The following is a 115,343-nucleotide window of genomic DNA, read 5'->3' on the forward strand; positions in this document are numbered from 1 at the left end:
GAGCATGTAACCAACGTGGCCGCTGCCTGTATCTCATCGCTGGGTTCCATCAGCACCTCGGGTTCGCTCTGTACCGTCAGCACCTTCTGTACCGCCGCCGCCGAAGTTCAATAGTTCTGAATCGCATTAGTTAGTGAGGATTGCCGCTATGTCAGATGTAAAAAACTTGATCGATGTCGAAGTGACCGCCGACGAAACCGAATTGTTTGCCGATGAACTGGAAGAGCATGTAACCAACGCCGCTGCTGCTTGTATCTCATCGCTGGGTTCCATCAGCACCTCCGGCTCGCTCTGTACCGTCAGCACCTTCTGTACCGCCGCCGCCGAAATTCAATAAGCCTGGCTCTCTTAGCTACATTGTGAGGATTACACCATGTCAGATGTAAAAAACTTGATCGATGCCGAAGTGACCGCCGACGAAGCCGAATTGTTTGCTGATGAACTGGAAGAGCATGTAACCAACGTCGCCGCTGCCTGTATCTCATCGCTGGGTTCCATCAGCACCTCCGGCTCGCTCTGTACCGTCAGCACCTTCTGCACGGCGGCTGCCGAAGTTCAATAGTGTGGTGTAAGGGAGCCAGGCAGCAGAAATCTGCTTCTGCTGCTTGCACCTTCCCTAATTCAATGGTGGACGTATGACTATTCAGCACAGGCTCCGGCTACCGCAAGGGTCTGGGGCCTTGACTGATTAATGGAGTATGCCGATGGATGGATTTTTGCCCGCGAATGCATCGACCTCAAACGCCGCGCTCTTTGAACAACTCGCCGACCTGGGCGTGAGCTTCAACCACAACGCGGCGACACAACACCCAGCAAGCTGGTTGTGGATCAGCGGCAACCAGGCTGAGGACGTTGATCGCCTACGCTCGTTCGTCGCTACAACTCCATTGCCGGTGGTCGTGCTACAACCATTTGCGCGCAACTTGCGGATCGGGCCATTGTTTGGCGCTGATGATTATTGCTGTGTTGATTGTTTTCAACGCTATAGCGCGCTTTTTCCAACTCCCCCAACCAACGATTATCTGCTGGCGCTGCCAGCTTGGCAAACCGCCGCGCGTTGGCTCAACAGCCAGTTGCAGCAGCTCGCCGCCCGCATTTTGCTGATTCGGGCTGATGGCAGCAGCCAAATAGGCCGTTTGCCGCGCGACCCGTTGTGCTTGCGCTGTTCATCGTTTCGCAGCTATCCCATTGATTCGCTACAGCAGCTGCATCAAGCATCTGCTTAACGGAGTGTACTCATGGCAAAGACGTTTTTATCAATTGATGACATTTTGACCAGGGTTGCGCCGTTGGTGAATCCACGTACTGGCATCTTGGGCACTGCGACCGAATTGCCGCGCACGCCTGGCAATCCAGCGATTCCCGTCTTTAACACCAATGTGCATTGCGCCGAGCTTGCCATGAGCGAGCCACCAGCTGGCACTGGCGTGTTTTTGGAACGCGAATGGGCTAAGGCAAAATCATATTGTGAAGCGCTCGAACGCTATTGCAATGTCAAGCATGCCCATCAAAATTTTGAGGTGGCCACCCGCCAAGAGCTTGGCATCGAAGCCGTCGATTTAGAATTGTTTCCGCGCTGCTCCGATGCTGAATATCGCAACCCCGCCAATCCCACGACTCCGCCCAGCAACCGCGAACGCATGCGCTGGGTCGAAGGCTATTCGCTGATTTCGGGCCAGCCGATGTATGTGCCCGCGATTGCGGTCTACGTTGGCATGCAGCCAGAATATGTTGGCGAAACGTTTACGACCTCAATTTCAACTGGCACGGCACTCGCCGCCAGCTACGAACAAGCGATTGTAACCGGCATCGGCGAGGCAATCGAACGCGATGCCTTGAGCATTGCCTGGTGGCAAAAATTGGCCTTGCCCCAAGTTGATTTGAGCGACGTGCAAGACCCAGCCTTCAACGAACGCTTGAGTCGGGTGCAAGCTGCCCAAATTCAGAGCTATTTTTTTGATGCAACGACTGATCTTGGGGTTGCAACGATGTATGCGGTGCAAGTTGCGCCCCATGGCCGCTTGCGCACAATGGTGATGTCGGCAACCCGCACCAATCCAGCTGCCTTGCCTAGCAAAGTCCTTGACGAATCGGCAGCCTCGCGGATTGGCATCGAGCACTCGTTGAGCCAGCCGTTGCCCTTCAATCCCAAGGATTATCGCAGCTTTATTCGCTTGAGCGATGGCGCTGCCTACTATGCAGATGCGGCAACCGCACCCGCCTTTGATTTCTTATTTGAACAAACCAACTGGCGCAGCCTCGACCAACTGCCACGGCTCGATCATCCCGATCCAGCGGTGGAAGCCAAACGCCTGATCGATATTTTTCGGCGGGCTGGGTTAGAGCTGATTGTGGTCGATTTGACCTTGCCAGCTTTGCGCGAAGTTGGTTTGTACACGGTCAAAGTGATTGCGCCGCAGCTGATGCCCTTCAGTTGTAACTATAATGCGCGCTTTTTGGCAACGCCACGTTTGTATAGCGTGCCAGAGCGCATGGGCTACCCCGTTTTGGCCGAAGCCGATTTGAACCACTGGCCGCAGCCATTTGCCTAGTTTGAAAGGATTGCCCAATGGATCAACTTTATTCAACACTTGTGGCAACCCATCAGCAATGGCTGTTTGCCCAAGGTTTGCACGAAACGCGCTCAGCCCGCTTGTTACTCGTGACCGATGCAGTGATGGCGCAAGCGCTGCTCGCTCGCTTGGGGCAACTGCCCTTGGCGCTGGTGACAGTCGCCGCCGTATCGAGCGCCGATCATGGCCAAATTTCGCAGCAGATTCGCCAAATGACCAGCAGCTATCCGATTCAGCTTTTGGCGCGGCCTTTTGCGGCCAGTGGCTTGGGCTTGCTGCTCAGTCGCTACCACGCAGCAGCGCTGATTACACAGCGGCCTTATCCAGCGCTTGCCGATGCGCTCAATCAAGCCAGTTTGCGCGCAGCAACCCCATGGACTGCACTCAGTTTGTGGGGTGCACAAATTACGCTGGGGCCAACGATTTTGCCCGAGCACACCGCCTGTTATGCCTGCTATCAAGCGCGCTTGCGCTCGTGCGAAACCCGCAACGACGTGTGGCAAGCGCGCGATGGCTTTTTGCGCCAACAGCAACAAGCGTTGTTTCAACCTTCAATTGCTGCACTCATAAATTTGGCTGCCAGCTATGGCTTGACTGAAATTGAGCGGCTTTTGCTTGGCCAACAACCACCCTTGGCGCTTGGTCGCGAAGTCCAATGGGACACGTTCAATCTTGGCGTGAGCCGCAACCATGTCGAGCCATTTGAAAATTGCCCAGCCTGTGGCGGCCAGCAAAACACAACCTGGATTGGCCGCGATCAGTTAGCCCAGGTTGTGGCCAACTTGGCTTTGCAAGCGCGCGAGGTGGCATTATGACCCAAGCATTTGATTTGCACAGCCATTTGCAGCGCGATCCGCAGGTGCAAATGCCGACTCGCCCGCGCATCTCCGATGAAATTGCCCGCGTTTGGTATAACGAGCAATTGTTGTTGTTGCTAGGCGGACCGCACGATGTGGTCTTGCGTGGCAAAGCGGTGCGCAATCTGCTGCCGCAATTATTGCCTTTGCTCAATGGTCTCAACAGCCGCGAAACGATTGGCGAACGCTTGGCCCAATTCAAGCCCGCCACGATTGACGATACCTTGCAGCTGTTGCATGTGCAGGGCGTGCTTGAAGAAGGCCCGTTGCCAAGCAACACGCTTGATCCACAGGTGGCGCGTGCCTTCAGCCAACAATTGGCCTTCTACAGTCGCTTTGTCGACCAAACTCGCATTTGTCGCAATCGCTATGAGGTATTGCAACGCTTGCAAGCAACGCCGTTGCTGTTGCTTGGCAACGAACGCTTGGTTGCGCCGTTGCTGCATCAATTGGCCCAGGCTGGCTTGGGGCGGGCAACCTGGTTGGCGAATGGTGCTCCAACCACCACCTACGCCCTGCCGCATTTGGAGCTTGAGCTACAGGTGCCAGCAGCTGATGGTTTGCTCGATGCAGTTGATCATTGGCTCGCTGAACATAACGATGGCCTGATTTGTTTGCTGACCAGCACGGCTCAAACCGAGCTGACCCAAGCCCTCAATCAACGGGCGATTCAAGCTCAAACCCGCTTTACCCGCTTGTGGCTGCACCCACAGCATATTGAGCTTGGCCCAACCACCTTTGCCCATGAAGCTGGTTGTTATGCCTGCGCCGAACAAGTTGAGAGCGCCACGCCAGACTTGAGCGAGCCAAACGCGCCTTTGAGCCTCAATGAACAATTGGCATTGAGCCAAGCAAGCCTCGTGATTGGCAACCTAATCTCTGGCTTAAGCCCGATTATTACAGGCGGCGTGCGCTATCTGCTCGACCCAGTTTCGCTGGAGTTTGTCGCCCAATCGGTGCATCGTTTGGTGTTTTGTCAGGTTTGTGGCCAGCCCAATCTTGATGCGCCGCGCGATCTGTTGGTTGGCGCTGGCCATGTTGAAAATCTGCCCTTGTGGTATCACGCCAACACCGATGAACGGAGCTATGCGATTTTCCCTAAGGCTCATCAACAACATTATGCGCCGAAAAATGCGCTAGCGATTGTCAGTGGAGCCAAGGGCTACACCAACGTTCAACGCCATGCGCTGAGCCAATTGCAAGCCCAATGGCAACCAGATTCAGCGGTTGATATTAGCGCGCAGCTGCCAGTTCAGGCTTCGATTGCGCCCTTGGCTTGGTTGCTGGAGCAAGCGTTTGTGCGCAAGCCCGCCAGCCAAACGCTTGGTGCTGGCCAGCGTTTTGTGCCGTCGGGCGGCAATATGGCCTCGCAAACCGTCTATCTGCTCAATCACAAGCTCAACGGTTTGGCGAGCGGAATATATCATCTCAACCAGCACGAAGCCACGCTCGAAGCGATTCGGCCAAGTTTCAGCTGGGATGAAATTGCTAAGGTTTTCCCAGCCGATCCATTGGATGCGCAAACCTTGGGCTTGCTGGTGCTGACGGCGGCAATTGGCCGCGTCGAAGCCAAGTATGGCGCAAAATCCTATCGTTTGGCGCTCTACGATTGTGGCGCGGCGGCCCAGGCAATTGAATTGTTGGCTGGCGCAGCAGGCTGGCAGGTCGAGCAAATCAGCGTCTTCTACGATCAAGAATTGCGCTATGTTCTTCAGGTCTATAGCCCAAGCGAAACCCCGTTGCTGGTGCTGCGGCTGGTTGCGCCCAATGCCGAGGTGCTGCAATGAGCGAACATTTCTTTGGCGCTGGCGTGAGTGCCAGTTCCTACATGCACGAATGGACGAGTTTGCAACGCGGTAATCCGCTGCCTGAGCCTAGCCAACCAGCAAGCAACTGGTGGCACGATTTGTTTGAAACCAAGGCCAAAATCGGCCTGCCAGCGGCCTACCCAAGCCAATTGAGCTATCAGCAGCTGATTGATCAACGTCAAAGCCTGCGCGAATATGCTGAGCGCCCGATTCATTTGGCTGATTTGGCAACCTTTTTGGAGCATGCCAGCCGCCCATTCAATTCAGCAACCAAGCCATTGAGTTTGCTTGCGCCGCTGGTCTTAAAGTCTGACGATTTGGCGTTGGGTGGCTATGCCTACAATCCGAATGCCCATCAATTGGCCGTGCTGCGTACCGCCGATCCGCAGGAGCCATTACAACGCTATTGCTTCCAGCGTGAGTTCTTGCAAGCGCCAGTGATTGTCTTGGTGCTGACTTCGCTGCCCAATGCAATCAACCAAGCTGGTGATCGCGGTTATCGCCAGGCCTTGCTTGATGCAGGCGCACAGTTGCAGCGCTTGTATGTCGCAGCCCAGCGCGTCGGCATGATTGGTTGCGCCACCGGCAGCTTAATTCAAGGACAACTCGCTCGTTGGCTGGGTTTTGATAGCTATCAAACTCACTGCCTAATCGGTTTTGCTGTTGGCTATCCCCACAAGGAGCAAACCCATGACTAACCCAGCCCTAACCCTGAACGACTTTGCTGCGCTTGATGCCAGCCCAGAATATCGCCCGCAGGTTGTTGATGATGTTCATGTTTCGCCTTTTAGCCAACAGCAAACCAACCAATATGTGGTTGGCCGCGCCGCCTCATCATCGTTTTTGCGCACCAATGTGATTGGCGTGCGAATTCTCGAATTGCTCAATGGCCAGCGCTCAATCGAACAGATTCAAGCCGAGGTACAGCAACGCTATGGCATCGCCGTGAGCCTCGAAAAGATTCGCCATTTTTGCGATTTATGTACGCGCCATCGCTTGCTGGTGCATGAAACCTGGGCCAATACCACGCCCGATTCTGCTGATGCGCCGCGTTTGGGTCGCCGCAGCGGCTTGTATTGGACGCTGATTCGCGGCGATGGAGTGATTGATCGAGTGGTGGCTTGGCGGCGCTGGTGGTGGAATCCAGCCACATGGTTGTTGATTGTTGGCTTACTGGGCGTTGGCTTGAGCTACATCATTGCCAAAGGCGTGATATTGGTTTCACCCTTGATGTTGGCCCACCCTGATGCCAACAAACAGCTGATTTTCTGGATCTTTGGCTTATTTTTGGCCGAGATTGCAACTCACGAATTGGCCCACGCCGTTGCCTGCAAAATGGCGGGAGCTAAGCCAGCAGGATTTGGCATGGGCTTGCTCTGGTGGTTTATTCCAATTTTCTTCACCGATACCAGCGATATTTACCGTGTGTCAAGCAAATATAAGCGAGCTTCGGTGGCGGCGGCTGGCCCGTTGGTCGATGCACTCTGGTTTGGTGTGATTGCCAGTTTGCTCTGGTTGTTGCCCAGCGATAGCTTGATGTATGCGATTGCTTTGGCCTACAGCGGCATTCCGGCCTTGCTCTTTCTGATCAATCTCAATCCCTTTGTTTCGCGCATGGATGGCTATTGGATTATGACCAATCTGCTGGAGCAGCCCAATTTGCGCCAACGCACCGTGCGCAACATCGGCAACAAGGTTCGCGCTTGGTTTGGCCGTGCACCAATTATTGACCCGCTCAGCGAGCAACAAACTGGGCGCTGGCAATGGGCCTATAACCTGTATGCGCTGGTTTCGTTGATATGGACGATTTTCTTTGTTGCCAACCTCGGGCTGCATTTTGCCAGCTATGGCCTGACGATTATGCGAATGTACGCCGCTGCGCTATAAGGAGCTTGGCCATGACTGATTTGTATCAATCAAGTATCGTGATTACCGCTGAGCAAGCGGCTCGCCCAAGCTGGCAACCTGCTTCGCCCGTGTTGGTGCGCGTAGGCGGAACCAGCTACAACCAGCTGCACCAGCTCAAATTCGAACGCACAATCGCGCTTTTTCAAGCAATTTTGCGCCAACAACGCTGGCTCGATAACCATACCCAGGCGCTGGTCGATCTGCTTTACGAGTTGATTGGCAGCACCCAAGGCCCGCTCAAAAGCAGTTTGGTGGCCTTGAAACGCGATATTTTCAATCGTCGCCTGCCGTTGCTCAGCGATGTTGCCAGCTTGCGCGGCTTCGAGCATCCCAGTTTGCGTGGCCAAGTCTTGCGCTTTCGCCGCAGCTTGCAGCAGTTGCAACGGGCTTGGCGCGCAGCTCGTCAGACCTTCGAAGAAGAATTGCAAGCCAAACGCCGCTTGTTGCAACAAAGTTATGCCCAGCCTGCGTTTCAAAAGGCCGTGCAAGTGGCCAGCTCAAGCTTAGCCAGCAGCCTGCCGCGGTATATCAACGCCGATCCTAGCCAATTGCGCAGCCGCGAACGCAAAACCGAAGTCGGCGCGTACCAATATCTGATGCGCATGGCCAGCAAAACCAGCCCATTCAGCCATTTCGGCCCCTTGGTGCTTGGCTCGGCCGAGCCTAATTTGGCCCAACCAATCGCGATTGAAGGCCAAACGCCGCAAGCACGGGCAGTCAGCCAACTGCGGCGCTCAGCGGTTGGCGCAATTCGCAAAGCGCTCGTGCGCGTGCCCGCAATCAATGCCTACCTGCCGTTGCGCTTGAATCCCAGCAGCTTTCTGGATGGCGATGATTTGGTGTTCTCGCGCTTGCGCCAACAACTTGACGATCCTAATCAATTTTTTGCCTCATGGCAACGCCGTGGCAAGCGTTCGGCTTTGCTCGATAGTGTGTTGGCAGCTTTTGGCGCGCAGCAACAATGGAGCTACGCTGATTTGCTGGCGCTGCTGCAAGCCCAGCATCCAGCGCTCAGCCCCGCCAAATTGAGCCAAACCCTCAATCAATTAATCAGCAGCGGCTTGTTGTTTTACGATTTAGATTTACCTTCGGATTATCAAGACCCGTTGTTGGCGTTGGCTGAGCAATTAGCCCATATTCCTACGGCTGAGGCTGGCCAGGTTCGCGAATTATTGCAAACTGTGGCTGAAGCAGCCCAGCATTATGCCCATGCTACGGTTGCCCAGCGCTGGCAACTTGAGCAACAGCTGCGCCAAACCATCGATCAAATTTTGGCCTTTGCTCCGGATACGAATCAAACTAGCAGCCAACTTGGCCAGCTGATCGTCGAAGATGTGGTCTGGGATGATCTGGCCGTTCACTTGGGCCAGCCATTGCTCAACACCTTGGCCAGCGATTTGGCTCCGGTTTTGGAGTGTGGCTTTCAGCGCGATGGCCGTGGCCCGTCGCAAAGTTGGCTGCTCGATATTTTTACCCATGCCTTTGGCGAAGGCGGCCAGACCGATGCCCTATTGGGCTTTGCGCCCGAATATAATCGGCTTTCTTCCAACACAGCCGGGCTGCCGATGTCGCGAATTAGCGCGATTCAGCAGCGCCAACGTCGCTACGGCCAGTTTTTGAATCAAACGCTCGATGCCGCACCTGAATCGCGTGAGGTGGTGCTTGATCCCGAGGTATTTTGGCAGTTGGCGGCTGATTTTGGTCAACATAATCATTATGGCTCAACCAGCATTCAGTTTCAGGTTGCCGCTAACAGCCAAGCAGCGCTGGAGCAAGGCGATTATTTGCTGGCCTTGAATTACACCTTGCCTGGCTTTGGCCGTTTTCTGACCCGCTATTTGAGCCTCTTGCCCGCTCCAAGCTGGCAAACCTACGTTGAAGCGGCGTGGCAACCATTGCAATCCCAAGCCAGCCAAGCACTGCCAGCCGAAATCGTTTCGGTGCTCGAACACAACGCTCAAGTGCATGTGCCATTTACTGAAAACGTGATTGTGCCGCCCGACGAGCCAACCTACCGCAGCCAAACCACGCAGCATGGCGTTGGCGATTTGCGCCTTGCCCACGACCCTGTTGCTGATCAATTGCGGGTGTATAGCCGTGCCGCCGATGGCAGCCAGCAAGAGCTTTTGCCGCTCTACATGGGCTTTTTGCACATGGTTTCGTTGCCAATTTTGCAACGGGTGCTGGCTCAACTCAGCCCCAGCAGCTATCACATGGAGCAATTGCGCCCGCGCGAGCAAACCCTCGTGTCGCGCAAACACCCAGCGAATGAAATCAGCCATACGCCTCGGCTGCGGATTGGTCGCTTGGTCTTGCAACGTGAAAGCTGGAATGTGCCAAGCGCCGCAATTCCAAGCAGCGTTGCCAACGACGAATTTATGAGCTTTTTCAATTGGTATAGCTGGGCCGAACAAGCGGGCTTGCCAAGCGAAGTTTTTGTGCGCATCCAACGCCCACTCAGCAGCAAACATCTCAATATGTGGACGAACCATAAACCACTTGCGCTGGATATTGAAAATTATTTCAGCATTCAGATGTTGCGCCATGTAATTGCCGATGATCAGGTGAGCTTGACGCTCGAAGAAATGCTGCCCAGCCCACAGCAGCAGTGGTTTGACCTCGATCAACAACCATATGTGATTGAATTTCAGGTTGAGTTCAATCGGGGAGGTGGCCAATGAGTTTCGCTGTGCTGAATGGCAAAATCTACTATAGCCCAGAGCGGGTTGACGAGCCATACGATCCACGAGCTGATCGTTTGATTGCTGAAGCTTGGACTCCGCTGTTTGATCAATTGCGCGAACAGATTGAGTTTATTACCTGGCTGCGCTTTTCCGAAGGCGGCTACCAGCTGCGCATTGCCTGTTTTGCCGATGAGCAGGTTTTGCGCGAGTTTGCGGTTCCCTTGATTCGTGAACGCTTTGCTGCCTATTTTGCCCAAAACCCTGAGCTTTGTGGCGAGGCGCAGCCACTTTCGGCCCAAGCTGCGATTCTCAATCGTAAATTAGGGCTTGCTACCGATGTGAGCGCTTTGGCTCAACCTGGCTCGGTTGAGCTGGAAATTAGCCACGACTTGGCGATTGGCCGCGATCACGATTCGCTCGAAGATTTGCGCCATTACTATGCCTTGCAAACCGCGATTGCCCGCAGCACGCTCGATGTGATTCCGCATACAACCGATTTGGTAACCCGCAAAATCTTCAGCCGCATCTTTTTGGATGAGTTGCTGCATGCTGGATTTTTGCAAAGCATCGAAATTAGCCGCTTGCTGGAACGCTTGCGCCAAACGTGGGTCGATTATTTTGAGTTTCCAGGTGAGTTTATTCAACAATCCGATGCCTTGGTGGCGCAATCGCTGGAGCGCAATTGGCGCTTTCATCAACGGCCTTTGGCTGAGCGCTTAAGTTTATTGCCCGAAGCGTTGCATGTGGTGGTGCAGGCTGGTCTGGAGGGTTTGCGCCGCTACGCTGGGCCGGTGATCAAACGTGATCAACAACAAGAATTGGCCTTTTCGAGCTATGCAGCGCTTTCAGCCTTGTTTCACCTAACTCACAATCGTCTGAGCATTAGCATCGCCGAGGAAGCCCATTTGTGTAGCCTGTTGCTTTCGCTTGAGCGCCAGCGCCAACAACAGCCCAAGCAAACGTTGCAACAACTGCTGGTCAATCAATATTGATTTTGCGCTGAAAAGGGGAATCCGATGCAGAATTCAAGCCAATGGCACTATCGCCAAGTATTTTTACAGCCACCAAACACCCCAACTCCAAGCAAGCCCGATCTGCGTCAGGTCTGCGACCAAATGCTGATCGATTGGGAACGAACTTTTGGCGAGCACGGCAGCTTGCGCCCGCATATCGATCGCTGGTTTTTTATTCGCTACGGTGAGGGTGGCTACCATGTGCGTTTGCGCTACCAAAGCCCGCCCGAAAACCGCAGCGCCACGATCGATCCCTTGCTCGATGCCGAGCTGTTGCGCTTTTTTCAAGATCATGCGGCGACGGTTGGTTTGCAGCATGCGCCGCAAGCAATTGATGAACTCTATGCGGCGGGCTATCTGCGCGATTTGACCTACGAACCAGAGTATGCCAAATATGCTGGCAAGCTGGGCATGGCCTTGGCCGAGCAACATTTTGCCTATTCCAGCACCATTTGCCTGCGGGTCTTGCAGGCTAGTGCCAACAGCGGCGTGGCACGCTCGTTTTGGGTGCTCGAATTAGTGCACGATCTGCTGGAGCAATTTAGCCCTGATCCCTCCGTGCAAGCCTTGATCGTGCGCAGCTACCTCGATTATTGGATTGCCCAAGTGGTTGGTGATCGGGCTGCGTTTATGCGCGGCTTGGAGCAGCATTTCGAGCGCCAAGCTCCGGCAATTCGCCAGCGTTTGGGCACTTTACGGCATAATAATAACTATCCATTATTTGCCGATTGGCGCGCGCATTTGCACAACCATTTTGCCGATTTGCAAGCTGCTGAAGCCAACCAGCACTTACAATCGAGCGTGATCGAGCATTTTCAGCGCTATCAGGCCCAATTGCCAACGCTTGTGGCCCAATATCCATTAACTGGCTTGCTGTTTGTGCCCAATTATCTGCATTTGGTGCAAAATCGCTTGGGCCTGAGCATTATGCAAGAGCTGCAATTGCTATATATGTTGTATCGCGTGTTGCTTGCTGAGCTGCCTGCCGAGCCGATGAGTGTGCCATTGATTTTAGAGCCACGCTAGAACTTGTATCGCTTTTGGTATCGCTGAGCCTCTCGTTTTGCGGGAGGCTAAATTGTTTAATGGAGCCAGCAAAATACCACATTCAAGGAGGAAGCTATGGCTCCAGTACTGGTCGTAGAACAGCTACAAAAACACTATGGCAAGCATAAAGCAGTCAAAGATGTGTCATTCAGTGTCGAGGCTGGCGAGATTTTTGGGATTGTTGGACCCAACGGGGCAGGCAAAACCTCATCGGTGGAATGTATTATTGGCCTGCGCCCCGCCACGGCTGGCACGATTCAAATTCTGGGCCGCGATTTGCAGCAGCATGGCCAGTATATTCGCAGCAAAATTGGCGTGCAACTGCAACAAGCAACCCTGCCTGATCGGCTGACAGTTGCTGAAGCCTTGCAATTATTTGGCTCGTTTTATCCGCAAGCGCGGCCTTGGCAAAAAGTGCTCGAAGAATGGGGCTTGGCTGAGCAAGCTAAAACCACCTTTGCCAATCTTTCTGGCGGCCAAAAACAGCGCTTATTTATCGCCCTCAGCCTGATTCACGACCCCGAAATTGTGTTTCTCGATGAATTGACGACTGGCCTCGATCCCCAAGCGCGGCGAATCACCTGGAACTTAATTCAAGATGTGCGCAAGCGCGGCAAAACCGTGGTGCTTGTGACCCACTTTATGGAAGAAGTTGAGCGTTTATGCGACCGGATTGCCGTCATCGATCAAGGCACAGTGATTGCGCTCGATACGCCAGACCGCATGATTGCCGCCTATCAACATGATTTGCGTCAGCAGCCAGTGCCCAGCCGCGAGCTGCCCCACCCAGAACGAGTGACCTTTGAAGATGTCTTTTTGCGCTTGATCGGCCAGCCTGCCCATTAATTGCACCTATTCAGGAGGAAGTATGCACGCTTTTTGGCAAATTGTACGCACTGAATTGCGCTTGATGGGGCGTGATCTGACCAACCTTGGCTTTATTGTCTTTTTTCCGGCCTTGATGGCCTTGATTTTGGGCTTGCAAATGCCCTCTGGCCCCAGCCAAACCGCCAATGCTCTGATGATGTTGGCCTTTGGCCCGATGATTTTTGGGATTATGGCCTTTCCAATGAGCTTGGTTAATTATCGTGAGCGTGGCATGTTGCGGCGCTTGCAAATCACCCCAATCTCGCCAATGCGCTATTTATTGGCCCAAGCCTTGGTTGGCTTGTTGTTGGTGCTCTTGGGCGGGCTGGTGGTGTTGATTCTCAGCATTGTGGTGCTGAAATTGCCCTTGCCAGCGAATATGTTTGGCCTAATTATCAGCTTTCTGGCTGGGGCGATTGCCTTTTCGGCGCTGGGAGCCTTGCTTGGCAGCCGCATTCGCAACACCCGCAGCATCCAAGTGATTAGCATTTTGGTGTTTGGGGCGATGGCGGTGGTGCTGGTTTCGAGCAATACTGGCAAATCAGGCCTGTTGCAACATCTTGGCGCATGGGTTCCAGCCCGCCATTTAGTCCAATTGCTCGAAGCAAATTGGCTTGGATTGAGTTTTAATATTTGGCCCAGTTTGGCCGTGTTAGCGCTATTGACTGTCGTAAGCCTTGGCTCAGCAGCCAAACTCTTTCGTTGGGAATAGACCATTAGAAAGCCAAAAAACCGCTGCTCAATTAATCTTCTAGTGGCGGTTTTTGATTGTTGAGTGAGATTGTTAAGTAACTTGAAATTGATTCTTGACAATTCTGTTTAACTATGTTATAAATAGCGCATACAAATAAATATCACTTGCGTAACTCATCCAGAGGGGTGGAGGGATCGGCCCTATGAAACCCCGGCAACCGCGAGCAGCAATGTTCGGCCTGGTGCTAATTCCGACAGAATCATTCTGGGAGATGAGGGGCGGCGCACAAACCTATCTTTCGATGGTTACTAACAGCCTCTCATCAGTTGATGAGAGGTTTTTTGTTCATAGGCGGTGTCGCCTGGGGTCGCAATGGCGCGAATCGGAACAACCGTAGCATTGAAGATTATCTACAAGGAGTCCTGATCATGGCAGACGAAGTGCAATTCACCCGATTCGAAACCTTAGCGCTCCACGGTGGTCAAAAACCAGATCCAACCACTGGTTCGCGGGCTGTGCCAATTTACCAGACTACCTCGTATGCCTTTCGCGATACCGAGCATGCTGCGGCGCTGTTCTCATTGGCCGAGCCTGGCAACATCTACAGCCGGATTATGAACCCAACCAACGATGTGTTCGAGCAACGCATTGCTTTGCTCGAAGGTGGGATTGGCGCTTTGGCCGTGTCATCTGGCCAAGCAGCAGAAACCTTCGCCATTTTGAATGTGGCTGAAGCTGGCGATAACATTGTTTCAGCAACCAACTTGTATGGCGGCACCTATAACTTGCTGCACCACACCTTGCCACGTTGGGGCGTAGAAACCCGCTTCGTCGATGCAACCGACCCAGAAAACTTCCGTGCTGCGGTTGACGATCGCACCAAAGCCTTCTACTTGGAAAGCATTGGCAATCCTAAGTTGCAAATTCCCGATTTTGAAAAGATTGCCAAAATTGCCCATGAAGTTGGCGTGCCGTTGATTGTTGATAACACTGCTGCAACCCCATTCTTGTTGCGGCCAATTGAGCACGGCGCAGACATCGTGGTGCACTCGGCGACCAAATTTATTGGTGGCCATGGCACGACGATTGGTGGGGTAATTGTTGATGCAGGCAAGTTCGATTGGGCTGCCAGCGGACGCTTCACCCAATACACCACGCCTGATCAATCGTATCACGGCTTGCGCTTTGCTGATTTGGGTGCGCCAGCCTTCATTCTCAAAGCTCGGGTTCAATTGCTGCGCGACTTTGGCGCATGTCTTAGCCCATTCAACTCGTTCTTGCTGTTGCAAGGCTTGGAAACCCTGCACCTGCGCTTGGAACGCCACGTCCAAAACACGGCGGCTGTGGCCAAGTTCTTGAGCGAACATAAGAACGTCGAATGGGTCAACTACCCAGGTTTGCCCGGCCACCCATCATATGAATTGGCCCAAAAATACCTGCCCAAGGGTGCTGGGGCCTTGATTGGCTTCGGGGTCAAGGGTGGTTTGGAAGCTGGCCGCCGCTTTATCGACAAGTTGCAATTGTTCTCGCACTTGGCCAACATTGGCGATTCGAAGTCGTTGGCGATTCACCCAGCTACCACGACGCACCAACAATTGACCGACGAAGAACGCTTGGCAACCGGCGTGACTGCCGATTACGTCCGCTTGTCAGTGGGTACCGAAGCCATCGACGATATTCTCGCCGATTTGGAACAAGCCCTTGCTTAATCGCACTAGCCAGCAGTGAGAGTGTGTCGAACTGCTGCATGCCAGGGAGTTGCGACCCTAACCGAAATATGTACGGGTGGATGCTCAACAACTGCTGAGCATCCACAGACCAAGGAGTTCCCGATGTCGCATAATCATGATTTACTCAAACCTTTACGCTCGGCTCATGGCGAGTTTGTAACAACAGTGCTTGCTCAGGCCAAAGCGGCAAATCCAGCCCCGTTAGTTGAACAATTGGTAGCCCACAATCGCTGGGCTGTGGCACAACTCCGCGCCGTGCCGCAGCGAGCTGGAGCAACGCCCCCTGCATCCAGCACCATGGCCGATGTTAGTGGAATGCTTGCCGAATTGGCTGCTAGCTGTGCTGATTTGGGGGCTGCCGTCCGCGATTTACCAGCGGATGCAGTTGAGTGCGGTTCAAGCATGGTCGATGCGATCATCGGGTACTATCACGAACAAACCGCTCGCTTGCGCCAAGGAGGTACGCGGCTATGACCGATACCGTCACCTTGGGCGATGTACCGACCGTTACCCAACCTGCTTGGGGACGGTCGGTTGGTTTTGTAACGCCCCACGTGCATGTCTTTACTGAGCCGTTTCGCACTGCGAGCGGCGCTTTGATTCCTGCGCCGTGGCAGTTGAGCTACGAAATCTATGGCACGCTGAATGCCGATCGTTCAAATGTGATTTTGCTGTGCCATGCGCTTTCGGGCGATGCCCATGCCGCTGGCCGTTATAGTGTTCACGATAGCAAAGCTGGCTGGTGCGAGCCGTTTATCGGCCCAGGCCGCGCCTTTGATACTGAACGCTACTTTGTGATTTGCTCGAATATTTTGGGTGGTTGCGGCGGCTCAACTGGGCCATCGTCGTTGCATCCGCACACGGGAACCCACTGGGGCAGCCGTTTTCCAGTTCTGACGATTGGCGATATGGTGGCAGCCCAAGTGCGTTTGCTTGATGCGCTCGGCATCGAACGTTTGCTGGCAGTTGCTGGTGGTTCGCTTGGCGGCATGCAAGCGCTTGAATGGGCTGCAAGCTGGGGCGATCGCGTCCGTGGGGTGATTGCCTTGGCAACCACTGCCCGCTCATCGGCGATGGCCATGGCCTTGAGTGCCGCTGGCAGACAAGCGATTGTCAGCGATCCCGCTTGGCGGGGTGGCGATTATTATGGCACTGCTGGCCCAGTTAATGGCTTGGCAACGGCGCGGCGCATTGGCCATATCAGCTATCTCAGTGCCGAAGCCTTGGAAGAAAAATTTGATCGCCGTTGGCAACAGGGCCAAGGGCCGCAATGGAGCCATCAGCCGGAATTTGCAATCGAAAGCTATCTCGATTATCAAGGCCGCTCGTTTGTGCAACGCTTTGATGCCAATAGCTATTTGGTAATTTCGCGGGCAATGGATTATTTTGATTTGAGCCAGCAGCCTGGTGGATTGGATGCAGCTTTTGCCACCACCCAAGCCCAATTTTTTGTGGCAACGTGGAGCAGCGATTGGCTCTACCCTGAGCGTGATGGTGAAATTATTCTGCAAGCGGCACAGGCAGCGGGCCGCAGCGTTGTGCATTATCCCTTTCACAGCACCAAAGGCCACGATGCCTTTTTGCTCGAAGATAGCCAACTCACGCCGCCGCTCAGCGATTGGCTTGCCAGTTTAAGTGTCTAAAAAGAAACAACGCCCAGCAATCTGCTGGGCGTTTTGCTTGGAAAAGAATGCTTAGCGGCTACCAAGGATACGAACGGCTCGTTCGCGCAACTTATCGGCCAATTGGCCAGCGTTTGGACGGCCAACCAAGAGTCGAATTGACTCCTCGAAGGCAGAGATCGCTGCATGAACTTGCTCGTTGGTGGCGTTATTGGCGGTTGGCTCGATGCCAACGCGGCGATAGGCCTCAGAAAGCAAGACGCTAGCCGAATTGCCTAAGGCTCCACGGGCCATCTCCTCGAATTGAGGAAACAACGATTCAGCCAAATTGACCTCTTTTTTCTCGATCAAGCCATTGCGCAGCAAATTAACCACAATTTCGCACGAGCGAAACCAGCCTAAACCAGTGCGTTCGGCGATCAAGGCAACGCTATTTTTGCCATTGATCATCGTCAGCACGCGCCACTCATCGGCAGCGAGATTAATATCTCGCGAACCAGTATCGGGATTTTGGACCAAGCGCAGCACCACATTAGTATTTGGCACATACTTTTCAATTTCGGCCCAGCGATCCTGGCGATCGATGCCTTCCATAATGATCATCTCGTTGGATGAAGTAATTGTTGGCGGTGGTGGGGTTTGCTCATAGAAGCGGAACTGACCCTCGTGGAAGGTGAAGAAAGTCAGGGCAGCCTCAAGCGGCTCCAAATTGCCAAGCGTTGCCCCAGTAATCCGGCCATCACGAAAATACAGGTAGCCCTCAACCGATTCATCGCCTTGCAGCGCTTGAATATGAGTTGCGCCTGTTTTTTTACTCAAATCAACGAGTTGAATCAGGTCGGCGATACTTAGATCTCGCAGATTACCTTCAAGTGCCATACGGTGACCCTACGGACAATAACTGGCAGACGAAGCTGCCAGTTGAGACATGGTTTAGAGTTTGCTAATGACGAGTTTACTAATGGCTTTGAGCGTATCAAATACGCCTACGCCAGTAGTTGCGACGGCTTCATAGCGTTGCCAGCCCAATGGATTTAAATATTTATCCATGACGGGGGTTGGCAATGCGCCGGGCATATCGCGTTTATTATATTGCAATACGATAGGGAATTCGCTGAACTTTTTGTTTTGGCGTGTGATATTGCGGGCTAACTCTTGCAAGCTCTTAATATCTTCTTGGAGCTTATCGCGTTGCGAGTCGGCGACGAATACCACCCCATCGGCCCCATTGAGCACGGCGACGCGGGTGCGTTCGTACAAAATCTGGCCGGGAACCGTATACAGATGGAAACGGGTTGAAAAACCGCGCACCTTGCCGAGGTCGAGCGGTAGAAAATCAAAAAAGAGCGTGCGTTCGGTCTCGGTTGCAATCGACAATAGATCGCCTTTTGCTTCGCGGGGTACTTGGCTGTGAATATACTGCAAATTGGTCGTTTTGCCACACATACCGGGGCCATAATAGACAATTTTACAGTGAATTTCGCGAACCCCTACGTTGATAATCGCCATAGGTCCTCTCAAAACATAGTCTGAAGCGTATGCTAAAAAACCCCAGACAGCAACCGACTAGCTAAGCCGAAGCGAGCTAGTCGCGGAAAAGCAAATCAATCGTATCTTCCATGGAAGTACGGAAATTGCTCCCCAACACTTCATCTCGCGATTTGTGTTGCTTCCGCACGCGCTCCAAGACGGAGGCGAGTTCTTCGGTCGCCTTTTTGGTCAAGACCTTCACCAGCCCAATGTGGGTACCCTTATTGAAAATAATGGTCAGAATCCATTGGTCATCGATCAAGGCGATAAAGAGATTTTCGCGCACGCCTTGTTGCAAGAGCATGCGGAAATCCTTCTCACGCAAGAGCTTCGCGATCTGTTGAGATGAGGCGAACGATCCGGCGATCAACGCGCCCAAGGCCGTGGTATCTTGGCGATTGCCATCACCCGACGCGGCAATTACCTGGCCACTTTTGTCGAGCAGCAACGCATAGTTACCGCCAGTGTCTTCCACAAGGCGCGCTAAACATTCGTCAATATGGGCGACTTCCTCTGGCGGAACAATTAAACTTGCTAGTTGTGGATCCATACGTGCCACCTATCCATGGTCTGGAGTGCGAAGTATTTTCCAAGCAAAGACGAGCGATTACGGCTCATTATAGCACAGGACGTTCCAATATAACATGCTTTCTTGGGTATTTTACCAAAAATAGCCTGTTAGCAGCTTAGATAGCGGCGAGCGCTGCATCTAAGTGGGCGCGGTGAGCTTGGGCCATATAGCGTAACTTGCCTAACAGTTCGCGGGAACTGGTTAGCACGACCAGCATGGCATCGCTGCTGACTGGTTCGAGTAGGATCAAGCCTTGATCGTATTCGAGCACAGTTTGCACCGAGCCACCTTTGTTGATTTCGCGACCAAGCGCTTCGGCCATGGCCAAGCCATTCGATGCTACCGCGCAGATCGCGTCAACATCAACCCCAGAACGGGCCGAGCTTTCAATTAACAGGCCGTCGGTTCCTGCAACCGCAGCCAGTTCTACGTTTTCCAGTGTGCGAAATTGGTTTAGCACATCACGCAGTGTCTTGCTCATGGAGGTGTGCTCTCCTTCGAACTACGAGAATGAAGAATCCGAGGATCGTCGCCGTAATCGTGCCGTTGGTCGCGCGCGTAGCCGTTTTAAGCGGCTGCGGGCTTCTTTCGGCGGTCGCCCCGTTCGGATATTCCGCAGCGAATCAATTGTGGCAACTATCGCACGATCCGCCCAGCCATATATCGTTGGCCGACTTTTGCTCAACTCGTGAGCAAGTTGCGTGACGTTGGTTTTGTAGTCAGGGTCGAAGGTGGCAAGGTTGATCCGCGCCGAGGCGATAATTTGGTGTATCTCCTCGTCGGTGAGTTGATAATCATTGATCAGTTTGCTGGCACGTTTACCCGCTCGATCAAATTGCATGCCATTTGCTCCTTTGGATTGCCGATGGAGCGCTCCTCTTCATGGTACAGACCCAACGTTGTGCTTTGGACGAATTGTGGTGGCTCATCTTAGCATAGGATAGACAGGGTGTCTAGAGGAATTTGTAAATAGTAATACCTAGGACTTTTGGGGTACTAGCCACGTTGTAATCAATCTAACGCGCTATTTTAGCCCCCTCACCCAACGTAAGTCTTGACACTTTTGCACTTAATATCCCCCATACTTAACCGTTCGTTGCATTGATTAACGGCCAAAGTCCTGGCGAACCACGCCCAAAGTACTATGGGGATCAAGCCTAAAGCGTGGTATTATCGCTGCCATGAGATGATCAGGCCAGATCACGGGCGATCTTGCCTGAGCTTTATTGTGTTTAGCCCGTTGTCCTTTTTTTATTCTACTAGCGATTGTCGTTGTTAAGCTTCGCGGAGGATTTGTTTCTATGGTCTTTTTCGCTCGTTCAAGGGAGTTGCTGGCCCGCTGCCTCAGCGGCGTGCTGCTGCTGACCTTGCTGTTGACGGGGTTCTTGGTTCAGTCGCAGGCCAAGGCCCAAACTGCCCAACCACAGGCTATCGCCACCAGTGCCACCACAACCATGTTCAGTTGGCAAGATGGCGCAAAAGTACCCCAACCACGCTTTGAATCGCAAGGGGTCTTTGTTAATGGTAAGTTGTATGTCATCGGCGGGTTTATTAGTTGCTGTACCCAAATCGATGCTACTAATTTGGTCGATGTGTATGATTTGACAAGTAATACGTGGCAACGGATCGCCAGCATTCCTGAAGCTATTAGCCATGCCCCAGTCGTTGCCGATGGCACCAATATTTATGTGCTTGGTGGCTATTTGGGCAACAACCCCGGCGGTAGCACCAACCACGTTTGGAAGTTGAACACGCTGACCAATACGTGGACGCGTGGCATCGATTTGCCAATTGCCCGTGGTGGCGCTGGCGCATCGATCGTTAATCGTAAAATCTATTTCTTCGGCGGCGCAGTGCGTACCGCTGGGGTTTTTGATGATACTGATTTTGGCGACCACTATATGCTCGATTTGAGCCTCGCCAACCCAACTTGGGTTACGCGCGCGCCCATGCCAAACCCCCGCAACCACACCGCTGCTGGCGTGGTCGATGGCAAAATTTACGCTGTCGGTGGCCAACATGGCAAGGCCGAAGAATCAGCCAATCAGGCCGAGGTTGATCGCTATGATCCAGCGACCGATACCTGGACGCGGGTAGCCGATATGCCGATTGCCAAAGGCCACACGTCATCATCAACCTTCGGCTATCGCGGGCGCTTATTGGTTATCGGTGGCTCGATCAACGGCGGTACCAGCGGGCTTGCTTCTGCTGATGTGCTGATGTACGACCCCAAAAGCGATGTTTGGATGAAGTTGGTTTCGTTGCCAGCCTATCGTAAAACCCCGGTTGCCGATGTTTGGGATAACAAATTGGTGGTGACGACTGGCGGTGGCTACGGCCAAACAGATACCACATGGATTGGTACATTGCCCGATTCATGGGAAACCAACGCTAATATGCCCGTGCCACTCGGCGAGGTCGCTACAGGCATCATCGGCAATAAAATGTATGTGGTTGGTCAAGGCAACGCCGCAACTTTGCGCTACAACCTGACGACCGGCACCTATAGCTCAACCACGACCTTGGCCCAACGCGCATTGCGCGGCAACCACCACGCTGCTGAAGTAATCAATGGCAAGTTCTATTTGTTTGGCGGCCTCGATAACAACAGCGATGGCAAGGTCCAAATTTATAATCCAGCCAACAATACCTGGGCTTTGGGCGCTGATATGCCGTTTGCTGCTGGGGCAAGCTCCTCGGCAGTGATCAATGGCTATGTCTATGTTGCTGGCGGGATTGTCAATGGCAGCACCACCACTCGCGTGGCGCGCTATGATCCGCTGGCCAATAGCTGGACCGAAGTTGCACCGATGCCACGCGGTCGCAATCACGCTGCTTCGGCGACCGACGGCAGCAAATTGTATGTCTTTGGTGGGCGCGGGCCTGGCAGTGGCGATGGTAACAATGTTGCCAACGGCTTTGATACTGTCCAAATTTACGATCCTGCGACCAATTCATGGCGCTCAAGCATGACCGATTCAATGATTGCGCCGTTGCCCCAAGCTCGCGGCGGCATGGGCAAGGCCGTTTATTATGATGGCGAGTTCTATATTTTTGGTGGCGAAACCCTCGATGGCGCTGGCGCAGTGACAGGCAATGTCTACGATCGGGTTGATATTTATAATCCAATTCTCAACCGTTGGCGACTTGGCACGCCGATGCCAACCGCACGCCATGGCATCTTCCCCGTAATTAACGGCGGACGGATTTATATTGCTGGTGGGGGCACGGTTTCAGGCTTTAGCCAAGCCAATACGACCGAAATTTATAACCCAGGCCTTGCCGCTGACGAAAATGCCCACCTCGAAACCAATGGTCAAGTCAGTTTCGATTCGGAACAACTCCATGGCAATCTTGCTCGTGGTCAGTGGGCATGGCAAGCCCGCAACGATGTTGATCGAACTGGCTTCAATGGCACTGGTTATTTAGCCGTGCTGCCAAATACGGGCACGCTTTCGGATACCAACTATACAACTCGTGCTCCCCAGCTTGATTATCGAATCAAGTTCACCACGCCTGGCACCTACTATGTTTGGCTGCGGGCTTGGGCCGATAGTGGTGGCGATAATTCGGTGCATGTTGGCTTAAATGGCCAGCAATCAAGCACATCGGATAAAATGTCGTTGCCTATTTTCAGCGGCTGGCAGTGGTTCCGCGATACAGTTGATAATGGCCCTGTTTCAACGATCAATGTGCCAAGCGCAGGCGTGCATACGCTCAACCTCTGGATGCGTGAAGATGGTTTTAGGTTAGATCAGATCTATCTGACGACCAATGCGAATGTTGTGCCCGGCAGTGGTCAAGCAACCCCAACCGCGACGGTTGGCAATCCAACCAACACGCCGACGAACACAGCAACCAATACGCCAAGTAACACACCGACGAACACCGCAACCAACACGCCGACGAATACCGCAACGGCAACTGAGGTTGTGCCAACTGCAACCGATACGCCGACGAATACAGCAACCGCAACCGAAGTTGTGCCAACCGCAACTGAAACGGCTACGCCAAGCACTACGCCTGATCCGGCAACGACCGAGCCAGCGACCAACACGCCAACGGCAACGGTTGCTAATCCAACCACGACAGTGCCAACCACGGCTGTACCAACCACGGCTGTGCCGACGACAGCAGTGCCAACCGAAACCAACACGCCAACCGCGACAATTCCCGTTGGCACGATTACGATTACGCCAAGCTACACGCCAACTGCAACCACACCTGCTGGCGCGACCCATCGCATTTATCTGCCTTGGGCCTCGAAGTAGATGCAAAAAAGCCCTGTGCGAAGTTCTCGCACAGGGCTTTTGTTGTTTTAGGGCTTACTTGTTAACCTCAAGTTCTTTTGCGCCGCCAACTTGGACGCTGATTTTGCGGGGTTTGACTTCTTCGGCCTTAGGAACGTCGAGCCGCAAGATGCCATGCTCCAAGGTAGCGTTGATTTCATCGCCCTTGACCAACATTGGCAAGGTGATTGAGCGGCTGAAGCGGCCATAGCGGCGCTCGGTGCGATGGGCAGTCGTGCCTTCGCTCAATTTTTGGTTGCGAACTTCACCGCTGATGGTCAAGACATTTTCTTGCAACGTAATATCAAGATCTTCTGCTTTGAGGCCTGGCACGGCAGCTTCGATAATATAGCTATTGGCATTTTCCAAAACATTCATATCGACACTCAAACCAGTGCGAGTTGCTGCTGATGGGGCAACAAAGCTTTCTTCAAACAAACGGCTCATTGCATCGCGCAAGCTCAGGGCTTCTTCGACTGGTGACCAACGATTGATAGTTGCCATTGTGGTATTCTCCTTGCAATACAGCTTTTGTTTTTTTGATGTCGATTTCGTCTGCATCAATCAATTTCGTAACTGTTTGTATAATACTCTGGCAGTGTTAGAACAACGTCTATGGAGCGTTAGAGCCATGTTAGAGCCTCAGGATCTGCGATTACGCCAACGCGATTATCTTTTGCGTTTGATGCGGGCAATGGCTGCCCAGCTTGATGCTGAGCCGTTGCTCAATTTGGTTATTGCTCAAGCGGTGGAGTTGTTGGCGGGAAATTATGGCCTGATCGCCTTGTACAATCCCAATCAACGGCTGGAAATTCGCGCCGCCTATGGCCTTACGCCCAGTTTATGGACGGCCTTCGATGAAATTTTGCATGTCTTGGAGAGCGAAGGCCCACAATCAAGCCAGATGTCTGATGAATTGAGCAAGCTGGCGACTGCGTTAAATGTGCCGTTGCGCCAAGTTGTGGCCTTGCCCATGGTCACTGGCGACCAACAATTGGGCATGATGTTGGTGTTGCGGGCTGCACTCAACGTGGGCTTTACCGCCGACGACCGTCAATTGCTGAGCGCGTTTGTTGATTTTGCGGCGATTGCGGTTAATAATTCGCAGCTCTACGCCGAGGCGATTGCTGAACGTGGTCGGCTTGATGCAATTATCGAGGCTAGTGCCGATGGCATGATGATGCTCGACACGCGTTGGCGAATTACTCGCTTCAATGCTGCCATGGAGCGGCTCACTGGTTGGTCGCGCGAGGAAGCCTTGGGTCGGCCATGCGCCGAAGTATTGGCAATTCACAACCAGCAAGGGGTTAATATTTGCTTGACCGCCTGCCCGCTGCAACTCTTCCCCGATAACGATCATCCTTCGGTCGAGGGCTGGGTAACCCATCGCGATGGCCATGAGATTTATGTTGGCTCCTCATATAGCGTAGTGCGCGAAACCAATGGCCGTTTTGGCGGCGCAATTGCCAATATTCGTGATCTTACCAAGCAAAAACGCGACGAGCAGCAACAATCAACCTTTATTTCGGTGATGTCGCATGAGTTGAAAACGCCAGTTGCTATTATTAAAGGCTATGCGAGCACACTCAGCCGCACCGATGTGAAGCTCAACAAAGCCACGAAAACCGAAATGCTAACCGGCATCGAAGAAGAAGCTGATCGCTTGGCGCGCTTGATTGGCGATTTGCTGGAAGTTTCGCGCATGCAGGCTGGTGGGTTGCGCCTGCACCCAGCGCCGTTTGATTTGAGTGAATTGGCAGCTGATGTGGTAGCGGCGTTTGCCTCAACGGTTGATCAACGTTTTGAATTTCAACTCCGTTTCGAGCCAAAACTTCCGCATGTCTATGCCGATCAAGAGCGGATTCGCATGGTGCTTTCCAACTTAATCTCGAATGCGATTAAATATTCGCCAGCAGGTGGCGTAATTCGCTTGGGTGGCTGGCCGGAGAATGGCCATGTGCTGAGTTATGTGACCGATGAAGGTATCGGCATTGCCCAAGAAGAATTGCCGAAATTGTTTATGCCATTTTATCGGGTTGATAATCGTTTGGCCCGCGAAACGCAGGGCGTTGGCTTGGGCTTGTATCTGACGAAAGCAATTATTGAAGCCCATGGTGGCCGCATGTGGGCTGATAGCACGGTTGGCAAAGGCTCGCGCTTCTATTGGACGCTGCCAATTGCCCCACCCAGCCTGCCCGACGCTGAGCCAAGCGTGATTTTGGCCAACGGCGAATAATATCTAATTTATCATAAAAATAAACGAGGCCACGTCAAGCGACGTGGCCTCGTTTTAATTTCATGCTAGCTATGGTTTCCCTGCTATATGGCTTGCTCTCCTACTGAATGTAAACAAGCAAGATAATTAATTTGGAGCATCGCGAAACTTTGGATAAACCACCGAAACAAAAAGCCCCTCGCCCGCGCCACGGGAGAGGGGTTGGGGTGAGGGGATTCACACCTTAGCGCAGCACAAAGGGCGCGAAAATGGTGTAGCGTTCGATTTGGGCCTCAGTTTGGCCGACCATCGTCAGCGTGTTATTAGTATCGACTTCGGCGAGCCAATAGTAATAGCGTACATTTGGCGCAACATTGGTATCGAGCCATTGATAGCTGCTGTGTGCACCCAAGGCTGGAATCAAGCTCTCGGTCACTTGCACGGCAGTCGATTCATCATCGCTGGTGCTGCGATAGATGTGAAAGCCTTGGCTATCGACTTCGCTGCTGGTGCTCCAACGAACTTGAATCGCGTTCGTGCGGGCCAACGCAGTTAGCCCGACCACGTTAACAGCGGTTGGATTGACCAAATCGCTATCGCTGGCCGTCAACGGTTGAAAAATATTATTCAAGCTATCGTTGAAATTCAAGGTTACATTGTTGACCACTGGCACCACGGTGATTGGATTATTGACCGTCACTTGCACATTCAGCCGCCCAATTTCGCCTGGGCGCACCACTTGGTTGATGTTGAACGTTACAACACCGCCAGAATGGCTACATGTCCCCGTGAATGGTGCATTAATCGCACAACTAACAAAGGTTGTCGATGGTGGCAGATTATCGGTCAAGGTCACGTTGGTCGCAGTGCCTGGCGTAGCCGTGGTGTTTGAGGTGTTGGTAAAGGTGATTGTGTAGTTCAGCGTATCACCTGGCATAACCAACGTAACCCCATCGGTTTTACTCAAGGCCATGATGGGAGTTGGAGGTTGCTGATAATAGGCTTGCACACCAGTTTGGCCTTCTTGAATAAACTGGTTGTGATCGCTGGTACAGGTAACGATCCGCCACCAACCGGTGGTTGGATTGTTGATCGTATCGCCAACCCTGGTAGCTAAGGTTGCGCCAGCACCGTTCCAAATTTGATCATTGCTCAAAGTGCCTGCAATCCCACCAGTGTTGCCCATTGGCGTATAGCTGGCATCGCCTGGAGCATAGTAGCGAACGCGACGCAAGTTATCGATGTCGAAGTTATTGAAGGTGATGCTTGGTTGGCCCGGACTGACATATTCATACAAGGTTAAACAGGTGGCGACTGTATCGGGCAAACCTGCATCGTGCTGAAACGAAGCTTGGCGCATCCCAATCGTAATTTCATCGCCAGTGCCAGCCACGCCATCGAAGTTATCGGTGTTGGCTGGTGGGGCAGTATTGGGATCGTTATCATCATCGCGACCAACCCGCAAGCGCCAACCATTTTCATCGTTACCCGATGTAGAAGAACGCAACACATATTTACCACAGGTCACTGGGGCCGCAATCGTATACAAGCGGGTCCATGTTTCAGGTGTTGAAGCTGAAACAAAGGTTTGTTGATACAAGCTGCCAGCACCTCCTGGCGCAGGTGTAGCTGGGCTTGGGCCAATTGGCGTGCCAGCAGCATAAAACTCAAATTGGGTATTATCATAAAGCGAGCCACGTCGTTCATCGCTCAATGGTGCATTGGTATTCATTTCAGGGCTGAAAATATCAATATGCACTGGCTGATTGGTTGGCCACCCGCCAGTTGTGGTGGTGGTGTTAACACTACATGGAATTTCAACGGTGAAATAATGGGAACCATTGCCTGCGCCAGCAGTGTTATTCGTATACCAATCACCATTATTCAAGGTATTGGTAGGCCCGTTGGTTTGCAAATAGACCGACGCGCCTGCTGGCGGAATTTCGACGGCTTTGGTTGGTGTGATGCACCCCAGCAAAGCCACAAGGCTGAGTAGTGCGAGGCGTTGATAGCGAAACGGCTGCCGGCCCATAAAAACTCCTTGACCAATAAAATACCGTCATTATCGCAATTGGCTTAACAAACCGGTTTACAATTTTCTTGGGAATTATCAACAATGCTGGTTGCTAAGAGCCACAATAAGTCTAGCGTATTGTATGCAATCAATAGTTCTTTTGCCATCCCCCACGAGAGGCAAATTGCGGCGTAATTATAGGACTAAATTCCTACTCCGTTGCTCGTTGCTCACTAATTAGTCGATAGTTTGGCTGGTCACCCGCAAATCGTAGACGCTCAGGCGAAAGTCATCTGCCACGATGGTGTGAATTAAGCGCTCGACGCTGGCTATTGTGCTTGGGACTGGCGCAGTTTGTTCGAGAAATAATTGTACAAACACGCTTGCTCCATCGGGGTGATAACCAAGCACTACCTCAAGATCAACGACATTCGGTTGGTTCAAAATACCTCGTTCTAAGCGGCGGCGTAATTCGCGCACATCCCAGGCTGGTTGGCGCGGGTCGAGATCAGCTGGCGCAGCGCCGCTTTGCTGACTATGCGGCGCATTCGGGTAGGGCTTGCTTTTAACCTTGCTTTTGAGCGTTAGAATCGCAACTCCCAAGCGGTCTTCAACTTCTTCACGAATCCGTTGGTGTAAATCGGCCAAGGTATCGTTGAGATGGGCGGTTGGGTGCAACTCAAGCTCGCAGTAAATTGCCACGCCTTCGCCATAGGCTTGGACGTTGGCTTTGCCGCTACGCACATCAAGCGCTTGGCCCAAGGCTTGATCGACCGCGCGCTGGATTGTTTGCAAATCGAGTTGGGCATAGCCCGAACCTGTGTTGCGCACTGGCACATATTGGCTTTGGCGAATAAACATCTGGGCCAAAGCCAAACCAAGCATGAGCAAGCCCACAATTCCAGCTACAATCCGCGTGATTTGACTATAAATTAACGCTTGAGCACGCAAATATTGGAACAAACGCAAGGCCAGATCAAAACTTTGCAATGGCAAAAGCGCAATCGTAATTGCCAAAACTGCCAAAGCGAGCGCAATAATTGTGATCAATAAACGGTTGAATCCTTGCATGCCTGCTTACTCAGCTACTACAATTGCGGCAACGTCGAGCGGAGTTTCCTTGCCTTTGAGCACCAATGGGCCAATTGTTTGAATGCTGCTTTGCAAATCGCCCAAATCTTCGGCCAAGGTATCGGGGCCAAGATAGATGGTGTTGGCTGGAGCAGCGCCACACAAACGAGCTGCCACATTGGTTACATCGCCAATCACGCTATAGTCGAAGCGCTCGTGTGCTCCAACATTGCCAACCACACCGATTCCTGTATTAATGCCTGCGCCAAACGAGGCTTGTGCTGGTAAGGCGCGGGCTGCCGCTGAACGATTAAAGGCCACAACTGCGGATAACGCTGTCATCGCCCCGCGAATTGCGCGCTGGGCATGGTCTGGTTGGCCAACAGGGGCGTTGAAAATCGCCATCGCTTGATCGCCAGCATATTGATTGAGCGTGCCGCCATGCTGAATTAATGCCTTGGCAATCAGATCAAGATAGGTATTGATAATCTGCATCATGGCTTCTGGTGGCAAGCGCTCCGCCAAGGTGGTGAAGCCGCGCATATCCATAAACACGACGCTGACCTCGCGCCGCTCGCCGCCAAGTTTTAATTGGCCTCGTTCGGCGGCCTTCAACAGCTCGTTAAGCACGCTGGGCGGCGTACGTTTGGCAAACAGGTCGAGTACTTGGCTGTGATCTTGGCGTTGTAGATTGTTTTGAACGAGCAGCATAACCAAGCCAGTTACGCCAATCGCTAGTAATGGGCTAGCTAGATCGATGCGAATTAATTGTTGTTGTAGCCCGCTAACTGCGCTAATCACCATCACGATTGTGCCGATAACCATGGCGCTAAACAAAAGCCATGGTCGCCGAATCATGGCGATTAATGTGAGTGCGATCACCAAGCCACTTAGAATGCCGCGCCGACCTGCTGGGCTTTGTTCGCGCAAGGCATTGGCATTCAGAATTGTGCCAATTGCATTGGCGTGAATCTCGACTCCATCCATTAATGGGCTGGTTGGTGTGGTGTAACGGTCGCTAAGCGCGGCAGCGGTCGAGCCAATCAGCACGATTTTATCATTGAATAGCGCAGGATCAACCGCACCATTGAGCACCGCCAGCAAACTGACTTGAGGATAGGTTTGGCTTGGGCCTGCATAATTTAACATAAAACTAACGTTATTGGCCGGAATTGTAACCCCATTGGCAAGCGTCGTAGCTGTTGGCTCGAAAGTTAATTCTGCTGGCAAATGCCACCATGCTTGGGCGCTGGCTAGCGCAATCGCTGGGTAAAGGCCGCTTTGATCGTAGTGGGTTTGAATGCGCCGCACTACGCCATCGCTGTCGGCAATGATGTCGCTATGCGCCAAAACCACCCTGCCAGTTTGCAATTGCTGGGCTGGCTCAATAATGTGCTTGCTTTGGTTCTCGCGCGAAACCGCCAAAATCGGGTGTTCTAATGGCGCTAGGGCTTGGGCAAAGGCTTGATCGCCAGCAGGATTGGCTCCCGTAAACAGCATATCAAAGACAATGACCCGTGCGCCTTTAACCTTGTTTAATAATTGAGCATAGATACTGCGATCCCACTCGGTAAGCCGCCCAAAGCCTGTCTCGTTGCTCAGCGCTTGGTCATCGATCGCGACAATTACAATCGCTGGTTGCGGGCTGTGGCTGGCCAATTGGCGCACCAGCAAATCTGCTGCTGAACGATCAAGCTGTCTGCGCCATGTCCAAGTATCACTCAACAACAGGGCCAGCAAACATGCCAGCCCTGTTGCGCTAAACCATAATCCCCGTCGAATTTGTTGCGAACGTAGCACCAGCTTGCTCCTATGGCTGCGGAATAATCAAGGTTAGGCCAACCGGAATCTCATCGCGATCACGAATGCTTGGGTTGGCGTTGATCAACGCATCGGGTGTAATGCCAAAGCGTTGGGCAATGCCATTGATGGTATCGCCAGCCTGCGTGACATACAGCTGTGGTGTTGCCGTCGGCGTGTTGGTTGGCGTATTAGTTGCCGTCGCCGTCGCCGTCGCCGTTGGCGTGGGCGTGTTGGTCGGTGTATTGGTCGGCGTATTGGTTGGCGTTGGCGTTGGCGTGTTGGTTGGCGTTGGCGTTGGTGAGATCTGCGGCTGCACCACTAAGGGCTTGGATTGCTCAGCCAGCAATTGTTCGCCAGCCCGCACAAACACGCTTTGGCCATCCATGGCTACCTGCACATTGCCTTTGTCGGTGGCATAGAAGGTTGTGGTATTACTGCGCGATTGCACAGTAAACTCTGTGCCACGGACTGAAGCTGCTGACGAAGGCGTTTCAACCTCAAACAGATCATTTGGCCCAAGCAAGCGTTTAACCCCGTTGAGGGTACGGCCAAACCAAACTTTAAGCCGTATTTGCTGGCCAGCGTTGGCATTATCCATGGTTTCGAGGGTCATGCGGGCATTGGCTTGCAAGGCGGTTGTTTGGCCATCGAAATAGGTAATTAATGCAGTGGCGCTTTCGGTTTGAATCGTATCGCCTGGCTCTAAAATAGTCACATCGCCTGCATTCAAGCGTCGTTCTGCCCCAGTGCGCACATTATTGATCACCGCTGTGCCATCGAAAATTTGCACGCTTGCATTGTGCGGCACGCTGGGCGTGGAGCTGGCAAGGGTGGCGTAGCCAACAAAAAATAAAATTGCGCTGGCAACGAATAAGGCAAAAATCTGCGGTCGACTCCATTGCCATTGCCATAATCGGCGCTTGGTTTTGGCAGCTTTGCGGCGCTTGGCGCTTGGTTGCAATGGTTGCACTTGATCAAGCTGTTGGGTGAGCGTTTGGTTGATGGCCTGTTGCTGGGTTTGGCTGAGCTGTTGCTCTGGCAAGGCCTGATTAATCGCCTGCTGAAGCTGCTGCTTGGTTGGTTTCATGCGATCCCTCTGCTGCTGCAAGTTGGTGATTAAGCCGTTGCAGGCCTTGCTGCACTAATTGTTCAGTTGCGCGGTGGGTGCGGCCTAGAATTTCGCCAATCATGGTAGCGCTTAGGTTGTGGCGCAGATGCAATAACACCGCCAGGTGCATGACCTCCGGCAAGCGCTGAAGTTCGCGAATCAGGCTATTGGTGTGCGGTTGCTGGCCATAATCACGCCAATGATCGAGCAGCACATGGCAAGTGAGCGTGTAGAGCCATAAGCGCAGCCCAAGCCGCTGATCGACGCTATTGATCGTGCGAATGGCCTTAGCCCAAACAGTATTGACCAAATTTTGGGCCAGTGGAGCTTGATAGACCGCCGCCCAGGCCAAATTATAGAGTTCGCCTGACCATTGCTCAGCCAACATGCGCCACGTTGCCTGATCGCCACGTTGTAATAATTTGATGATTGCTGAATCGTTTGCTGCTTGCGCCATAACCTATGCCCTATTGCTATTACCCAATGGAAACAAAAAGAATCACGTCGAGCAATGGGTGCTGACGTGATCGTAGAAGAATGACATTACGGGATTGCTAACTAGCCTTCGCGAGCACGCCGTACTGCTGCATTAAAGCCAGCTTCGTCACGGTTGATCAGCTTACGATTCTCGCTCGTTTCTTCGAATTTGGGGCAACGCACGGCCAAATATGGCGCGGTATGTGGGTCAACGCCCATCACACAAGGAACATGCAAGCCAACCCGAAAATGGCTGCAATCGCGGCAATCGCGGGCGCGGCGTGGGTCGCCACCAGTTTCATTATAGTGTTCAGCCAAGGCACTGATGCTCTCGTAGAGCAACTGTACTTGGCGGCGCAAATCTTCGAGCGCTAAATTAAAGGCATTATCGCGATCATTAGGCCGTGGGCGGCGAATCAAGCCATCATCTGGTTGGCGTGGTGGCGGTGTTGGGCGTGACGCATCGTTACTACTCATGGATTCCTCCTTGGGCGCTTGTGACGATGCTTTATCGCGCCCCAACCAATTATCCAACATGCCATGCTCCTTCGGCAATAGGCCTATACTGGTGATTAATTGCTATTTTAGCACTCACTACCAAGTGGGAACCAGTTGGAAGGATGAAGGATGAATTATGAGGGATGAATCGAAAGGATGAAGGATGAATTATGAGGGATGAAATAAAAGTCAAAAATCAGAAGTCAAAAGGCAAAAATCGCTAGCATGAGGGATGAATCGAAAGGATGAATTATGAATTATGAGGGATGATGCCCATAGCCAACTAACTATGGTTTGTAGTTTAACGCAGAGGCGCAGAGCCACGAAAGGATGAAATAAAAGGCAAAAGTCAAAATCAGAAGTCAAAGTCAAAAGGCATTGGATCTTGGCTGTGGGCTTTTGGCTAGTGGAATATCATTGGTGCAATTCGTGGAATTCGTGGCGAAAAACAGCCTTGGTGGATCATTAATCAACAAGGACACGAAAGGCCTGAAGTTTTATACTTCGTGCTCTTCGTGTCCTTCGTGGTTAAAAACTATGTTCTTAACTCCCGCTTTTCTTGGTCATTTTGGAGAGCATATCCCACATTTCGTTGGGCAAACGATCGAGGCCTGAGAATTGGCCAGCGCCATACAGCCACTCGCCGCCATCGATTGTAATACATTCGCCGTTGATATAGCCTGCCTCGTCGGCCAACATATAGGCTGCCAAATTGGCTAGCTCACTGTGCTCGCCAACCCGCCGCAGTGGCACGCGGTTGAGCGCTTGTTCAGCTAGTTCTGGCGTTGGAGCCAGCCGCTCCCACGCGCCTTGGGTCGGAAACGGGCCAGGGGCGATCGCGTTCATACGAATCCCATAGCGTGCCCATTCAACCGCTAATGAACGAGTCATGCCGAGCACGCCAGCTTTGGCTGCTGCCGATGGCACCACAAAGCCGCTGCCCGTCCAAGCGTAGGTAGTGACGATGTTCAAACATTGGCCACCGCGGCCAGCTTCGATCCATTTTTTGCCTAAAGCCAAGGTGCAGTAGAACGTGCCATGCAACACGATGCCTAAAACTGCATCAACGGCGCGGTGCGAAAGCTTCTCGGTGGGGCTGATGAAGTTGCCAGCAGCATTATTGACCAGAATATCAACCGTGCCAAAATGATTCCAAACGCTATCGATCATCTGTTCAACAGCTTCTGGGTCGCGCACATCGCAGCTAACGGTAAAGACTTCGCCGCCTTTTTCGGCCATCATTTCATTAGCTGCATTGGTCAATTTTTCAGCATTGCGGCTGGTAATCGCCAATTTTGCGCCCAATTCAAGGAAGCGCTCACCCATTGAACGCCCCAAGCCCGAACCTCCACCAGTGATGATGATCACCTTGTCTTTGAGCAGATCTGAACGAAACATGCACAACCTCCTTGTTGGGCTATCGGCGCGATCAGGCTTCTTTGATCTGCGCGTAATGTTGCCAGAATGTTGGGTACGAGACGGTTACGGCTTCGGCTTCGTCGATAATTGTTTCGCCTTCGGCCACCAAACCAGCGACCGCCAAAGCCATCGCGATGCGATGATCGCCATGCGATTGAACCGTTGCGCCGTGGAGTTCGCCACCGCCAGCAATCACCATGCCGTCGGGCGTGGCTTCGAGGCTTGCGCCCATTGCGCTCAATTCGCTCACCACCGTTGCCACCCGATCGGTTTCTTTGGCGCGGAGTTCTTCTGCGTCGGCTACCACCGTTTCGCCAACGGCACAAGCTGCGGCAACGGCCAACACTGGAATTTCATCGATCAAGCGTGGAATCAAATCGCCATCGATACGTGTGCCACGCAATCCACCGCCGCGCACAGTTACATCGCCAACTGGCTCAGCACCTTCGTTGCGCTCATTGCTAATCGTGATATTCGCACCCATGGCTTTGAGCACATCAAGCGCCCCAGTGCGGCTTGGATTCAAACCCACGCCCAAGGTTGTAATTTCAGCATCAGGGTGAATTGCCGCCGCGACCCACCAAAAGGTTGCCGACGAAGGATCGCCAGGGACGTGCAACGAAAGCGGATAGGGAAACACTGGATGGCTTGGTGGATAGAGCACAATTTCATCATCTTTGACCGTCAGATCAATGCCCATTGCAATCAGCATGCGCTCAGTATGATCGCGACTGACGATCTTGCCCGTCAAGCGCATTGGGGCATCGCCAGTGAGGCCCGCCAAGAGCAAGGCCGATTTGACTTGGGCGCTGGCAATTGGCAATTCATAATTGCCGCCATGAATCGTTGTGCCCCGAATCACCAGCGGCGCACGATTGCCATTGTCGCGGCCATCTAAGTTGGCTCCAAGTTGACGTAATGGATCGGTAATCCGGCGTTGTGGTCGTGAACGCAGCGAGGCATCACCAGTTAACACGCTTAAAAATGGCTGACCAGCCAGCAAGCCAGCCAGCAAGCGCAGCGTCGTGCCCGAATTACCACAATCTAAAACATCGCTTGGCTCGCGCAAACCGCGCAAACCGCGTCCAAACACCCGCACTTTATCATCGCTGTGTTCGATTTCAACGCCCATTTGGCGCAAACAGGCGATCGATGAAAGACAATCAGCGCCTGGCAAGAAGCCGGTAATTTCGGCGTTGCCCTCGGCCAAGGCATTGAACAATACCGAGCGATGCGAGATCGATTTATCTCCAGGCACACTGAACGCGCCACGCAGGCGCTTGGCATGACTAACTGTCTGTTTCATCGGGCGTTGACTCCTGAATTGCGGCGGGGGGCAGCCCCATGTGGTGTTCAAAGCGGGCGAGGGCGGCAACCAATTGTTCTTGGCGCACGGCGCTGGTCAGGTCGCCACGGGTGCGTTCGAGCACGGCGCGCAGCGCATCGGTGGTGCGGCGCAGGCCACTGGTTACAGCATCAGGGAAATCGACAGTTACCAAAAAGCTATAGATTTCATCCATCTGATCAAGCAAGCGTTCGCCGCTATCGACCTTGCCGTGGCGCAGGCCATCGAGAATATAGCGCCGCAGTTCGCTGGCGGCCTCGGCTAAGCCATTTAAATAGGCTGCTGCTTCCACGCCCAAGGTTTGATGGTTGGGCAAGCTTTCGCCGCGCACTAAGGCCAAGGTCAAGGCAGCTTCGGCATATTCTTTAAAAGCATCTTGGGTATAGCCAGCGTAGAGCAAGGCCGGATACGGTTGGAGGCGTTCGCGCAAGCTTTGGGCTGCTGCTGCCGTTTCGGCTAAAAGTGGTTCGGCCACAGCCCATTCATGGCGGTGAACTGCCCGAATTGTGTTTGCGCATTGACGAATGAGTTCGCGAGCAGATTTGAGCGCGATTTCGCGGGTTGCATGAATCGCCTCCAACTCGCTAATGAGGGTCGTTGTTTCAATACTCACAGCGTTGTCCTTGTTAGGATCTCTGGTGTAAAACTGCGCATAGCATACTTGGCATGACGCGATAAGTCAAAGTAGCGCAAGTTGGCATTTTTGCATAATTGATTGAGCGCTGAGCAGTGGCTGGGGGAATTTCCCCTCACCCCCAACCCCGCTCCCGTGGCGCGGGCGAGGGAATTTAACGCCATGGTTCTTCGTCAATTCTTAGTAAAAAAATGCGTGCTCCCCCTCGCCCGCGTTTTCGTGGGAGAGGGGGCTGGGGGGTGAGGGAACGCTCCACCGCCGACCAATCGCTCAAAACCGACCCTTGTAAGGCTTGGGGGGTGAGGGGATCACAAACAAGGAAAAGTCTAGAGAATGAGGGAATGAGCAAGCGCAAGCTTATTTGCCAAATGCTGCTTGCCATGTCAACGGCCCCACAATTCCATCGCGGGTTAGGCCATAGGTCGATTGCAAATTGAGCACTGCTTGTTCGGTGCCAGCGCCAAACGCACCATCAACCGTTACGCCAAGCAACGTCTGAATTGCGCGCACTGCATCGCCGTTGCTGCCATTTTGCACGGTTTTGATCAATTTGGCGAAGGTTTGCGCGCCAACAACGCCATCGGCGGTCAAGCCATTGGCGCTTTGGAAGCTGCGTACTGCTTGTTCGGTGCCAGCGCCAAACGCGCCATCGGCAGTTAGTGAATGACCATGCGAGCGCAACAAATATTGAGCTGCTTTTACATCGTTGCCCGAACTGCCATTGCGCAGGGTTGGCCATGCTGGCAAGCTCGGAGTTGTGCCACCGGCGATCGTGCCAATCGCCACATTATCGTAATAGAAGGTAAGGATGGAACGCCAGGTTGAGCCATTATCAGCCAAATATTTCGAACCCCACTGGCTCATGTATAAGCCAACCGTCCAGCCATGATTTTGGCTGCATTGGCCCGAGCTGCGGCTGCCATTGTAGGAGCCAGCGCAATATTGGCTTTGGAAAATTGCATTATTTTTGATCAAGCGATAGTTCCAAGTATCATCAACCGCTGCGTTGGTGCTGGCATACGAAACATTGGGGTTATACACTTGGTCGGCGGTGGTATCTTTGGTGTCGTAGCCTTTGCCCGGATATTTGGGGTACATCGTGCGATACCAAGCATAGGTTTTCGAGGCCATCGCACCCGAACGCAACGATTCAGTACGCCAACCAGCAACCCACTCGTTGGGCAACACATGCTTAACATAGGTTTTGAAATTAACGGTATCAATCCGGCCAAGGCTAACGCGATAGACGCGAATTGTGGCTGGCGGCGTGGTATTCGTGCCCGCTAGCACTTGGTTTAATTCAGCATCGTTGAGGCTAGCTTCTTGCGCTGCATTGGTGGTTAAACGGTGTGGTTGCACATCAATAATTTCAGCTTGTTGATCGCCTGCTTTGTCGGCCAGCGAGAGTGGTGCATCAACCAACAGCGTATCATTCGGAATCAACTGGGCATTGCGTAAGCGCCAAGCGCGATAGCCCTGCGCCTCGACCTCGACCTCAATCGCTTGGCTATCGTTGGTTGATACGGTAAAATGCGCAATGCCTGCTTCGTTGGTAATGCTTGTTAGGCCTAAGCTTGCTAGCGAAACTGTGACATTGCGCAACGGCTTGCCATCAGGGCTGCTGACCGTCACGCTTACATTCGCTCGTTGCTGGTTGCGGGTTTGGGCCGCAATTGGCTGTTGAATCAATAAACCCAGCGCCAAACTGAGGATTCCCAACCAACGCCATGTTAATCTGCGCAGCATCAATGCTCCTTCCACTGAAGAAAATAGCCTGCGTGATTGCTCACGTTGCCGCCAGTATAGCCCGAACATCTTAAAATTTTCTTAATCAAGGCTGCTAATTCTAAAAAATTCCTTAATTTATGTAGTGAGAGGATGATCGTTTAATGAATACCAAACGCTCAATCATTTTGGTGCTGGCGCTAGCGCTGGGAGTTGTCTACGGAACTGTGGTTGAAATGACGCTTGATCCATGGGGCGGCTATACCGAATTGATCACGTTTTTTAGCTTTATAACGGTCTGTGCTTCATATCCTGCCAAAACATTCTATCGCTTCATCAGTGGCATGTTGAGTGGCATTCTTGGGATGCTAGTTATGTATGGCATCGCCTATGCGCAGGGGGATTTGGGCGCTGGAGCCGATGTTTTGTTCTATGCTGGTTTATTTTCTTGGAGTTTATTTGGGGTTCAATTTGGCATTGTTGCCGCAGTCTTAGCATCAGGATTATGGTTTTTGAGCAGCTATAGATTAAAAAAAACCTAGCCAAGTTTACGAATAAGCGCTGATCAACATAGAGGTGGCGATCGAATTATCAAAATCTTCGATCGCCACCTTTTTGATTTAGGGTTGACTATGTTTCTGCTTTTCAAGTTGTTTCAAGCTGAATTTCCATAACAACCAGCCCATAATGATGCTAAACACGGTCGCAATAATTAATCCTAAGCCACCCAACAACCAACCGAAAAAGAGAATACTCATAATGATCGTTCCAAGCCAACGCGACCAAAAGAAACGGCGCTGTTGGCGTTTTAATTGGGGAATTGGATCAAATGGCGTTTGATACATAATGCTCAGTTCTCCTCTGAAAAATAATATATTCACACGAGGAATTATAATCGATGGGCGCATTTAATACACTGCATTTGCAAGCACCATGTTTGGCATGTGGAGCCGAAATAGCGCTGGTGTTGCAATTTAAGTATGCAGAAAATTGGCAGTACGAATATAAGCTGAACGATCAATTGCGTTGGAATAGTCGCCATCCTCGCTCTAATGATGGCAAGCCAGGAGCTGCGCATGTTGTTATTTCAGCAATTTCCGAAGATTGCCCAGTTTGCAAGCACGATGGCGATGATTACCTGATTCATGTTTATAACGATGTGTTGACCAGCATCGAACCTGATGATCAGCGCTATAACTTTTTCGATGCTCAGCGCGATTACGTGGTTTTAGCGGAATGATGCAAATAAAGCATTCTTGCTCGCCACGTGGGTGATTCAATTCACCTTCCCATTCTCTAACCCAGCTACTATAATAAGCAACGCTGTGTTTTTTCAAAAGGATGGGTTATGCAAACCAAACGTTCATTGGTTGCCATTGGGCTGGCCTTGGCTATCGCTCTATTGAGTGTGTTTGCGGCCAATGGCCTCAGCTCATCAAGCGCTGCCTCATCGTCGGATGGGCTTTGGCAAGACGTTGCTGAACAACGGATTACGCTCAAAGGCCAGCGCGAAATTGTGCCGTTGGTCTATCGCACGGTCGGCCTCGATTTGGCTGGCTTGGGCAAACGTCTAGAACAAGCGCCGCTCGAAAGCGCGGTTAAGGTTCAGCAATCAGCATTCTTGCTGAATTTACCCTTGCCCAACGGTGAATTTCGCCAATTTCGGGTGGTCGAATCGCCCATTATGGAGCCAGCCTTGGCGGCGAAGTTCCCTGAATTGCGCACCTACTTGGCGCAAGGCTACGACGACCCAGAAATGGTTGCGCGGCTTGATCTGACTCCAGCAGGCTTCCACGGCTTGATTTTGGCTCCTGAAGGGCGCTATTTTATTGACCCCTACAGCCGCAACGACACCGCCAACTACCTTGTGTACGATAGCCGTAACTTTGTGGCCGACCCAGCCAAATTGGCGAGCAAGGGCGATGTCGATTATGTTGGTGAAACGCCAATTACCAATCCGTTCCCTGATCGGTTTGCGATTGGCGAAACCTTGCGTACCTATCGGCTGGCTATGGCGGCAACTGGTGAATACACCAGTTTTCATGGCGGCACGGTCAATCAGGCAATGGCGGCAATCGTCACCAGCGTCAACCGAGTTAACAGTGTTTATGAGCGCGACCTTGCGGTGCGTATGGTCTTGATCGCCAACAATAACTTGATTGTGTATACCAATGGCAGCACCGACCCCTACGAGAATGATGATGGCCTGACAATGCTTGACGAAAATCAGAGCAACCTTTCCAGCGTGATTGGCAACGCCAATTATGATATTGGCCACGTTTTTAGCACTGGTGGCGGCGGGGTTGCCGAGCTTGGCTCTGTTTGTGTGTCAAGTGTCAAAGCCCAAGGCGTGACTGGTTCGTCGGCTCCAATTGGCGATCCATTTGATATTGATTATGTGGCCCACGAAATTGGCCACCAATTTGCTGGCAATCACACCTTCAATAGCACGCTTGATGCTTGTGGTGAAGGTAACCGCGAAGGCCCAGCCGCCTACGAACCAGGCAGTGGCTCAACGATTATGGCCTACGCTGGTATCTGTGGCTCAGAAAACTTGCAACCAAACAGCGATCCCTACTTCCATGCCAAAAGCTTGGAAGAAATGAGCGCCTTTATTACGACTGGGGCTGGAGCCAGCTGTGGCACGACCAGCGCAACTGGCAACACGCCACCAACTGCCAATGCTGGGGCCGATTACACGATTCCAGCTAACACGCCATTTGAATTGACTGGTAATGGCAGCGATAGCAACGGCGATAGCCTGACCTACAACTGGGAACAATACGATTTGGGCGCAGCCTCGCCACCAAGCACCGATAATGGCAATCGGCCAATTTTCCGCAGCTTCAATTCAACCACATCGACCAGTCGCACGTTCCCACGCTTGACCAATGTTCTGAACAATAGCACGACGATTGGTGAAGTGATGGCGACGACCAACCGCACCATGAACTTCCGTTTGACCGTGCGCGATAATCGGGCTGGTGGCGGTGGTTTTGGCTTTGATACAGCTCGCGTGACAACGGTTAATGCTGCTGGCCCCTTCCGAGTAACTGCGCCAAATACCGCGGTAACTTGGGCTGGCTTTAGCAATCAAACCGTTACTTGGAATGTTGCCAATACCACGGCAGCTCCAGTCCTATGTAGCACCGTTAATATTTTGTTCTCAAGCAATGGCGGTACGAGCTTTAGCGCTGTGTTGAGCAATACGCCCAACGATGGTAGCGAAAGCATCAGCGTGCCAAATGTTGCAACCACCACAGGCCGGATTAAAGTGCAATGTGCCAACAATATCTTCTTTGATATTGGCAATGCTAACTTTACCGTAACTGCCAGCAATGCAACGGTTACGCCAACGAGCGTAACGACCGAAACCCCAACCAATACGCCAACCGCAACCGCCACCACGGTTACCCCAACGTCAACTACGGTAACGCCAACCGTCACGACGACCCCAGGCTCGTCAGTTGTCTACCTGCCATTGACGACCAAACAGCCCTAAAAATCCGAACACGGCCTACTTGAAATTTCAGGTAGGCCGTGTCCTCCACACAGAAATATACAGTTTTGAGCTAGCTAGACCAAGTTAGGCTTGGTTAACCACCGTTACATCGAGCAACTTCTCCGACACTTTATCGATCAATTGATCAATAAAAAAAGGCTTGGCAATCATCTCGGTTACCCCAGCCTCACGGGCTTCGCGTTGCAATTTGACACTATCATAGGCAGTAATCATCAGCATTGGTTGGGTTGCACCTTGCGAACGCAGCGCGCGAATCAGATCCAAACCAGACATTTCACGCATATGATGATCAGTCAGCAGAATATCGGCTGGCTCTTGCAACCATAAATTCAACGCTTCCTCGCCATGATAGGCCCGAACAACTTCAACGTCAGGGATGCTGCGGAGGCCAATGATTAAAGTCATGGCAATCGCTGTATCATCTTCGGCAATTAAAATGCGTTTGGTCATGGTTGGTCTCCTACTGTGCTGCTAGCATCCCCACCCACACTGATACAAGTACTTTTGTATCATAGAGGTACTATTGTAGCGGGTGGCTGGTAATGGCACAACACCCATAAAGGTGAATAAATTGGGATCATATGTCGAGTAAAAGCTGCTGTTATCACCCCTCTGAGGGAACAACAGCAGCTACGGGTTGTGCCAATATTTAGTTAAAGCAAGATCTAGGCCAACTAACGTCGCCAACGAGGTCGCAGCATTTGTTTGACGATTGAGCGCCAGCCCCGACTAATTGAGCGCGGCCATAAGGTTCTACTGACCATCGCACGATCGTTTTCAATTTCCTCGGGGTCAAGCCGCACGTGGCTGCCATATTGCTCGGCAGTGTAGGCATCGGCGAGGCGGCGCAAAGTTCGGCGCTGGCCAGGCATTTCTTTAGCTAATTCGCTGGCAAACTCTTGGGGCGTGCGCTCTGCTCGTTGCTCCAACCCTGCCCAACGTGCCAATAACCCAATAAAGCCATAGGCCCGCGCCGCAGGTCGCAAGCCGCGAAATTCGCGTTGCAACAATCCCCAGAGCAGCAAAATAACCATGCCAATGATTGCACAAATAATTGCCAACCATCGCCAGAAGGGGCTGCGTTCGACAACTGGCGGCGGTGCATCGTCAACTGGCAAGGCTTGTGGCTCGATCGTTGGAATTGGCGTGGTTTGGTAGTTTTCGCGCAGATCTTGCAAGGCATCGAAATCGGTTGCTGGTTGTTGAACTTGGCCTGCATTTGGCCCAATATCGTCGGGGTTTTCGCTGTTGTCTTCTGCTTGGGCTGGGCCGTCAGGCCGAATTGGCACGGTCACATAGCCCGCTGGAGTTGGCTCAAAGCGAATCCAGCCATAATCCATAAAATAGACTTCGGGCCAGCTATGGGCAATCGAGTCACGGACAATGTAGACTTGGCGATCTGCATCATAATCGCCAGTTGCATAGCCTTGTACCCAGCGCGCCGGAATTCCTTGCGCGCGCAACATCAACACCATCGAGCCTGCAAAGTAATCGCAATAGCCGCGGCGCAAATTGAACAAGAAGTTTTCGATCGGGTCGGCATCTGCTGGCGGTGCAGGAATTTGATCATCATAGGGCATTTGGCGCAGATAATTTTCCAGCGCTACTGCTTTATCATAGGCGGTTTCTGCACCGGCAGCGGTGGTTAATTGGCGCGACAAGCCACCAATATTGCGCATCGCTTGGGTATCGGGCAATTGTAGGTAGCGCTGAAGCCAAGGCGGATAGTCAGTTGACGCACTGCGCAAGCTTTGCTTATCAACATTGCTAATCAGCGAAACTACGCTATATTCAAAATCACGGTTGGCTGGGCCTTGATTGAAGTAAATCGCGCTATCGGCAAAGTTTGGCAGCATCGTTTCACTATCCGAGATAATAAAGGTGTGCTGCACCAAGACGGGAACGCTCCACGTCAGTGGCGAGGTTGCAGCAGGCAGTTGCTGATCGCCACGGGTTTGCATCAGCTTAATAGTTTGGGTAAATGGCTCGCGGCCATTCGTGTCAATTTGGGTCAGCGTATCATCGGGATTAATCGGGGTTAGCGCTTCGCGGCGCGTTGATGTCCGCCGAACCTGCCATGCGATGTCGCCAGTGGTATTTTGCCAGCCTTTGCCATCGTACAAATCCCAAGCATTCGAGCGCCAATATTCGGCGGAAGGCGCTTTGACTTCGAGCACAACTTCGTTGGTTGCCGAACGTGCGCCGCCAAGTTGCACCGTATTGTTGGCGAAATTGGCTCCGTTGCCATTTGGCACGACCACATTGCCCACTCCTTGCTGCCCCCGATCAGCGCGAATAGCGCCATTGTCGGGCAAGAAGAAATCAATTGGGCGGCTCAAATTCTCGCCAAAAATCCGTAATTGGGCATTGGTAATATTGGCTGGCATCAATGCTGCCATCAAAACCAAACTAAAACATGCCAACACTCCCGCCCACAAGTAGCGCAACGACAGCCATTCCTGCTGCTCCAAAAAGCCAGCATCCCATGCATGTTGGCGTTGCGCATAGGTTTGGGTTACCAAAAAGAGTAGCGCAACTAGCAAAAAGAGCCAGAACGAGGCAATTGGCTTGGGAATAGCATAGGTCAAATTAGCCATCAACAGGCTACCATTGAGCATGACCAAGCGCCAATTCCAGCGCCAGCGCATGAGCAACCAAATGCTGCTATAGGCAAAAATCCAAGCCAAGAGCAAACCCGCCAGCGAAAAGAGATAATAATCTTCGATGCGTTCGCCAGTTTTGGCCGCGCGAATTGCTGCAATCCCCCGAATCAGCAGATCCGTCCAGCGATCAACTTGGCCATCGAGGCGTGGATCAAGTGGCACAAAGCGAATCGCCCACGCCAAGCCCATAAAAAGGCTCAGCACATGGGCAATAAAGGCGGGCAAGGCTTGCCAACGGGCAAATAATGCTGCTACCACCAATCCGCCAAGCGCCACAATCCGCATGCGTTCAAAGCCTTCGACCCATTCCGATTCAACCACATTGGTCACGACCAGCAAGGCCATAATGCTGGCTAACGTCCAGGTTAGCAAACCATAGCTTGGTTGAAAAAAAGCACGAACTCGTTGCAGCATAGGGGATTCCTCAATCTAGCATGCGGGCTACTTGTATTTTAAAATGGCTCTTGGGCTTGCTGGGTTAGTAGTTGATGAGCATCGGCTTAGGCCAGCAGGCGTTTAAATAAGCGCTCGGCATTGGCAGTGGTGATGGTGGCAACTTCATCGAGGCTTAAATTGCGCAAACGGGCAATTGCCTCGGCCACATAAGCGACATAGCTTGGCTCATTGCGCTTGCCGCGATATGGGTGCGGCGTAAGATAGGGCGCATCAGTTTCAATCAAAATCCGATCAAGCGGCGCACGTTGCATCACATTCTGCAATTCAACGGCTTTTTTAAACGTCACTGGGCCAGAGAACGAAAGATAAAAGCCCACATCCAAACAGGCTTCTGCATAGGCCCAATCGCCGCTGAACGAATGCATCACGCCAGCTTGGCCCCGCGCCGCCGAATCCAACACCCGCACCGTATCGGCAACTGCATCGCGACTATGGATGACCACCGGAAAATCAAGCTCGCGAGCCATAGTCAGTTGTTGGCGAAACAGCTGCTCTTGAACATCGTGGGGCGCGCGATCGTGATAATAATCGAGGCCGATTTCGCCTAACGCTACGACCCGCGGCTGCGCCAACAGCTCACGAATTTGGGCTAATTCAGCCTCACCAGTTTCTAAGGCATAATGTGGTTGAATTCCAACGCTGGCCCAAACCATGGGCTGGCTCTGGGCCAAGGCAACGCTGGCACGTGATGAGGGCAAATCGTAGCCAATATTGATCATGCGGGTTACGCCAGCTGCTTGAGCACGCTCAAACACAGCCGCCCGATCATCATTAAATTGATCGCTATGAACGTGAGTATGGGTATCAATTAACATGAATGTTCCTAGAATGATACGGCTTGGACACAAGCACAATTTGGTGCAACCTAGCCAGCAAATATTATACCCAATCAGCGCACACAATAGCAAAATTCTGTTACCATACAACCACGATTAAGTTATGGAGGATGATTCCTATGGCAGTACGTTCAGCTGAAGCAACATGGACTGGCTCTTTACGCGAAGGCGCAGGCTCGGTCAAAACTGGCAGTGGCGCAGTCGAAGGTAGCTACTCATTTCCTTCACGCTTTGAAGATGGCACTGGCACGAACCCCGAAGAACTGATTGCAGCCGCGCATGCTGGTTGTTACTCAATGGCCTTGACCGCTGATCTCGGTCGCGGTGGCTACGAACCAAAGAGCGTGCACACCGTTGCGAAGGTGCATCTCGAACGCGGCGACGGTGGCTTCAGCATCACCAAAATCGAGTTGCACACCGAAGCCGAAGTGCCAAACATCGATGCAGCAGCCTTTGCTGAAATCGCTGAAAAAGCCAAAGTCAACTGCCCAATCTCGAAGGCTTTGGCAGCAGTGCCAAGCATCGAATTGAACGCAACCTTGAAATAAGCTTGCGTTATAGAACGTTGAGGTTGATTCCCCTTGGGCAGCTAATGCTCAAGGGGTTTGTTGTTAAAAGCTGAGGGAATTATCTGTATCGTAACCCTCATGCCTTGTGAAATTTGGTGCAACATTGCAGCATTTTTAAAACTCGTTATAATCATGACGCAGTATGTCATAAATCAATGCTATACTGCAAACTAAGCAACCAAAAATCCTCTCAATTCTTTTAATCTGCGTCAATTGCAAAGGAGCACCTTCGATGGCAGACCTCAGCACGATAACTGTTAGTGATTACATTGCGACCGCCCTGCCGGAACAATTGGCCAGCCAAAGCAGTGGCTTGGAAGATGCAACCTATGCAATTCAATATCTGGTAGACGGAACGGCCTACGCTGTGAGCTACAGCGGCGGTCGCGGCGAAGTTGTCACTGGCACGGTCGAAAATCCTTTATTGACGGTGACGCTTGACGAGCCAACCTGGCGCGGCGTGATTACCGAAGAAACCGCTTCGGCAGATGCCTTGGTTAGCCCAGCTAAAATGAGCACCAGCCGCCTCGAAAAATTGCAAAATCTCAAAGGTAAATTCAATCTTGAATTGACCAAAGCTGATGGCAGCGTGGCCTACTCAACCACTACCTTCAATGGCGTTGATACCCCAGAAGTTACCCTCATGATGAAGGCCGAAGATTACGCCAAAATCCTCAAGGGCGAACTCAATAGCCAAATGGCGTTTATGACCGGCAAACTCAAATTCAAAGGCGACATGAATTTCCTCATGAAGCTCGGCACACTCATGTAATTGCAGAAGGATGAAGGATGAAGGATGAAGGATGAAACATTAATTTAAATTCATCCCTCATCCCTCATCCTTCATACTTTCTTTGAGGGAGCAACGATGATTTCCTTCTCTCCATCTGAAGAACAAGCCCTGATTGTTGATACACTCAAACGTTTTGCCAAGGATCGCCTGCGCTCGATTTTTCGCGAGGCCGATGAAAATGGCGAATTGCCAGCCGACTTGTTGAACAAAGGCTGGGAATTAGGTTTGGTCGGTTCGTCGATTCCTGAGCAATACGGCGGTTTCGGCGAGTTTTCGGCAGTAACTGGTGCGTTGGCGCTCGAAGAATTGGCGTGGGGCGATTTGGCTAGTGCACTGGCCTTGAGCGCTCCTGCAAGCTTTGCCTTTGCTGTCTTGGCTGCTGGCACGGAAGCCCAACGCGAAGCCCTTTTGCCCCAATTTAGCGAAGAACGCTTCATCAATGCCACCTCGGCCTTGATCGAGCCACGCCTGCAATTCAACCCGCGCAAATTGCAAACCACAGCTACCCGTGATGGTGATGGCTATGTGTTGAATGGGGTCAAAAGCTATGTGCCATTGGCCAGCAGCGCCGAACATTTCTTAATTTATGCTGCTGAAGATGGCCAAACCCAAGCCTTTATTGTGCCCGCCAAAACTGCTGGCCTCAGCGTTGGCGAACGCGAAAAATTGATGGGCGTGCGCGCGCTCGAAGTTGCCCGCGTAACCCTTGATAACGTCAACGTTGCAGCTGATGCCAAACTTGGCGGCGACGCAGGGATCGATTTTAGCCGTTTGTACGCTCGTTCGCAAGTTGCGCTTTCAGCATTGGCAATTGGGGTTGCGCGTGGAGCCTACGAATATGCACTCGATTACGCTCGCAATCGCCAAACCTTCGGCGAAGCAATCGGCCAACGCCAATCAATCGCCTTTATGCTGGCCGAAATGTTGGTCGAAATTGATGGCGCGCGCTTGATGGTGTGGGAAGCGGCTTGGAAGCTCGATAACAACCAAGAAGTGACCCGCGACGCGCTGATGGCCAAACATAACGCCGACAAAACCGTGCTGATGGTCTGCGACCGTGCCTTGCAAATTCTTGGCGGTCACGGCTACATCCGCGAGTTTCCTGTCGAGCTGTGGCTACGCAACGCTCGCGGCTTCACCACCTTCGACGGCTTGGCAATGGTCTAGGAAAAGCAAAAGTCAGAAGTCAAAAGTCAAAAAGTTCAGAAACCGAAGATGAAAGACTGAAAGCCAAATAGCTTAATCAAAGCAGACTCTAGCATTTTGATTTTTGCCTTCTGTCCTTTGACTTCATATTTTTTTTGATTTTTGCCTTTTGCCCTTTGACTTCATACATGGGGGTTCTCATGGCGATTGATTTTAAATTATCGGAAAGCATTGATACCCAACGCCAAATGACGCAGATGGTGGCCGAGCAAATGATGCGGCCTGTCTCGCGCCATTTCGATGAGCACGAACACGATATTCCATGGGATTACATCAATGCGATGTGGCCAATTATGCGCCAAAATCCTATGTTTGGGGTGGTCGATAAGCCAGAAACGGCGGTTGACCCTAACAAACCCAAAAAGCCCAAAACTGGCAACGTGCGCATGGTGCATTTGATCGAAGCGCTCTCATGGGGCGATGCTGGGATCTATTTGACTACACCAGGCGGAGCCTTGGGTGGTGCTGCGGTTGCTGCCGCTGGCACCAGCGAGCAAAAAAGCCGCTTCTTGGCCCGCTTCGCCGATAGCGAAACCCCAGTCTGGGGATCGATGGCCATGACCGAGCCACAAGCTGGCTCGGATACCTCGGCGATTCGCACCACCGCCGTGCGCGATGGTGATTCGTGGATCTTAAACGGTGAAAAGATCTATTGTACTGGTGGCCGTTTGTCGCTCGAAGAATCGCAAGGTTTGGTAGTGGTTTGGGCCACGGTCGATCCCAAGCTTGGCCGCGCTGGCATGAAGGCCTTTGTGGTCGAAGCTGGCACGCCTGGCATGGAAGTGACTAAGCTTGAGCACAAGATGGGGATTCGCGCCAGCGATACCGCTGCCGTAGTCTTTACCGATTGTCGGATTCCGTTCGATAACGTGCTTGGCAATCCTGAAATTCCTAAACCTGAAGCAACCGCTGCTAGTGCTGATGCTCCCAAGGGCTTCAAAGGCGCAATGAAAACCTTTGATGCCACTCGCCCAGCAGTCGCAGCCTCGGCCTTGGGCATTGCCCGCGCAGCCTTGGAATTGTTGCGCGAACAATTGACCGCCGCCGGCGTGGCAATTCGCGACGATGTGCCAGTCCACGAGATGAGCGCTGTCGAGCGCGATTTGTTGGAGCTGGAAGCCCAGCACAAAGCAGCTTGGTTGCTCACGCTCAAAGCCGCGTGGATGATGGATTCAGGCGAAGCCAACACCGTTGAAGCCTCAGCCTGCAAAGTCAAAGCTGGCGAAGCCGCAACCGTGATTACCCAAAAAGCTGTTGAACTCTTGGGGCCATTGGGCTACACCCGCGAACTTTTGGCCGAAAAGTGGATGCGCGATGCCAAGATCAACGACATTTTTGAAGGCACTGGCCAAATCAACCGCTTGATTATTGCCCGCCGGATTTTGGGCTTCTCGTCACGCGAATTGAAATAAACTGCTACTATGGAGCACGCAGTGGCTACGGCTGCTGCGTGCTTTTTTGTTTTTGGTCTTAGCCACGAGGTCGTTCATGCAAGCCCCAGCCAGTGTCATCAACCACGCCAACATTATAGAAACCTTTGGTCAAGCCAGTTTTGAGCAATTAGTCCAAGCCACCTATCAGGGCGATCCGTTGGCCGATGCGGTAATTGCTGAATTTGGCCAAGCTGGCAGCGCAGCCCGCCAAGCACTTCAAACTGGCTTAACTGATGGACTTGACCATGTTAAAGGTGATTTTCCAGCGGTGCGTGCCTTTTTGGCTGCCGCCGAAACCCTGCCCACGTGGGTTGATGTTGCGCAGCTTGAGCGCGGCGCACAAGCCTATTGCTCAATTGGTGTGCTTTGGTTGACCTTGGCGCTTGGGCCTGGCTCGTTGGTGCATACCTACAGCGCGCCAACGATCGCCGATCTCTTGGTGCAAACTGGCGATCTCGAACACATGGCAACCAAACGCATCATCGACACCGGCACATGGGGCATGGCGATTGCGATTCCGCAAGCTTTGCAACGCGGTAGGCTTGGCTATGTGCATAGTTTGCAAGTGCGCTTGCTCCACGCCCAAATTCGCAATTCGTTGCTCAAACGCAATTGGGATACAAGCAAAACTGGTTTGCCAATTAATCAATTGGAAATGGTGCGCACCTGGCTGGATTTTACCTATGTGCCATTTACGGCGCTGGCTCGCTTTGGCATCGATTTTACTAGTGCCGAATTAGGCGATTTGTATCATCTTTGGCGCTACATTGGCTACTTGCTCGGAATCGATCCCACCATCTATCAAAGCGTCATTGATCAAGCTTCGGCGGCGCGTTTGTTAGATTGGGTTGATAGCAGCATGCAACCGCCCAATGCTAGCTCACGCCGCTTGACTGCCGCCATGATCCAAGCGGTCAGCGAGTTGGTGCAACCGCTGATTAACCGTTCGTTTAAATTTTCGTTTGCCTTGGTGACTGCGCTGACTCACCATTTTCATGGTCGGCAACTTTCGCGCCAACTAGGTATCAAACGCTCGTGGATAAGTGCATTCGTGCCGTTGGTGGTGATAGCAAATCGTTGGCAACGTCGCAAATTACGTCGCAACCAAAATGCTTGGCAAGCCCAAATTCAAACCACTGCCAACGATTTTTACGAGCGCGTCGTCAATGCTGATCAAACCGCGTATCAAGCAAAAAAAGCTATTGAACAGCGCTAAGCATCCATGTCACATCTAGCATTGCTGAACCGTCTTGACTCCAGAATGTTTTTACAAACTGGAGTTTTCGCATGAATAGCCAAAAACCAATGGTTGTGATCGGTGGCGGTTTAGCAGGCCTGACGGCGGCCAATTATCTGGCGCGGGCTGGCAAACAGGTGATCGTTTTGGAGCGGGCCAAGGAGTTTGGTGGCCGTGCCCGCACTAATCGCGAAGCTGGCTTTGAGTTGAATTTCGGCCCGCATGCCTTATATTTGAAGGGTGCTGGCGCGCGGGTCTTGCGCGAGTTGCAGCTGATGCCCACTGGCTCGAAGCCGGTCGCGCCCGATGTGTTGTGGGCTGAGCAGCAGCTTTATCCAACCAACTCGATTAAGGCTGCGCTGACCACGCCCTTGCTCAGCCGCCGCGCCAAATGGCAATTTTTACGCACTTTTGCCAAAATTCAATTTACCAACCCAGCTGATTATGCAGATCGTAGTTTTGCCCAATGGATTGAGCAACAGGCCGACGATCCACGCACCCGTCAATTGTTGGCGATGTTTGGGCGCTTGACGACCTATGGCGCTGCCAACGATTTGCAAAGTGCCGCCGCAACCCTAGAAAATATCAAAACTGGCCTTGCTGGAGTGTTGTATGTTGATCATGGTTGGCTGACGATTGTGCAATCGTTGGTTGATAAAGCGCAGCAGTTAGGCGTTGATTTGCGCACCAGCCAACGGGTTCAGGCCATCCAACAAAGCCATGCTGGCGCAACAATTCAGCTTGCCGATGGGAGCAGCATTCAGGCCGAGGCGGTGGTGTTGGCGGTCACGCCGCAAGCAGCCAACGAGTTGATTGGCGCTAAGAGCCAGCTATTTCAACGCCATTATCAACGCATGCAGCCAATTACCGCCGCAACCTTAGATTTGGGCTTGCGCCAATTGCCCCAGCCAAAGCGCCAATTTTTGTTAGGCGTTGATCAGCCGTATTATGCGGTTGCCCACTCGCGCTATGCCAAACTCGCGCCGCAAGGCCAAACCATGTTGCATGTGATGAAATATCTCGACCAGCGCCAATCAAACGATCCCAAGCAAACCCGCGCCGAATTGGAAAATTTGCTTGACCACTATCAAGCTGGTTGGCGCGATCAGTTGATTACCAGCCGATTTTTGCCTTCAATCACCGTCAGTTATGATCTGCCGCAAGTCCAATTTGGCGGCTTGACTGGACGTACCCCAGTGGTTTTGGCCGATTGCCCAAATGTTTATTTGGCAGGCGATTGGGTTGGAGCCGAAGGCCAGTTAGCCGATGCTAGTTTTGCTAGCGGCTATACTGCGGCCAAAATCATGCTTCAGCCTGCGGCCCAAAGCTACATGCGCACTGTAGGAGCCGTAGCATGAATCAAATCGAACTATTCGAGAGCTATCGTGGTTATTTGTTCGGCATCGCCTATCGCATGCTTGGCAGCGTGATGGATGCAGAAGATTGTTTGCAAGAAGTCTTTTTGCGCTGGCAAAGCCATGCAGAAGCAGTGGCAAACCCACGGGCTTGGCTGGCAACCGTAGCCACCCGTTGGTGTCTCGATCAGCTGAATACGGCGCGCCAGCAACGCGAGCAATACATTGGCGAATGGCTGCCCGAGCCATTAATTACGCCAGCGCCAAGCAGCGAGCTTGAGCAAGCAGAATCGCTATCGACGGCGTTTTTGGTGCTGTTGGAGCGGCTTTCACCAGCAGAACGGGCAGTTTTTTTGCTGCACAAAGTTTTTGGCTACGAATATAGCGAGATTGGCGAAATTGTGGGTAAAAGTGCGGTGGCCTGTCGCCAACTTGGCCATCGTGCAGCAGAGCATGTGGCCCAAGCTCGCCCACGTTTCAAGGTGGAGCCAAGCGTGCAGCAACGGCTTAGTACGCAATTTTTGCAAAGTTGTGCCACCGGCGATTTACAGAGCTTGATGAGTTTGCTTGCTGAAGATGTGGTGTTGCGCAGCGATGGCGGCGGCGTGGTGCAAGCGGCACGCAATCCAATATATGGGCCATCGGCGGTTGGACGCTTCTTGTTGGGCGTGCTGCCAAAATTGCCAGCCAATAGTATTTTCGAGCCACGCTTGATCAACGGCCAACCTGGGTTTGTGGCGATGGTTGATGGTCACGCCAGCGGCACCTTAATCTTAGATCTGCTTGATCAACAGATTGGTGGCATTTACATCATGCTCAACCCCTATAAATTGCAGCATTTGGCGCAATAATGATCGCAAATAGAAATTCAGCTTGTTTCACCACCCTTCCGTCCCGACTCAAGGCGGGAAACGCAGGGGGGGCAGCCCCCTGCACCCCCAAATATTTGATTGATGGATTATTACTGTTTATGCTGTTTCTCTGCCTAAGAGACTTCGCGCTCTTCGCGGTTCTGTTAGTTCCCGTGGCCACGGTACTGATTGCTGCGCAGATACTGATTGAAGGTTTCGAACTCGGCCAAATACATTTTGCGCAACAAGCCGGGCGATAGCAGCCGCTCGATCAAGCCCATCAGGCCGGGCTTGGCTTCGGCGCGCGTGTGCAAGGTCAGTTTCGAGCGATTTTCGCCATTGGGTGTGACGGTAAAGGTTGTGATAATTCCCGAATCGTAATCGGTTTCGACCAAAACGCTGCCCGGGCTTGGCTCGGTTACATGCATGCGCATGGTCTGTTTGCGCCCAAAAGCCTCAGTTTCGGTTACAAAAATTGTGCCTTTGCCAATGCCACCTTGCTCGACCGTGAGGCTTTTAAAATATTTTTTTGGCACAATATGCGGATGCCCATCGCGATAATCGGCAATAATTTGATACACCGTCTCGGCTGGGGCCTCAATATCTCCGCTAATTTCAAAGATCAGTGGTTTCATATGTGCGAGCTCCTCGCTAAAATACGATTAAATCGTCAGCACAGATCACTTTTATCATCAACAATGATTAACGGTCAGCGATTGTGCGATCTGTAACAAATGGTTTGACTGCTATTCTACGGCGAAATATGGTACGATACTAGCTACTAAAGACCGACATTGATTGTGTGCAGCCGCACAAAGGAGTTGCGATGCAAATTATCCAAGCGGGCTTGGATGAACTTGAGCGCCTTGTGCCATTATTCGATGGCTATCGCCAATTTTACCGTCAAGCCAGCGATTGTGCTGCCGCGCGCGTTTTCTTGCACGATCGGCTGAGCAAGAGTGAATCGATCATCTTTTTGGCGCAAACTCCTGAAGCAGGCTTAGGCTTTTGTCAACTGTACCCTAGTTTTTCCTCGGTTTCAATGCGGCGAATTTGGATTTTGAACGATCTGTTTGTGGCTGAGCATGCGCGAGGTCAAGGTGTGGCTTCGGGCTTGCTGAATGCTGCGCGCGATTGGGCGATTAGCACCAAGAGCAAGGGCCTCGTGCTCGAAACCGAAGTGACGAATGTGCAGGCGCAACGGCTCTACGAGCAGCATGGCTGGCAAAAAACTGTTGATGAATATTTCTATTCATTGAGTGTTTAAGCGCGCTCAATCGTTTGCAAATCAACCAGAAATTGAAAACGGCTATGGTACAATAGCTCCATTGACTCGCAACGATGCGGGTCAATCCTCATTGTGGAGGAATTGAACTCACCATGGTAGAAAAGTCTATGCCAACGATTGATGACATTTATGCTGCGGCCAATGTTTTAGGCCCAATTATCACCCAAACTCCACTCTTGCCAGCTGAACAACTGAGCCAAGAACTTGGCGGCCAAATTATTTATAAAGCTGAAAATACCCAACGCGCCGGGTCATTCAAAGTGCGCGGTGCCTATACCAAAATCAATTCGCTCTCGGCTGAAGAAAAAGCCCACGGTGTCATTACGCACTCAGCAGGCAATCATGCCCAAGGTGTGGCCTTGGCTGCCCAATTAAATGGGATCAAAGCCACCGTGGTAATGCCCGAGTTTGCGCCATTGGCCAAAATTACCTCAGCCCAGCGCATGGGCGCAGAAGTAATTTTGCATGGAGCATCATTTGACGATGCTGGCGCGCATGCCCGCGAATTGCAAGCCAAAACTGGCGCGACCTATGTCCATGCCTTTGATGATCCGTTTACGATTGCTGGTCAAGGCACACTTGGCCTAGAACTTGCCGATATGTTGCCTGACCAAGGTGGCACGGTGGTTGTGCCAATTGGCGGCGGCGGAATGATGGCTGGGATTGCACTGGCCTTGCGTTCGCTGCGCCCCAATGTGCGCTTAATCGGGGTTCAGGCGGCTGGCTGCCCTTCGATGATCGCCTCGCAACAAGCAGGCAAGCCCGTGGCTGTGCCGCATGCAGCGACAATCTGCGATGGGATTGCGGTCAAACGACCAGGTGAATTGACACTGCCGATTATCACTCAATTGGTTGACGATATTGTGACCGTTGATGATGATGCTGCGGCGCGTGCTTTAGTCCATGTGTTGCAATATAGCCGCATGGTTGTTGAAGGCGCGGGCGCGGTTGGCGTGGCGGCACTGCTCGAAGGCGCAATTCGCTTGCGCCCAAATGAACCAACCTTGGTGGTGCTGAGCGGTGGCAACATCGATGGCAACTTCTTGGCACGGATTATTGAACAAGTTTTGGTCAAACAAGGACGCTATTTGCGGGTGCGCACCAGCGTTCCTGATCGTCCGGGAAATCTTGCTCCCGTGGTGAATGCGATTGCCCAAGCTGGCGCGAATGTGATCGACATCAACCATCGGCGGGCGGTTTGGCAACTGCCGCTTGATCGGGTGGGAATTGAGATGATTCTCGAAGTGCGCGATGAAGCGCATGGCCAATCTATCATTGACATGTTGGAAACACACGGCTATCACATCGAGCGTTTTGGCCAACGTGTGTGGCCGGTGTAATCGATGGTTGATGCGCTTCGCATGAACTGTCTACGGTAGGGCTTATGCCAATTCGAATGATTGCAACCGATATTGACCTTACCCTGCTTGATGACCGCGGCCAATTGCCCCCGACCAATATCGAGGCGTTGGCCTTAGCTGCTCGTCAAGGGATTCGCGTGGTTTTAGCCACTGCCCGCCGCCGTGAAGCTGCCCAAGAAATTGCCCAGCGTTTGCATATTCCAACTGCGCTCGTTTGCCATAATGGCGCACGGGTTTGGGATGAACGTGGGCGTGAGATTGCTCACCACACGATTGATTTAGAGTTGGCTCAGCGGATTGCCGCCATGGCCGATAAGCGTAGCCTGCCGATTGTATTTACGATTGATGAAACCAATTTCGTTACGGCGCAAGCCGCGAATTTAGTTGGTTCGCGCACCGTATCTACGCCAGTTTCGTCACTCGAATTGATCGTGCGGTTGGCTCCGACGCGGATTTTGTGCCATGGCGAGTTGGCAACCCGCGCCGTTGATGAAATTTTGGGCCGCAACTCGCAATTAAAGCAATTTCGCTATTTGCGCAGCAGCGGCGAGGTCTATTCAACCGTCATTTCACATAACGATGCTACCAAAGAACGCGCTTTGGAACATCTCTGCACAACTTGGGGCATTCAACAAAGCGAAGTGCTGGCCATTGGCGATGCTGATGCTGATGTGGGGATGTTGCGCTGGGCTGGAGTTGGGGTTTCATTAACTGGCAGTATGCAGCAAGCAATCGAGGCCGCCGATTGGGTTGCACCCTCGGCGCGCTTTGGTGGGGTTGCGGTTGCGGTGCATCGCTATGTGTTGCAACATCAAAATGTCCGTTCCTAAGGTAAGGATTTATGCAAAAGTTATTAATTGGTTCGAATAATGCCCATAAAGTTGGCGAGTTAAGGGCAATTTTCAGTGGACTGCCGTTCGAATTGTTGACCTTGGCTGATGCAGGCATCGATTATGAGGTTGAGGAAACTGGCACAACCTTTGTTGAAAACGCGCTGCTGAAGGCCGAAACCTATGCCCAAATGAGTGGCTTGCCAACTTTGGCCGATGATTCTGGACTCGAAGTTGCGGCGCTCGATGGCAAACCTGGCATCTACACCGCACGTTGGGCCTTGCCCGACCAAACCAATCCGCATCGGGCCTATGCACGAGTGTTGGAAGAACTGAAGGGCAAGCCCTTTCACGATCGAATTGCGCGCTTTGTGTGTGTAATTGCGATTGCATGGCCCGGCCAGTCAACCGAGGTTGTCGAGGGGATTTTGCCCGGCGTGATTGCCGAAGAGCCACGTGGAGTCGGCGGCTTTGGCTATGATCCGGTGTTTTATCTCTTGGATTACGATAAGCATTTGGCTGAACTTGACCCTGAGGAAAAGAACCGCATTAGCCATCGTGGCCAAGCCTGTGCGCTGGCCCGCGAGGTCTTGGAGCGGCTAGCCAAATAAGCATTTGAACCACGAAGGACACGAAGAGCACGAAGAATGAATTCTTCAATCCCCAAGCTCTTTGAATCCTTCGTGGTTTTGTTTTTAAATCGTGGCTATGGGCTATAGGCTTTTGGCCAAAATAATCATTCGTGCTCTTCGTGCTCTTCGTGGTTCAAAATAGCTTCGCGCTCTCGTTTTTAACATTAAACCACAAAGGACACGAAACCTAATGCTTCGTGCCCTTCGTGCCCTTCGTGGATCAACAATCCATTTATGTTCTATGCTCTATGCTCTAAACCGCCACTTCCTCTTCGCGGCGGAATTGGCTCATATACAGATCGTAGTATGCGCCGCGTTGGGCTAGCAGTTCGGTATGCGTGCCACGCTCGATCACTGCGCCATCTTTGAGCATCAGCACCAAGTCGGCGTTGCGAATGGTGCTCAGACGGTGGGCAATTACAAAGCTGGTTCGGCCTTGCAGCAAGCTATCGAAGGCCTGTTGAATTAAACGTTCGGTACGAGTATCGACGCTCGATGTCGCTTCATCCAAAATCAAAATTCTGGGATTCGCCAGCGCTGCCCGAGCAATCGCGATCAGTTGGCGTTGGCCTTGGCTCAAGCCGCCGCCACGTTCGCCAAGCACTGTTTGATAGCCATTGGCCAAGCGTTCGATAAAGTCGTGGGCCGAAGCCAACTTGGCTGCTGCAATCACTTCTTCGTCGCTGGCATCAAGCCGACCATAACGAATGTTGTTCATGACTGTATCGGAGAACAAGAACGAATCTTGCAGCACAATGCCAATTTGGCGGCGCAAGCTGGCTGCCGTCACATCGCGCACATCAATCCCATCGATCTTGACAGCGCCGCTGGTTACATCGTAGAAGCGAGGCAGCAAGTTGATGATTGTGGTTTTGCCTGCGCCAGTTGGGCCTACAATTGCCACGGTCTGGCCTGGCTTAGCGCTAAAGCTCACGCCGCGCAAAACTGGCTGGCCTTTGGTATATTCAGCTTTGGCATCGATCAACTCGACTTTGCCAACGATTTCGGGCATTTCGCGGGCATCAGGTTTGTCGGTGACATCGGGCATTTCATCGAGCAAGTTGAAAATGCGCTCGCCGCCAGCGATTGCATTTTGCACGTTAGTCCACATCACGGCAATTTGCTGAATTGGTTGGTTGAAGCGTTGGACATATTGCAAAAAGGCAAAAACCAAGCCCAACGAAATTGCGCTTGAGCCAAATAATGGTTGGTCGCGCAGCACTGAAAGCCCGCCAACCACCACGACAATCGCAATTGCCACATAGCCCAACGCTTCGAGCACAGGGTTGAGCGCGCTGGTGAAGGTCGCTGCCCGCACGTTGGCATCGCGATTAGCAGCATTGGTACGCACAAATTGGGCGATGCTTTCTTCTTCACGATTGAAGGCCTGCACTTCGCGTGCGCCAGCGATGCTTTCTTGCAAGCCAGCGTTGACGCTCCCCATTTGTTGGCGAGTTTTGCGGAAGGCTTTGCGCGCTTGACCAGAGAAGTAGAAGGTTGCAATCGCCATAAATGGCACAACACTTAAACTCAATAAGGCATATTGCAGATTTTCCTGCATCATCTTGATTGCGACCCAGCCAATCAGCAAGATCCCGCCAAGCACGTTGAGCAAGGCAAAACCAAGCATCTGCTGAATCGTATCGGTATCGCTGGTGATGCGGCTCATAATATTGCCAGCTTCGTTGCGGGTGTAGAAGCCCAACGACAAGCGATGAATTTGGGCAAACAGATCTTCGCGCATTTGGCGCAAGGCGTGTTGGCCCGACCAGTTCATGGCATAAAACGCCATGCCCTGCAAAATCGAAGCGCCGATGAAGATGCCACACAACAGCAACACCAAACTGCCAAGTCCGCTCAAACGATCGGCACTGCTGATTTCAGTGGTAATTGTGTCGAACCAGCAAGCACTTGGATTGGGCAACAAATAGCAATCGATCGATTGGCCAATCAAATCGGGCGTTGCTACCTGCGCCCACGTGCCAATGATGATAAACACAATGGCCAAGGCAAAGCCAAACCATTTTTTGCGAAAGTAATGGCCAAAGCGTGCCAGCGTCGCGCCCAAGCGTTGCGGTTTTTCGGTTTCGGCTTCTAATAAGTGGCGAGGGCCGCCTAATCCACCCATCATAGCGCTAGGCCTCCTCAACGCTTGAGGCTTCAAGCGCTGCAATGTCGGCATCGCCGACCAGTTGAGAATTGTAAATTTCGGCGTACACGGGGCTGGTTTCCATTAATTCTTCATGGTTGCCACGCGCCACGACTTGGCCTTTTTCCAGCACCAAGATTTGGTCGGCATTCAGCACCGTGCTAATCCGTTGGGCAATCACGACGCTGGTGCGGCCTTGCATCAATTGGTCAAGTGCCTTTTGGATGCGATATTCGGTCATCAAGTCGACGCTGCTGGTCGAATCATCCAAAATCAGCAAGCGTGGATTAAGCAACAAGGCCCGGGCAATCGCAATCCGTTGTTTTTGACCACCAGACAAGGTTGTGCCGCGTTCGCCGACCGAGGTATCGTAGCCTTGGGCAAAGGTCATAATAAAATCGTGGGCCGAAGCAGCTTTGGCCGCAGCCTCAACTTCTTCGATCGTCGCCTCAGGCCGCCCAAAAGCGATGTTATCGCGAATTGAGCCGCTAAATAGATTGGTTTCTTGCAGCACAATCCCAATCTGCGAGCGCAAACTATCGAGTTTTACATCGCGAATATCATAACCATCGATCAGCACCGCGCCTTCGCTGACATCGTAGAAGCGTGGCAACAAGTTGATGATCGTCGATTTGCCGCTGCCCGTTGCGCCGAGCAAGGCGATGGTTTGGCCTGGTTTGGCCTCAAAGCTGACATCACGTAACACTGGATCGCTGCTGCCAAAGTAGCGAAACGTCACATTGCGAAATTCAACTGTGCCTTCAATTGCTGGCAATTCTGTGGCATCAGGTTTGTCGGTAATTTCGCTCTTGGCATCGAGAATTTCGAAAATGCGGGTGGCCGAAGCTCCAGCCTGCGCCATCAGCGAGATGATAAAACCAAGCTGACCCAAGGGAAAAAACACATAAACCAAATACAAGCTAAATTTTTGGTATTCGCCCAAATCGAGCGTGCCGCCTAAGATTTGGCGACCGCCAAAATAGAGAATCCCCGCTTGGCCAAGCTGAGCCACCAAGAAGATCACCGGAAACAAAAATGAGAAAACGCGGCTAATGCGCAGTTGTTGCGCCATCAAATCAGTTGCGGCTACATCAAAGCGTTTGGCTTCAAATGGCTCGCGCGTAAACGCTTTGACAACTTTGATGCCAGCCAGGTTTTCTTGCAAAACCGTGTTGAGCGCCGAAAGTTTGCGTTGCACAACCCCAAACAGCGGTTGGCTGACCTTGCCAAAGATCATAAACATAACCATGGCGACAGGCAGCAAGGGCACAACGACCAGCGCAAGCTGCCAATTGGTGAAGAACAAAATCACCAACGCGCCAACTAAGAGCAACAACGCTTGGGCAGTTAAAATTAAACCTTGGGCGATGAAGGTTCGCACTTTCTCCACATCGTCGGTGGCGCGAATCATCAATTGGCCAGTTTGATTTTGGTCGTAATAAGAAAACGATAAGCGTTGCACGCGGGCAAAAATCTGATTGCGCAGATCAAAGGCCACGCCTTGCGAGGTTTTTTCGGCCATATAGGCTTGCACAAACGAGAAAATGCCACGGATAAAGGCGAAGGCCACAATAATCAAGGCAGCATTGATCAACAACGATTCGCCATTGGTTTGAGCAAGCCGTAGTTGCTCGATCGTTGTGCCAGCTTGTTGGGCTGCGCCAGCTTGCATTGGCTCAGGCACTTGCTTGAAAATGATTCGCGCAATCGAGCCATCGGTTACCGCGTCGATCATGTTTTGCACCAACTGCGGCACTGCCAATTGGGCCAAGGTTGCGAGCGCTAAGGCCACATAGGCCAGAATTGCCGATGTACGTTGGGCACCAAGGTAGGCGATCGCACGACCAAGCCCCCCCGATCCACCGCCAGCTTTCTGTCCACGCTGTGCTTGGGGTTTTCCCATTTGTGCTTGCACGTTGCACATCCTTACAATTTCAATTAGTTAGTTGAACTAACAAATTGTACGCCAAGTTTTTAAAAGATCAATCATACTCTAGTACGAGAAGAGGTATTGATCCACGAAGAGCACCAAGAGCGCGAAGGCTGGAAACCGCGAAGCGCACGAAGATCGCGAAGTTGGGTTTTTAGCCACAGATTGACACAGATTATTTTGATTAGGCTATGGACTTTTGGCTATAGGCTATCGGATTCATCCCTCATCCTTCATCTCTCATAATTTCGCGCCTCTGCGCCTCTGCGTTAAAAATTGATCCACGAAGCGCACGAAGGCTAGAAACCACGAATGTTTATTTTTTTGCTTTCTGACTTTTGACTTTTGACTTAGCATTTCATCCCTCATCCCTCATACTTCATCCTTTATTTCTCTGTTCTATGCTCTCTGTTCTATGCGCTTAATCTCATCTATTTTCTGCGGCGGGCTTGCACTATAATAGAGGTGTGAGGTGTGTTGTGCATCACTGATAGGATTACGCCGATGGGAATTCCACGCCATATTCCACTTCCAGTTACACCGCTGCTTGGTCGCATTCAGGAAATGGCTCAGCTTGAGCAACTTTTGCCCGATCCCACAATTCGTTTGGTTACTTTGGCCGGGCCTGGTGGCGCAGGCAAAACCCGCTTAGCGCTCGAAGCAGGCCGCACCGTCTGCGAGCAGTTTGCCGATGGCGCGTTATTTGTCAGTTTGGCACATGTCTACGATGTTGATTTAGTGTTGCCGACCCTCGCCCAAGCTTTCAATATTAGTCGGCTGGGCAACCAATCGCTCTTGGCTAGCGTTGGGGCGTGGTTGGCCGAACAAGAATTATTGTTGATTTTAGATAATTTGGAACAGGTGATTGATGTTACCTCGTTGTTGGTGCAATTATTGGCCTTGGCTCCCAAATTAACTATTTTGGCTACGAGCCGCGAGGTGCTAAATGTTCAGGGCGAATATCGCTTGCCCGTGCCGCCGCTGAGCCTGCCACCGAGCAGCCAGCCTATGGCGATTGAACAATTAAGCGAATTTAGCGCCACCCGCCTGTTTATCGAACGCGCCAAAGCAGCCCGCCCGCACATTCCGCTGAATGCCAATGATGCGCAAAGTATCGCCACCATTTGCCAACGCCTCGATGGCCTGCCCTTGGCGATTGAATTAGTCGCGGCCTATACCAAGGTTTTTACGCCGCAAGAATTATTAAATCGTTTCAGTTATAGCCTTGATGTGCCCGTGGGCGGCGCGCGTGATCTGCCCAACCGCCAGCAAACCCTGCGTCAATGCATCGATTGGAGCTACCAACGCCTGACTGCTGAGGAACAAACGGTTTTTTGCTATCTCAGCGTGCTAGTGAGCAGTTGGACAATGGCTGCCGTCGAGCAGATGTGCGCTGGCCAAGCCAATGTGGTCGCCACCGTTTTAGCCTTGGTCAACAAAAGCTTGGTGGTCGAGCAAACAACTCACGATGGTCAAACCCGTTTTACGATGTTGCAAACGATCGCCGAATTTGCCCGTGAGCAAGCGGTGCTGCGCGAGGATTTTCAGACGATCTGTCAACGCCATGCGCGTTATTATTTGCAGATGGTTGCCCAAGCAGCGCCCCATTTGCGCGATCAGCAACAAGCTCATTGGTTGCGCCAACTCGATGCAGAACAGGGCAATATTTACGCCGCCTTGCAATGGACGCTTGATCATGCGGTGGCTGAATCGATCGAACTGTTTCCGGCAATTAATTTGTGGATTACCTATCGCCGCCGTCATGGCGATGTTTGGTGGATCGAGCGCATGCTTGAGGCCAGCAGCACAATTCGCTCTGGCGCACGAGTTGAAACGCTCTCGACCGCTGGCTGGTTCATTCTCAATCAAGGCTTGTTTGCTCAGGCAGAAACCATTTTTGAACAAGCCCTGAGCCTCGCCCGCGCTTTGCAAATTCCCATGAGCATTGGCTTGGCGCTGCATGGCGTTGGCGAAATTGCCTATCATCGTGGCGATTATGCCCAAGCCATCACGCTCTACGAAGAAAGTGTGCAGATTTTCGAGCAGCTTGATGATCATAATGAGTTGGCTTGGTCACTTGATCATTTGGGGCGGGCCTGTATTCAGCAAGGCCAATGGAAACGCGCAGCCTTGCTTTTTGCCCGGGCGCATCAGCTTTTCTCGCGCTTGGGCCATTTGTGGGGCGATGCCTTTGCGCTCAATCACTGCGGTATCGTCGCCGCCGCCCAGCAAGATTATGATCAAGCGCAGCGGTTTATCGAAGCCAGCATTGCGATTGCTGAACAATTGCACGACCCATGGCATCGTGCCGAGGGCTTGCATCAATTAGGCTTGATTGCGCTCGCTCGTCAGCAGCCCGATCAAGCATTAACCTCGCTCTACGAGAGCTTTAATTTGCGCCGCCAACATCAATTATTACCGATGATCGCCAGTTCGTTGGAAGCTTTGGCGCGGGTTGCCCAAGCCCAACAACATTGGTCGTGGGCAGTGCAATTGAGCAGCCGCGCCGATACGCTGCGCTTGCAAAGCGGCGAGCCAATGCCAGCCACCGAGCAGCGCATTCAACAACACTTATTGGATGAAGCCAAACGTTTGCTTGGCGAGCAGCATTATCAACACGATTGGGAGCAAGGCCAACAACTTGAACTTGATATGGTGACTTTGCGCCAGCCAACGACCCAACATCCCACGCCGTTGCTGACCAAACGCGAACACGAATTGCTCACATTAATCGCTCAAGGCAAAAGTAATAGCGAAATTGCACTCGAATTGGTGCTTAGCCCGTTTACGGTCAACAACCATTTGCGGGCAATTTATCGCAAATTGGGCGTTTCGACTCGTAGTGCGGCAGCCTATATTGCCCGCGAACGGGGCTTGCTCGAAAGCCTCGAACCACGAGTCTAGGCCCGATCGGCAACTGGCTGTTCTCGGATTATAATAGGGCTTGAACCAGTTACGAGCCTATTTGAGGATAGCAATGCGAGTATTACTTGTTGGAGCCGGCGGACGTGAACATGCCTTGGCATGGAAAATCGCCCAATCGCCTTTATGCGAACACCTGTGGATCGTCCCTGGGAATCCCGGCACGGCAACGCTTGGTACAAATGTCGATTTAGCCGCAGACGATGCTGCGGGAATTGTGGGTTTAGCCACCCGCGAACAGATAGATTTAGTGGTTGTTGGGCCAGAAGCGCCCTTGGTCGAAGGCTTGGGCGAAGTCTGCGATGCCGTCGATTTGGCGATGTTTGGGCCGTCGTCTGAGGCGGCCCAGCTTGAGGGCAGCAAAGCCTTCGCCAAAATGATTATGCTTGAAGCTGGCGTGCCAACCGCTGCCGCGCATACCTTCGATGATCCCGCCGCTGCAATTGCCTTTGTTGAAGCTGGGCAACAAGCGTGGGTCGTCAAAGCTGATGGTTTGGCTGCTGGCAAGGGCGTAATCGTACCTGCTGCTGGCGATGTCGCCGCCACGATCAGCGCGATTCGAGAATTGGCCGCGACCAACGCAGGCAATCGTTTGGTGCTCGAAGAATTATTAACTGGCCCCGAAGTGTCGCTGTTGGCCTTGTGCGATGGCGAACGCGCGCTACCGCTGATCGCTGCCCAAGACCACAAGCGCATCGGCGATAACGACACTGGCGGCAACACTGGTGGCATGGGTTCATATGCGCCAGCCCCAATTTTGCCCTATGCCGAGGCTCAAGCCTTGGTCGATGTGATTTTTACTCCAGTGCTGCGCACCATGGCCGCGCGCAATATTCCCTATCGTGGCGTGTTGTATGCTGGCTTGATGCTCACGCCGAGCGGCGTAAAAGTTATCGAATTTAATGCCCGCTTTGGCGACCCCGAAACCCAAGCCCTGCTGCCCTTGCTCAAAAGCGATTTGCTCGAACTGCTGCACAAAGTTGCTACCAGCAATTTGGCCGATGTCATGATCGAGTGGCACGACGGCGCGGCGGTGTGTGTGGTGCTTTCCGCTGAAGGCTACCCCGCCAAACCCCGCACTGGCGACGTGATCACTGGCTTGGAGCGCTTGCCGAGCGATGTTTTGGCCTTTCACGCTGGAACGGCGACCAACACCCAAGGCGAGTTGGTGACCGCAGGCGGGCGCGTTTTGGGCATCACCGCAGTTGCGCCAACATTGCGCGAAGCCCGCGATAAAGCCTACGCCGCGAGCAAATTGGTGCAATTTGCAGGCAAATATCAGCGCAGCGACATTGCGGCACGGGGGTTAGCAGAATGATGCGGCTTGCCGTGATGGTATCGGGCAGTGGCTCGAATTTACAAGCCTTGATTGATGCCCAAAAAGCGCAACAACTCAACGCTACGATCAATGTGGTCATTTGCGACCAGCCCAAAGCCCAAGCAATCAGCCGCACCTTGGCCGCCCGCATTCCTGTGATTTGCGTGCCATTGGCTAAAAAAGCTAGCCGCGAGCAATGGGCTGAGCAAATTAGCCAATTATTGGCGGCTTTTACTCCCGATTTGATTGTGATGGCGGGCTGGATGAAGGTCATGCCAGCAGCGTTTGTTGAGCGCTGGACTCCCAACATTATTAATCAACACCCAGCTTTGTTGCCCGACGATGGCGGCGAATTCTACACCCTCAGCGATGGCCGCCAAATTCCAGCCATTCGTGGGGCGCATGCGGTGCGCGATGCCCTGGACTTGGGCGTGCCAGTCACTGGTTGCACCGTGCACCAAATTACGCCAATCGTTGATGTTGGCCCAGTTTTGGCCAAAGCTGAGGTTGCTGTTTTGCCCAACGACGATCAAGCCAGTTTGCATGAACGCATCAAACAAGCTGAACGGCGTATTTTAGTTGACGTAATTAATAATTTGGCTCAAACCGTTGCCTAAATTCTGCCCTAGCCGTAGCGATTGCATTCTCAACCTGCTACGGCTAGCGCTATTCTGTGGGAGATCTGTCAATGACGACAACAGCAGAAAAAATCGCTGAGTTGCGGCGACGACGTGAACAAGCAGCAACCACTGATCCCAAGGCTGCCGAAAAGCAACATGCGCGTGGCAAATTAACTGCCCGCGAGCGGATAGAGTGCTTGCTTGATCCCGATTCGTTTGTGGAACTCGATGCTTTGGCGGTTCACCGTTCGACCGCCTTCGGGCTAGAAAACAAGCGGATTCTCGGCGATGGCGTAATTACTGGCCATGGCACGATCGACGGTCGCCAAGTTTGTGTGTTTTCGCAAGATTTCACGGTGCTTGGTGGCTCGTTGGGCGAAGTATTTGCCGAAAAAATCGTCAAAGTGATGGATTTGGCAATGCGCATGGGCGTGCCGCTGATTGGCATCAACGATAGCGGCGGCGCACGCATCCAAGAGGGTGTTGTCGCGCTTGGTGGCTACGCCGAAATTTTCTATCGCAATGTTGTGGCTTCGGGCGTAATTCCGCAGCTTTCGATTATTGCAGGGCCATGTGCTGGCGGCGCGGTCTATTCGCCTGCCATGACCGACTTCATTTTGATGGTCAAAGGCTCCTCGCAGATGTTCATCACTGGCCCAGACGTGATTAAAACGGTGACTGGCGAGGAAGTGACCCAAGAGCAATTGGGCGGCGCGATGACCCACAACAGCAAATCCGGGGTTGCCCATTTTGCTGCTGATGATGAAGATGAATGTTTCGAGCAATTGCGCACCCTGCTTTCCTTCCTGCCGCTGAATAATATGGATGATGCGCCAGTTATCGAGCCAAGCGATGATCCTGAGCGTATGGATGACGCGCTGCAAAGCATTATTCCCGATCAGCCCAAAAAGCCCTACGATATGAAAGCCGTGATCGAATTAATTGTTGATGATGGCTTTTTCTTCGAGGTGCAGCCACATTTTGCGCCCAATTTGGTGATTGGCTTTGCACGGCTTGATGGCATGCCCGTGGGCATTGTTGGCAATCAGCCAGCCGCATTAGCCGGAACTCTCGATATTGATTCGTCCGTCAAGGGTGCACGCTTTGTACGCTTTTGCGATGCCTTCAATATTCCGTTGATCACCTTTGTGGATGTGCCTGGTTTCTTGCCTGGCATCAATCAAGAGTATGGTGGAATTATTCGCCATGGCGCGAAACTGTTGTATGCCTATTGCGAAGCAACCGTGCCCAAGCTGACCGTGATTACCCGCAAGGCCTATGGCGGCGCATACGATGTGATGGCCTCGAAGCATATTCGCGCCGATTTTAACTTTGCTTGGCCAACCGCCGAAATTGCTGTGATGGGCGCAAGCGGCGCGGTTTCGATCATCTTCCGTAAAGAGATTGCCGAATCAGCAGATCCAGTGGCGACCAATGCCGAGCTGATTCACAATTATGAAGAACGCTTTGCCAACCCCTACATTGCAGCCGAACGCGGCTATGTTGATTCGGTGATCGAGCCACGCGAAACCCGCCCAGCCTTGATCAAAGCGCTGCGTTTATCGCGCACCAAGCGCCAAAGCCTGCCCCCGCGCAAACATGGCAATATGCCGTTGTAGTGTAGAAACAGGGGCTAGGGGTCAGGGGCCAGAGTTTAAGTTTACAACCATGAAGGGCACGAACATGATGCTTCGTGTCCTTTGGGCTTTAAATTTGAGCCACGAAGCACCGAAACCACGACCAACGCGAAGATTAATTTTTTTGCCACAGATTGGCACAGATTTTTAGGATTATGTTTGTGCCAGCCCATAGCTGTACTGGTTCATTGGATTAGCAACCATGTCCCCTCACCCCAGCCCCCTCTCCCACGCAGCGGGCGAGGGGCTTTAATCGCGTGGTTCTGCCGCACTGCGCGGTGAAAACGGGTGCTCCCCCTCGCCCGCGTTTTCGTGGGAGAGGGGGCTGGGGGGTGAGGGAACGATCCTTGTTGCCAATGCAATGAACTAATACATATAGGATATAGGCTATCGGAACAATTGCTGCTAGTTCAACGCCATCTACGCTAGCCAAGAGCCAGATTTTTAGCCACAGATTGCCACAGATATATTTGATTATATTCTGCTATACCACATATGCTTGAATTCCATCAATAAACTTTCGCCAGCCCATAGCCAAAAGCCATCGCTTCTCTGCGTTAAATTTCATCCCTCGCTTATGTTCTATGCTCTATGTTCTATGTTCTGTTCTTCTTCTCTATCCTTAATCTTTCGTGTATTGACTTTCTTTGAATGACGAGTATATTTATGACTGATGAGTCATTAAAATACTGATGAGTCGAAAATCATCAAGCATAGCGTAAGAAGTAGGCAAATATGGCAGCGAATCAAGCAAGCGATCATTCTCAGCAGCTGGTACGTCCCTTAAAAGAGCGGCAGCGCGAGCAGCGCGAGGCCATGATTTTGGCGGCGGCGCATGCGGTCTTTCTTGCCAAGGGCTATCACGAGGCTTCGATTGACGAGATTGCAGGCCAAGTTGGCATCTCCAAAGGTGTAATCTATCAACATTTTGCTAGCAAAGAGGATTTAGTTGAGGCCCTGATTGCCCAACAAATTAGCGATTTTCTGGCGATGCTTGATCGTGTGTTGCAAGCGCCTAGCTCGGTTTGCGCACGCTTGGAGCAGATTTTGGCCTATGCCTATGCTGGCTTGAACAGCCAACACAGCGGGGTTCTGCTCGAACTGCATCATCGGATTGGCTTACCCAACGCAGTGATTGAAAAACGCCCTCAGCTTCAAGCCCAAGTTGTCCAGGCCACGAACCGCCTGAGTAGCTTATTTGACGAGGGCAAAGCCAGCGGCGAACTCAATGCCCAGATTCCAACGCCAATTATGGTGGCCACATTTATTGGCTTGTTATCGTTGCGTGGCTACGAGCAATTAATCGCCAGCAACCAATTCAGCCCTGCCGACTTGATTCCGCATATTAGCCAGATCTTCTTTCGCGGCACCGTTACTACAAGCAGTTAACGCCATTTTTTTGCTATCGAATAAGCAAGGAGCTTTCTATGACGCAACAACAAGCGCACATATATGCTGATGATTCAATTGCCCAAATTTTTCAACCAAGCTCAATTGAAAATCCGTATCCGTTGTTTGCCGAGCTGCGCGCCAAAGCCGCAGTTGTGGCAGTACCCTCGCCCTATGAATTTATCAAAGCCGATGCATGGCTGATAACCCGTTATGCAGAAGCAGTGCAGGTGTTAAAAGATAGCCGCTTTACGGTCGATGCGACCATTCTCAACCCTGGGGCTGGCGTATTTGGCCAAACTGCCGCTGACGGAGCAGAAGATCGCAGTTTCTTGGGCGCAAAATCGATGGTCAGTGCTGATGGAGCCGAGCACTCGCGCTTGCGCAGCTTAGTTGCCAAGGCCTTTACGCCGCGTTATATCGAACAGTTACGCCCGCGCATCCAAGAGCTAGCCGACGAATTGCTTGATCAGGTGCAGGCCCAAGGCTCGATGGATTTGGTGCACGATTATGCTTATCCACTGCCAATTAATGTCATCTCCGAGATGCTGGGTGTGCCAGCTGATGAGCGCGACCAGATGCGTTTGTGGTCGGATGCGCTGACCAGCCATAGCCCAGAAAGCCAAGTCCAATTACGTGAATTTGCCATGTATGTGCAAACGCTAATCGCCGATAAACGCCGCAATCCGCAGGATGATTTGATTAGCAAATTGGTCGAGTTGGAAGCAACTGGCGATGCACTCAGCGAATCAGAATTATTGGCAACTGCTGGCTTGCTGATTTTCGCAGGCCACGAAACAACCTCGAATTTATTGAGCATTGGCTCGTTGATGTTGCTTGATCATCCCGCGCAACGTGTTCGTTTGCAAGCAGACCCAAGCTTAATTCCGGCGGCGGTTGAAGAATTATTACGCTTCAATGGGCCAATTTTCAGCCCCGCCCCACGCTTTGCGCTCGAAGATTTGGAGCTGGCAGGCCAGCAGATTCGGCGTGGCGATTTGGTCTTGGTGGCGCTTGGCTCAGCCAATCACGATGAAAGTGTGTTCGAAAACCCCGAAGAATTAGATATTGCACGCCAAATTAGTCGCCAACTGGCGTTTGGTCATGGCGTGCATTTCTGTTTGGGTGCGCCGCTGGCCCGCTTAGAAGGCGAAATTGCCTTTACTACCTTATTGCAACGGATGCCCAATTTGCGTTTAGCCGTGCCGCGTGAGCAAATCGCTTGGCGCGATAACATCAATTTACGTGGTCTCAAAGCCCTACCAGTAAACTTCTAGCTCGCTGTTACTATCAATTTTTCATGCTACCTACAGGAGTTGATCGATGCGTTTACACGATAGAGTTGTGGTGATTACGGGAGCCGCCTCCGGGATGGGCTTGGCGATGGCAACTCGTTTTGCCGCCGAAGGAGCCAAATTGGTGCTTGGCGATTGGAATGCTGAGCGGCTTGAAGCGGCGCTTGCCACAATTCAAGCTACTGGTGCGGCAGTGGTTGGTGCCCAAGGCAATATTGCCGAGCAAGCGAGCGCCGAAGCTTTGGTTGATTTAGCCATCAGCACCTATGGCCACATCGATGTGCTTTGCAACAATGCTGGCGTGATGGATTCGATGCAAGGCATCGCTGAGGTTTCCGACGAAACTTGGCGACGGGTGCTGAGCATCAACCTTGAAGGCCCGATGTTTACCAGTCGGCAAGCACTTAAATATATGCTGGTGCGTGGCAGTGGGGCGATTGTCAATGTTGCATCAACCGCAGGAATTCATGGCGGCTCGGCGGGTGCGGCCTACACAGCCTCGAAACATTCCTTGGTTGGGCTAACGCGCAACACAGCGTGGATCTACGCTAAGCGCAATATTCGCTGTAACGCAATTTGCCCGGGCGCTACTAAAACCAACATCGTCGAATCGATGAATCGCAGCACAATTGACCCAACCGATGCGGCGCGGGTGAGTGAGTTTACTGCGCTTGCCCCAGCCTATCTCGAACCAACCGACATTGCCAATTTAGCCTTGTTTTTGGCCTCAGACGAGTCGCACCAAATCAACGGCGCGATTATTCCCGCCGATGCAGGCTGGGCTGCTGTTTAATTAATTGATGGGTTAACGTGATGAAACACCAAGCCCGCAGTGCTGAGTAGGGCAGCGCTGCGGGCTTGGTGCTGGCGATTAATTACAAATTGCCACGTTTGGCTTGTTCGCGTTCAATCGCTTCAAAGAGGGCTTTAAAGTTGCCTGCGCCAAAGCCACGGCTGCCCTTGCGTTGAATAATCTCGTAGAACACTGTTGGGCGGTCGCCAACTGGTTTGGTGAAGATTTGCAAGAGATAGCCTTCGTCGTCGCGATCGACCAAAATACCCAGTTCTTGTAAGGTATTGTAGTCTTCGTCGATATGGCCGACGCGGCCTGCCAACGCTGAGTAATAGGTATCTGGCGTGCGCAAAAATTCTACGCCATTATCGCGTAAATGCTTGACAGTTTGAATGATGTCAGGCGTGATCAAGGCAATGTGCTGCGCACCTGGGCCACAATAATAATCGAGATATTCGTCGATTTGCGATTTTTTGCGGCCTTCTGCTGGCTCATTGATTGGGAATTTAATCCGGCCTGTGCCGTTTTGAACGACTTTCGACATCAAGGCGCTATATTCAGTTGAAATATCGTCGTCGGTAAATTGTTGCAATTGGCTAAAGCCGAGGATGCGGGCATAGAAATTGACCCATTCATCCATTTTGCCAAGCTCGACGTTACCCACAATATGGTCAACCGCTGCCAAGCCAGTTGATTCCGACTTTGGTGGATTTTTGACTTTGTTGTAGCCAGGCATAAACGTGCCAGTGTAGCCGTCGCGCTCAATAAATGAGTGGACTGTATCCCCGTAGGTGCGAATCGTAGCTTTGACGACTTTGCCCCATTTGCTTTCCAAGACGGTTGGCTCAAGCACAGCGGTTGCGCCACGGGCCAAGGCTGCTTCAAACGCCGAAGTCGCATTTTCAACTTCGAGCGCAATATCTTTTACGCCATCGCCGTGCAATTTCACATGCTCGGCAATTGGCGAATCGGGATTAAGCGCGCCAGTCAAGACCAAGCGAATATTGCGTTGTTGCATGACAAACGAAACGCGGTCGCGGCTGCCAGTTTCTAAGCCTGCATAAGCAACTGGCGTAAAACCAAAGGCCGTCCGATAGTAATGAGCTGCTTGACGCGCATTACCAACATACATCTCGACATAATCGATGCCACGTAATGCTAAAGGATCAGTCGTAGTGGTAGTTTCTTGTTCTGCCATCGTCATTGATAGGCTCCTTCTGATGAAAACGCCGCAACAATTACTCGCTATAGGGCTGAGCTTGCGCCCAGAATGCCTCGAACGCTACCCGCAGGGTTTGCGCTAGCGATGGGTGATTCAAACATAACGCTGTGATCGATGGTCGCCCCGTGATGGGATCTTGCAGTGAAAGCAAGGCCACCCGACCATCAAATAAATTCATTTTAATTGGTAGTTGTGGCACGAACCGTAATTCTTGGCCAAGGCTACGAAATTGGGCCAACACTGGCCGCAATTGCTCATCTTCCAAGGCGCTCAGTTCATACAAAGCCCGGTATTGCACACCGCGCGAGCGTGGTTCGCGCACTTCGGCCACATTTTCCTCTAGGCTAGAAACGAGTGGCCGTTTGAAACAGGCCAAAATTTCGTGGTCGGCTTGTTGGGCCAAGGTCCAAGCACGGGCGCTAATCTGGCGCGGGTCAAGCAAAACATCAATATAATCCAACGGATTATCTTCGTTGCTGCCTTCGGTGTAGATTGGCTGCATGGTAGCGACAAGGCTTTGGGCGATGGTTTGGGCATCGGCCAATTCGCGTTCCATCACGCTGCGTCGCTCGGCAAGTAGGGCTGGCAAGGCTTGTTCTGGGGCAACCGCGACAAAGGTGCGGCGTGGCCCCATCCGTTCATGGGCTAGGCCTTTGCTGGACAACGATTGCAACACATCGTAGATCCGCTGGCGCGGAATGCTGGTATGGGTTGCGAGCTGCGCCGCCGAGAACGATTGCCGACCAAGTAGCCCCAAATAGGCCGTTGATTCATAGCGACTTAAGCCTAAATCACTGAGTTGATCAATGAGAGATTCATCGTGCATTGGTGTCACCACTGCCTAGTGGTGCTATTGTAGCGAGTTGTCGAATGCTTGTCAATCATGCGCAAAGGCCACAGTCAGCACCGAAGTTTGATTAAGCATGGGATCGTTACCAAGGTAGGATTGGCGCGATCCACATAACCAAATTGTACTACGCCGTGTGATTCGCAAAAATGCTGGCTGATTCATGGCCAAATTATTAAACGAAAACCCCTCTTCCAGCAAACGGAAGAGGGGCGCTGATTCGTTTAACTTTTCAGGTGTTTAGTGGTTGACCCATGAATAGGTATAGCTTGGTTCTTCGAGGCTTAAGGCTTCTTTGGTCAGGTACAGTGGCTTGAAGGTATCAACCATCACCGCTAATTCTTCGGTCGCTGCCTTGCCAATCGAGCCTTCGACCGTGCCTGGATGTGGCCCGTGCGGCATTCCCGATGGGTGCAAGGTGATCGAGCCAAGATCAACGCCACGTCTTGACATAAAATTGCCTTCGACATAATACAGCACTTCATCGCTCTCGACATTTGAGTGATTGTATGGTGCTGGAATCGCCTCAGGATGATAATCGAACATGCGTGGCACAAACGAACAGACCACAAAATTTGGCCCGCTGAAGGTTTGATGCACTGGTGGCGGCTGATGCACGCGCCCAGTAATTGGCTCGAAATCTTCGATATTGAAGGCAAATGGATAGAGATAGCCATCCCAGCCAACCACATCAAATGGATGATGATCAAGCACATGCTTGGTCATACGTCCATGGGCACGCACATGGACGGCAAACTCGCCTTTTTCATCGTGAGGCGTAAGCTCCATCGGAACCCGAATATCGCGCTCGCAGAACGGAGCATGCTCCAGCAATTGGCCATGTTCGTTGCGATAGCGGTTGGGCGTGGTGATTTCGCCCACGGTTTCGAGCACTAGCATTTTGGTTGGCGTGCCGTTGGTGTTGACCCGATAGGTTGTGCCAATCGGAATTACCAAATAATCGCCACGGCGATAGGGAATATTGCCGAAAATCGTTTCGAGCACACCCTCGCCTTCGTGAATGAAGAGCATTTCATCGCCTTCGCCATTGCGATAGAAATAGCTTTGGGGCTCGGTTGGGTGCACAATTCCCATACGCACATCATTATTAACTAACAACATCCGACGGCCACCGATGGGATCGCCGCCTGGTTTATGGGCAAAGGTTTTGAGGTGGCGATGGCGCAGCGCTCCATCTGGCTCCAACTCAATTGCGGTTGAACCGAGATCTTCGACCTTGAGAATCGCAGTTGGGGGATAATGGTGATATAACAGGGCTTCGACCCCGCTAAATCCCTTGGTTCCCATCAACTGTTCCGAATACAACGAACCATCTGGCTTGCGAAATTGGGTATGGCGCTTGTGTGGAATGTTGCCAAGTTTGTGGTAGAAGGGCATCTTCGACCTCCCGCAAAAATGAAAACGACAAGACCAATTCAGCCCTACTTCTGTATTGGCCAGCATGTTGATTATAATCCAAATTGCTAAGTTGGGTAAATGAGAACATAGAACATAGAACATAGGTGTACTGATACATCAGGTTAACCATCGCCTGATCCCCTCACCCCAACCCCTCTCCCACGGCGCGGGCGAGGGGCTTTAACCGCGTGGTTCTCCCGCAATTCCTTGGCGAACAATGGTCGGCTCCCCCTCGCCCGCGTTTAGTGGGAGAGGGGGTTGGGGGGTGAGGGGACATGGTTGCCAACCGAATGAACCAGTACACATAGGAATTAGCGATCAACCTATTGATTCACAAAGTACAAGTTTTTAGCCACGAATTTCACGAATTATGCGTCTATTAATAAAATTAGTGTCTGCCCCCTGACTTCCGATCTCCGATTCCCAATCCCTGGCCCCATTTTAGCTTTTGCCTTCTGACTTTTGCCTTTTGAATTTGACTTCATCCTTGTTAACAACTTGCTCATCAAAAGCGGTTGACGCTACTAGGTAACTCAAGTAAGATTCAATCGCGGCTTGCGTAGCCGTACACCACTATCCACGGGAGATCTTTATGGATTTTAGCAGTTTGGCGTGGCTTGCGGTTATTCCCGCTTTAGGCTTTTTAGTTGTTGTTCATGAGCTAGGCCACTATTGGGTTGGCCGCAAAATGGGCATTAAGATCGAAGAATTTGGCATTGGGTTACCGCCACGCGCCAAAGTGTTGTTCGTGCGTAAGGGCATTCCGTTTACGCTCAACTGGCTGCCACTTGGCGGTTTTGTGCGCTTTGCTGGCGAAGAAGGTGGCTTCGACGACCCTGATAGCCTTGCCTCTGCGCCACCACGCCGCCGGATTCCAGTGATGGCAGCTGGCGTGATTGCGAATGTGATTACGGCAATCATTATGTTTGCAATCATTTTTGCAATTTGGGGCTACCCAAATCTTGATAAAGTGATGGTTGCTTCAACCGACGAATTTGCTTCGAAAGCAGGCTTTGTAGTTGAAGATGTATTTGTGTCGATCAATGGCTCGCCAATTAGCACCGATGAACAAGTACGGCAATTGGTCGAAACCAGTGCTGGCAAGCCCGTTAGTGTGGTTGTACAACGCGATGGTGTCGAACAAACCTTGAGCGTTACGCCCCAATATAGTGCCGAAGCGCAACGCTACCGTTTTGGCGTTGGTTTGGGCAATCCGCGCGAATCAGTTAACATTTTTCAAGCAATCGTCAATGGTTTTACCTATAGTTTTCGCTTGCTTGGCGAAATGTTTATGGGTTTTGCGATGCTGATCGGCGGTTTGCTGGGCACGAATCCAGCGCCTGAAGGCGGCTTAGCTGGCCCAGTCGGCATTGCTCGCTTAACTGGGCAAGTTGCGCGCTCAGGCTTGCGCGATTATCTGAATTTTACGGCCTTGTTGAGTTTGAACTTGGCCTTGATCAACATTCTGCCAATTCCAGCGCTTGATGGTAGCCGAATTATTTTTGCTTTGATTGAAGCCATTCGACGCAAAAAAATTCCGCCCGAACGCGAAGCTGTGGTGCATGCAATTGGGATGATGATGTTGCTTGGTTTAATGCTGTTAGTGACGGTTTCCGACGTGCGCAATATCATTAGTGGCGAGCCAGCGATTACCATGCCGCCAACGCCAACGCCAATCGTTAGGCCGTAAGCCGATGCCAGCGCGTAAGCCGATTATCCGCGCCAGCGAGCTTGGCGAATATGATTTTTGTGCCAGAGCTTGGTGGCTGCGACGTGAATGCGGCTGGCAAGGACGATTTCCTGAACGTTTAGCTCAAGGCGAAGTGGCCCATCAACGCCATGGCCGAGACCTTCAACAAAGCCAATGGTTGCGTACTGTAGCCATTGGTTTGTTGTTGCTAGCAGCCTTAGCCTTGGTATTCGCATGATTTGGCTCGCGATTATTTTGGGCTTGCTTGGCCTGTGGCTGTGGCGACGAAGCAATACGTTGCGCGCCAGCACTGGCCTGCCCTGGCGCACGGTGGTCTATCACGATACAACGCGGCGTGAATTGAGCAAGCCCTTATTTTCGGCTCGTTATCAATTAACTGGTAAGCCCGATTATGTGTTGGCCGATGGCAAGGCCTTGATTCCGGTTGAGGTCAAGCCGCAGCGCCAAGCAACTAGCCCACGCCAAGGCGATATATTGCAACTGGCGGCCTATTGCTTGTTGCTTGAAGAAGCAACTGGGGTTGCTCCGCGCTATGGCTTGTTGCGCTACGCCCAGCATACCTTTCAGGTCGATTGGACTGATCACCTCTATCAGGCCTTGATCGAAACGCTTGACATGATGCGCGCTGATCTGACGCTAACGGAGGTTGACCGTTCGCACGAAGAACCATGGCGCTGTAACGCCTGCGGATTTGGCGACCGCTGCACAGATGCGCTAGAATATGACTAGCACCGTTTATCAATCAGCTCATTGCTAGTAGTCGTTGTGACATTATGAAATTTAAAATTCGCCAACATCCACGCATGAAAGATATTTGTGTCGGTGACGAAGTGGTGTGGAATCCCCAATTGCTGTATGCCAACGTCGAGGAAATTTTTCCGGCGGCGGTTTGTGTCAATTTAGCAATACTCCGCACCGAGCCAATTCCCAAATTAGAGCTGCGGGCGCAACTTTGGCGCGCTGATGATATTGAAAATCTCAGTGTTTGTCGTTGTTGTGGCTCGCGGGAAAATCTGGTTACTCCATGTCATACAGGCGTACCGTTTCGGTTGTGCCAACATTGTTATACCTGCCACATTGAGGAGTCTCTGGCATGAGCCAACGTATTTATCGCTTGCAAGTCACCAAGGATCAGCTTGGGTTTGCAGCGGCGCATTTTATTACCATGCGCGGCAAATGTGAACGCCTGCATGGGCATAATTATCGCGTAACCGTCGAGGTCGAAGGCTTTTTGGGTGAAGATAAGTATGTGGTAGATTTTGGCGTGTTGAAAAAACATGCCGCTGAAATTGCGCGCACGCTCGATCATCGGGTGTTGTTGGCTGCTGAGAATGCAAAAATTGCCTATAGCCAAGCCGCGCAGCACATTACGGTGCGCTACGAAGAAAAATATTATATTTTTCCGCTGGCCGAAGTGATTATGCTGCCAATTGAAAACACCACGGCTGAGCTATTGGCAAGCTATTTTTGCGCCGAATTAAGCGAGCGCTTGCACCAAGATGGGGTTAATACGCTTAAAATGGTTGGGGTTTGGGTTTCCGAAGGGCCGGGCCAACAAGCGTTTGCCAGCATTGAATGGCCGCAAGCTTAAACTATCGAGGGCATAGCTATGGACGGAATTATGAGCGCACTGGTCGTTATTATCGGGGCAATTGGCTTAATTACCCTGCTAATTATGCGTACCAAAACCTATCGCGAACGCCTGCGCTTTCAGGCACGAGCGATGGATCGCCATGTGCGTACAACCAACATTCGCGATGATGTGCGCCAAGATATTTTGGACTTGTTGATTCGCGGCGATCGTTTGGCGGCGATTCAATATGCTCACGAACAAACCCACTTGGATCTTTTAGAAGCGCGCACGTTGGTCGATGATATTGAAAAAGCCTTGAAAAAGCACGACCAAACCCAAGGAACCCCAAGCGATGCCAATTGATCTTGCGCCCCACAACCCGTATGGCTTGACGCTCACCAACGCTGTGCTTGGGCGCTGCGGTGGCTTTGGCGCGGGCACTGATCGCTTGGCAAATATGGCGAATCTTGGGGCAATTATTACCGATCCGCTGGCAACCCGCGATCAAGCGCTGCAACTGCTGCCAACCACTGGCGGCGTGTTGTATCGGTCATCGACGCGTACATGGCGGCGGGCGCAACGCGATGCTGCGCATTGGCAAACGCTGAATCTGCCTGTGTTGCTGACCTTGCAACCACGCAGCCTGCAAGACCTCCAAGAATTATTGCGTAATTTGCAGGAAGGCGAGTGGGCGGCAGTTGTGCTCGATTTGGAGCAAAGTGGCGAATTGCAACACCTTGCGCGCTGGGTTGAATTAGTGCGTAATCAATGGGAAGCTCCGCTGGTGCTGCAAGTTGCGACCGATCAAATTAGCCAATTAACTACGATTCCCCAAACAATCGATGGCATCATGCTTAGTTCGGGGCCGCGGGCCAAGCAAGGCACGCACTATGGGCGTTTGCTCGGGCCTGCGGTTGAGCCATTGTTGCTTTGGGGGGTTGAACGGCTGCGCGAATTGAGCGATAAATCATTAATTTGTAGTGCTCCCAGCCTTGCTAGCCTCGCCAGCCTGCAAGTGCTTGGTGTGCAGGCCGTCGTTTTGGATAGCCTGCTGTGGACAACCAGCACTCACGATTTAGCCCAAGTGAGTTTTTAACCCCCCAACCCCCAGCCCCTCCTTTCAAGGCTAGGTTTTGAGCGATTGGTCGGTGGTGGAGCGTTCCCTCACCCCCAACCCCCTCTCCCACGAAAACGCGGGCGAGGGGGAGTACCCGTTTTTACCGACGCAGTGCGCAAGAACCACCAAAATTAAAGCCCCTCGCCCGCGCTACGGGCGAGGGGTTGGGGTGAGGGGATCTTACCGATCTCAGCATTTCCATCCCTGCCAAAAACTACAGGGCATAGGCCAATTGTCCCCCATGGCCATATTACTCTCCGTGCGCTGAGAACAACACTATTGCGCCTCATTTGTGACTACGAGTTAGAGGTAGACTATCCATATTGAAGTTGTGCTGTTGCAAGCGAGGCTGCATTTTAGAGTGGATGTAGCATTGCCACGGAGGAAGTAGATGGCAACTATTTTAGCAATTGATGACAGTGGCTTGATGCAAGCGTTTTGGGTGCGCATTTTGTCGCGCTCGCAGCATACAGTGGTTACGGTTAGCAGTGGCGATGAAATGCGGGCTGCGCTTACCACGCTCCATCCCCAGTTAATTTTCCTCGATCTCTCATTTCCTGGCGAAAACGGCTTTGAACTGTTAAAACAACTGCGTGGCTATTCGCAGTGCCTGGATATTCCGGTGATTGCCGTCAGTGGCTATGCAGGTGAGGATACGCGCCAAGCTTGCCGCGAAGCAGGTTTTACCGATTTTCTGGCGAAACCGTTCTCATTGGCTGAATTACGGGGCATCTTGACGCGCTATATCGAGCATCCAACCCAGTTGCGAGCCTTGGCGCGCTAAACGTGGGTGTGAATCATGCGGCTGCGCAGTTGTTTGCGCAAGGCTGCAATACCCAAGGCCAGCATAAAACAGCCAGTTTGGGTCAAGACGATCGTGGCTCCCGATGCTAAATCGAAGAAATAGCTCAGGTACATGCCAACGCAGCCAGTTAAACCGCCAATCACGGTTGAAATTCCAAGCATCCGATGAAAGCTATCGGTCAAGAGACGTGCGGTAATTGGTGGAATAACCAACGCAGCAGCGATTAACGTTACGCCCAGAATTTTCATCGAAACGATTAAGGTTGCGGCCAGCATCAACGAAAACAGCGTATCTAGCCAGTTGGTGCGCACGCCATAGACTTGGGCCACATCATTATTAAAGGTCATAAACAGCAGTTGTTTGTAACTGAAAAACACCACTAGCCCGACCATGAGGCACACGCCGCCGATTGCCCAAAGATCGCTGCTGGTTACGCCCAGAATATTGCCAAACAAGGCTGCATCAAACGAGCGGGTAAAGTTGCGATAGCGGCTAATCAAGGCCACACCAATCGCAAAACTTGCTGTTGTAACAATCCCAATTGCTGCATCGGCATTAATTTTGGTGCGCCGCGCGGTTTGATTAATCAGCACTGCGGCAGCAAAACCCCACAAACCAGCCCCAAGGTAGAAATTCCAGGCCAGCACAAACGAAACGACTGCGCCGCCAAAAATTGCGTGCGATAAACCATGGCCAATATAGCTCATCCCACGCAACACAATATACACGCCCAACAGGCCACACAAACTGCCAATCAGCACTGCGGCAACAATGCCATAGCGAAAAAAGCTAAAGCTCAGCGGTTCTAAAAGCTGATTCACTTGAATTCTCCATGGCTGGGTTTAGCACTTCGCCAATAATTGGATTGGGAATCAAATCGCGGTAGCTATGGTCATGCGGGCGTTGTTGAATTAACAGCATTCCTTCATGGCGCACTACAACCATTTCGCTATGATACGTTTGCTCAAGCACGGCAGGTGTAAACACTGCTTCGGGCGTGCCTTGGGCGATAATTGTTTGATTCATGCAGATAATCCACGGCACATGGGCTGCCGCAGAATTCAAATCATGGGTGGTCATTAAAATCGTCATGCCTTGTTGATTCAGCTCGGCCAGCAGGTGCAAAATTGTTTCGGCCACTCGTGGATCAATCCCAGTCGTTGGTTCATCGAGCACCAACATGGCTGGTTTGGCAACCAAGGCGCGGGCCAAAAAGACCCGCTGTTGCTGTCCGCCAGAAAGATTGCGAATGTGTTGTTTGGCTAATTGCTCAATTTCGAGTTGGGCCAACACGGCTTGCACTGCTTGGCGCTCGCTTTTGCGCAGCCACGGCCATGGATTCGCTTGGCGCACCAAGCCCATTGCCACAACCTGCTCAACCGTGACCGGAAAATTCCAATCGACCGTTTCAAGCTGTGGCACATAGGCAATCGTGGGAATTTGGCCATCGACCGGATGCTTACCATGAGTCAGAATCTGGCCATGGCTGGGAGCATGCAAGCCTAAAATTAAGCGCAATAGACTGGTTTTGCCAGCACCGCTTGGCCCAACCAGCGCCGCAAATTGGCCATGGTGCAGATGAATATTAATCTGATCGAGCACGAGGCGCTCTGCATAGCGCAACCCGACATTGCGTAACTCAATAATTGGCTGCATACAAGCCTTGCTCCCTATTGCTGTTGGATGACGTTGCTATCGCTGCCTGGAATGTTGCTGGTATCGAAATTGGCGATTAAGCTTGGGTCGCCGCCAAGATTCTCGGCCATAATTCGCAGATCTTCGGTGAGCAAGCCGAGGTAGGAGTGATTGGCTGCGCCAACTTCGCCAGGTAAATCATCGTCGCGCAAGCTATCGATATACTTTACGCCTGTTTCGCGGCCAATTTGCTCAAGCACTGTCGAAGGGAATACTTCGGAGCCAAAAATCGCTGGCACTTTTTGCTCGCGAATTTGGATAATCAAATCGGCAACATCTTTGGCTGATGGCTCGGAAAAATCGGCTGGCTGAATTGCCCCAATCACGGTCATGCCATAGTGCGGCGCGAAATAGGCCCATGAATCGTGATAGGTCAACAATTTACGGTTTTCAGCAGGTATACTTTCAACCGTCTTTTTTACTGCTACATCAAAGGCTTCGATGCGAGTTTTGAAGGCTGCATAGTTGGCGTTGTAATACTCGGTGTTGGTGGGATCGCGTCGCACTAAGTTGTCGCGCACAATTTCGGCATAGCGTAAGCCATAGAGCGGGTGAGTCCAGAGGTGGGGGTTGGGGCTGCCAGCCTCTTTGGGAAACGAGAAATCGTAGACATATTGCTCTGGCATAATCGTTTGCTCGCCGAGCAATATGATTTCGGCGCTTGGTTGCTTGTTGGCTTCGGCCAATTTGTGGGTTGGCTCCTCTAAATTAAGCCCATTGATGAAAATCAAATCGGCTTGAGCCAGGGTTTTGGCATCAGAAGGCACTGGCTCGAAGGTGTGCGAATTAACGCCCTCGGGCACAATGCCGGTTAAGCTAATTTTATCGCCGCCAATATTGTAGATAATGTTGGTAATTGGCGAAACCGTGCTAACAACGTTAAGTTTGCCTGTTTGGCCTTGGCTGGTTGGCGCAGCTTGTTCGGCTCCGCAACTTGCCAAGATCAATAGTAATAATAAGCTCGTAATCGACCAGCGTCGCATAGGGGTATCCATCCTCAACTACATGAATCCGGCGAGTATTCTACCATCATTCGTTTGTTCAGGTCGATCTCGTATAATAGTGAGGTATGAGGATCTAGGCTTTTGGCTATGCGGAACCGCGAAGAACGCGAAGAGCACGAAGAGGAGTTTTAACGCAGAGGCGCAGAGCAACCGAAGGATGAGGGATGAAATGCTAGCGGCTAGCGGAAAATAATTGGGGTTGGCAACCATGTTTTATTCCCTCACCCCCCAACCCCCTCGCCCACGAAAACGCGGGCGAGGGGGAGCTTCTGTGGATTTCCGACAAATCATGCTAAATTCACCATGTTAAGCCCCTCGCCCGCGCCACGGGAGAGGGGTTAGGGTGAGGGGATCTAAAACCTACCCTTGGAAGCACCCCGAACTATCGTCTGAAGCCGCGAACGACACGAATTGACGAAGTGTTGCATTTCGATCTTTTGCTAAAATAAGCAACCATTAATAGTTAAGCTGGCCAATCTACTGTTTATAAGGAGCATTTTCATGGATATTAAACGGGTAACCGTGATTGTTTTGGATGGCGTGGGCATTGGCGAAGCGCCCGACGCTGCTGAATATGGCGATGTTGGCAGCCACTCGTTGGCCAACACAGCGGCAGCAGTTAATGGCTTGAACGTACCAACGATGGCTAGCTTTGGGCTTGGTTGCGTCAGCGAAATCAAAGGTGTCGCTTGCCCAACAGCGCCGCAGGGTAGCTATGGCAAAATGCAGCCCTTATCCAAGGGCAAGGATACGGTTTCTGGCCACTGGGAGATGATGGGGATTGTCTTGGCAACGCCGTTTCCAGTCTATCCCGATGGCTTTCCTGCTGAAATTATCGAACCCTTTAAACAACAGATTGGTCGCGCTGTGCTTGGCAATAAATCGGCCTCGGGTACTGAAATTCTTGAAGAATTGGGTATGGAGCACATTCGAACTGGTGCGCCCATTGTCTATACCTCGGCAGATAGCGTGTTTCAGATTGCAGCCCATGAAGATGTGATTGCGCCCAGCGAATTATATGCGATGTGCGAAGCAGCCCGTGCGCTGTTGGTGGGCGAGCATGCAGTTGGGCGGGTGATTGCACGGCCATTTATTGGCGATAGCCCCGAAAATTTCAAACGCACTGCACGCCGCCACGATTATGCCCTAACCCCAGAAACGCCAACAATTTTGGATAAATTGGTAGCAGCGGGCAAAAGTGTCTACTCAGTTGGCAAAATTGACGATATTTTTGGCAATCGTGGCATTAGCGTTTCAAACCATACCGTTGATAACGCTGCCAGCTTGGAAGCGATTATCGAATTCCTTGATGCAGATTTTGAAGGCCTTTTGTTCGCCAATTTGATCGAGTTTGATATGATCTATGGCCATCGTAATGATCCAGTTGGCTATGCCAACGCCTTGCATGCGGTTGATCAGCGTTTGCCTGAAATTCAAGCCAAGCTCAAGGATGGTGATTTAGTGGTGATTACTGCTGATCATGGTGTTGACCCAACCACGCCTGGCTCAAACCATAGCCGCGAGTATGTGCCGCTGTTGGTGTTTGGACCAGCCTTAGGCAAACCGGTTAATTTAGGTACGCGCCAAACCCTGAGCGATCTGGCGGCGACGCTGGCTGAAATTTTTGGCTTGGAAGCTCCGTTGCATGGCACAAGTTTCTTGGCTGAACTGCAATAACGTTTTAGCTATTAATTGATAGCTAGCAAAACCTATCCTGAAAAGGGGTAGGTTTTGTTGATTAAGCCTCAAACTGCATGGCTCAGTGCATATTCTAGTGCTACCATATGAGGAAAGCATCCAGCAACAATTGCTGTGGGTATGGAAGGATTTTTTTGATGCAACTACGTCAACTTGGCAAATCGGAACTACAGATTCCTCGGATTGTAATTGGCGGCAATGTTTTTGGCTGGACGGTTGATCGGGCGCAAAGCTTTCGTTTGCTTGATGCCTTTGTCGATGCAGGCCTGAATGCAATCGACACTGCTGATGTCTATTCGGCATGGGTCGAGGGCAACAAGGGTGGCGAATCGGAAACCATCATTGGCGAATGGATTAAACAACGCCAGCGCCGCGACGATCTGCTTATTTTGAGCAAAGTTGGCGCTGGCACAGGCCTATCGAAGGCCAATATTGCCAAAGCAATTGATGGCTCATTGCAACGGCTGCAAACCGAGTACCTTGATCTGTATCAAGCTCATGTTGATGATGCTGAAACACCGTTGGAAGAAACCCTAACTGCGTTTGGTGAACTGATTCAACAAGGCAAAATTCGGGCGATTGGCGCTTCGAATTATAGTGCTGAACGCTTGCAAGCAGCGCTGGATATTAGCCAGCAGCATAATCTGCCCCGCTACGAAAGCCTACAACCGTTGTATAACCTCTATGATCGTGACCGTTATGAAGGCAATTTAGAAGCAGTTTGTCAACAAGCAGATTTGGGCGTGATTCCCTATTCAACCTTGGCATCGGGCTTTTTGACTGGTAAATATCGCAGTGAAGCCGACTTGGGCCAAAGTGCCCGTGGTTCAGGGGTGAGCAAATATCTGAACGACCGCGGGTGGGCGATGCTTAAGGCGCTTGATGAGGTTGCTGCTGAATTTCAGGCGACCCCTGGCCAAGTAGCCTTAGCATGGCAAATTGCGCGGCCAAGCATTACTGCACCAATTGCAAGTGCCACTAATCTTAATCAAGTTAACGATCTGATCAAGGCCGCCAAGCTCGAATTAACCTCGGCTGCGGTTGATTATTTGAACCAAGCTGGCCAATAACTTGGTTTGAGTTGAGAGTTTGTGATGGTTGATTTTAAGGTCGAAGCCGCATTACTAGTGGCTTCGCCCTTGCTTATGCTGATCTATTTGGAGCGCTGTTTTGAGCTAGGAGGAGCGTTGCTAAGCGTATTTGCATAACTCCACAGATCAGTGCATAATATTCGGTATCTGCATTTTTAGCGCCGCCTACCTCAATGAAATATCCACAGGTAACTCCACTGCTAACCACGGTCATTTGGTAGGGTTTGGCAAAGCGCTACAAGGAGGACTGGTGAATCGTTTCCTTCCACGTTGGGCTGTAATTTTCAGCTTACTCACCTTGGTGATTAGCTTATTTGCACAGCCAGTCGCTACAACAGCGCAAAAAGTTCCAGTAACAGTTGATTCAAATCCTATAACCAGCGATGGTGTTGCTGAGGCTGTGACAGCTTCGCCACGCTTGATTGTAGAGTTGGAATCACCTGCATTGGCTGCTTGGAGCAAAAGCACCAATAAGGCTCGTACCGCCAACCAACGGTTAAATCTTAAGGCTGCTGATGCCAAAGCCTATCTGGCGCAATTAGAGGCTGAACAAAACCTCTTTGTAGCAGATATGAGCAAAGCCTTGCCAGGCTCAAGCGTTTCAACCTTCGTTGATGAATTTGGCGCGAAAGACGAACTGCGTTATAGCGTGGTCTTCAACGGGATGACCGTGAACGTTGGCGATGCCAAACGTGACGATGCCCGTAAGATTTTGGCCTCATTGCCAAACGTCAAAGCTGTGCACCTTGACTTGCCTCAACAAGCAGATTTGCACTTGAGCAACAGCTTGATTGGTTCGCCAGCCCTGTGGAATAGTGCTGAAATTGGGGGCCGCAGCAATGCTGGCGCTGGAATTAAAGTTGCCTCGATGGACGGTGGCGTGCACAAAGATGCGCCAATGTTCAGCGGTGTAGGCTACGACTACCCAGAAGACTATCCAGACAATGGCTTGGGCTTGACCCAAAATAACAACGGCAAAATCATTGCTTCACGCGCTTACTTCCGTGATTGGGACGGCCCAGCCAATGGCGACCAAAATCCATGGCCAGGTGTAAATGGCACGCCTCACGGTGTGCACACCGCTGGGATTGCTGCTGGCGATGTTGTAACCGCAACCTTTAGCGGTTTGAGCTTGCCATCAATGAGCGGCGTAGCACCAAAAGCATGGATCATGAGCTATCGGGTGTTTTATGCCAGCGTCAACGGCATTGGCTCGTTCTACAATGCTGAAGGGATTGAAGCCCTTGAAGATATTGTGGCCGACGAAGCCGACGTGGTTAACAACTCATGGGGCGGTGGCCCAGGTAGCTTGGGTGGCGAATTCGATGCCCTTGATACTGCCTTGATCAACACCTCAAATGCTGGGATCTTTGTGTCAATGTCGGCTGGCAATGCTGGCCCCAACAAAGGCACCTCAGATCACCCATCAGATGAATATATTGTGGTAGCAGCTAGCACGACCCAAGGCACCTTTGCTGCCGGTCGTTTGGATGTAACCCAACCAACCCCAATCTCGCCAACCTTGCAAACGATTCCGATTGCAGCTGCTGGTTTTGGCGCTCCCGTGAATTCACTTGTGAGCCTGCCCTATTTACCAGCAGGTGTAGCTCAGCCAGCCAATAACTTAGGCTGTAACGCCTTCCCAGCAGGGACGTTCACTGGCAAAATTGCCTTGATCGAACGCGGTAGCTGTGAATTCGGGGTCAAAGCGCTGAACGGCCAAAACGCCGGTGCAAGCTTTGTCGTAATTTACAACAACGCTGCCAATGGCAATACCTTGATCAACATGAGCCCAGGTGCTGTTGGTGCTCAAGTAACCATTCCAGTAATTATGATTGGCTTTACGCCAGGCACTGGCTTGGTCAACTGGTACAACCAACATGGCGCTGGTTCAGTTGCTGAAATTAACCCATCGACCTACCTCGCTGCAAGCACCCCAGACGTAATTGCTGGCTTTAGCAGCCGTGGCCCAGGCGTTGGCGATGTTTTGAAGCCTGACGTAACCGCCCCTGGCGTGAATATCCTTTCGCATGGCTACACCCCAGGCGCGACTGGCGAAGCCCGTCACCTTGGCTATGGCACTGCATCGGGTACCTCGATGGCAGCACCTCACGTTGCTGGTGCAGCAGCTTTGTTACGCCAAGCACACCCAAGCTGGACCAACGACCAAATTAAATCGGCCTTGATGAGCACTTCGAAGTACATTGGGATTACAGTCGCTGATGGTTCACCAGCCCAACCATTGGATATGGGCGCTGGCCGGATCGATTTGAGCAAAGCCTCAAACCCAGGTGTCTTCTTAAGCCCACCAAGCTTGAGCTTCGGCCAAGTTTTGAGCGGCACGACCAAATCAATTTTGGTGACGGTCACCAACGCAACCAACGTTGCCGAAACCTATAACATCAGCACCCAATATACTGGTGGTGGTTTCAACAACATTACCCCAATGGCTGGCGTAACGCTGGCTGCCAATACGATCGCTGTTCCAGCAAATGGTAGCGCTCAATTCACCGTAACCTTCAACAGCTTGGCTGGCCGTGGCTATGGCGATAATCAAGGCTTTATTGTGCTTGATGGCCCAACCCACGATGCCCACATGCCAGCTTGGGCACGGGTAACCAAGCCTGCTGCTAATGTTGATGTGTTGGTGATTGATAACGACGGTAGCTCATCACTCGGTGAAGAGTATATCGATGTAACCAGCTACTACACCGAAACGCTGGAAGAAATTGGCTTGAGCTATCAAGTCTTGGATGTTGATAATTTGGCTGGCTCGGTTACCACCTTCTTGCCACCAGCTGAACAACTGTATCCATATAAAGCGATTATCTATTTCACTGGTAACTACGATCAACGCAACGGTGCGTTTACGGTTGCTACGCCATTGACCGCCTTGGATATGGATCGCTTGACCGAATACGCCAACAACGGCGGGACGATCATCGCGATGGGTCAGAATTTGGCTCAAGTGCTCAATTCAACCAGCCCAGACACTGAATCATTCTTCTATGCCAGTGTGTTGAGTGGTGAGTTCCTGCGCCCTAACATCAACTCATCGAACGTGGTTACGGTTACCAAACCATTGACCGCTACCACCCAAGCGCCAGAAGTATTCCAAGATATGGAAATCAACATCAATGCGAGCTTGGGCGACGGCGCTCGCAACCAACGCAGCGTTGATGCCCTTGAGTCGCTGTATGGCACTGACTTCGATCCAAATCGCGATGAGTTGATTCGCTCATTGTTCTCGATCGCTGGTGAAGAAGAAGCGACGACTGGTCGCTACCATCGCGCTCAACCAACCTTGGAAAACCCAGGTATCAGTTATTTGGGTCGCTCGATCTACACCACCTTCGGCTTAGAAGGGGTCAACAACTTGAGCGGTACTACCAGCCGTCAAGAGTTGCTCGAAACCTTCTTGAAAGTCTTGTGGGATGATGCAACCGGCATGATTTTGACCACCCCAAGTGGTGCCCAAACCATGTTCGATGTTGAGCTGACCTCAGAGTACGATGCAGTGCCAGTCGAATACCGCTGGGACTTCGGCGATGGCTCAGCCATCGTTACGACCCCAGCCGGCACGCCAGTTGGCCATACCTATACTGACCCCGACATGACCTACACGGTTCGGGTGGAAGTAACCGATAGCTATGGCAACAAGACGATTGTCACCAAACAAGTCAGCGAAGCTCACACTGTCTACTTGCCAGTGGTTGGCAAACACTAACGCTTGAACGTTGGTCAATTACTCCGCGAGGCGCTTGGTTTGAACCAAGCGCCTCGCGGTTTTTTTATGCCTGAAATAAAAAAAGCCCTGCAATCAGCCATGAGCGCAGGGCTTAGCGAATTATTGATAGTTCGCCACTTCATCCTTGATGCGGGCAATAAACTCATCGACGCTGATTGAGCCGAGGTCGCCGCCAGCGCGTTGGCGTACCGCGACAGCGCCATTTTCCTCTTCTTTATCGCCAACCACCAACATATACGGAATTTTCAGCTTTTGGGCATCGCGAATTTTAGCATTCATGCGGTTGTTGCTGGCATCAACTTCAACCCGCAAGCCTTGAGCATTCAACTTGGCAGCCACAGACTCAGCGTAGGCCACATGGCGGTCGGTAATCGGCACTAACGTGACTTGAACCGGAGCCAACCAAACCGGAAATGCACCTGCATATTGTTCGATCAACGTGCCTACAAAACGCTCAATCGAGCCAAATGGCGCACGGTGAATCATAATTGGCCGATGTTTTTGGCCATCTTCGCCCGTGTACTCAATTTCAAAGCGCTCTGGCAAGTTGTAGTCGACTTGCACCGTGCCAAGTTGCCATTGGCGGCCCAGCACGTCGCGGAAGATGAAATCGAGTTTGGGGCCGTAGAATGCGGCTTCGCCCTCAACGACCACATAATTCAAGCCCTTCTTTTCGGCAGCATTAATAATTGCGTTTTGAGCTTTTTCCCACACTTCGTCCGAGCCGATGTACTTGGGATTGCCCACCTCGCGCAAACCAACCCGCGCTTGGAAGTCTTTCAAGCCCATCGTGCCAAACACAAACAGAATCAAATCAACGACTTTCAAAAACTCTGCTTCAAGTTGGTCAGGCGTGACAAACAAGTGCGAATCGTCGACCGTGAACGAGCGGACTCGCAGCAAGCCCGTCAATTCGCCGCTATGCTCGTAGCGATAGACCGTGCCAAACTCAGCCAAGCGCAAGGGCAAATCACGATACGAACGTGGTTCGCTGGCATAAATTTCAATGTGATGGGGGCAGTTCATCGGCTTGAGCAGATAAATTTCGCCCTCGGGATTTTCAGGGTCGTCATTGGCAATTTCGCTCATTGGAGGGAAAATGCCATCGCGATAGGTGTACCAGTGCCCGCTCGTTTTGTAAAGATCGATTTTGCCCATATGTGGCGTGACGACTGGTAAATAGCCACGGTCGATTTGAGCCTGGCGCAAAAAGCGCTCAAGTACATCACGCAGAATTGCACCCTTGGGCAGCCACAATGGCAAGCCAGCACCAACTTTTTGCGAGAAGGTAAATAAGCCCAACTCACGGCCAAGCTTGCGGTGATCGCGTTTTTTGGCTTCTTCTTGCTGCCACAAGTAATGATCAAGCTCTTCTTTCGAAGGCCAAACCGTGCCATAGATGCGTTGTAACATTGGGCGTTTTTCATCGCCACGCCAATATGCACCTGAAACCCGCAACAACTTAAAGCCATTAGGCGGAATTTCGCTCAGGCTTTCGACATGTGGGCCTTTACATAAATCTTCGAACGAATCATGTTTATAGGTTGAGATAATCGTGTCGGCGGCGACAGCTTTTTCGCCATATTCGTCTTCGCCTTTTGCCAAGCCAGCGATCAATTCGAGCTTGTAGGGTTGGTCTTTGAATAATTCGCGGGCTTCGTCTGCTGAAACTTCACGATAGGCAAAGCGATGTTTGGCCTTGATGATTTTGCGCATTTTAGCTTCGATGTCTTTGAGATCATCGGGCGTTAATGGCCGTGGCAAATCAAAATCATAATAAAAGCCATTTTCAACTGGTGGGCCGATCGCAATTTTGCCCTCAGGGAAAATTTCAAGCACAGCTTGGGCCAACACGTGCGCCGTCGAGTGGCGCAAGCGATACAGTGGATCATTATCTGGGTTTACTGGTGGCATTGGGAAACTCCTAGAAAAAGTATGAAGGATGAAGGATGAAATAGTCAGGTCTTAGCAAGCACTTAAATTTCATAATTCATAATTTAAACATTACCAACATGGCATGAGATGGCGCGGGGCTTCTGGGCGTTGCGCCAAATCGCGTTGATAGACTAATTTGAGCATTGCAGCGCGATATTCAGCGCTTTCGATCAGGTGCCAGCCCTCGGCTTGGAGTTCGGCTTCCATCGCCGCCCGATCCGACCATTCACGAGCCTCGGCGGCACAGGGAGCGTCGCCCTGAACCGGGGCATAGGCAATTAAGTATTCCAACATAGTTCTGCTCCTTTAAGTGATTGATGGTGGCAGTATCACTTTCGTCCAGAACGATCACCCCCTTCTGAAATTATGAAGGATGAAGGATGAAGGATGAAAAAATTTTTGCTAGATCCAAAATCTTTTGCGGATCAGCCATATTTTCATCCCTCATAATTCATCCTTCATCCTTCACCTTGGTGTTATTGTGCTTCAACGGTGGCGGTCAATACGCCATCGCTTACTTCGATTGCGGTAATTCGTTGGCCATTGGCGGCAAGTTGATTATTGAGCTTGGCTTCTAAGGTTTGTGAAAGTTGCTCAGGGTCAAGCAAAAAGCCAAGTGCGCCATCAATTTGCGCATCAACGACATCAACCCGACCATCGGCGGTTACTTGGACTCCAGCGGTTGCCGTGCCAGTTATGCCATAGGCTCCAACGGTTGCGCCCAAACGGCCTGGCGTAAAGCGCACCGTCGCACTATCCAAGGGGCTAATTTCATTAGGATTGGCCTGCAAAAATTGGTTAATTTCGCTATCGGTCACTTGGACGGTGCCTTGGAAGCCAGCAGGAATTTCGCTGTTGGGGCCGCCAAGTTGTTCATCGAGCTTGCGATCAATTTGCTGTTCGAGTTGGCCGCCCAAGGTGTTGCCTGCTTGCTCGCTGAGCATGGGTCGCAAATAGAAATAGACTCCCAACAAGCCACCTAAGACCAAAAAAACCAGCACCGTCAAGGTTGTTAAGCAACCAAACAGACAACCGCGGCGGCGGCGTGGTGGCGGTGGTGGTGCATAGCCATAGCCATAACCCATACGAAACCTCCTGTGGCGCGGTTAAACAAAAATGCCCCGTCCTGCACATACATAGGACGAAGGCAAACATAAACCTCGTGGTTCCACCTAATTTCCAAATTAGCAAGCGCTAATTTGCTTAAGTTGTCCGGTAGCGGGGACAAAACGCATCGATCTACTAGCCAAGGGCGTTCGGCGATGAACTCAGAGGGGGTATTGTTTGGTGGCGTGCCAGCAACGCTCGCAATCTATGGCGCTGCTTCCCTGATGGTGTTACCCAAACAACATGGCATCATCACTGTTCGGCTATTCAATTGTGCTAGATGCTACCATACCTTAGCACTCTTCGTCAATCAGCCCTGCGAATGAGCAAAATCTTAACGTCACAGCCCAAATTACTCACTAATCAACACCTCCAATGGCTACTACTCCAATCAGATGCCGCATTTTTCTCCAAACAACGAGCGAATCAGTAGATAGACCGATCTCAGCGTGGCCAAACTCGGTTAAGCTAGCTGCTAGCTCTAATGTGTTGGATTCGATACAGTCAATAGATGGCGAGATTGGTGGCCAAACTACGCCACTGTGTGCTAAATCTGGGAGTACCTAATGGCCAAACGTGAATTTTCGGTTGAACATGAATATAGCTACCCACGCAGTAGCCCAATTCGCTGGATTATAGCCCATGTTTGGCGCTACTGGTTTTTAGCCTGTGTGGTGTTACTCTGTTTTCTTGGTTCGTGGGTAACCTACTCGCAAGCACGGGTGGTCATCGGCGATGTTGCGGGTTTGTTTAAAGTATCCTTCGATGCTGAGGGATTGCCTCTCCCCTTCGACGCTGCGCTATTATTAAGAATGTCGCTAATTATTTTGGCCCTTTTAGTCGCTGATGGTTTTTCTTTGTGGTTTGGCAGTTTAGCCGGCGAAACAATTGCTGCCCGCTTTGAGGCCGATGCGCGCGAAGAGTTATATACCAGTCTGTTGGGCAAAAGCCAAGCCTACCACGACCGCCAACGCGTCGGCGATTTGATGGCCCGCGCTACCGACGATACCAGCCAACTTGCCAGCATGATTGTGCCTGGCAGTACCATGATTTTTGAAAGCATCTTGGGAATTGTGGTTCCATTGGCATATGTAGGCTTTATCAACGTTGAATTACTCTTAGTTCCCCTAGGTTTTGTGGCCTGTTATATCATCGCGGTTCGGCGCTATGTGCGACGCTTAAATCCGGTTATTGCTGAGCAGCGTGAGCAATTTGGCAAGCTCAATGCTGGCCTCGAAGAAACTATCTCAGGGATTGAAGTGGTCAAGGCCAGCGCCCGCGAAGGCTTTGAACGGCTTAAATATCGCCGCCATGCCCGTGGTTTTCGCGATTTATTTGTCCAACAAGGGCGCATTGAAGCCCGCTATATTCCATTGTTGCTGTTTGGCATTACCTTCGGCTTAACCTTCTTGCACTCGATGATTTTGTTTGATCAAAGTCGGATCACCATCGCCGATATTATTGCGGTGATGAGCTTGATTGGCTTGTTGCGCTTCCCAACCTTCATCTCGTTGTTTGCTTTTACCTTGGTTCAAACAGGTATTGCCAGCGCAGGCCGGATTTTGAGCGTTATCAAGGAAGAAACTGAGCTTGACGAAAATCTGCAAGGTCATCAAGCAACGCTCAAAGGCGAATTACGCTTCGATCACGTCCAATTTGGCTACGAAGCCCAGCCAATTTTGCATGATGTTTCGTTCAGCGTAAAGCCAGGCCAAACCGTGGCAATCGTCGGCCAAACTGGCTCGGGCAAAAGCGCCTTGACCCAATTGGTCAACCGCACCTACGATGTGCAAGCAGGTCGCGTATTAATTGATGGAATTGATGTCCGCGAGTGGAATCTCGATACCTTGCGCTCGCAAATCTCCAAAATCGAGCAAGATGTGTTCTTGTTTTCGCGCACAATTGGCGAGAATATTGCTTTTGGTGCGCCCAACGCCACCCGCGAGCAAATTATCGAAGCCGCCAAGGCCGCCCAAGCGCACGATTTTATTAGCTCGTTTGTCAATGGCTACGATACCGAAATTGGCGAGCGCGGCGTAACCCTCTCTGGTGGTCAGCGCCAACGGATTGCCTTGGCCCGTGCCTTCTTGAGCAATCCACGGATTTTGATTTTGGATGATTCGACCAGCGCTATCGATAGCGCGACTGAAGATCAAATTCAACGTGCAATTCGCGAAGCCCAACGTGGCCGCACCACCTTGCTGATTACCCATCGGCTTTCACAAATTCGCTGGGCCGATGTGATTCTGGTGCTCGATGGTGGGCGGATTGTGGCAGCAGGCGATCACGAACACTTGCTGCGTACCTCCAACCATTATCGCCGGATCTTTGCCCGCTATGAAAGCTCGTTGCCGCCAATTGAGCAAGCAGTTTTGGCCTAAAATCCAATGCGCCACCAGTTGCTGCTGGTGGCGCAATTGTTTAAGTGAGTTGGAGCCACGGCTGTTCGGTCTGATTGGCAAATACCGTCACAATATCGCGAATCAATTGATGTGATTGGCGATTTTTGGAGATAAAACCATCAAGCCCAGCCTGATAGAACAATGCTTGGGCTTGCTCATCACGGCTCCAGCCAATAATTTTGGCATCGTCGGCCAAGGCGCGATGCTTGAAATGCTCCGAACGAATTTGCGGCATTAGCTCGGCAATCCCCACGCCATCAGCCAAGCGTTGATCAATCAAAATCAAGCGCGCATAGTGTTGCGGTTGATATTCGAGCCATTGCAACAGCTGAAAACTGGTGCTGCAAATGCTAATTGCAGTTGATAAATTGAATTGGGTTAATAATTGCTCTGCGCCGCGAAATTGGGTTTTGGCCATAATTTGTAAAACTCGGGTACTCTCCACCAGACACACATTGGCTAACATGCCAGACTCCTTGCTCCAGACCAGATTATTCTATTCCTAGAATATTGATATACCAAATTGACTACATTAGCGGCTTTAGTGGCACACGAGGGTAGAAATTGGCTACTTCGTTGATTAATTCGATGCTTGAATTGCAGAAGGTGATTGTTTGCGGCGATGCTGCTCTCAGTGCACTTGATTATAGCATAGCTCACTTCAGCCCAAGCCCAATTTAATTGATAATCTGCTGCAAAAAAGTACTTTTTGATTCGTACTGAACTAAATAGCTTACTTGATACAAAAACTTACATTTTTAGCATGAATGCCATGCTAATTGATATTTATTAATCAATTTAAATAATTACTTTATGAATATATGCAGATAATTGATTGATCTGATCGATTCACCCTGATTGCCTAACCGAAGTTTAGCCCAAACTGCCTACCAACAGCATGGCCGCGCTGAGCGTAGGAGCTTAAATTTTGTTAATTAAAACTCTTGACAAATGTTTAAAAATCAGTTAAAGTCTTTGTAATTCCAATGAAATTATTTAGTAACCCTCTGTGTTGGCTAGCATTTTGGAACGCTCGTGACGGATGAACTCTCGATAAGCACGAAGGAGTGACGATTATGAATGTGATCCATCGTCGTTTTCGGTTTCTAGCCTTTATCTTAATCCCCGTTCTTGTTATGCTGATGGCCTTGAGTCAGCAAAAAGTTCAAGCTGCCGCCCCAGCCTGGGATGGCAACAATCACGCCTATGCGATTGGTAATCGGGTAAGTTATGCTGGTGGCGAATATGAATGTATTCAAGCCCATACTTCATTGCCCAATTGGAATCCGGTTGATGTTCCGGCCTTGTGGCGCGCGGTTTCACCAAGCAATCCAACCGCAACGCCGAATAACCCAACCGCAACCCCACGCCCAGCGACGGCCACCCCGCGACCTGCAACCGCAACACCGCGGCCCGGTACCGCAACGCCAACGCCGAATAACCCAACCGCCACCCCACGGCCAGCAACGGCAACGCCTGTGTTGCCAACTGCAACCACCACTCCAGGCGGCGGCAAACGAATCATCGGCTACTTCGCCGAATGGGGAGTCTACGGTCGCAACTATCATGTGCGCAACATCAAAACCAGCGGTTCAGCTGCCAAGTTGACCCACATCAACTACGCATTTGGCAACGTCGTCAACAGCCGCTGCCAATTGGGTGATACCTACGCCGATTATGATCGAGCCTATAGTGCTGCTGAAAGCGTCGATGGCGTAGCCGACACCTGGGATACTGGCGTATTGCGCGGCAGCTTCGGCCAATTGCGCAAGCTCAAAGCCGAATTCCCCCACTTGAAAGTGATGATTTCGTTGGGTGGTTGGACGTGGTCGGCTGGCTTCTCGGATGCTGCGTTGCCAGCAAACCGCGCCGCCTTCGTCAAATCATGTATCGATTTGTTCATCAAGGATTCACGTTGGGCTGGCGTATTCGATGGCATCGACATCGACTGGGAATATCCAGGTTCATGTGGCAACACCTGTAACTTCCGTCCAGAAGATACCCAAAACTTCACCGCCTTGTTGAGCGAATTCCGCAGCCAATTGAACGCAGTGCGCCCAGGCTTGTTGTTGACGATTGCAGCGCCAGCAGACCCAGCCAAAATCGCCAAGATTCAAGTTGGCCAGATTCACCAATACCTCGATTTTATCAACATTATGACCTACGACTTGCACGGTGCTTGGGAAGCCAACACCAACTTCCAATCAAACTTGTACTCAATCGCTGGCGATCCCGGCCCAATCTACTCGGTTGATGCAGGTGTAAACGCTTGGTTGAACGGTGGAACTCCAGCAAATAAAGTTGTGGTTGGCGTACCATTCTACGGTCGTGGCTGGCAAAATGTGCCAAGCACCAACAATGGCTTGTTCCAACCTGGCTCGGCTGCTCCAGCCACCTACGAAGCAGGCATCGAAGATTACAAAGTGCTTAAAACCAAAGGCTTGACCCGCTACTCAAATAGCGCTGCTGGCGCTGCTTGGCTCTATGGCAACGGCCAATTCTGGACCTACGATGACCCAGCGATTATGAAAGTCAAGACCGACTATGTGAAAGCAAAAGGTCTTGGCGGCACGATGTTCTGGGAATTGAGCGGCGACACCACTGATGGCGAATTGATCAACGCCCTCTACCAAGGTCGCTAGGTTTCAAACTCATATCGGTGAGGCTGAATGGCGCAGGCAGCAATGCTTGCGTCATTTGGTTTTTTAGAAGATAAGATTCCCTCACCCCAACCCCTCGCCCGTGGCGCGGGCGAGGGGCTTTAAATCTCTGGTTCTCCCGCAATTTGTGGTAAAAATGGTCGGCTCCCCCTCGCCCGCGTTCAGTGGGAGCGGGGGATGGCTTCCAAGGGTCGGTTGTTAAGATTCCCTCACCCTAACCCCTCGCCCGTGGCGCGGGCGAGGGGCTTTAAATCTCTGGTTCTCCCGCAATTTGTGGTAAAAATGGTCGGCTCCCCCTCGCCCGCGTTCAGTGGGAGAGGGGGCTGGGGGGTGAGGGGACTTTATAATTTGCGGTATGCTTCTTGATTTACCAAGCCTAGCATTTTGTAGCTGGCAAGGAGTGGTGTGATGGCCGCAGAGCATGCATTTGGCAATGAAGCTGCGCTTGGTGATGATGAATTACCTGCGTATGCCCCAATGTTGCAAGCATTTCATCGAGCGTGTGCAGTTTCGTTGGTTGCGATTATCGATTCGTTGCCGTTAAATGAAGGTATGGTGGTGCTGGATCTCGGCAGTGGCGATGGTTTTTATTCTGCCTTGCTGGCCCAACGGGTTGGCACGAGTGGCAAGGTTATTGCCGCCGATTCATCGCCAGCCTATTTAAATTTGGCCCAAAACGCGCTTGGTGCGACGAAGTTTGCTGATCGGGTTAGCTTTGAGCAGGTTGATATTCGCCAATTGCCATGGGCTGATGATCATTTTGATCTGGTTTGGTGTGCGCATAGTTTGTATAGCTTGCCCGAGCCGCAAGCAGCAATCGCCGAGTTGACGAGAGTAACCAAGGCTGGTGGCTGGGTGGCAATTCTGGAAAACGATACGATGCATCATCATGTGTTGCCATGGCCGCCGGAGATTGAGCTAGCGATTCGCAATGCTCAATTGGCCGATATTGCCGATGAGCCGATTAAGCTGCAAAAATATGAGCTTGGACGCAATTTGCTGGGCTATTTTACCGATGCTGGCCTGAGCGAATGCGCAATGCGTTCCTATACTATCGATCACCAATATCCATTGAGCGTTGATGAACAAACTTTTATGCACCACTATTTAGTAGATTTGCTACAACATGTTGATTCTCAGCTTGAGCCAACCATGCTTGCCCACGTTGAAACCTTGATTGACCCCAGGCATCCTGACAGCATGTTCAACCAAGCAAGCTTCTATTCAAACCACTTGGAGTTGCTCGCACTAGGCCGTAAGCCTGCCTAAATGCTTGAGTGAGAGTGCTATACTGAGCATATTCTATCTTGGTGGAGGTTTGGATTATGAGTGGTGTCCGAATTCGACGGTTGGCCAGCGCTGCCCGCCCACAAGGGATGGATTATGTGGTGCTGATGCCTGGGGCTAATTTACAGTATTTTACTGGCTTGAGCTTGCATTTAAGCGAGCGTTTGGCTTTGGCGTTAATTGCTGCCGATGCCCAGAGCATTCATATTGTGTTGCCAGCCTTAGAGCAACCACGCGCCTTGGCCGAATATAGCGGCGAGATTGCAGTGCGTTGGTTTCCATGGAGCGATGATGAAGGCCCGATGAATGCCTTGCGCAACGCTGCCGCTGGCTTGATTGGCCGCACGGTTGGCGTAGAATACACAACCATGCGGGTGCTGGAATTGCGCGCCTTAGAAGAAGTTGCCGGAATTCATAGCATTGATGCTAGCGCGGCGATTGCCAGCTTGCGCATGCAAAAAGGCAGCGACGAAATTGAGCTGATGCGCGAGGCCGTGCGCATTGTTGAAGCTGGGCTAAAAACCGCGATCGAGGCGATTCAGCCGGGCCGCACCGAACGCGAAATTGCCCGTATTTGGGAAGAAGCAATGCAGGCTGCTGGTGGCGAAGGCCCATCGTTTGCCACAATTGTAGCGAGTGGCCCAAATAGTGCTAATCCGCATCACACCACAGGCGAGCGCCAAATTCAAACTGGCGATCTGGTGATTCTCGATGGCGGGGCTTTGTATCGCGGCTATTGCTCGGATATTACGCGTACGGTGAGCGTTGGCGACCCAACAGAGCAACAACGCATGCTCTATGATACGGTTTTGGCTGCTAATCGCGCTGCCTGCGCTGGAGCCAAACCAGGCATGAGCGGTGCACAGGTCGATCGCTTGGCGCGCCAAGTGGTTGAAGATGCAGAATTAGGCCGCTACTTTATCCATCGTACTGGCCATGGCTTGGGTATGGAAATTCACGAACCGCCCTATATCGCCAGCACCAACACCGTGGCCTTGCCAATCGGCACGGTCTTTACAGTTGAGCCTGGCACCTATGTTGCCGGAATTGGCGGCGTGCGGATTGAAGATGATGTGCTGTTAACCGCCAATGGCGCAGAATGTTTGACCAACTTTCCACGGGAGCTGATTGTTAAATGATCGTGCTGGCACAAACTGTTGCCCAAGATCCACCGCTGTGGGTTATGATTCTGGCGCTTGGCGTGGGCAATCTGGTGGGGATTCTGGGTATTTGGTGGTGGCGGCGACGTTCTGCCACTAGAAAGTAGCATATGCAAAAACGACGTGTTTCATTATGGACATTAGTTTTATTGGTTATTGGTTCGTTGGCGCTGCATGTTTGGACAATTAGCACGCTATTTCAGGTGCGCTCAACTGCTAGCCAACAACTAAGCCAATTACAAACTGCGCTTGATGAAGCACGTCGTGAGCCATTGGTCTATCAAGTGCCGATTAATCAAACTGTGCCGATCAAGCTTGATGTGCCAATCAATCAATCGTTGAATATTCCCATCAATACCTCGGTGAAGATCAAAGATACCATCGATTTGCCAGTTGATACTGGCTTTGGCTCATTGACGATTCCCGTGCCAATTGATGTAACGATTCCTGTTTCGACCAATGTGCCGATTAGCTTCAACCAAACTGTGGCTATTTCGACCAGCGTGGCGGTCGATTTGAATGTGCCGATTACGATTGACCTTAACCAAGCCCCATTCAACGGCTATCTTGATCGCTTGCAAAAAGCGCTCGCTGATGTAGCCGAGCAACTGAAATAATGCTCTATCTGGCCTGCGCGGTCTATTGTAGTACCTTGGCGCTTGGTGCAAGCGTGCAATATTTGCACTTGCGCTTGGGGCGTTGGCGTTGGCTGCATCATGCGCTTTTTTTTGCCACATGGCTTAGCACTGGTGCAGCCATAGTTTGGGCTTGGTGGTATCAACTGGAACGCTGGTGGTTGGCAAGTTTAATCATCCCAATTCTGGCCTTATTTCCCTTGCGGCGCGCTAGCTCGCGTTGGCATCGCTGGCTAGGAATTAGCGGCTTAGGGGTTTGGGCCATGATTTTGGCCTTAGCCAGCGTTTAGTGCAAAATTCGCGATAAGAACAGTTTGGTGCGTTCTTGCTGTGGCGCACCAAAGACTTGCTCAGGTGTGCCTTGCTCAACAATCGTACCGCCATCCATAAAGACTACTTGATGCGCTGCTTTGCGCGCAAACCCCATTTCGTGCGACACCACCACCATTGTCATGCCTTCGCGGGCAAGGGTCAGCATCACATCGAGCACTTCGTTGATCATCTCTGGGTCGAGGGCCGAGGTCGGCTCATCAAACAGGATGACTTTGGGTTGCATCGCCAACGATCGGGCAATCGCAACGCGCTGTTGTTGGCCGCCAGAAAGCTTGGGTGGATATTTGTTGGCTTGCTCGGGGATGCCGACTTTTTCGAGCAAGCCACGGGCAACCTTTTCGCTTTCGCTGCGTGAGCTTTTGCGCACTTTTTGCTGCGCCAAGCAGATATTTTCCAATACCGTGAGATGCGGAAACAACTCGAAGCGCTGAAACACCATGCCCACTTCGGCGCGAATGGCATTCAACTCGCGTTCTTGCGGCTTGACGTGCTTGCCATCGATAATAATTTCGCCCGCGTCGGGCACTTCGAGGTGGTTGATACAGCGCAGTAAGGTCGATTTGCCCGAGCCAGAAGGCCCGACGATCATCAACACTTCGCCGCGATCAACCGTGAGGCTCACATCGTCTAAGGCGCGAAAATCGCCAAAAAACTTGCTAACATTGCTGATGCTGATCATTGGTTGGTTGGCAGTGGCAAGTTTAGTGGACATTGCTGCTCATCTTTCGTTGCAACCATTGCAGCAGCAATGACAGCACTAAAGTCATGGTCAAATAGAAGGCGGTCAAAATAAAATAGGTTTCTTCGTATTTAAACGACGAACTAACCGAAAGCCGTGAAACTTGGGTAATTTCGCGCACGCCCAGAACCGAAACCAACGACGAATCTTTGAGAATGGCGATTAAATCGTTGCCCAAGGCTGGCAGCACATTCCGAAAGGCCTGTGGTAAGATGACATAACGCATGGCTTGGGCATGGGTCAAACCCAATGATCGCGCAGCTTCCATCTGGCCGCGACTGATCGATTCGATGCCTGCGCGAAAAATTTCGGCAATATAGGCCGCGTAAATCAACACCAGCGCAATAATTGCCCGTGCAATCAGCGAGATTTTACTAGGATCAAGCCCCATACCTTTGGATAAGGCTGGCACAACCGCAAACGAGATTGTAAAGATCAGCACCAAAATCGGCACGCCACGAATAAATTCGATGTAGCCAATTGAGATGTTGCGTAGCAGAACATTGCGCGAAACCCGCCCCAGCCCCAGCAACAAACCCAAGATTAAGGCACAAATAAATGAAATACCTGTAACCATCAAGGTCGTGCCAAGTCCGGTCAGAATCGCTTCAAAGATGCTGGTGTATGCAGGGTCGCTGATAATTCGAAAGCCCATGTAGGCGATGATCATGCCAATTGCGACCAGCCACCAGGGAAATGTGCGCCAATTAAAGCGTTTGTTGGTTGGGGGTTGCAGCGAGGTTGAAGGCGGAAGGTCAGCAGCCATTCGGACTCCTTGTTGATCCAGAGGCGAGGATGGAATAACTCAGTGGTGCAGCTTGCGCCACACCACTGAAGCGTTAAAGTCGCTTATTCGGGCAATTTGAAATCGGCGCTGAAATATTTCTTTTCAAGCTCGGCCAATTTGCCGTTTTCGCGCAGCGTTTTGAGGGCTGCATTAACTGGCGCAACCAAATCGCTGTTTTTGGGGAAAATGAAGCCCAATTGATCGCTCTTGATTGGGTCGCCAACCAACTTCAATTGGTCGCTGTTGTTGCCAACATAGCCTTGGCCAGCGGTTTCGTCCATAATTACCGCGTCAACGTCGCCGTTAATCAAGGCAGCAACGGCAAATGGGAAGGTTTCAAACCCTTGGATGCGGGCTTCTGGCAATAAGCCTTTGGCGGTTTCATAGTTGCTGGTGCCAGTTTGGGTGCCTAAACGGAATTCGGTTTTGGCGAATTCATCCATGCTGGCGAAGCGGGTTTCGTCGCTGCGTACCAACAAGCGTTGGCTAATTTGAATATAGCCATCGGAGAAGGCCACTTGTTCGGCCCGTTCAGGGGTAATCGTAATCCCGTCGGCAGCAGCGTCGAATTGACCAGCGCTGACCGCTTGGATCATGCCTTCCCATGAAGCTTCTTTGTAAACTGGTTTACAGTTTAATTCGGCACAAATCGCATTCCACGCGTCGTAATCCCAGCCTTCGCCTTTGCCCGTTTGGGGATTGATGTAGTTGAATGGTGGGTACAAGTTTTCGACGGCGATGGTTACTTCGCGGCCAGCGAGGTCGATTTTGCCAGCTACGGGAGCCGTGGTTGAACCGGTGGTTGAGCCAGTTGTTGGCACCGTCGTTGGGGTTGCTGCTTCTGAGCCACACGCTCCCATCACGACCAACAGTAAGCTCAACAGAGCCACAAGATTGAGGCGTTTCATCTGCAAGTTCCTCCTGATATAGAGTTGGTATTATACTCTCAATGGCTGGCTTGGTTTACAAGTTTTAGGTCAAAAATGTTATTAATTAGGCTTTATGCAGTGAATGTAATTAACGCAGCGACGCAGAGTTAAAATAATCCTCTGCGCCGCTGCGTTAATGTTTATTGTTGTAAGAACTAATGGCTAGCAGCTGCTGCGCCTGCCCCATTGTCACCTCGACCAGACCATTTGCCCGGCCAACCAGGTAAGAATAAGCCAAGGAATAGCGCTAGCATTGCTACATAGAAGGTAAAGTGATAGGTTTTTTCGAAGCCAGCAACTTGTTCAGCACAAGCAGTTTGAATGCTACTGCGAACTTGGTTTTGCACCTCAGCTGGCGCTTGCGCCACGCCTGCTGGCAAATTGTTGGCCGGATCAACGCCTGGCGTTTCGCACAAGCCAAAGGCTGGCGTATGAATTCCGGCCTGAGCATTTTCAGCAGCTCGGGCTTGCGATTGTTCTTGAAATTCTTTGGTTGCAACCGAGGTTGTGCTCGCCAGAATCGTTGCCAACACTGCCACGCCAATCGATTGAATGACTTGGCGCGTGGCATTGATCAAGGCTGAGCCACGCGGTACTTTGGGCAACTCAACATCCGAAAGTGCTGTGACGAAGGTTGTTTGAACGGTCATACCCAGCGCCAAGCCCCGCAAGGCCAACAAGAACATAATCCAGCCAATTGAGGTATCTGCTTGAAGTTGAGAAAGTTGCCAGGTATTCAAAATCAAAATCGCATAGCCAGTGACGATCAACGGGCGGGGGCCAATTTTATCGTACAAGCGGCCAGCGGTCGGTGTGGCAAAACCAGCGGCTACGGCCAAGGGCAACAAGATAAAGCCAGTTTCTAAGGCAGTGCGGCCCCGCAACACTTGCAGATACAAGGGCAACAAAAACTCTGCGCCAAACAAGGCCAAGACGCTGACCCAGCCAACCAAATTGGCCATGGTAAAGGTCGGCTTCTTGAATAAGCGTAAATCAAGCAATGGCTCTTTGGCAACGAATAATTCGATTAAGCCAAACAAGAGCAAACTAATGCCACCGACGATAAACCACATTGTTACATTGCCCGAATCCCAGCCTTGTTCGGCGGCAATCGTGGCGGCGTAGAGCACTGAACCAAAACCAACGGTTGAGGTGATCAAGCCCAAAACGTCGAGTTTGGGTTTGCCCGTTGGCGGAGTTGGCTTGAGCCAGCGCACTGCCAAACTTACGCCCAGCACGCCAATTGGCACATTGATGAAAAAGATCCAGCGCCAGAGATCGTTATCAACTAACAAGCCACCTAAAATTGGCCCCAATGCTGGCCCGAGCACCATGGCAATCCCAAATACCCCAAGTGCTTTGCCGCGCTCGTTGGGCGGAAACGCGCCATAGATAAAGGCTGTACCAAGCGGAGTCGATAAACCACCGCCAAGCCCTTGAATTGCCCGCGCAATCACGAGGGTTTCAATCGTTGGCGCAACCCCACACAAAAACGAGCCAAGCACAAAGATCGAAAGCCCTATTACATAGGTGCGTTTGAGGCCAAAACGATCGGCCATGTAGCCCGAAATTGGCGTGCTAATCCCCAACATCAACACATAAATGCTCAAAATCCATTGAGCTTCGTTAATCGTGGCCCCGAGATCTTGCTGCACGGTGCGAAATGCCACGTTAACGACAGTCGTATCCAGAATCACCATGAAGATCCCGAATATTACCGAAATTAATACCTTCCATTTGTAGTCTAAGCCACCTTTTGGTGATTGCTCTGAATCTTGTGCTGTCGCTGCCATGAAATACCCTCGCAATTAGCCTGTCTAAATTCGTCCACATCAAAAAAACAGCAGTCTGTGGGTGCTTGCGACCATGCAAACTACTGCTGATAGATTGCAACTATTTGCTTAGTTAATCTAACTAAGCAAATGGTACGCCGAAAAATTTGTTTGTCAAGCCATAATATAAAGCATAGAACAAAGAGCATAGAGCTGGCATAACGATAAAGTTGGGTTATACTAAACAAAGAGCCTTATGCTTGTCCCACTCAACCAAAGCATAGTCAAGCCCAAAAATCTTCTTTAAAACCGCCGCAGCGCAAATCTGCAATGAGAGTGCCTAACGACTTTTTTTGTAACCATGGAGTTGTGGGCATGGAATTAGCATTTATCCTCACGGTTGAAGCCGTTAAGCAGCAACTGCAAGCTGGCAACGATCTGGTGTTGCTTGATGTGCGCACTGCCGCCGAATTTGAAAACCTGCATATTGCTGGCAGCCTGCATGTGCCGCTTGATCAGCTTGAACAGCAAGCTCAAGAGCTGAGCGCAACCCTCAAAGCCCCAGTTGTTTTAGTTTGCCGGAGTGGGCAGCGTTCGCAGCAAGCAGCAAATATCTTACAGCACATCGATTTGCCAAGTTTACATATTCTCGCTGGTGGCATTCAGGCGTGGCTGGCCGCTGGCGAAACGGTTACACGTGGTCGGCAACGCTGGGCGTTGGAGCGCCAAGTGTGCGGCGTAGCTGGCGGAATTGTCTTAGGAAGCATGCTTGGCAGCCTGGTTTGGCCGCGTTTGCGCTGGGTTGCCGCTGGGATCGGCGCAGGATTAACTTTTTCGGCGCTGACCGACACCTGTGCAATGGGTACGCTGCTGAGTAAATTGCCCTACAACCGCCTGCCAACTACTGCGCCGCAAGCTGTTGCCGAAACTGGTTTGCTTGAACACAATGGCTTGGTCAACGGTTGATGTTAATAATTGGCATTCCCTTATTCCACAAACCCCCTCGCCCACTGAATGCAGACGAGGGGCCGACTGTTTTTTGCCGATGAATTGCGCAAGCACTATGCGGTTAAAGCCCCTCGCCCAGCAGATGGGAGAGGGGTTGGGGTGAGGGGATTTTTCTTGCTAATCGCGTTTGCTGACTTGGGTTGGCATATTCATCAGGTAGCTAATCGTTACCAGATCGCCAGCTTGCGGATTGGCATACATCACTTCGCTGCCTAGCCGCGCTTTGATCAAACGCTCAGGTTGTTCATCGTGGGCAAACATCACATCATAAAAAACGCTGCCATGTAAGCTCACCGCTTGGACGCTATGAATGACCGCTGGGCGGGTTCCCGAAAGAATCATGAGTTACTCCACTAAGTTGAATCAAGGACGATTAATTATAACGAGTATTGCTTGGCTTAAGCCGAATATTTGGTTGCGGCTGGTGCATAAATTTATAGAGCGGGTGTTGGGCGGCGTGATAGCGCTCAAGCGCCGTCTGCACTGGCAACAGAAACATGCGATGTTCGCTTTGGCCTAATCTTGGGTGTCGATATACGCCCGCAGTGCCAACATCCTCAAACAGCAGCATGCGATAAAACGCTGCCAAGCGTTGGGTCGAAGAAATTACCAGATACTCATGGCCTTGTTGCAGGCTATACATCCATAAAGCTTTACATAAAAGTAATTTGACGGCCAATAATTCGCGACAATGACGAATCGTAAAGCGGGTTGCTTCAATAAACGAGCGTTGATGCAACTGGGGAATCGTAGCAATCGGCACAAATTGCTCAAGCTCAATTGGGCCATACCTACCATCAAGCAGCCGCAACGTGCCCACAATTCCGCGCTTGGCTAACTCGGCCACCAAAATTAAACTATGCTCAGCCAAATCGAGCGCATCCAGCGCTTGGGCGGGCGTAGCAAAGTACCCGTAGCCGCGATAGCGTAAATCCAACACCTGCTTGAATTCTGCAAATGAATGCAATGGGCGAATCTGAATCTGCGCACTGGTTGTCACAAGGCGGTGGCGATTGGCTAATTTAAGCTCGATCATGGCTATCCTCACAGCAACAATTAAACCACAGTAAAACCTATCAAGCCTCGCTATCTATAAGCTAGTGGGATTTTTTGTCTGAATTTAGCCTTGCACGGGAGCAATTTTGGCTGAATTGGCTTACCCATGGCTGAACTTCGCTATTGACATGCGCTGATTGGGCGAAAGTCTGCTAGCGATTGTCGTTTTGGCTTGGCGGTTATCCGTTATAATAAAGATACCCGCTTGATATTGTTCGGCGTGCGATTGCGAGGAAGCTCCGTGGTTGCTCCCCTATCCACTCTCGATGACCTAATTTTGCATTATGTCCGTGCCTTGGTAGCCTTACCAAGTGTTACTGGCGACGAACCGGCCTTAGAACACGCTGCGCCGCCAATTGCTGATCTTCTGCGTGGCCTTGGTTTTCAGGTTAGCGTTCACCCGACAGAAGGTGCGCCGATTATTTTAGCCCATCGGACTGGCAAAAGCGCGCAACGCTTGCTCTTTTTCAATCACTACGATGTGATGCCAACTGGCGTTTGGCGCGATTGGTTTCATGAACCATTTACGCTGGCTGAGCGCGAAGGCCTGTTGTACGGGCGTGGCGTTGCCAGCGATAAAGGCAATTTGGCGGCGCGGATTGCCGCAGTGGCTCATATTTTGGCCGAAACTGGCGAGCTGCCAGTTGGGATTACCTTTTTAATTGAAGGCGATGGCCTGAGTGGTAGCCCATCGTTGGCCAATTTGATTGCCGATCAAGCCAATAATTTAACTGCCGATTTAGTTATGGGCTATGGTGGCACGCTTGATCATATGCGCTTGCCCTATTTGTATGCTGGGGCGCGTGGGCGTTTGTTGGTGCGTTTACGCGCTGAGGGAGCCAAAATTCCGATTGGCGCAGATATGGCGACCAGCGTGCCAAATCCTGCGTGGCGCATTCTCTGGGCCGTTAATCGCATCAAAAACGATAGTGAAGAAGTGACAATCGATGGTTTTTACGATGCGGTTGTGCCACCTTCACGTGAAGCCAATAAGCTGACCCGTGGTTTGCAGCTTGATGAAGCAACGCGGCTCAAAGCATGGGGCATGGATCAATTCTTATTCGGCATGAGTGGTGCTGGCCTAGCCCGCGCCGAAACCTTCAATCCCACCTGTAATGTTGCCGAATTAACTGTTGATACTGGCCATAGCCCGCCGCCAACCATTCCAGCCAGTGCCGAAGTGCTGCTTGATTTTAGCCTTGTGCCCGAACAGCGGCCAACCGAAGTTGTGCGTTTGTTGCGCGAGCATTTAAATAGCGCTGATTTCCACGATGTGCATTTGGAAATTGTTAAAGGTGCTTACCCACCAGCTATGAATGCACTTAGCACGCCCCTATTAAATACCTTGGCAACCGCAGTTGAGCAAGTCTATGGCGCTACTCCGCAAGTTGTGCCGCTTGCGCCATTCTCAGTGCCTTTACATTTCTTTACCGCAGGCATGAATGTGCCAGCAGTCGCCATGGGCATTCAGCGCCCCGATAGCAATGTACGGGTGATTAATGAACACGTGGCTTTGGCCGACCTAACCTCGATGGCACGCTTGATCGAGTATTTGATCAATAATGTTGGCTAGCTTGGTACAGCGCGTGTTGGATTAAGTACGTCCCCTCACCCCCCAGCCCCCTCTCCCACGAAAATGCGGGCGAGGGGGAGCCACGGAACCAAAAGCCCCTCGCCCGCGTCACGGACGAGGGGTTGGGGCAAGGGAATCTCATTACCCGCCAAGTTGCCAACGTTCAAGGGTCGTTTGATCTAAGCGGCGCTTGAAATCGAGATAAACTGCATTCGACCAGCCAAAGCCTGGCAACGAGCCATATTTGCCACCTTCAACATCGCCTGCTGGATCAACCACGTTATATTTTTCCCACATGGTGTTGGTGCGCTCAAAAACTGTTTCGTTGAGCGAGCACCACGCTTGCATCACCTCGCGCGCTTCTTGTTGATAGCCATAGCGTAGCAAACCTTCAACCACAATCCATTGCAAGGGTGCCCAGCCATTCGGGCTAGCCCATTGATAGCTTGAATGGGTTTTGAGCGTCGTAACCAACCCACCAGTGCGCATAAATTGGGGCAGCCATTGTTCAACTACTTGCGCTGCTTGGTCTTCGCTTGCCCAACCAGCCCACAGTGCGTAAAAACCAGCCAACGAGGGGTTTTCCAAATCAGGCTCTTCGTTGAGATAATTGTAATCGTAGAAAAAGCCGCTGGCTGCATCCCAAAATACTTCCTGCATGGTCGCGGCGCGTTCGGCGGCGCGGGCTTGCCATTGCTCAGCCGCTGCTTGATCGCCGCGCAAATGGGCAGCTTGGGCAAAATCACATTCGCGCAGATACAAAATGCTATTCAAATCAACAGGCAAATGGCTCATCCACTGGCCATTGCAGCGGGTCGAATGATCCCAGCCGCTTTCACAACAGGCGAGGGTATCAAGATAATTAATATCAAAATAGCGCGACAAGCCGCGATGCACTTGGCGTTGATGCGGGTGGGCAGTTGCCAACCAAACACTAGCATGCTCTTGCTCTGCCAACGCCATCATGGTTTGCAGCCACGTCGCACAATCGGTATCGCCTGCTGCCACCTTCGTTTGGTAGGCCAGCCAAATCAATTGAGTGAAAAACGGTGGTTGGCTGCGCGAAAGAAAATAATAGCGGCTGGCGTTGGGAATCACTCCAAAGCGTTGGTAGAGATAGGCCATATTTTCAACCATGCCCACAATTGCCGCTTCGTAGCGTGTGCCACCCAAGCCCAAGGCAATAAAGAAACTATCCCAATAAAACATTTCTTGGAAGGTTGGGTCGTGGGTTGGCACCATAAACGTATGGGGCAAGCCAATTAAGGTTTTTTGATCTTCCGGCTGTTGACGAACAAGTTTGTCCCAATAAGTATCGATGTACTGCGTGATTGCAGGCTGTCGCATACGCTTCCTGTTCTTTTTGACTTCTACCGTGTGCTGTAGTATGATCGCGATGCCGCACGTACTACCGCGCTCCATTGTTCCGTTTGGGGCACGTTTGTATGTTAAGCTATGTTTGAACCACGACGTTCAACTAACCCTTAGGAGGACTCAACCATGGCTGCGCCCATTGACCGCGCACAAATTCTGGAGGCCTTGCGCACCGCCGATACGACGATTAGTTGTTATCTCGATCTTGAGTCGGGTAGTGTTATCAGCATTGATGACACGGCTTCCGACGCTGATACCGAAGCAAAGCGCAACGATATTATGGAAGGTTATGGCGAACGTTTTCGCTATATCTCAGGTGGTCAGACCGGCGCTGATGATGCTGCGGTTCAAGCATGGCTTGATGGCGAAGGCTTATAAACCTTTGCTGGCAAAGCCAATGACCCATCTATAACCCCAAATGCGTTTTCCAGTGCCTCGTGTTTCATTTGCGTGGATATGGCTGGAGCGATGGATACAAGAAGAACATAGAACGAGTTGGTTCTGTGTTCTTTGCTTTTTAGCTCCCGCAATGTGCTCCAATTTGCTCGCTATTTTTAGGAGATCTGTATGTTGAATAGTTATGCTGCCGCCGAAGCGTTGCTTGCTGAGTGGGTCCAAAGTGAAAGCCTGCGCAAACACTGCCTCGCGGTTTCTACCTCCATGCGTCATATGGCGCAACGTCAACAGGCTGATGCCGAGCTTTGGGCAACTGTTGGCCTGATTCACGACCTCGATTATGAGCGTTTTCCCAATGCTGCCCAATCTCCTACAGCCGAACATCCCTCCGAAGCAGTGCGGGTGCTCCGTGAACTCGGCTGGAGCGAGGAGATTTGTCGCGCTATTTTATCACATGCCGATTATTGCCATGTTGAGCGGATCACGCCTATGGAAAAAACCCTTTATGCGGTCGATGAACTCTCTGGTTTTGTCACTGCCGTGGCTTTGGTGCGGCCCGATAAAAGCGTACATAGCGTTGAAGTCAGCTCGGTCAAGAAGAAAATGAAGGATAAAGCCTTTGCCCGCGCCGTCAATCGCGAAGATATTCTGCGCGGCGCGCAAGAACTTGACGTACCGCTCGAAACCTTGATCGAGGAAGTGATTATGGCTCTGCGCGGCAATGCGGTCGCCCTGGGTTTGAATGGGATTTAACTTTCAACGTAACCGCGAAGAACGCGAAGAATCGCTAAATTGGAATCCTTAACTTCGTGTTGCTTCGTGCTCTTCGTGGTTACAAATGTTAAATCTTTGAACATCAATGAACATTGGATTGCAGTATACGCTTGTGTTTAAACCACGAAATAGCCCATTCTAATCGCTTAAACGCTCCGCTTAACCCACGAAATTCCTGCTATTTCTGGCACTATCCCTGCTAATCAACCTAAGTATCTGCTCAACGCTGTGCTGTATTTGCCTGCAATACTGCTGTATTGCTGCGTATTTTGCTGTGGATTGATAGTATTGATAGTAGTGCTGTGTTTTTAGAAGGATGGCAAATCATGCAAGAGTTACCGAATCGTCTGATGATTGTTTCTAATCGCCTGCCGATTACAATCGCTGAGCAACCCAATGGCACGCCGATGCTCAAACCTGCCTCTGGTGGTTTGGTCACTGCGCTTGACCCAATTTTGCGTCAAGCCCGCGGAACGTGGATCGGCTGGTCGGGAACCAATGATGCTGATCAGACGGTTGATCAATTGCTCGAAGATGCAACAAATTCAATTGGTTATCATATGCATGCGATTCACTTGAGCCAAGAAGAACAGGAAAAGTTTTATTTGGGCTTTTCCAACGAAATTATTTGGCCATTATTTCACGATTTACAATCACGCTGTAATTTCGACCCAAGTTATTGGACAACCTATGAGCAAGTTAATCGTAAATATGCTGAAACTATCGCCGAACATTATCGTGATGATACTTATATTTGGGTTCAAGATTATCAATTGATTAATGTAGCCTGTGAATTACGCCAACTTGGCATCGATGCCCATATTGGCTTCTTTTTACATATTCCCTTTCCGCATATCGATATTTTTCTCAAATTGCCATGGCGCGAGCAAATTCTCAATGGCTTGCTGGAATATGATTTACTTGGCTTCCAGACGAATCGCGATTTGAATAATTTTTTGATTTGTGTTGAAGCATTATTGCCCGATGCTGAGATTGATCGTTCTGGCGAATATCCATTAATTTTGCACGCCGATCGCAATCCAACCAAAGTTGGCTTTTTTCCAATTAGCATCGATCCGCACGAATTTCGCGCTGCTTCACACACCCAAGATGTTGATAGCTTGTATGGCCAAATTCGCGAATCGTTTCCAGCGCGTAAATTAATTCTTGGCGTTGATCGTTTGGATTATACCAAAGGCATTCCAGAACGCTTGCAAGCATTCAGTACCTTGCTCGAAACCTACCCTGAACTTCAGCAAGCAATTTCATTAACCCAAGTAGTGGTGCCAAGTCGCGAAGATATTAGCGAATATGCCGATTTGAAGCAAACAATTCAGCAATTGGTGAGCGAAATTAATGGCAAATATACCAAAATTGGCTGGGTTCCGATTCATTATATCTATCGTTCGTTGCCCCGTGAAGAATTATTAGCCTATTATCGCGCTGCTCATGCTGCATTAATCACGCCATTAAAGGATGGCATGAATCTTGTAGCAAAGGAATATGCGGTTTGCGGCCCCGATGATGGCGTGCTGATCCTTAGCGAATTTGCTGGCGCTGCAATGCAACTATCTGAACATTCATTGACGGTTAATCCATATGATCTTACCGGCACGGCCCAAGCAATTTATAATGCAGTCACAATGCCGCGTGCTGAACGAATGGAACACATTAGTAAATTACGTCATTCAATCAATCAATATGATATTTACTGGTGGGTTGATACCTTTTTGCAAGCAGCCAATGTTAAGCGTTCAGAGTCGGTTGAACAAGCCTCAGGTTTGGAAGCACGCTAGCTACTAAAGGAGTTATATGCAGAACGATTGGTATAAAGATGCAATCTTTTACGAATTGCATGTACGAGCTTTTCAAGATAGTAATGGCGATGGTAATGGCGATTTTCGCGGCCTAATTTCGCGCTTGGATTATTTGCAAAGTTTAGGGGTCGATTGTTTATGGTTGTTGCCGTTCTATCCATCGCCTGGCAAAGATGATGGTTATGACGTAGCTGATTATTGTAATGTGCATCCTAGTTATGGCACAATGGAAGATGTAGTTACTTTTTTCGAAGCAGCCCATTCCCGTGGTTTACGAGTGATGATTGACCTTGTGGTTAATCATACTTCGGATCAACATCCATGGTTCCAAGCTTCGCGCCAACCTGATTCTCCGTATCGTGATTATTATGTTTGGAGCGATAACAATCAACTCTATCGCGATGCGCGGATTATTTTCACCGATACTGAACGCTCAAACTGGGCGTGGGATGATCTCTCAGAATCATATTATTGGCATCGTTTCTTTAGCCATCAGCCCGATTTGAATTATGAAAATCCTGCTGTACTCGAAGAAATGTTTAATATTATGCGTTTTTGGCTTGATCGTGGAGTTGATGGTTTCCGTGTCGATGCAGTGCCCTACTTGATCGAACGTGATGGCACAAACTGCGAAAATTTGCCCGAAACTCATGCAGTTTTGCGCAAGATGCGTGAATTCGTTGATGAACATTATCCAAATTGTGTGTTATTGGCTGAAGCAAACCAATGGCCTGATGATGTGCGTCATTATTTTGGCGATGATGATGAATTTCATATGGCGTTTAATTTTCCGGTTATGCCACGTATGTTTATGGCATTGCGCAAGGAAGATAGCACGCCAATTATCGATATTGTGCGCCAAACGCCAAAAATTCCCGATAATTGCCAATGGGCAACATTTTTACGTAATCACGATGAATTAACCCTCGAAATGGTTACTGATGAAGAACGTGATTATATGTATCGTGAATATGCAGCCGATCCGCGCATGAAAATCAATATCGGCATTCGTCGTCGTTTAGCACCCTTGATGGATAATGCTCGACGACGGATGGAATTAATGAATAGCATGTTATTGAGTTTGCCTGGCTCACCAATTATTTATTATGGCGATGAAATTGGGATGGGCGATAATATTTATCTTGGCGACCGTAATGGCGTACGAACGCCAATGCAGTGGAATGGCGACCGTAATGCGGGCTTTTCAGCTGCCGATTTTGCCCGTTTGTATAGCCCAGTAATTATCGATCCAGTTTATGGCTACCAAGCGATCAACGTCGAAGCCCAAGAGCGCGTCCAATCGTCGCTGCTGAATTGGATGAAGCGACTGATTCGGGTGCGTAAGCGCTATTCGGTCTTTGGCCGTGGCGATATTCGCATTCTTGAAACTCAAAATCGCAAGGTTTTGGCCTATTTGCGCAGCTATTCCGACCAAATTGTGCTGATTGTCAACAATCTTTCGCGCTTTATTCAGCCAGTTGAGCTTGATTTAGCTGAATTTGCGGGCATGCGCTTGGTCGAATTGATTGGCGAAACGCCATTTCCAGCGGTTGCCGAGACTCCCTATTTTCTCTCGTTAGCGCCACATGGCTTTATGTGGTTTCGCTTAGAAGGAGCGCGCCTTGCTCTCGACGACGCTTAAGCAATGCCTACAACCAATTATCGCCGTCGAGCGACTGGGATTGATCACCGATATTGATGGCACGATCAGCCGCATTGCGCCAACGCCTGATGGTGCGACGGTTGATCCGTTATGCCGCGCCGCTTTGAGCCAGTTATCGGAGCATTTGCCCTTAGTGGCGGCGGTTTCCGGTCGGGCGGCCCGCGACGTGCAGCGCATGTTGCAATTGCCAGCCATGCGCTACATTGGTAATCATGGCTTGGAAGTTTGGGGCCAAGATGGCGGTGTGCTGGTGCCTGCCGCCCAACCGTTTAGCGCTGCTGTGCGCGAGTTCGTAGTGGCAATGGAGCGCTACGAGCTGCCAGAAGGGGTTGTGCTCGAATCCAAGGGCATCACCGCAACCTTGCACTATCGTTTGGCCACCGATCAAGTTGCTGCTGAGGCTTGGTTGCGCAAAGTGTTGGGCGAATTAGCTTCCGCCCACAATTTGATCATTACCGAAGGCTTGATGATTTTCGAGGTTCGGCCACCAGTCAGTTGGCATAAAGGCAGCGCGGTCGGCTGGCTGATCGACGAGCAAAAACTTGATGCGGCAATTTTCTTCGGCGATGATCTGACCGATGTTGATGGCTTTCGGGCGATTGCAGCGGCCCGCGAACGTGGCTGCCAAGCTGTGGCGATTGGCGTAATCAATCCAGAATCGCATCCATCGGTGGCCGAAACTGCCGATATTTGTATCGATGGCGTTGGTTCGACCGCCGAAGTGCTGCAATGGATTCTTGAGCAGCGGCTGGTTCAGGTTCAAGCAACAAACAACTAGCACTTGCCAGATTCGCAATTCAGGTAGCTCCAATCTACACTTGTTTAAGAACAGGTTGCAGATTGGAGCTTTTGTAATTAAAATGCAGGTGGTACAAAATAATCATTATCATCGTTTGAGCGTGGTTTATCTAATTCTGTGCGATATAAACGCAAATGTGGCCGAATCAATCGAATAATATATTGATTAAAACAGAATATAAATAACATTATTAGCACAAATTGAATAATTGGCGTTAATAATAGTGAAAAAGGAATATTAAATGAAATCAATGCTCATAGTGCCATATAGCTCGCAAATATCGCTAGAAAACCCAACCATAAGCGGGGATTATAACGATGAGCTTTAATTGCCCGATAGCGCAAATCAAGCTGTTTATGTTTATCAAGTCCTTGCAATTCTGGAACTGAATTATACGACCAATAAATTTTCCTTATTCTTCCTGTTAATAGAGCTTAGATTAATTAAGCATGGGGCCCGAAATAATCATGATCATTTTGAGCAGTAGCCTGCTCAAGCTCACGACGATAGCGGGCTAAAGTTGGCCGAATTGCAGCAATAATAATGGCATTACTGATTAAGCCGATAATTCCACCAGTGATTGCGCCCACTAACATTCCCATCCAAAGGCTATCGAGCT

General features: G+C 51.4%; 105 protein-coding genes and 1 riboswitch. Of the genes, 64 read left to right on the forward strand and 41 right to left on the reverse strand.

Annotation, left to right across the window (positions count from 1 at the left end; translation table 11 throughout):
* Positions 1 to 148 precede the first annotated feature (148 nt).
* From ACFMKP_RS04450 to ACFMKP_RS04525, 16 genes are all read left to right on the forward strand, one after another.
* Entirely contained in the window at positions 149 to 337 is a 189-nt protein-coding gene (locus tag ACFMKP_RS04450; protein WP_382289447.1) for a thiocillin family RiPP, read from the forward strand.
* A gap of 36 nt (positions 338 to 373) precedes the next feature.
* Positions 374 to 562 (forward strand): thiocillin family RiPP, encoded by a 189-nt coding sequence (locus tag ACFMKP_RS04455; RefSeq protein WP_204756770.1) that lies wholly within the window; start codon positions 374 to 376, stop codon positions 560 to 562.
* Positions 563 to 704: 142 nt separating this feature from the next.
* A complete protein-coding gene (locus ACFMKP_RS04460) occupies positions 705 to 1,226 on the forward strand; it encodes a hypothetical protein (protein ID WP_382289450.1) in 522 nt (173 codons plus the stop codon).
* Between the two features lie 12 nt (positions 1,227 to 1,238).
* On the forward strand, positions 1,239 to 2,552 hold the full coding sequence (locus ACFMKP_RS04465) for a YcaO-like family protein (RefSeq protein WP_382289452.1): 1,314 nt from the start codon (positions 1,239 to 1,241) through the stop codon (positions 2,550 to 2,552).
* Positions 2,553 to 2,569: 17 nt separating this feature from the next.
* Complete coding sequence (locus ACFMKP_RS04470) at positions 2,570 to 3,388, forward strand: TOMM precursor leader peptide-binding protein (protein WP_382289454.1); 819 nt, start codon at positions 2,570 to 2,572, stop codon at positions 3,386 to 3,388.
* On the forward strand, positions 3,385 to 5,217 hold the full coding sequence (locus ACFMKP_RS04475; protein WP_382289455.1) for a nitroreductase family protein: 1,833 nt from the start codon (positions 3,385 to 3,387) through the stop codon (positions 5,215 to 5,217). Before ACFMKP_RS04470 ends, ACFMKP_RS04475 begins: the two co-directional genes overlap by 4 nt.
* Positions 5,214 to 5,936 carry a nitroreductase family protein gene (locus ACFMKP_RS04480; RefSeq protein WP_382289457.1) on the forward strand — a complete coding sequence of 241 codons (723 nt, stop codon included), beginning with the start codon at positions 5,214 to 5,216 and terminating at the stop codon, positions 5,934 to 5,936. Before ACFMKP_RS04475 ends, ACFMKP_RS04480 begins: the two co-directional genes overlap by 4 nt.
* Complete coding sequence (locus ACFMKP_RS04485) at positions 5,929 to 7,125, forward strand: hypothetical protein (protein ID WP_382289459.1); 1,197 nt, start codon at positions 5,929 to 5,931, stop codon at positions 7,123 to 7,125. The genes ACFMKP_RS04480 and ACFMKP_RS04485 overlap by 8 nt, the downstream gene beginning before the upstream one ends.
* 11 nt (positions 7,126 to 7,136) lie before the next feature.
* The gene (locus ACFMKP_RS04490) at positions 7,137 to 9,827 is read left to right on the forward strand and encodes a lantibiotic dehydratase (RefSeq protein ID WP_382289461.1); all 2,691 of its coding nucleotides are present in this window, start codon (positions 7,137 to 7,139) and stop codon (positions 9,825 to 9,827) included.
* Positions 9,824 to 10,822, forward strand: coding sequence for a lantibiotic dehydratase C-terminal domain-containing protein (locus ACFMKP_RS04495; protein ID WP_382289463.1), 999 nt, complete (start codon positions 9,824 to 9,826; stop codon positions 10,820 to 10,822). Before ACFMKP_RS04490 ends, ACFMKP_RS04495 begins: the two co-directional genes overlap by 4 nt.
* 24 nt (positions 10,823 to 10,846) lie before the next feature.
* Positions 10,847 to 11,869, forward strand: a complete 1,023-nt coding sequence (locus tag ACFMKP_RS04500; protein WP_382289465.1) for a lantibiotic dehydratase C-terminal domain-containing protein — start codon at positions 10,847 to 10,849, stop codon at positions 11,867 to 11,869.
* Between the two features lie 96 nt (positions 11,870 to 11,965).
* Complete coding sequence (locus tag ACFMKP_RS04505; protein ID WP_382289467.1) at positions 11,966 to 12,736, forward strand: ABC transporter ATP-binding protein; 771 nt, start codon at positions 11,966 to 11,968, stop codon at positions 12,734 to 12,736.
* Between the two features lie 22 nt (positions 12,737 to 12,758).
* Positions 12,759 to 13,469 (forward strand): ABC transporter permease, encoded by a 711-nt coding sequence (locus ACFMKP_RS04510; RefSeq protein ID WP_382289469.1) that lies wholly within the window; start codon positions 12,759 to 12,761, stop codon positions 13,467 to 13,469.
* 152 nt (positions 13,470 to 13,621) lie between these two features.
* A riboswitch (SAM riboswitch) is annotated at positions 13,622 to 13,729 on the forward strand.
* 150 nt (positions 13,730 to 13,879) lie between these two features.
* The gene (locus ACFMKP_RS04515) at positions 13,880 to 15,160 is read left to right on the forward strand and encodes a homocysteine synthase (protein WP_382289471.1); all 1,281 of its coding nucleotides are present in this window, start codon (positions 13,880 to 13,882) and stop codon (positions 15,158 to 15,160) included.
* Positions 15,161 to 15,283: 123 nt separating this feature from the next.
* The gene (locus ACFMKP_RS04520; RefSeq protein ID WP_110515328.1) at positions 15,284 to 15,655 is read left to right on the forward strand and encodes a hypothetical protein; all 372 of its coding nucleotides are present in this window, start codon (positions 15,284 to 15,286) and stop codon (positions 15,653 to 15,655) included.
* The gene (locus ACFMKP_RS04525; RefSeq protein ID WP_382289473.1) at positions 15,652 to 16,824 is read left to right on the forward strand and encodes a homoserine O-acetyltransferase; all 1,173 of its coding nucleotides are present in this window, start codon (positions 15,652 to 15,654) and stop codon (positions 16,822 to 16,824) included. Before ACFMKP_RS04520 ends, ACFMKP_RS04525 begins: the two co-directional genes overlap by 4 nt.
* Positions 16,825 to 16,875: 51 nt before the next feature.
* Here the strand turns inward: ACFMKP_RS04525 and ACFMKP_RS04530 are convergent, their stop codons facing one another.
* From ACFMKP_RS04530 to ACFMKP_RS04550, 5 genes are all read right to left on the reverse strand, one after another.
* The gene (locus ACFMKP_RS04530; RefSeq protein ID WP_054532967.1) at positions 16,876 to 17,682 is read right to left on the reverse strand and encodes a DUF4388 domain-containing protein; all 807 of its coding nucleotides are present in this window, start codon (positions 17,680 to 17,682) and stop codon (positions 16,876 to 16,878) included.
* A 54-nt stretch (positions 17,683 to 17,736) separates the two neighbouring features.
* Positions 17,737 to 18,312 carry an ATP/GTP-binding protein gene (locus tag ACFMKP_RS04535; protein ID WP_012188486.1) on the reverse strand — a complete coding sequence of 192 codons (576 nt, stop codon included), beginning with the start codon at positions 18,310 to 18,312 and terminating at the stop codon, positions 17,737 to 17,739.
* Between the two features lie 76 nt (positions 18,313 to 18,388).
* The gene (locus tag ACFMKP_RS04540; protein ID WP_054532966.1) at positions 18,389 to 18,883 is read right to left on the reverse strand and encodes a roadblock/LC7 domain-containing protein; all 495 of its coding nucleotides are present in this window, start codon (positions 18,881 to 18,883) and stop codon (positions 18,389 to 18,391) included.
* A gap of 136 nt (positions 18,884 to 19,019) precedes the next feature.
* Positions 19,020 to 19,385 carry a roadblock/LC7 domain-containing protein gene (locus ACFMKP_RS04545; protein WP_054532965.1) on the reverse strand — a complete coding sequence of 122 codons (366 nt, stop codon included), beginning with the start codon at positions 19,383 to 19,385 and terminating at the stop codon, positions 19,020 to 19,022.
* 21 nt (positions 19,386 to 19,406) lie between these two features.
* Positions 19,407 to 19,745 carry a hypothetical protein gene (locus ACFMKP_RS04550; RefSeq protein WP_054532964.1) on the reverse strand — a complete coding sequence of 113 codons (339 nt, stop codon included), beginning with the start codon at positions 19,743 to 19,745 and terminating at the stop codon, positions 19,407 to 19,409.
* Positions 19,746 to 20,205: 460 nt separating this feature from the next.
* Here ACFMKP_RS04550 and ACFMKP_RS04555 point away from each other — a divergent pair, with 460 nt between their 5' ends.
* Positions 20,206 to 23,175: a kelch repeat-containing protein gene (locus tag ACFMKP_RS04555; protein WP_382289477.1), complete on the forward strand. Its 2,970-nt coding sequence runs from the start codon at positions 20,206 to 20,208 to the stop codon at positions 23,173 to 23,175.
* Between the two features lie 54 nt (positions 23,176 to 23,229).
* Here the strand turns inward: ACFMKP_RS04555 and ACFMKP_RS04560 are convergent, their stop codons facing one another.
* Positions 23,230 to 23,697 (reverse strand): Hsp20/alpha crystallin family protein, encoded by a 468-nt coding sequence (locus ACFMKP_RS04560; RefSeq protein WP_382289479.1) that lies wholly within the window; start codon positions 23,695 to 23,697, stop codon positions 23,230 to 23,232.
* A 127-nt stretch (positions 23,698 to 23,824) separates the two neighbouring features.
* Here ACFMKP_RS04560 and ACFMKP_RS04565 point away from each other — a divergent pair, with 127 nt between their 5' ends.
* Positions 23,825 to 25,429, forward strand: a complete 1,605-nt coding sequence (locus tag ACFMKP_RS04565; protein WP_382289481.1) for an ATP-binding protein — start codon at positions 23,825 to 23,827, stop codon at positions 25,427 to 25,429.
* Between the two features lie 223 nt (positions 25,430 to 25,652).
* Here the strand turns inward: ACFMKP_RS04565 and ACFMKP_RS04570 are convergent, their stop codons facing one another.
* The 10 genes from ACFMKP_RS04570 to ACFMKP_RS04615 form a co-directional block, all read right to left on the reverse strand.
* Positions 25,653 to 27,440, reverse strand: coding sequence for a hypothetical protein (locus tag ACFMKP_RS04570; protein ID WP_382289482.1), 1,788 nt, complete (start codon positions 27,438 to 27,440; stop codon positions 25,653 to 25,655).
* 219 nt (positions 27,441 to 27,659) lie between these two features.
* A complete protein-coding gene (gene amaP, locus ACFMKP_RS04575; RefSeq protein ID WP_382289484.1) occupies positions 27,660 to 28,493 on the reverse strand; it encodes an alkaline shock response membrane anchor protein AmaP in 834 nt (277 codons plus the stop codon).
* 6 nt (positions 28,494 to 28,499) lie between these two features.
* Complete coding sequence (locus tag ACFMKP_RS04580; RefSeq protein WP_382289486.1) at positions 28,500 to 30,293, reverse strand: CHASE2 domain-containing protein; 1,794 nt, start codon at positions 30,291 to 30,293, stop codon at positions 28,500 to 28,502.
* A 10-nt stretch (positions 30,294 to 30,303) separates the two neighbouring features.
* Entirely contained in the window at positions 30,304 to 31,383 is a 1,080-nt protein-coding gene (locus ACFMKP_RS04585) for a LysM peptidoglycan-binding domain-containing protein (RefSeq protein ID WP_382289487.1), read from the reverse strand.
* The gene (locus tag ACFMKP_RS04590; protein WP_382289489.1) at positions 31,346 to 31,861 is read right to left on the reverse strand and encodes an RNA polymerase sigma factor; all 516 of its coding nucleotides are present in this window, start codon (positions 31,859 to 31,861) and stop codon (positions 31,346 to 31,348) included. The genes ACFMKP_RS04585 and ACFMKP_RS04590 overlap by 38 nt, the downstream gene beginning before the upstream one ends.
* 101 nt (positions 31,862 to 31,962) lie before the next feature.
* Positions 31,963 to 32,358 carry a hypothetical protein gene (locus ACFMKP_RS04595; protein WP_382289491.1) on the reverse strand — a complete coding sequence of 132 codons (396 nt, stop codon included), beginning with the start codon at positions 32,356 to 32,358 and terminating at the stop codon, positions 31,963 to 31,965.
* Between the two features lie 564 nt (positions 32,359 to 32,922).
* Entirely contained in the window at positions 32,923 to 33,777 is an 855-nt protein-coding gene (fadH, locus tag ACFMKP_RS04600) for a 2,4-dienoyl-CoA reductase (protein WP_054532954.1), read from the reverse strand.
* A gap of 31 nt (positions 33,778 to 33,808) precedes the next feature.
* Positions 33,809 to 35,104, reverse strand: coding sequence for a 3-phosphoshikimate 1-carboxyvinyltransferase (aroA, locus tag ACFMKP_RS04605; RefSeq protein ID WP_204756999.1), 1,296 nt, complete (start codon positions 35,102 to 35,104; stop codon positions 33,809 to 33,811).
* Positions 35,088 to 35,756 carry a haloacid dehalogenase gene (locus ACFMKP_RS04610; protein WP_382289493.1) on the reverse strand — a complete coding sequence of 223 codons (669 nt, stop codon included), beginning with the start codon at positions 35,754 to 35,756 and terminating at the stop codon, positions 35,088 to 35,090. Before ACFMKP_RS04610 ends, aroA begins: the two co-directional genes overlap by 17 nt.
* Positions 35,757 to 36,134: 378 nt before the next feature.
* Complete coding sequence (locus tag ACFMKP_RS04615) at positions 36,135 to 37,523, reverse strand: peptidoglycan-binding protein (protein ID WP_382289495.1); 1,389 nt, start codon at positions 37,521 to 37,523, stop codon at positions 36,135 to 36,137.
* Between the two features lie 143 nt (positions 37,524 to 37,666).
* Here ACFMKP_RS04615 and ACFMKP_RS04620 point away from each other — a divergent pair, with 143 nt between their 5' ends.
* Positions 37,667 to 38,044 carry a hypothetical protein gene (locus ACFMKP_RS04620; RefSeq protein ID WP_382289497.1) on the forward strand — a complete coding sequence of 126 codons (378 nt, stop codon included), beginning with the start codon at positions 37,667 to 37,669 and terminating at the stop codon, positions 38,042 to 38,044.
* A gap of 78 nt (positions 38,045 to 38,122) precedes the next feature.
* Here ACFMKP_RS04620 and ACFMKP_RS04625 read toward each other — a convergent pair whose 3' ends face one another.
* Positions 38,123 to 38,347, reverse strand: coding sequence for a hypothetical protein (locus ACFMKP_RS04625; protein ID WP_382289498.1), 225 nt, complete (start codon positions 38,345 to 38,347; stop codon positions 38,123 to 38,125).
* A 53-nt stretch (positions 38,348 to 38,400) separates the two neighbouring features.
* Here ACFMKP_RS04625 and ACFMKP_RS04630 point away from each other — a divergent pair, with 53 nt between their 5' ends.
* Positions 38,401 to 38,742 (forward strand): hypothetical protein, encoded by a 342-nt coding sequence (locus ACFMKP_RS04630; protein ID WP_382289500.1) that lies wholly within the window; start codon positions 38,401 to 38,403, stop codon positions 38,740 to 38,742.
* Positions 38,743 to 38,850: 108 nt separating this feature from the next.
* Positions 38,851 to 41,004: a reprolysin-like metallopeptidase gene (locus ACFMKP_RS04635; RefSeq protein ID WP_382289502.1), complete on the forward strand. Its 2,154-nt coding sequence runs from the start codon at positions 38,851 to 38,853 to the stop codon at positions 41,002 to 41,004.
* A gap of 84 nt (positions 41,005 to 41,088) precedes the next feature.
* Here ACFMKP_RS04635 and ACFMKP_RS04640 read toward each other — a convergent pair whose 3' ends face one another.
* The 3 genes from ACFMKP_RS04640 to ACFMKP_RS04650 all read right to left on the reverse strand — a co-directional run bounded on the left by ACFMKP_RS04640 (position 41,089) and on the right by ACFMKP_RS04650 (position 44,959).
* Positions 41,089 to 41,475, reverse strand: coding sequence for a response regulator (locus ACFMKP_RS04640; RefSeq protein WP_110515309.1), 387 nt, complete (start codon positions 41,473 to 41,475; stop codon positions 41,089 to 41,091).
* Between the two features lie 224 nt (positions 41,476 to 41,699).
* Entirely contained in the window at positions 41,700 to 44,102 is a 2,403-nt protein-coding gene (locus tag ACFMKP_RS04645) for a DUF4129 domain-containing transglutaminase family protein (RefSeq protein WP_382289503.1), read from the reverse strand.
* An 86-nt stretch (positions 44,103 to 44,188) separates the two neighbouring features.
* On the reverse strand, positions 44,189 to 44,959 hold the full coding sequence (locus ACFMKP_RS04650) for a TatD family hydrolase (RefSeq protein WP_382289505.1): 771 nt from the start codon (positions 44,957 to 44,959) through the stop codon (positions 44,189 to 44,191).
* 140 nt (positions 44,960 to 45,099) lie between these two features.
* On the opposite strand from ACFMKP_RS04650, the gene ACFMKP_RS04655 reads away from it, so the two are divergent.
* From ACFMKP_RS04655 to ACFMKP_RS04685, 7 genes are all read left to right on the forward strand, one after another.
* On the forward strand, positions 45,100 to 45,528 hold the full coding sequence (locus ACFMKP_RS04655; RefSeq protein ID WP_382289507.1) for an OsmC family protein: 429 nt from the start codon (positions 45,100 to 45,102) through the stop codon (positions 45,526 to 45,528).
* Positions 45,529 to 45,781: 253 nt separating this feature from the next.
* A complete protein-coding gene (locus ACFMKP_RS04660) occupies positions 45,782 to 46,321 on the forward strand; it encodes an SCP2 sterol-binding domain-containing protein (RefSeq protein ID WP_204757010.1) in 540 nt (179 codons plus the stop codon).
* 96 nt (positions 46,322 to 46,417) lie between these two features.
* The gene (locus tag ACFMKP_RS04665; protein WP_382289509.1) at positions 46,418 to 47,509 is read left to right on the forward strand and encodes an acyl-CoA dehydrogenase family protein; all 1,092 of its coding nucleotides are present in this window, start codon (positions 46,418 to 46,420) and stop codon (positions 47,507 to 47,509) included.
* Positions 47,510 to 47,688: 179 nt separating this feature from the next.
* Positions 47,689 to 48,960: an acyl-CoA dehydrogenase family protein gene (locus ACFMKP_RS04670; protein ID WP_382289511.1), complete on the forward strand. Its 1,272-nt coding sequence runs from the start codon at positions 47,689 to 47,691 to the stop codon at positions 48,958 to 48,960.
* 76 nt (positions 48,961 to 49,036) lie between these two features.
* A complete protein-coding gene (locus ACFMKP_RS04675; protein ID WP_382289513.1) occupies positions 49,037 to 50,197 on the forward strand; it encodes an oxygenase MpaB family protein in 1,161 nt (386 codons plus the stop codon).
* 71 nt (positions 50,198 to 50,268) lie between these two features.
* On the forward strand, positions 50,269 to 51,576 hold the full coding sequence (locus ACFMKP_RS04680) for a phytoene desaturase family protein (RefSeq protein ID WP_382289515.1): 1,308 nt from the start codon (positions 50,269 to 50,271) through the stop codon (positions 51,574 to 51,576).
* Positions 51,573 to 52,424 (forward strand): RNA polymerase sigma-70 factor, encoded by an 852-nt coding sequence (locus tag ACFMKP_RS04685; protein WP_382289517.1) that lies wholly within the window; start codon positions 51,573 to 51,575, stop codon positions 52,422 to 52,424. The genes ACFMKP_RS04680 and ACFMKP_RS04685 overlap by 4 nt, the downstream gene beginning before the upstream one ends.
* Positions 52,425 to 52,588: 164 nt before the next feature.
* Here the strand turns inward: ACFMKP_RS04685 and ACFMKP_RS04690 are convergent, their stop codons facing one another.
* Positions 52,589 to 53,059, reverse strand: a complete 471-nt coding sequence (locus ACFMKP_RS04690) for an SRPBCC family protein (protein WP_382289519.1) — start codon at positions 53,057 to 53,059, stop codon at positions 52,589 to 52,591.
* A gap of 191 nt (positions 53,060 to 53,250) precedes the next feature.
* Here ACFMKP_RS04690 and ACFMKP_RS04695 point away from each other — a divergent pair, with 191 nt between their 5' ends.
* The 4 genes from ACFMKP_RS04695 to rdgB all read left to right on the forward strand — a co-directional run bounded on the left by ACFMKP_RS04695 (position 53,251) and on the right by rdgB (position 56,514).
* Entirely contained in the window at positions 53,251 to 53,691 is a 441-nt protein-coding gene (locus ACFMKP_RS04695; RefSeq protein WP_382289521.1) for a GNAT family N-acetyltransferase, read from the forward strand.
* A gap of 128 nt (positions 53,692 to 53,819) precedes the next feature.
* The gene (gene ilvA, locus ACFMKP_RS04700; protein ID WP_382289523.1) at positions 53,820 to 55,052 is read left to right on the forward strand and encodes a threonine ammonia-lyase; all 1,233 of its coding nucleotides are present in this window, start codon (positions 53,820 to 53,822) and stop codon (positions 55,050 to 55,052) included.
* 44 nt (positions 55,053 to 55,096) lie between these two features.
* Positions 55,097 to 55,903 carry an HAD family hydrolase gene (locus tag ACFMKP_RS04705; RefSeq protein WP_382289524.1) on the forward strand — a complete coding sequence of 269 codons (807 nt, stop codon included), beginning with the start codon at positions 55,097 to 55,099 and terminating at the stop codon, positions 55,901 to 55,903.
* A gap of 11 nt (positions 55,904 to 55,914) precedes the next feature.
* A complete protein-coding gene (rdgB, locus tag ACFMKP_RS04710; protein ID WP_382289526.1) occupies positions 55,915 to 56,514 on the forward strand; it encodes an RdgB/HAM1 family non-canonical purine NTP pyrophosphatase in 600 nt (199 codons plus the stop codon).
* Between the two features lie 274 nt (positions 56,515 to 56,788).
* On the opposite strand, the gene ACFMKP_RS04715 is transcribed toward rdgB, so the two are convergent.
* Both ACFMKP_RS04715 and ACFMKP_RS04720 read right to left on the reverse strand, forming a co-directional pair.
* On the reverse strand, positions 56,789 to 58,666 hold the full coding sequence (locus tag ACFMKP_RS04715; protein WP_382289528.1) for an ABC transporter ATP-binding protein: 1,878 nt from the start codon (positions 58,664 to 58,666) through the stop codon (positions 56,789 to 56,791).
* Positions 58,667 to 58,670: 4 nt separating this feature from the next.
* On the reverse strand, positions 58,671 to 60,587 hold the full coding sequence (locus ACFMKP_RS04720) for an ABC transporter ATP-binding protein (RefSeq protein WP_382289624.1): 1,917 nt from the start codon (positions 60,585 to 60,587) through the stop codon (positions 58,671 to 58,673).
* A gap of 531 nt (positions 60,588 to 61,118) precedes the next feature.
* Here ACFMKP_RS04720 and ACFMKP_RS04725 point away from each other — a divergent pair.
* The 7 genes from ACFMKP_RS04725 to ACFMKP_RS04755 all read left to right on the forward strand — a co-directional run bounded on the left by ACFMKP_RS04725 (position 61,119) and on the right by ACFMKP_RS04755 (position 70,588).
* Entirely contained in the window at positions 61,119 to 63,518 is a 2,400-nt protein-coding gene (locus ACFMKP_RS04725; RefSeq protein ID WP_382289530.1) for a tetratricopeptide repeat protein, read from the forward strand.
* Positions 63,519 to 63,591: 73 nt separating this feature from the next.
* The gene (gene purD, locus ACFMKP_RS04730; RefSeq protein ID WP_382289532.1) at positions 63,592 to 64,854 is read left to right on the forward strand and encodes a phosphoribosylamine--glycine ligase; all 1,263 of its coding nucleotides are present in this window, start codon (positions 63,592 to 63,594) and stop codon (positions 64,852 to 64,854) included.
* A complete protein-coding gene (locus ACFMKP_RS04735; protein ID WP_382289534.1) occupies positions 64,851 to 65,471 on the forward strand; it encodes a phosphoribosylglycinamide formyltransferase in 621 nt (206 codons plus the stop codon). The genes purD and ACFMKP_RS04735 overlap by 4 nt, the downstream gene beginning before the upstream one ends.
* 71 nt (positions 65,472 to 65,542) lie before the next feature.
* Positions 65,543 to 67,093 (forward strand): acyl-CoA carboxylase subunit beta, encoded by a 1,551-nt coding sequence (locus ACFMKP_RS04740; protein ID WP_382289536.1) that lies wholly within the window; start codon positions 65,543 to 65,545, stop codon positions 67,091 to 67,093.
* A gap of 753 nt (positions 67,094 to 67,846) precedes the next feature.
* Complete coding sequence (locus tag ACFMKP_RS04745) at positions 67,847 to 68,500, forward strand: TetR/AcrR family transcriptional regulator (protein ID WP_382289538.1); 654 nt, start codon at positions 67,847 to 67,849, stop codon at positions 68,498 to 68,500.
* 38 nt (positions 68,501 to 68,538) lie between these two features.
* Positions 68,539 to 69,777 (forward strand): cytochrome P450, encoded by a 1,239-nt coding sequence (locus tag ACFMKP_RS04750; RefSeq protein WP_382289540.1) that lies wholly within the window; start codon positions 68,539 to 68,541, stop codon positions 69,775 to 69,777.
* Between the two features lie 46 nt (positions 69,778 to 69,823).
* Positions 69,824 to 70,588, forward strand: a complete 765-nt coding sequence (locus ACFMKP_RS04755) for an SDR family NAD(P)-dependent oxidoreductase (RefSeq protein ID WP_382289542.1) — start codon at positions 69,824 to 69,826, stop codon at positions 70,586 to 70,588.
* An 82-nt stretch (positions 70,589 to 70,670) separates the two neighbouring features.
* On the opposite strand, the gene hppD is transcribed toward ACFMKP_RS04755, so the two are convergent.
* From hppD to ACFMKP_RS04770, 3 genes are all read right to left on the reverse strand, one after another.
* Positions 70,671 to 71,792, reverse strand: coding sequence for a 4-hydroxyphenylpyruvate dioxygenase (gene hppD / locus ACFMKP_RS04760; RefSeq protein ID WP_382289543.1), 1,122 nt, complete (start codon positions 71,790 to 71,792; stop codon positions 70,671 to 70,673).
* A 34-nt stretch (positions 71,793 to 71,826) separates the two neighbouring features.
* Positions 71,827 to 72,636 (reverse strand): TrmB family transcriptional regulator, encoded by an 810-nt coding sequence (locus tag ACFMKP_RS04765; protein ID WP_054533590.1) that lies wholly within the window; start codon positions 72,634 to 72,636, stop codon positions 71,827 to 71,829.
* Between the two features lie 261 nt (positions 72,637 to 72,897).
* Entirely contained in the window at positions 72,898 to 74,055 is a 1,158-nt protein-coding gene (locus tag ACFMKP_RS04770) for a homogentisate 1,2-dioxygenase (RefSeq protein ID WP_382289545.1), read from the reverse strand.
* Between the two features lie 613 nt (positions 74,056 to 74,668).
* On the opposite strand from ACFMKP_RS04770, the gene ACFMKP_RS04775 reads away from it, so the two are divergent.
* The 8 genes from ACFMKP_RS04775 to ACFMKP_RS04810 all read left to right on the forward strand — a co-directional run bounded on the left by ACFMKP_RS04775 (position 74,669) and on the right by ACFMKP_RS04810 (position 79,261).
* The gene (locus ACFMKP_RS04775) at positions 74,669 to 75,766 is read left to right on the forward strand and encodes a M50 family metallopeptidase (protein WP_382289547.1); all 1,098 of its coding nucleotides are present in this window, start codon (positions 74,669 to 74,671) and stop codon (positions 75,764 to 75,766) included.
* A 4-nt stretch (positions 75,767 to 75,770) separates the two neighbouring features.
* Positions 75,771 to 76,004 carry a hypothetical protein gene (locus tag ACFMKP_RS04780; RefSeq protein ID WP_382289549.1) on the forward strand — a complete coding sequence of 78 codons (234 nt, stop codon included), beginning with the start codon at positions 75,771 to 75,773 and terminating at the stop codon, positions 76,002 to 76,004.
* Complete coding sequence (locus ACFMKP_RS04785; RefSeq protein ID WP_382289551.1) at positions 76,001 to 76,516, forward strand: Dna2/Cas4 domain-containing protein; 516 nt, start codon at positions 76,001 to 76,003, stop codon at positions 76,514 to 76,516. The genes ACFMKP_RS04780 and ACFMKP_RS04785 overlap by 4 nt, the downstream gene beginning before the upstream one ends.
* 44 nt (positions 76,517 to 76,560) lie before the next feature.
* A complete protein-coding gene (locus ACFMKP_RS04790; protein WP_110515277.1) occupies positions 76,561 to 76,884 on the forward strand; it encodes a hypothetical protein in 324 nt (107 codons plus the stop codon).
* Entirely contained in the window at positions 76,881 to 77,378 is a 498-nt protein-coding gene (locus tag ACFMKP_RS04795; protein ID WP_382289553.1) for a 6-pyruvoyl tetrahydropterin synthase family protein, read from the forward strand. Before ACFMKP_RS04790 ends, ACFMKP_RS04795 begins: the two co-directional genes overlap by 4 nt.
* A gap of 30 nt (positions 77,379 to 77,408) precedes the next feature.
* A complete protein-coding gene (locus ACFMKP_RS04800; protein WP_054533597.1) occupies positions 77,409 to 77,723 on the forward strand; it encodes a hypothetical protein in 315 nt (104 codons plus the stop codon).
* Positions 77,713 to 78,456, forward strand: a complete 744-nt coding sequence (locus ACFMKP_RS04805) for a hypothetical protein (RefSeq protein WP_382289556.1) — start codon at positions 77,713 to 77,715, stop codon at positions 78,454 to 78,456. Before ACFMKP_RS04800 ends, ACFMKP_RS04805 begins: the two co-directional genes overlap by 11 nt.
* A 412-nt stretch (positions 78,457 to 78,868) precedes the next feature.
* Positions 78,869 to 79,261 (forward strand): response regulator, encoded by a 393-nt coding sequence (locus ACFMKP_RS04810; RefSeq protein ID WP_382289557.1) that lies wholly within the window; start codon positions 78,869 to 78,871, stop codon positions 79,259 to 79,261.
* On the opposite strand, the gene ACFMKP_RS04815 is transcribed toward ACFMKP_RS04810, so the two are convergent.
* From ACFMKP_RS04815 to ACFMKP_RS04825, 3 genes are read right to left on the reverse strand one after another with little or no spacing between them, the layout of a single operon-like run.
* Entirely contained in the window at positions 79,258 to 80,103 is an 846-nt protein-coding gene (locus ACFMKP_RS04815; protein WP_382289559.1) for a metal ABC transporter permease, read from the reverse strand. The genes ACFMKP_RS04810 and ACFMKP_RS04815 overlap by 4 nt on opposite strands.
* Positions 80,072 to 80,938 carry a metal ABC transporter ATP-binding protein gene (locus ACFMKP_RS04820; RefSeq protein WP_382289561.1) on the reverse strand — a complete coding sequence of 289 codons (867 nt, stop codon included), beginning with the start codon at positions 80,936 to 80,938 and terminating at the stop codon, positions 80,072 to 80,074. Before ACFMKP_RS04820 ends, ACFMKP_RS04815 begins: the two co-directional genes overlap by 32 nt.
* Positions 80,939 to 80,952: 14 nt before the next feature.
* A complete protein-coding gene (locus tag ACFMKP_RS04825; protein ID WP_382289563.1) occupies positions 80,953 to 81,960 on the reverse strand; it encodes a metal ABC transporter substrate-binding protein in 1,008 nt (335 codons plus the stop codon).
* Between the two features lie 522 nt (positions 81,961 to 82,482).
* On the opposite strand from ACFMKP_RS04825, the gene ACFMKP_RS04830 reads away from it, so the two are divergent.
* From ACFMKP_RS04830 to ACFMKP_RS04840, 3 genes are all read left to right on the forward strand, one after another.
* A complete protein-coding gene (locus ACFMKP_RS04830; RefSeq protein WP_382289565.1) occupies positions 82,483 to 83,658 on the forward strand; it encodes a phosphopentomutase in 1,176 nt (391 codons plus the stop codon).
* Between the two features lie 158 nt (positions 83,659 to 83,816).
* On the forward strand, positions 83,817 to 84,749 hold the full coding sequence (locus ACFMKP_RS04835) for an aldo/keto reductase (protein WP_382289567.1): 933 nt from the start codon (positions 83,817 to 83,819) through the stop codon (positions 84,747 to 84,749).
* Positions 84,750 to 85,020: 271 nt separating this feature from the next.
* The gene (locus ACFMKP_RS04840) at positions 85,021 to 88,497 is read left to right on the forward strand and encodes a S8 family serine peptidase (protein ID WP_382289569.1); all 3,477 of its coding nucleotides are present in this window, start codon (positions 85,021 to 85,023) and stop codon (positions 88,495 to 88,497) included.
* Positions 88,498 to 88,617: 120 nt separating this feature from the next.
* Here ACFMKP_RS04840 and thrS read toward each other — a convergent pair whose 3' ends face one another.
* From thrS to ACFMKP_RS04855, 3 genes are all read right to left on the reverse strand, one after another.
* On the reverse strand, positions 88,618 to 90,432 hold the full coding sequence (gene thrS, locus ACFMKP_RS04845; RefSeq protein ID WP_382289571.1) for a threonine--tRNA ligase: 1,815 nt from the start codon (positions 90,430 to 90,432) through the stop codon (positions 88,618 to 88,620).
* Between the two features lie 90 nt (positions 90,433 to 90,522).
* A complete protein-coding gene (locus ACFMKP_RS04850) occupies positions 90,523 to 90,747 on the reverse strand; it encodes a hypothetical protein (RefSeq protein ID WP_382289573.1) in 225 nt (74 codons plus the stop codon).
* Positions 90,748 to 90,929: 182 nt separating this feature from the next.
* Positions 90,930 to 91,538, reverse strand: coding sequence for a hypothetical protein (locus ACFMKP_RS04855; RefSeq protein ID WP_382289574.1), 609 nt, complete (start codon positions 91,536 to 91,538; stop codon positions 90,930 to 90,932).
* Positions 91,539 to 92,126: 588 nt separating this feature from the next.
* On the opposite strand from ACFMKP_RS04855, the gene ACFMKP_RS04860 reads away from it, so the two are divergent.
* Positions 92,127 to 93,941, forward strand: a complete 1,815-nt coding sequence (locus ACFMKP_RS04860) for an ABC transporter ATP-binding protein (protein WP_382289576.1) — start codon at positions 92,127 to 92,129, stop codon at positions 93,939 to 93,941.
* Between the two features lie 40 nt (positions 93,942 to 93,981).
* On the opposite strand, the gene ACFMKP_RS04865 is transcribed toward ACFMKP_RS04860, so the two are convergent.
* A complete protein-coding gene (locus tag ACFMKP_RS04865; RefSeq protein ID WP_204757048.1) occupies positions 93,982 to 94,428 on the reverse strand; it encodes a response regulator transcription factor in 447 nt (148 codons plus the stop codon).
* A gap of 610 nt (positions 94,429 to 95,038) precedes the next feature.
* On the opposite strand from ACFMKP_RS04865, the gene ACFMKP_RS04870 reads away from it, so the two are divergent.
* The 6 genes from ACFMKP_RS04870 to ACFMKP_RS04895 all read left to right on the forward strand — a co-directional run bounded on the left by ACFMKP_RS04870 (position 95,039) and on the right by ACFMKP_RS04895 (position 99,994).
* Complete coding sequence (locus ACFMKP_RS04870; RefSeq protein ID WP_382289579.1) at positions 95,039 to 96,604, forward strand: glycosyl hydrolase family 18 protein; 1,566 nt, start codon at positions 95,039 to 95,041, stop codon at positions 96,602 to 96,604.
* A gap of 426 nt (positions 96,605 to 97,030) precedes the next feature.
* Positions 97,031 to 97,891 carry a class I SAM-dependent methyltransferase gene (locus ACFMKP_RS04875; RefSeq protein ID WP_382289581.1) on the forward strand — a complete coding sequence of 287 codons (861 nt, stop codon included), beginning with the start codon at positions 97,031 to 97,033 and terminating at the stop codon, positions 97,889 to 97,891.
* 56 nt (positions 97,892 to 97,947) lie between these two features.
* Positions 97,948 to 99,048 carry a M24 family metallopeptidase gene (locus ACFMKP_RS04880; protein ID WP_382289583.1) on the forward strand — a complete coding sequence of 367 codons (1,101 nt, stop codon included), beginning with the start codon at positions 97,948 to 97,950 and terminating at the stop codon, positions 99,046 to 99,048.
* On the forward strand, positions 99,045 to 99,176 hold the full coding sequence (locus ACFMKP_RS04885) for a hypothetical protein (RefSeq protein ID WP_382289584.1): 132 nt from the start codon (positions 99,045 to 99,047) through the stop codon (positions 99,174 to 99,176). The genes ACFMKP_RS04880 and ACFMKP_RS04885 overlap by 4 nt, the downstream gene beginning before the upstream one ends.
* Before the next feature lie 3 nt (positions 99,177 to 99,179).
* A complete protein-coding gene (locus ACFMKP_RS04890) occupies positions 99,180 to 99,686 on the forward strand; it encodes a hypothetical protein (RefSeq protein ID WP_382289586.1) in 507 nt (168 codons plus the stop codon).
* Positions 99,686 to 99,994, forward strand: a complete 309-nt coding sequence (locus ACFMKP_RS04895; protein ID WP_382289588.1) for a hypothetical protein — start codon at positions 99,686 to 99,688, stop codon at positions 99,992 to 99,994. The genes ACFMKP_RS04890 and ACFMKP_RS04895 overlap by 1 nt, the downstream gene beginning before the upstream one ends.
* On the opposite strand, the gene ACFMKP_RS04900 is transcribed toward ACFMKP_RS04895, so the two are convergent.
* The 4 genes from ACFMKP_RS04900 to ACFMKP_RS04915 all read right to left on the reverse strand — a co-directional run bounded on the left by ACFMKP_RS04900 (position 99,991) and on the right by ACFMKP_RS04915 (position 104,285).
* Entirely contained in the window at positions 99,991 to 100,749 is a 759-nt protein-coding gene (locus ACFMKP_RS04900; protein ID WP_382289590.1) for an amino acid ABC transporter ATP-binding protein, read from the reverse strand. The two genes, ACFMKP_RS04895 and ACFMKP_RS04900, sit on opposite strands and share 4 nt — an antisense overlap.
* The gene (locus ACFMKP_RS04905) at positions 100,739 to 101,542 is read right to left on the reverse strand and encodes an amino acid ABC transporter permease (protein ID WP_382289592.1); all 804 of its coding nucleotides are present in this window, start codon (positions 101,540 to 101,542) and stop codon (positions 100,739 to 100,741) included. The genes ACFMKP_RS04900 and ACFMKP_RS04905 overlap by 11 nt, the downstream gene beginning before the upstream one ends.
* Positions 101,543 to 101,625: 83 nt before the next feature.
* On the reverse strand, positions 101,626 to 102,471 hold the full coding sequence (locus ACFMKP_RS04910; protein ID WP_382289594.1) for a substrate-binding periplasmic protein: 846 nt from the start codon (positions 102,469 to 102,471) through the stop codon (positions 101,626 to 101,628).
* A 176-nt stretch (positions 102,472 to 102,647) separates the two neighbouring features.
* Entirely contained in the window at positions 102,648 to 104,285 is a 1,638-nt protein-coding gene (locus ACFMKP_RS04915; protein ID WP_382289596.1) for a DHA2 family efflux MFS transporter permease subunit, read from the reverse strand.
* Between the two features lie 354 nt (positions 104,286 to 104,639).
* Here ACFMKP_RS04915 and ACFMKP_RS04920 point away from each other — a divergent pair, with 354 nt between their 5' ends.
* A complete protein-coding gene (locus ACFMKP_RS04920; protein WP_382289598.1) occupies positions 104,640 to 105,230 on the forward strand; it encodes a rhodanese-like domain-containing protein in 591 nt (196 codons plus the stop codon).
* Between the two features lie 159 nt (positions 105,231 to 105,389).
* Here the strand turns inward: ACFMKP_RS04920 and ACFMKP_RS04925 are convergent, their stop codons facing one another.
* Together ACFMKP_RS04925 and ACFMKP_RS04930 are read right to left on the reverse strand one after the other, a co-directional pair.
* Positions 105,390 to 105,614 carry a hypothetical protein gene (locus ACFMKP_RS04925; protein WP_054533623.1) on the reverse strand — a complete coding sequence of 75 codons (225 nt, stop codon included), beginning with the start codon at positions 105,612 to 105,614 and terminating at the stop codon, positions 105,390 to 105,392.
* Positions 105,615 to 105,645: 31 nt separating this feature from the next.
* Positions 105,646 to 106,308, reverse strand: coding sequence for a hypothetical protein (locus ACFMKP_RS04930; RefSeq protein WP_382289599.1), 663 nt, complete (start codon positions 106,306 to 106,308; stop codon positions 105,646 to 105,648).
* 297 nt (positions 106,309 to 106,605) lie between these two features.
* Here ACFMKP_RS04930 and ACFMKP_RS04935 point away from each other — a divergent pair, with 297 nt between their 5' ends.
* Entirely contained in the window at positions 106,606 to 107,901 is a 1,296-nt protein-coding gene (locus tag ACFMKP_RS04935) for a M20/M25/M40 family metallo-hydrolase (protein WP_382289601.1), read from the forward strand.
* Positions 107,902 to 108,042: 141 nt separating this feature from the next.
* Here ACFMKP_RS04935 and ACFMKP_RS04940 read toward each other — a convergent pair whose 3' ends face one another.
* On the reverse strand, positions 108,043 to 109,248 hold the full coding sequence (locus tag ACFMKP_RS04940; RefSeq protein ID WP_382289603.1) for a trehalase family glycosidase: 1,206 nt from the start codon (positions 109,246 to 109,248) through the stop codon (positions 108,043 to 108,045).
* A gap of 153 nt (positions 109,249 to 109,401) precedes the next feature.
* Here ACFMKP_RS04940 and ACFMKP_RS04945 point away from each other — a divergent pair, with 153 nt between their 5' ends.
* From ACFMKP_RS04945 to otsB, 5 genes are all read left to right on the forward strand, one after another.
* Positions 109,402 to 109,653 carry a hypothetical protein gene (locus ACFMKP_RS04945; RefSeq protein WP_054533626.1) on the forward strand — a complete coding sequence of 84 codons (252 nt, stop codon included), beginning with the start codon at positions 109,402 to 109,404 and terminating at the stop codon, positions 109,651 to 109,653.
* A gap of 189 nt (positions 109,654 to 109,842) precedes the next feature.
* Positions 109,843 to 110,424, forward strand: a complete 582-nt coding sequence (locus tag ACFMKP_RS04950; RefSeq protein WP_382289605.1) for an HDIG domain-containing metalloprotein — start codon at positions 109,843 to 109,845, stop codon at positions 110,422 to 110,424.
* A gap of 347 nt (positions 110,425 to 110,771) precedes the next feature.
* On the forward strand, positions 110,772 to 112,241 hold the full coding sequence (locus tag ACFMKP_RS04955; RefSeq protein WP_382289607.1) for a trehalose-6-phosphate synthase: 1,470 nt from the start codon (positions 110,772 to 110,774) through the stop codon (positions 112,239 to 112,241).
* 16 nt (positions 112,242 to 112,257) lie between these two features.
* Positions 112,258 to 113,904 (forward strand): maltose alpha-D-glucosyltransferase, encoded by a 1,647-nt coding sequence (gene treS, locus ACFMKP_RS04960; protein WP_382289609.1) that lies wholly within the window; start codon positions 112,258 to 112,260, stop codon positions 113,902 to 113,904.
* Positions 113,885 to 114,703, forward strand: coding sequence for a trehalose-phosphatase (otsB, locus tag ACFMKP_RS04965; protein ID WP_382289611.1), 819 nt, complete (start codon positions 113,885 to 113,887; stop codon positions 114,701 to 114,703). Before treS ends, otsB begins: the two co-directional genes overlap by 20 nt.
* A 464-nt stretch (positions 114,704 to 115,167) precedes the next feature.
* Here otsB and ACFMKP_RS04970 read toward each other — a convergent pair whose 3' ends face one another.
* Positions 115,168 to 115,326: a hypothetical protein gene (locus ACFMKP_RS04970; RefSeq protein WP_382289613.1), complete on the reverse strand. Its 159-nt coding sequence runs from the start codon at positions 115,324 to 115,326 to the stop codon at positions 115,168 to 115,170.
* Positions 115,327 to 115,343 lie beyond the last annotated feature (17 nt).

Source organism: Herpetosiphon sp. NSE202 (genome assembly GCF_042688385.1).
Classification (GTDB): Bacteria; Chloroflexota; Chloroflexia; order Chloroflexales; family Herpetosiphonaceae; genus Herpetosiphon.

Coding starts and splice junctions, on each gene's coding strand:
- ACFMKP_RS04450 (WP_382289447.1), top strand. CDS start 149: ATGTCAGATGTAAAAAACTTGATCGATGTCGAAGTGACCGCCGACGAA.
- ACFMKP_RS04455 (WP_204756770.1), top strand. CDS start 374: ATGTCAGATGTAAAAAACTTGATCGATGCCGAAGTGACCGCCGACGAA.
- ACFMKP_RS04460 (WP_382289450.1), top strand. CDS start 705: ATGGATGGATTTTTGCCCGCGAATGCATCGACCTCAAACGCCGCGCTC.
- ACFMKP_RS04465 (WP_382289452.1), top strand. CDS start 1,239: ATGGCAAAGACGTTTTTATCAATTGATGACATTTTGACCAGGGTTGCG.
- ACFMKP_RS04470 (WP_382289454.1), top strand. CDS start 2,570: ATGGATCAACTTTATTCAACACTTGTGGCAACCCATCAGCAATGGCTG.
- ACFMKP_RS04475 (WP_382289455.1), top strand. CDS start 3,385: ATGACCCAAGCATTTGATTTGCACAGCCATTTGCAGCGCGATCCGCAG.
- ACFMKP_RS04480 (WP_382289457.1), top strand. CDS start 5,214: ATGAGCGAACATTTCTTTGGCGCTGGCGTGAGTGCCAGTTCCTACATG.
- ACFMKP_RS04485 (WP_382289459.1), top strand. CDS start 5,929: ATGACTAACCCAGCCCTAACCCTGAACGACTTTGCTGCGCTTGATGCC.
- ACFMKP_RS04490 (WP_382289461.1), top strand. CDS start 7,137: ATGACTGATTTGTATCAATCAAGTATCGTGATTACCGCTGAGCAAGCG.
- ACFMKP_RS04495 (WP_382289463.1), top strand. CDS start 9,824: ATGAGTTTCGCTGTGCTGAATGGCAAAATCTACTATAGCCCAGAGCGG.
- ACFMKP_RS04500 (WP_382289465.1), top strand. CDS start 10,847: ATGCAGAATTCAAGCCAATGGCACTATCGCCAAGTATTTTTACAGCCA.
- ACFMKP_RS04505 (WP_382289467.1), top strand. CDS start 11,966: ATGGCTCCAGTACTGGTCGTAGAACAGCTACAAAAACACTATGGCAAG.
- ACFMKP_RS04510 (WP_382289469.1), top strand. CDS start 12,759: ATGCACGCTTTTTGGCAAATTGTACGCACTGAATTGCGCTTGATGGGG.
- ACFMKP_RS04515 (WP_382289471.1), top strand. CDS start 13,880: ATGGCAGACGAAGTGCAATTCACCCGATTCGAAACCTTAGCGCTCCAC.
- ACFMKP_RS04520 (WP_110515328.1), top strand. CDS start 15,284: ATGTCGCATAATCATGATTTACTCAAACCTTTACGCTCGGCTCATGGC.
- ACFMKP_RS04525 (WP_382289473.1), top strand. CDS start 15,652: ATGACCGATACCGTCACCTTGGGCGATGTACCGACCGTTACCCAACCT.
- ACFMKP_RS04530 (WP_054532967.1), bottom strand. CDS start 17,682: ATGGCACTTGAAGGTAATCTGCGAGATCTAAGTATCGCCGACCTGATT.
- ACFMKP_RS04535 (WP_012188486.1), bottom strand. CDS start 18,312: ATGGCGATTATCAACGTAGGGGTTCGCGAAATTCACTGTAAAATTGTC.
- ACFMKP_RS04540 (WP_054532966.1), bottom strand. CDS start 18,883: ATGGATCCACAACTAGCAAGTTTAATTGTTCCGCCAGAGGAAGTCGCC.
- ACFMKP_RS04545 (WP_054532965.1), bottom strand. CDS start 19,385: ATGAGCAAGACACTGCGTGATGTGCTAAACCAATTTCGCACACTGGAA.
- ACFMKP_RS04550 (WP_054532964.1), bottom strand. CDS start 19,745: ATGCAATTTGATCGAGCGGGTAAACGTGCCAGCAAACTGATCAATGAT.
- ACFMKP_RS04555 (WP_382289477.1), top strand. CDS start 20,206: ATGGTCTTTTTCGCTCGTTCAAGGGAGTTGCTGGCCCGCTGCCTCAGC.
- ACFMKP_RS04560 (WP_382289479.1), bottom strand. CDS start 23,697: ATGGCAACTATCAATCGTTGGTCACCAGTCGAAGAAGCCCTGAGCTTG.
- ACFMKP_RS04565 (WP_382289481.1), top strand. CDS start 23,825: ATGTTAGAGCCTCAGGATCTGCGATTACGCCAACGCGATTATCTTTTG.
- ACFMKP_RS04570 (WP_382289482.1), bottom strand. CDS start 27,440: ATGGGCCGGCAGCCGTTTCGCTATCAACGCCTCGCACTACTCAGCCTT.
- amaP (WP_382289484.1), bottom strand. CDS start 28,493: ATGCAAGGATTCAACCGTTTATTGATCACAATTATTGCGCTCGCTTTG.
- ACFMKP_RS04585 (WP_382289487.1), bottom strand. CDS start 31,383: ATGAAACCAACCAAGCAGCAGCTTCAGCAGGCGATTAATCAGGCCTTG.
- ACFMKP_RS04590 (WP_382289489.1), bottom strand. CDS start 31,861: ATGGCGCAAGCAGCAAACGATTCAGCAATCATCAAATTATTACAACGT.
- ACFMKP_RS04595 (WP_382289491.1), bottom strand. CDS start 32,358: ATGAGTAGTAACGATGCGTCACGCCCAACACCGCCACCACGCCAACCA.
- fadH (WP_054532954.1), bottom strand. CDS start 33,777: ATGTTTCGTTCAGATCTGCTCAAAGACAAGGTGATCATCATCACTGGT.
- aroA (WP_204756999.1), bottom strand. CDS start 35,104: ATGAAACAGACAGTTAGTCATGCCAAGCGCCTGCGTGGCGCGTTCAGT.
- ACFMKP_RS04615 (WP_382289495.1), bottom strand. CDS start 37,523: ATGCTGCGCAGATTAACATGGCGTTGGTTGGGAATCCTCAGTTTGGCG.
- ACFMKP_RS04620 (WP_382289497.1), top strand. CDS start 37,667: ATGAATACCAAACGCTCAATCATTTTGGTGCTGGCGCTAGCGCTGGGA.
- ACFMKP_RS04625 (WP_382289498.1), bottom strand. CDS start 38,347: ATGTATCAAACGCCATTTGATCCAATTCCCCAATTAAAACGCCAACAG.
- ACFMKP_RS04630 (WP_382289500.1), top strand. CDS start 38,401: ATGGGCGCATTTAATACACTGCATTTGCAAGCACCATGTTTGGCATGT.
- ACFMKP_RS04635 (WP_382289502.1), top strand. CDS start 38,851: ATGCAAACCAAACGTTCATTGGTTGCCATTGGGCTGGCCTTGGCTATC.
- ACFMKP_RS04640 (WP_110515309.1), bottom strand. CDS start 41,475: ATGACCAAACGCATTTTAATTGCCGAAGATGATACAGCGATTGCCATG.
- ACFMKP_RS04645 (WP_382289503.1), bottom strand. CDS start 44,102: ATGCTGCAACGAGTTCGTGCTTTTTTTCAACCAAGCTATGGTTTGCTA.
- ACFMKP_RS04650 (WP_382289505.1), bottom strand. CDS start 44,959: ATGTTAATTGATACCCATACTCACGTTCATAGCGATCAATTTAATGAT.
- ACFMKP_RS04655 (WP_382289507.1), top strand. CDS start 45,100: ATGGCAGTACGTTCAGCTGAAGCAACATGGACTGGCTCTTTACGCGAA.
- ACFMKP_RS04660 (WP_204757010.1), top strand. CDS start 45,782: ATGGCAGACCTCAGCACGATAACTGTTAGTGATTACATTGCGACCGCC.
- ACFMKP_RS04665 (WP_382289509.1), top strand. CDS start 46,418: ATGATTTCCTTCTCTCCATCTGAAGAACAAGCCCTGATTGTTGATACA.
- ACFMKP_RS04670 (WP_382289511.1), top strand. CDS start 47,689: ATGGCGATTGATTTTAAATTATCGGAAAGCATTGATACCCAACGCCAA.
- ACFMKP_RS04675 (WP_382289513.1), top strand. CDS start 49,037: ATGCAAGCCCCAGCCAGTGTCATCAACCACGCCAACATTATAGAAACC.
- ACFMKP_RS04680 (WP_382289515.1), top strand. CDS start 50,269: ATGAATAGCCAAAAACCAATGGTTGTGATCGGTGGCGGTTTAGCAGGC.
- ACFMKP_RS04685 (WP_382289517.1), top strand. CDS start 51,573: ATGAATCAAATCGAACTATTCGAGAGCTATCGTGGTTATTTGTTCGGC.
- ACFMKP_RS04690 (WP_382289519.1), bottom strand. CDS start 53,059: ATGAAACCACTGATCTTTGAAATTAGCGGAGATATTGAGGCCCCAGCC.
- ACFMKP_RS04695 (WP_382289521.1), top strand. CDS start 53,251: ATGCAAATTATCCAAGCGGGCTTGGATGAACTTGAGCGCCTTGTGCCA.
- ilvA (WP_382289523.1), top strand. CDS start 53,820: ATGCCAACGATTGATGACATTTATGCTGCGGCCAATGTTTTAGGCCCA.
- ACFMKP_RS04705 (WP_382289524.1), top strand. CDS start 55,097: ATGCCAATTCGAATGATTGCAACCGATATTGACCTTACCCTGCTTGAT.
- rdgB (WP_382289526.1), top strand. CDS start 55,915: ATGCAAAAGTTATTAATTGGTTCGAATAATGCCCATAAAGTTGGCGAG.
- ACFMKP_RS04715 (WP_382289528.1), bottom strand. CDS start 58,666: ATGATGGGTGGATTAGGCGGCCCTCGCCACTTATTAGAAGCCGAAACC.
- ACFMKP_RS04720 (WP_382289624.1), bottom strand. CDS start 60,587: ATGGGAAAACCCCAAGCACAGCGTGGACAGAAAGCTGGCGGTGGATCG.
- ACFMKP_RS04725 (WP_382289530.1), top strand. CDS start 61,119: ATGGGAATTCCACGCCATATTCCACTTCCAGTTACACCGCTGCTTGGT.
- purD (WP_382289532.1), top strand. CDS start 63,592: ATGCGAGTATTACTTGTTGGAGCCGGCGGACGTGAACATGCCTTGGCA.
- ACFMKP_RS04735 (WP_382289534.1), top strand. CDS start 64,851: ATGATGCGGCTTGCCGTGATGGTATCGGGCAGTGGCTCGAATTTACAA.
- ACFMKP_RS04740 (WP_382289536.1), top strand. CDS start 65,543: ATGACGACAACAGCAGAAAAAATCGCTGAGTTGCGGCGACGACGTGAA.
- ACFMKP_RS04745 (WP_382289538.1), top strand. CDS start 67,847: ATGGCAGCGAATCAAGCAAGCGATCATTCTCAGCAGCTGGTACGTCCC.
- ACFMKP_RS04750 (WP_382289540.1), top strand. CDS start 68,539: ATGACGCAACAACAAGCGCACATATATGCTGATGATTCAATTGCCCAA.
- ACFMKP_RS04755 (WP_382289542.1), top strand. CDS start 69,824: ATGCGTTTACACGATAGAGTTGTGGTGATTACGGGAGCCGCCTCCGGG.
- hppD (WP_382289543.1), bottom strand. CDS start 71,792: ATGACGATGGCAGAACAAGAAACTACCACTACGACTGATCCTTTAGCA.
- ACFMKP_RS04765 (WP_054533590.1), bottom strand. CDS start 72,636: ATGCACGATGAATCTCTCATTGATCAACTCAGTGATTTAGGCTTAAGT.
- ACFMKP_RS04770 (WP_382289545.1), bottom strand. CDS start 74,055: ATGCCCTTCTACCACAAACTTGGCAACATTCCACACAAGCGCCATACC.
- ACFMKP_RS04775 (WP_382289547.1), top strand. CDS start 74,669: ATGGATTTTAGCAGTTTGGCGTGGCTTGCGGTTATTCCCGCTTTAGGC.
- ACFMKP_RS04780 (WP_382289549.1), top strand. CDS start 75,771: ATGCCAGCGCGTAAGCCGATTATCCGCGCCAGCGAGCTTGGCGAATAT.
- ACFMKP_RS04785 (WP_382289551.1), top strand. CDS start 76,001: ATGATTTGGCTCGCGATTATTTTGGGCTTGCTTGGCCTGTGGCTGTGG.
- ACFMKP_RS04790 (WP_110515277.1), top strand. CDS start 76,561: ATGAAATTTAAAATTCGCCAACATCCACGCATGAAAGATATTTGTGTC.
- ACFMKP_RS04795 (WP_382289553.1), top strand. CDS start 76,881: ATGAGCCAACGTATTTATCGCTTGCAAGTCACCAAGGATCAGCTTGGG.
- ACFMKP_RS04800 (WP_054533597.1), top strand. CDS start 77,409: ATGAGCGCACTGGTCGTTATTATCGGGGCAATTGGCTTAATTACCCTG.
- ACFMKP_RS04805 (WP_382289556.1), top strand. CDS start 77,713: ATGCCAATTGATCTTGCGCCCCACAACCCGTATGGCTTGACGCTCACC.
- ACFMKP_RS04810 (WP_382289557.1), top strand. CDS start 78,869: ATGGCAACTATTTTAGCAATTGATGACAGTGGCTTGATGCAAGCGTTT.
- ACFMKP_RS04820 (WP_382289561.1), bottom strand. CDS start 80,938: ATGCAGCCAATTATTGAGTTACGCAATGTCGGGTTGCGCTATGCAGAG.
- ACFMKP_RS04825 (WP_382289563.1), bottom strand. CDS start 81,960: ATGCGACGCTGGTCGATTACGAGCTTATTATTACTATTGATCTTGGCA.
- ACFMKP_RS04830 (WP_382289565.1), top strand. CDS start 82,483: ATGGATATTAAACGGGTAACCGTGATTGTTTTGGATGGCGTGGGCATT.
- ACFMKP_RS04835 (WP_382289567.1), top strand. CDS start 83,817: ATGCAACTACGTCAACTTGGCAAATCGGAACTACAGATTCCTCGGATT.
- thrS (WP_382289571.1), bottom strand. CDS start 90,432: ATGCCACCAGTAAACCCAGATAATGATCCACTGTATCGCTTGCGCCAC.
- ACFMKP_RS04850 (WP_382289573.1), bottom strand. CDS start 90,747: ATGTTGGAATACTTAATTGCCTATGCCCCGGTTCAGGGCGACGCTCCC.
- ACFMKP_RS04855 (WP_382289574.1), bottom strand. CDS start 91,538: ATGGGTTATGGCTATGGCTATGCACCACCACCGCCACCACGCCGCCGC.
- ACFMKP_RS04860 (WP_382289576.1), top strand. CDS start 92,127: ATGGCCAAACGTGAATTTTCGGTTGAACATGAATATAGCTACCCACGC.
- ACFMKP_RS04865 (WP_204757048.1), bottom strand. CDS start 94,428: ATGTTAGCCAATGTGTGTCTGGTGGAGAGTACCCGAGTTTTACAAATT.
- ACFMKP_RS04870 (WP_382289579.1), top strand. CDS start 95,039: ATGAATGTGATCCATCGTCGTTTTCGGTTTCTAGCCTTTATCTTAATC.
- ACFMKP_RS04875 (WP_382289581.1), top strand. CDS start 97,031: ATGGCCGCAGAGCATGCATTTGGCAATGAAGCTGCGCTTGGTGATGAT.
- ACFMKP_RS04880 (WP_382289583.1), top strand. CDS start 97,948: ATGAGTGGTGTCCGAATTCGACGGTTGGCCAGCGCTGCCCGCCCACAA.
- ACFMKP_RS04885 (WP_382289584.1), top strand. CDS start 99,045: ATGATCGTGCTGGCACAAACTGTTGCCCAAGATCCACCGCTGTGGGTT.
- ACFMKP_RS04890 (WP_382289586.1), top strand. CDS start 99,180: ATGCAAAAACGACGTGTTTCATTATGGACATTAGTTTTATTGGTTATT.
- ACFMKP_RS04895 (WP_382289588.1), top strand. CDS start 99,686: ATGCTCTATCTGGCCTGCGCGGTCTATTGTAGTACCTTGGCGCTTGGT.
- ACFMKP_RS04900 (WP_382289590.1), bottom strand. CDS start 100,749: ATGTCCACTAAACTTGCCACTGCCAACCAACCAATGATCAGCATCAGC.
- ACFMKP_RS04905 (WP_382289592.1), bottom strand. CDS start 101,542: ATGGCTGCTGACCTTCCGCCTTCAACCTCGCTGCAACCCCCAACCAAC.
- ACFMKP_RS04910 (WP_382289594.1), bottom strand. CDS start 102,471: ATGAAACGCCTCAATCTTGTGGCTCTGTTGAGCTTACTGTTGGTCGTG.
- ACFMKP_RS04915 (WP_382289596.1), bottom strand. CDS start 104,285: ATGGCAGCGACAGCACAAGATTCAGAGCAATCACCAAAAGGTGGCTTA.
- ACFMKP_RS04920 (WP_382289598.1), top strand. CDS start 104,640: ATGGAATTAGCATTTATCCTCACGGTTGAAGCCGTTAAGCAGCAACTG.
- ACFMKP_RS04925 (WP_054533623.1), bottom strand. CDS start 105,614: ATGATTCTTTCGGGAACCCGCCCAGCGGTCATTCATAGCGTCCAAGCG.
- ACFMKP_RS04930 (WP_382289599.1), bottom strand. CDS start 106,308: ATGATCGAGCTTAAATTAGCCAATCGCCACCGCCTTGTGACAACCAGT.
- ACFMKP_RS04940 (WP_382289603.1), bottom strand. CDS start 109,248: ATGCGACAGCCTGCAATCACGCAGTACATCGATACTTATTGGGACAAA.
- ACFMKP_RS04945 (WP_054533626.1), top strand. CDS start 109,402: ATGGCTGCGCCCATTGACCGCGCACAAATTCTGGAGGCCTTGCGCACC.
- ACFMKP_RS04950 (WP_382289605.1), top strand. CDS start 109,843: ATGTTGAATAGTTATGCTGCCGCCGAAGCGTTGCTTGCTGAGTGGGTC.
- ACFMKP_RS04955 (WP_382289607.1), top strand. CDS start 110,772: ATGCAAGAGTTACCGAATCGTCTGATGATTGTTTCTAATCGCCTGCCG.
- treS (WP_382289609.1), top strand. CDS start 112,258: ATGCAGAACGATTGGTATAAAGATGCAATCTTTTACGAATTGCATGTA.
- ACFMKP_RS04970 (WP_382289613.1), bottom strand. CDS start 115,326: ATGGGAATGTTAGTGGGCGCAATCACTGGTGGAATTATCGGCTTAATC.